The organism is Promicromonospora sp. NPDC052451 (assembly GCF_044547525.1).
In the GTDB taxonomy this organism is placed as follows: Bacteria; Actinomycetota; Actinomycetes; order Actinomycetales; family Cellulomonadaceae; genus Promicromonospora.
This window is the reverse complement of record NZ_JBIUAP010000020.1, coordinates 1-87540: the sequence shown is the minus strand read 5'-3', so window position 1 is coordinate 87540 and position 87540 is coordinate 1. Positions and strand designations below refer to the sequence as shown.

Annotated in this window: 79 protein-coding genes, 3 pseudogenes and 2 riboswitches; of the genes and pseudogenes, 46 read left to right on the top strand and 36 right to left on the bottom strand. The window is 74.6% G+C overall.

Annotated features, from left to right (window positions below; genetic code table 11):
- Positions 1 to 470 (bottom strand): annotated as a pseudogene (locus ACIG47_RS25165) (hypothetical protein); the annotation flags it as partial.
- A 158-nt stretch (positions 471 to 628) separates the two neighbouring features.
- Positions 629 to 1630, bottom strand: a complete 1002-nt coding sequence (locus ACIG47_RS25160) for a LuxR C-terminal-related transcriptional regulator (RefSeq protein WP_397433812.1) — start codon at positions 1628 to 1630, stop codon at positions 629 to 631.
- A gap of 116 nt (positions 1631 to 1746) precedes the next feature.
- Between ACIG47_RS25160 and nhaA the strand changes: the two genes are divergently transcribed.
- On the top strand, positions 1747 to 3630 hold the full coding sequence (gene nhaA / locus ACIG47_RS25155) for a Na+/H+ antiporter NhaA (protein ID WP_397433811.1): 1884 nt from the start codon (positions 1747 to 1749) through the stop codon (positions 3628 to 3630).
- A gap of 10 nt (positions 3631 to 3640) precedes the next feature.
- Here nhaA and ACIG47_RS25150 read toward each other — a convergent pair whose 3' ends face one another.
- Positions 3641 to 4546: an AraC family transcriptional regulator N-terminal domain-containing protein gene (locus ACIG47_RS25150; RefSeq protein ID WP_397417854.1), complete on the bottom strand. Its 906-nt coding sequence runs from the start codon at positions 4544 to 4546 to the stop codon at positions 3641 to 3643.
- A 181-nt stretch (positions 4547 to 4727) separates the two neighbouring features.
- Between ACIG47_RS25150 and ACIG47_RS25145 the strand changes: the two genes are divergently transcribed.
- Entirely contained in the window at positions 4728 to 5033 is a 306-nt protein-coding gene (locus ACIG47_RS25145) for a putative quinol monooxygenase (RefSeq protein ID WP_397433810.1), read from the top strand.
- Positions 5034 to 5100: 67 nt separating this feature from the next.
- On the top strand, positions 5101 to 6084 hold the full coding sequence (locus ACIG47_RS25140) for an alpha/beta hydrolase (RefSeq protein WP_397433808.1): 984 nt from the start codon (positions 5101 to 5103) through the stop codon (positions 6082 to 6084).
- A 57-nt stretch (positions 6085 to 6141) separates the two neighbouring features.
- Here ACIG47_RS25140 and ACIG47_RS25135 read toward each other — a convergent pair whose 3' ends face one another.
- The 3 genes from ACIG47_RS25135 to ACIG47_RS25125 form a co-directional block, all read right to left on the bottom strand.
- Entirely contained in the window at positions 6142 to 7035 is an 894-nt protein-coding gene (locus ACIG47_RS25135) for a carbohydrate ABC transporter permease (protein WP_397433807.1), read from the bottom strand.
- Positions 7032 to 7934, bottom strand: a complete 903-nt coding sequence (locus tag ACIG47_RS25130) for a carbohydrate ABC transporter permease (protein WP_397433806.1) — start codon at positions 7932 to 7934, stop codon at positions 7032 to 7034. The genes ACIG47_RS25135 and ACIG47_RS25130 overlap by 4 nt, the downstream gene beginning before the upstream one ends.
- 137 nt (positions 7935 to 8071) lie before the next feature.
- The gene (locus ACIG47_RS25125; protein WP_397433805.1) at positions 8072 to 9361 is read right to left on the bottom strand and encodes an ABC transporter substrate-binding protein; all 1290 of its coding nucleotides are present in this window, start codon (positions 9359 to 9361) and stop codon (positions 8072 to 8074) included.
- Between the two features lie 348 nt (positions 9362 to 9709).
- Here ACIG47_RS25125 and ACIG47_RS25120 point away from each other — a divergent pair, with 348 nt between their 5' ends.
- The 6 genes from ACIG47_RS25120 (at position 9710) to ACIG47_RS25095 (ending at position 17565) form a co-directional block, all read left to right on the top strand.
- Positions 9710 to 10828 carry an ROK family transcriptional regulator gene (locus ACIG47_RS25120; protein ID WP_397417841.1) on the top strand — a complete coding sequence of 373 codons (1119 nt, stop codon included), beginning with the start codon at positions 9710 to 9712 and terminating at the stop codon, positions 10826 to 10828.
- Positions 10825 to 12015, top strand: coding sequence for a substrate-binding domain-containing protein (locus ACIG47_RS25115; protein WP_397433804.1), 1191 nt, complete (start codon positions 10825 to 10827; stop codon positions 12013 to 12015). Before ACIG47_RS25120 ends, ACIG47_RS25115 begins: the two co-directional genes overlap by 4 nt.
- Positions 12012 to 12800: an ATP-binding cassette domain-containing protein gene (locus ACIG47_RS25110; protein ID WP_397417836.1), complete on the top strand. Its 789-nt coding sequence runs from the start codon at positions 12012 to 12014 to the stop codon at positions 12798 to 12800. The genes ACIG47_RS25115 and ACIG47_RS25110 overlap by 4 nt, the downstream gene beginning before the upstream one ends.
- Positions 12797 to 13990 carry a sugar ABC transporter permease gene (locus ACIG47_RS25105; RefSeq protein ID WP_397433803.1) on the top strand — a complete coding sequence of 398 codons (1194 nt, stop codon included), beginning with the start codon at positions 12797 to 12799 and terminating at the stop codon, positions 13988 to 13990. Before ACIG47_RS25110 ends, ACIG47_RS25105 begins: the two co-directional genes overlap by 4 nt.
- Position 13991: 1 nt before the next feature.
- Positions 13992 to 15005 (top strand): LacI family DNA-binding transcriptional regulator, encoded by a 1014-nt coding sequence (locus ACIG47_RS25100; RefSeq protein ID WP_397417832.1) that lies wholly within the window; start codon positions 13992 to 13994, stop codon positions 15003 to 15005.
- Between the two features lie 799 nt (positions 15006 to 15804).
- Positions 15805 to 17565: a ricin-type beta-trefoil lectin domain protein gene (locus tag ACIG47_RS25095; RefSeq protein WP_397433802.1), complete on the top strand. Its 1761-nt coding sequence runs from the start codon at positions 15805 to 15807 to the stop codon at positions 17563 to 17565.
- A gap of 109 nt (positions 17566 to 17674) precedes the next feature.
- Here ACIG47_RS25095 and metE read toward each other — a convergent pair whose 3' ends face one another.
- Complete coding sequence (gene metE, locus ACIG47_RS25090; protein ID WP_397433801.1) at positions 17675 to 20068, bottom strand: 5-methyltetrahydropteroyltriglutamate--homocysteine S-methyltransferase; 2394 nt, start codon at positions 20066 to 20068, stop codon at positions 17675 to 17677.
- An 8-nt stretch (positions 20069 to 20076) separates the two neighbouring features.
- Positions 20077 to 20180: riboswitch (SAM riboswitch) on the bottom strand.
- Positions 20181 to 20421: 241 nt separating this feature from the next.
- On the opposite strand from metE, the gene ACIG47_RS25085 reads away from it, so the two are divergent.
- Both ACIG47_RS25085 and ACIG47_RS25080 read left to right on the top strand, forming a co-directional pair.
- Positions 20422 to 21126 (top strand): type 1 glutamine amidotransferase domain-containing protein, encoded by a 705-nt coding sequence (locus tag ACIG47_RS25085; protein ID WP_397433800.1) that lies wholly within the window; start codon positions 20422 to 20424, stop codon positions 21124 to 21126.
- Between the two features lie 77 nt (positions 21127 to 21203).
- Positions 21204 to 22109, top strand: coding sequence for a LysR family transcriptional regulator (locus ACIG47_RS25080; protein WP_397433799.1), 906 nt, complete (start codon positions 21204 to 21206; stop codon positions 22107 to 22109).
- Between the two features lie 209 nt (positions 22110 to 22318).
- Here the strand turns inward: ACIG47_RS25080 and ACIG47_RS25075 are convergent.
- Positions 22319 to 23434: pseudogene (locus tag ACIG47_RS25075) on the bottom strand (Cmx/CmrA family chloramphenicol efflux MFS transporter); the annotation flags it as partial.
- A gap of 179 nt (positions 23435 to 23613) precedes the next feature.
- Positions 23614 to 24084, bottom strand: coding sequence for a GNAT family N-acetyltransferase (locus ACIG47_RS25070; protein ID WP_397433798.1), 471 nt, complete (start codon positions 24082 to 24084; stop codon positions 23614 to 23616).
- Positions 24085 to 24288: 204 nt separating this feature from the next.
- Here ACIG47_RS25070 and ACIG47_RS25065 point away from each other — a divergent pair, with 204 nt between their 5' ends.
- Positions 24289 to 25047 carry an SDR family NAD(P)-dependent oxidoreductase gene (locus ACIG47_RS25065; RefSeq protein ID WP_397433797.1) on the top strand — a complete coding sequence of 253 codons (759 nt, stop codon included), beginning with the start codon at positions 24289 to 24291 and terminating at the stop codon, positions 25045 to 25047.
- 87 nt (positions 25048 to 25134) lie between these two features.
- Positions 25135 to 25965 carry an HAD family hydrolase gene (locus ACIG47_RS25060; RefSeq protein WP_397433795.1) on the top strand — a complete coding sequence of 277 codons (831 nt, stop codon included), beginning with the start codon at positions 25135 to 25137 and terminating at the stop codon, positions 25963 to 25965.
- A 4-nt stretch (positions 25966 to 25969) separates the two neighbouring features.
- Here ACIG47_RS25060 and ACIG47_RS25055 read toward each other — a convergent pair whose 3' ends face one another.
- The gene (locus ACIG47_RS25055) at positions 25970 to 26605 is read right to left on the bottom strand and encodes a TetR/AcrR family transcriptional regulator (protein ID WP_397433794.1); all 636 of its coding nucleotides are present in this window, start codon (positions 26603 to 26605) and stop codon (positions 25970 to 25972) included.
- A 96-nt stretch (positions 26606 to 26701) separates the two neighbouring features.
- On the opposite strand from ACIG47_RS25055, the gene ACIG47_RS25050 reads away from it, so the two are divergent.
- From ACIG47_RS25050 to ACIG47_RS25030, 5 genes are all read left to right on the top strand, one after another.
- Entirely contained in the window at positions 26702 to 27517 is an 816-nt protein-coding gene (locus tag ACIG47_RS25050; RefSeq protein ID WP_397433793.1) for an SDR family NAD(P)-dependent oxidoreductase, read from the top strand.
- Complete coding sequence (locus ACIG47_RS25045) at positions 27517 to 27942, top strand: nitroreductase/quinone reductase family protein (protein WP_397433792.1); 426 nt, start codon at positions 27517 to 27519, stop codon at positions 27940 to 27942. The genes ACIG47_RS25050 and ACIG47_RS25045 overlap by 1 nt, the downstream gene beginning before the upstream one ends.
- 63 nt (positions 27943 to 28005) lie before the next feature.
- Positions 28006 to 29220 (top strand): YibE/F family protein, encoded by a 1215-nt coding sequence (locus ACIG47_RS25040; RefSeq protein WP_397433791.1) that lies wholly within the window; start codon positions 28006 to 28008, stop codon positions 29218 to 29220.
- Positions 29221 to 29299: 79 nt separating this feature from the next.
- A complete protein-coding gene (locus ACIG47_RS25035; RefSeq protein ID WP_397433790.1) occupies positions 29300 to 30196 on the top strand; it encodes an NADP-dependent oxidoreductase in 897 nt (298 codons plus the stop codon).
- Positions 30193 to 30999 (top strand): SDR family NAD(P)-dependent oxidoreductase, encoded by an 807-nt coding sequence (locus ACIG47_RS25030; protein WP_397433789.1) that lies wholly within the window; start codon positions 30193 to 30195, stop codon positions 30997 to 30999. The genes ACIG47_RS25035 and ACIG47_RS25030 overlap by 4 nt, the downstream gene beginning before the upstream one ends.
- Before the next feature lie 6 nt (positions 31000 to 31005).
- Here the strand turns inward: ACIG47_RS25030 and ACIG47_RS25025 are convergent, their stop codons facing one another.
- Positions 31006 to 31428 (bottom strand): hypothetical protein, encoded by a 423-nt coding sequence (locus tag ACIG47_RS25025; RefSeq protein WP_397433788.1) that lies wholly within the window; start codon positions 31426 to 31428, stop codon positions 31006 to 31008.
- A gap of 36 nt (positions 31429 to 31464) precedes the next feature.
- Complete coding sequence (locus tag ACIG47_RS25020) at positions 31465 to 32544, bottom strand: FUSC family protein (RefSeq protein WP_397433787.1); 1080 nt, start codon at positions 32542 to 32544, stop codon at positions 31465 to 31467.
- Between the two features lie 101 nt (positions 32545 to 32645).
- Here ACIG47_RS25020 and ACIG47_RS25015 point away from each other — a divergent pair, with 101 nt between their 5' ends.
- Positions 32646 to 33107 carry a hypothetical protein gene (locus tag ACIG47_RS25015; RefSeq protein ID WP_397433786.1) on the top strand — a complete coding sequence of 154 codons (462 nt, stop codon included), beginning with the start codon at positions 32646 to 32648 and terminating at the stop codon, positions 33105 to 33107.
- A gap of 15 nt (positions 33108 to 33122) precedes the next feature.
- Here the strand turns inward: ACIG47_RS25015 and ACIG47_RS25010 are convergent, their stop codons facing one another.
- Together ACIG47_RS25010 and ACIG47_RS25005 are read right to left on the bottom strand one after the other, a co-directional pair.
- The gene (locus tag ACIG47_RS25010; RefSeq protein WP_397433785.1) at positions 33123 to 34127 is read right to left on the bottom strand and encodes an alpha/beta fold hydrolase; all 1005 of its coding nucleotides are present in this window, start codon (positions 34125 to 34127) and stop codon (positions 33123 to 33125) included.
- 782 nt (positions 34128 to 34909) lie between these two features.
- Entirely contained in the window at positions 34910 to 35713 is an 804-nt protein-coding gene (locus ACIG47_RS25005; protein WP_397433784.1) for a DUF899 family protein, read from the bottom strand.
- Positions 35714 to 35840: 127 nt separating this feature from the next.
- On the opposite strand from ACIG47_RS25005, the gene ACIG47_RS25000 reads away from it, so the two are divergent.
- Positions 35841 to 36782, top strand: a complete 942-nt coding sequence (locus ACIG47_RS25000) for a D-2-hydroxyacid dehydrogenase family protein (protein WP_397433782.1) — start codon at positions 35841 to 35843, stop codon at positions 36780 to 36782.
- A 161-nt stretch (positions 36783 to 36943) separates the two neighbouring features.
- On the top strand, positions 36944 to 37888 hold the full coding sequence (locus ACIG47_RS24995) for a bacteriocin fulvocin C-related protein (RefSeq protein ID WP_397433781.1): 945 nt from the start codon (positions 36944 to 36946) through the stop codon (positions 37886 to 37888).
- Between the two features lie 22 nt (positions 37889 to 37910).
- Here ACIG47_RS24995 and ACIG47_RS24990 read toward each other — a convergent pair whose 3' ends face one another.
- Positions 37911 to 38261: a GntR family transcriptional regulator gene (locus tag ACIG47_RS24990; protein ID WP_397433780.1), complete on the bottom strand. Its 351-nt coding sequence runs from the start codon at positions 38259 to 38261 to the stop codon at positions 37911 to 37913.
- Positions 38262 to 38361: 100 nt separating this feature from the next.
- Here ACIG47_RS24990 and ACIG47_RS24985 point away from each other — a divergent pair, with 100 nt between their 5' ends.
- The 3 genes from ACIG47_RS24985 to ACIG47_RS24975 all read left to right on the top strand — a co-directional run bounded on the left by ACIG47_RS24985 (position 38362) and on the right by ACIG47_RS24975 (position 41175).
- Complete coding sequence (locus ACIG47_RS24985; protein WP_397433779.1) at positions 38362 to 39402, top strand: N-acetylmuramoyl-L-alanine amidase; 1041 nt, start codon at positions 38362 to 38364, stop codon at positions 39400 to 39402.
- Positions 39403 to 39525: 123 nt separating this feature from the next.
- Complete coding sequence (locus tag ACIG47_RS24980) at positions 39526 to 40491, top strand: hypothetical protein (RefSeq protein ID WP_397433778.1); 966 nt, start codon at positions 39526 to 39528, stop codon at positions 40489 to 40491.
- A 36-nt stretch (positions 40492 to 40527) separates the two neighbouring features.
- Positions 40528 to 41175 carry a TetR/AcrR family transcriptional regulator gene (locus ACIG47_RS24975; RefSeq protein WP_397433777.1) on the top strand — a complete coding sequence of 216 codons (648 nt, stop codon included), beginning with the start codon at positions 40528 to 40530 and terminating at the stop codon, positions 41173 to 41175.
- A 46-nt stretch (positions 41176 to 41221) separates the two neighbouring features.
- Here the strand turns inward: ACIG47_RS24975 and ACIG47_RS24970 are convergent, their stop codons facing one another.
- Together ACIG47_RS24970 and ACIG47_RS24965 are read right to left on the bottom strand one after the other, a co-directional pair.
- Complete coding sequence (locus ACIG47_RS24970) at positions 41222 to 43543, bottom strand: glycoside hydrolase family 3 C-terminal domain-containing protein (RefSeq protein WP_397433776.1); 2322 nt, start codon at positions 43541 to 43543, stop codon at positions 41222 to 41224.
- A gap of 160 nt (positions 43544 to 43703) precedes the next feature.
- Entirely contained in the window at positions 43704 to 44738 is a 1035-nt protein-coding gene (locus ACIG47_RS24965; RefSeq protein ID WP_397433775.1) for a hypothetical protein, read from the bottom strand.
- Between the two features lie 245 nt (positions 44739 to 44983).
- On the opposite strand from ACIG47_RS24965, the gene ACIG47_RS24960 reads away from it, so the two are divergent.
- Positions 44984 to 46237: a hypothetical protein gene (locus ACIG47_RS24960; RefSeq protein ID WP_397433774.1), complete on the top strand. Its 1254-nt coding sequence runs from the start codon at positions 44984 to 44986 to the stop codon at positions 46235 to 46237.
- Positions 46238 to 46258: 21 nt separating this feature from the next.
- Here ACIG47_RS24960 and ACIG47_RS24955 read toward each other — a convergent pair whose 3' ends face one another.
- Positions 46259 to 46870, bottom strand: coding sequence for a hypothetical protein (locus ACIG47_RS24955; protein WP_397433773.1), 612 nt, complete (start codon positions 46868 to 46870; stop codon positions 46259 to 46261).
- Positions 46871 to 46956: 86 nt separating this feature from the next.
- Here ACIG47_RS24955 and ACIG47_RS24950 point away from each other — a divergent pair, with 86 nt between their 5' ends.
- Entirely contained in the window at positions 46957 to 47490 is a 534-nt protein-coding gene (locus ACIG47_RS24950; RefSeq protein WP_397433772.1) for a DUF1990 family protein, read from the top strand.
- On the opposite strand, the gene ACIG47_RS24945 is transcribed toward ACIG47_RS24950, so the two are convergent.
- Complete coding sequence (locus tag ACIG47_RS24945) at positions 47487 to 48263, bottom strand: alpha/beta fold hydrolase (RefSeq protein WP_397433771.1); 777 nt, start codon at positions 48261 to 48263, stop codon at positions 47487 to 47489. The two genes, ACIG47_RS24950 and ACIG47_RS24945, sit on opposite strands and share 4 nt — an antisense overlap.
- 81 nt (positions 48264 to 48344) lie before the next feature.
- On the opposite strand from ACIG47_RS24945, the gene ACIG47_RS24940 reads away from it, so the two are divergent.
- Complete coding sequence (locus ACIG47_RS24940; protein ID WP_397433770.1) at positions 48345 to 48563, top strand: hypothetical protein; 219 nt, start codon at positions 48345 to 48347, stop codon at positions 48561 to 48563.
- A 13-nt stretch (positions 48564 to 48576) separates the two neighbouring features.
- On the opposite strand, the gene ACIG47_RS24935 is transcribed toward ACIG47_RS24940, so the two are convergent.
- From ACIG47_RS24935 to ACIG47_RS24920, 4 genes are all read right to left on the bottom strand, one after another.
- On the bottom strand, positions 48577 to 49446 hold the full coding sequence (locus ACIG47_RS24935; RefSeq protein ID WP_397433769.1) for a hypothetical protein: 870 nt from the start codon (positions 49444 to 49446) through the stop codon (positions 48577 to 48579).
- A gap of 157 nt (positions 49447 to 49603) precedes the next feature.
- Complete coding sequence (locus tag ACIG47_RS24930; RefSeq protein WP_397433768.1) at positions 49604 to 50344, bottom strand: hypothetical protein; 741 nt, start codon at positions 50342 to 50344, stop codon at positions 49604 to 49606.
- Positions 50345 to 50355: 11 nt separating this feature from the next.
- Positions 50356 to 51240: an alpha/beta fold hydrolase gene (locus tag ACIG47_RS24925; RefSeq protein ID WP_397433767.1), complete on the bottom strand. Its 885-nt coding sequence runs from the start codon at positions 51238 to 51240 to the stop codon at positions 50356 to 50358.
- Positions 51241 to 51342: 102 nt separating this feature from the next.
- Positions 51343 to 52182 carry a helix-turn-helix domain-containing protein gene (locus tag ACIG47_RS24920; RefSeq protein ID WP_397433766.1) on the bottom strand — a complete coding sequence of 280 codons (840 nt, stop codon included), beginning with the start codon at positions 52180 to 52182 and terminating at the stop codon, positions 51343 to 51345.
- Positions 52183 to 52331: 149 nt separating this feature from the next.
- Between ACIG47_RS24920 and ACIG47_RS24915 the strand changes: the two genes are divergently transcribed.
- Positions 52332 to 53324, top strand: a complete 993-nt coding sequence (locus tag ACIG47_RS24915) for a hypothetical protein (protein ID WP_397433765.1) — start codon at positions 52332 to 52334, stop codon at positions 53322 to 53324.
- A 193-nt stretch (positions 53325 to 53517) separates the two neighbouring features.
- Here the strand turns inward: ACIG47_RS24915 and ACIG47_RS24910 are convergent, their stop codons facing one another.
- Both ACIG47_RS24910 and ACIG47_RS24905 read right to left on the bottom strand, forming a co-directional pair.
- Positions 53518 to 54516 carry a GlxA family transcriptional regulator gene (locus ACIG47_RS24910; RefSeq protein WP_397433764.1) on the bottom strand — a complete coding sequence of 333 codons (999 nt, stop codon included), beginning with the start codon at positions 54514 to 54516 and terminating at the stop codon, positions 53518 to 53520.
- Between the two features lie 73 nt (positions 54517 to 54589).
- Positions 54590 to 55327, bottom strand: a complete 738-nt coding sequence (locus tag ACIG47_RS24905) for a nuclear transport factor 2 family protein (RefSeq protein ID WP_397433763.1) — start codon at positions 55325 to 55327, stop codon at positions 54590 to 54592.
- Between the two features lie 157 nt (positions 55328 to 55484).
- Between ACIG47_RS24905 and ACIG47_RS24900 the strand changes: the two genes are divergently transcribed.
- The 4 genes from ACIG47_RS24900 (at position 55485) to ACIG47_RS24885 (ending at position 60103) form a co-directional block, all read left to right on the top strand.
- Positions 55485 to 56495: a zinc-binding alcohol dehydrogenase family protein gene (locus tag ACIG47_RS24900; protein ID WP_397433762.1), complete on the top strand. Its 1011-nt coding sequence runs from the start codon at positions 55485 to 55487 to the stop codon at positions 56493 to 56495.
- A gap of 13 nt (positions 56496 to 56508) precedes the next feature.
- A complete protein-coding gene (locus ACIG47_RS24895; protein ID WP_397433761.1) occupies positions 56509 to 57429 on the top strand; it encodes an NADP-dependent oxidoreductase in 921 nt (306 codons plus the stop codon).
- 29 nt (positions 57430 to 57458) lie between these two features.
- Positions 57459 to 58298 carry an enoyl-CoA hydratase/isomerase family protein gene (locus ACIG47_RS24890; RefSeq protein WP_397433759.1) on the top strand — a complete coding sequence of 280 codons (840 nt, stop codon included), beginning with the start codon at positions 57459 to 57461 and terminating at the stop codon, positions 58296 to 58298.
- A 209-nt stretch (positions 58299 to 58507) separates the two neighbouring features.
- Positions 58508 to 60103, top strand: a complete 1596-nt coding sequence (locus ACIG47_RS24885; protein ID WP_397433758.1) for a phytoene desaturase family protein — start codon at positions 58508 to 58510, stop codon at positions 60101 to 60103.
- A 37-nt stretch (positions 60104 to 60140) separates the two neighbouring features.
- Here the strand turns inward: ACIG47_RS24885 and ACIG47_RS24880 are convergent, their stop codons facing one another.
- Positions 60141 to 60593 (bottom strand): SRPBCC family protein, encoded by a 453-nt coding sequence (locus tag ACIG47_RS24880; protein WP_397417746.1) that lies wholly within the window; start codon positions 60591 to 60593, stop codon positions 60141 to 60143.
- Positions 60594 to 60737: 144 nt separating this feature from the next.
- On the opposite strand from ACIG47_RS24880, the gene ACIG47_RS24875 reads away from it, so the two are divergent.
- Positions 60738 to 61562, top strand: a complete 825-nt coding sequence (locus ACIG47_RS24875; RefSeq protein WP_397433757.1) for an SDR family NAD(P)-dependent oxidoreductase — start codon at positions 60738 to 60740, stop codon at positions 61560 to 61562.
- On the opposite strand, the gene ACIG47_RS24870 is transcribed toward ACIG47_RS24875, so the two are convergent.
- Positions 61529 to 62563: a glycosyltransferase gene (locus tag ACIG47_RS24870; RefSeq protein ID WP_397433756.1), complete on the bottom strand. Its 1035-nt coding sequence runs from the start codon at positions 62561 to 62563 to the stop codon at positions 61529 to 61531. The genes ACIG47_RS24875 and ACIG47_RS24870 overlap by 34 nt on opposite strands.
- On the bottom strand, positions 62556 to 63653 hold the full coding sequence (locus ACIG47_RS24865) for an iron-containing redox enzyme family protein (protein ID WP_397433814.1): 1098 nt from the start codon (positions 63651 to 63653) through the stop codon (positions 62556 to 62558). Before ACIG47_RS24865 ends, ACIG47_RS24870 begins: the two co-directional genes overlap by 8 nt.
- 61 nt (positions 63654 to 63714) lie before the next feature.
- Between ACIG47_RS24865 and ACIG47_RS24860 the strand changes: the two genes are divergently transcribed.
- On the top strand, positions 63715 to 64221 hold the full coding sequence (locus ACIG47_RS24860) for a CDGSH iron-sulfur domain-containing protein (RefSeq protein ID WP_397433754.1): 507 nt from the start codon (positions 63715 to 63717) through the stop codon (positions 64219 to 64221).
- A gap of 1 nt (position 64222) precedes the next feature.
- Here the strand turns inward: ACIG47_RS24860 and ACIG47_RS24855 are convergent, their stop codons facing one another.
- From ACIG47_RS24855 to ACIG47_RS24845, 3 genes are all read right to left on the bottom strand, one after another.
- Complete coding sequence (locus tag ACIG47_RS24855; protein ID WP_397433753.1) at positions 64223 to 65107, bottom strand: hypothetical protein; 885 nt, start codon at positions 65105 to 65107, stop codon at positions 64223 to 64225.
- A gap of 73 nt (positions 65108 to 65180) precedes the next feature.
- Entirely contained in the window at positions 65181 to 66263 is a 1083-nt protein-coding gene (locus ACIG47_RS24850; RefSeq protein ID WP_397433752.1) for a hypothetical protein, read from the bottom strand.
- A gap of 46 nt (positions 66264 to 66309) precedes the next feature.
- Positions 66310 to 66459, bottom strand: coding sequence for a hypothetical protein (locus tag ACIG47_RS24845; RefSeq protein ID WP_397417734.1), 150 nt, complete (start codon positions 66457 to 66459; stop codon positions 66310 to 66312).
- Positions 66460 to 66662: 203 nt separating this feature from the next.
- Between ACIG47_RS24845 and ACIG47_RS24840 the strand changes: the two genes are divergently transcribed.
- Complete coding sequence (locus ACIG47_RS24840) at positions 66663 to 66950, top strand: hypothetical protein (protein WP_397417731.1); 288 nt, start codon at positions 66663 to 66665, stop codon at positions 66948 to 66950.
- Here ACIG47_RS24840 and ACIG47_RS24835 read toward each other — a convergent pair.
- The 3 genes from ACIG47_RS24835 to thiE all read right to left on the bottom strand — a co-directional run bounded on the left by ACIG47_RS24835 (position 66942) and on the right by thiE (position 69125).
- On the bottom strand, positions 66942 to 67913 hold the full coding sequence (locus tag ACIG47_RS24835; protein WP_397433813.1) for a DNA topoisomerase IB: 972 nt from the start codon (positions 67911 to 67913) through the stop codon (positions 66942 to 66944). The two genes, ACIG47_RS24840 and ACIG47_RS24835, sit on opposite strands and share 9 nt — an antisense overlap.
- A gap of 35 nt (positions 67914 to 67948) precedes the next feature.
- Positions 67949 to 68380, bottom strand: a complete 432-nt coding sequence (locus tag ACIG47_RS24830) for a CBS domain-containing protein (protein WP_397433751.1) — start codon at positions 68378 to 68380, stop codon at positions 67949 to 67951.
- Between the two features lie 91 nt (positions 68381 to 68471).
- Positions 68472 to 69125, bottom strand: coding sequence for a thiamine phosphate synthase (gene thiE, locus ACIG47_RS24825; protein WP_397433750.1), 654 nt, complete (start codon positions 69123 to 69125; stop codon positions 68472 to 68474).
- A 38-nt stretch (positions 69126 to 69163) separates the two neighbouring features.
- Positions 69164 to 69267: riboswitch (TPP riboswitch) on the top strand.
- Here thiE and ACIG47_RS24820 point away from each other — a divergent pair.
- The 10 genes from ACIG47_RS24820 to ACIG47_RS24775 all read left to right on the top strand — a co-directional run bounded on the left by ACIG47_RS24820 (position 69259) and on the right by ACIG47_RS24775 (position 84866).
- Positions 69259 to 70494 (top strand): FAD-dependent oxidoreductase, encoded by a 1236-nt coding sequence (locus ACIG47_RS24820; protein ID WP_397433749.1) that lies wholly within the window; start codon positions 69259 to 69261, stop codon positions 70492 to 70494. Its footprint overlaps the riboswitch before it by 9 nt.
- A complete protein-coding gene (gene thiS / locus ACIG47_RS24815; RefSeq protein WP_397417722.1) occupies positions 70491 to 70760 on the top strand; it encodes a sulfur carrier protein ThiS in 270 nt (89 codons plus the stop codon). The genes ACIG47_RS24820 and thiS overlap by 4 nt, the downstream gene beginning before the upstream one ends.
- A 2-nt stretch (positions 70761 to 70762) precedes the next feature.
- Complete coding sequence (locus ACIG47_RS24810) at positions 70763 to 71611, top strand: thiazole synthase (protein ID WP_397433747.1); 849 nt, start codon at positions 70763 to 70765, stop codon at positions 71609 to 71611.
- Positions 71608 to 72810, top strand: coding sequence for a ThiF family adenylyltransferase (locus tag ACIG47_RS24805; protein WP_397433746.1), 1203 nt, complete (start codon positions 71608 to 71610; stop codon positions 72808 to 72810). Before ACIG47_RS24810 ends, ACIG47_RS24805 begins: the two co-directional genes overlap by 4 nt.
- A gap of 163 nt (positions 72811 to 72973) precedes the next feature.
- A complete protein-coding gene (locus ACIG47_RS24800) occupies positions 72974 to 74536 on the top strand; it encodes a pyridoxal phosphate-dependent decarboxylase family protein (protein WP_397433745.1) in 1563 nt (520 codons plus the stop codon).
- Entirely contained in the window at positions 74533 to 75897 is a 1365-nt protein-coding gene (locus ACIG47_RS24795) for a lysine N(6)-hydroxylase/L-ornithine N(5)-oxygenase family protein (protein ID WP_397433744.1), read from the top strand. Before ACIG47_RS24800 ends, ACIG47_RS24795 begins: the two co-directional genes overlap by 4 nt.
- Entirely contained in the window at positions 75894 to 78332 is a 2439-nt protein-coding gene (locus ACIG47_RS24790; protein ID WP_397433743.1) for a GNAT family N-acetyltransferase, read from the top strand. The genes ACIG47_RS24795 and ACIG47_RS24790 overlap by 4 nt, the downstream gene beginning before the upstream one ends.
- 33 nt (positions 78333 to 78365) lie before the next feature.
- Positions 78366 to 81029 carry a GNAT family N-acetyltransferase gene (locus tag ACIG47_RS24785; protein ID WP_397433742.1) on the top strand — a complete coding sequence of 888 codons (2664 nt, stop codon included), beginning with the start codon at positions 78366 to 78368 and terminating at the stop codon, positions 81027 to 81029.
- Between the two features lie 58 nt (positions 81030 to 81087).
- Positions 81088 to 83022 (top strand): ABC transporter ATP-binding protein, encoded by a 1935-nt coding sequence (locus tag ACIG47_RS24780; protein ID WP_397433741.1) that lies wholly within the window; start codon positions 81088 to 81090, stop codon positions 83020 to 83022.
- Entirely contained in the window at positions 83019 to 84866 is a 1848-nt protein-coding gene (locus ACIG47_RS24775) for an ABC transporter ATP-binding protein (RefSeq protein ID WP_397417704.1), read from the top strand. The genes ACIG47_RS24780 and ACIG47_RS24775 overlap by 4 nt, the downstream gene beginning before the upstream one ends.
- Before the next feature lie 25 nt (positions 84867 to 84891).
- Here ACIG47_RS24775 and ACIG47_RS24770 read toward each other — a convergent pair whose 3' ends face one another.
- Positions 84892 to 86235, bottom strand: a complete 1344-nt coding sequence (locus ACIG47_RS24770) for a PLP-dependent aminotransferase family protein (RefSeq protein ID WP_397433740.1) — start codon at positions 86233 to 86235, stop codon at positions 84892 to 84894.
- A 205-nt stretch (positions 86236 to 86440) separates the two neighbouring features.
- Between ACIG47_RS24770 and ACIG47_RS24765 the strand changes: the two genes are divergently transcribed.
- Positions 86441 to 87292 carry a pyridoxamine 5'-phosphate oxidase family protein gene (locus tag ACIG47_RS24765; protein ID WP_397433739.1) on the top strand — a complete coding sequence of 284 codons (852 nt, stop codon included), beginning with the start codon at positions 86441 to 86443 and terminating at the stop codon, positions 87290 to 87292.
- Positions 87293 to 87311: 19 nt separating this feature from the next.
- On the opposite strand, the pseudogene ACIG47_RS24760 reads toward ACIG47_RS24765, so the two are convergent.
- Positions 87312 to 87540 (bottom strand): annotated as a pseudogene (locus tag ACIG47_RS24760) (hypothetical protein); the annotation flags it as partial.

Below are 87540 nucleotides of genomic sequence, written 5' to 3'. Positions count from 1 at the left end.
GCCTCCTGGCCCAGGATCCGCACGGGCGCGTCCTCGGTGACCCGCGCAACGCCGGGGGCGGAGCGCAGCTCGGCCAGGTCCGCGGGGTCCACGGTGGCCACGACGGCGGACAGCAGCCCGGTGACCGACTCGGCGTGGTCGAGGTCGACGCCCTGCCGCTCGATCCAGGCGGTGACGCCCTCCTGTGCCTGCGTGACCTCGTCGACCGCGGCACGGTAGTCGGCGGCAAAGGCGCTGCGCGCCCGCGCCGAGGCCGGGCCACCGGCGGTCCGCGCCGCGGCGACCTCGTCCTGGCCGACGACGTCGGCCGCCGTCGGGGTCTCGAGCTCGATGATGACCCGCACCGGCTCGGCGTCCGCTGCGGGGTCCGGGGCCGCGACGGCGGCTCCGGGGGACAGGACCAGGGAGGCCGAGACGAGGGTGCTCCCGAGGAGGGCACCCCGGCGGCGGCCGGAGGACAGAGGTTGCATGAGGGCTGTCTAGCCCGCGCCGCGCTCCGTGGGCAATGCCCGTGGTGACCGGAAGCGGCCACTGGCCGGTACCGGCCGCACATGTTTTACACAGCCGTCACGCAGGAGGCCACTTTCACCCGCTCGGTCCGCGCTCCCGGCCCGCCCCGCGCGGGACGTCACAGCCAGCCGCGACGGACCGCCTGCACCCCCGCCTGGAACCGGTTCGCCGCACCCAGCCGGCGCAGCAGGTCCGCGCTGCGTCGCCGCAGCGTACGCTCCGACAGCCCCAGCTCGCGCGCGATCGCCTCGTCCTTCGCGCCCGAGGCCAGCAGCGCCAGCAGCGCCCGGTCGTCCCGGCCCGGCCCGCGCTCCGGGGGAGCGGTACCCTCCAGGCTGTCCGACGCCGGGATCTCCACCGCGTCGGCCCACGCCGCCTCGAACGCGGCGCACAGCAGGTCCACCAGCGGCCCGCCCTCCACGACGACCGCCGCCGGCCGCAACGCGTCCAGGTTCGAGCTGACCAGCGCCGTGCGCCGGTCGGCGATCGCCAGCTTGGTGGGCAGCGTCCGCGCGATCCGGGCCTGCTCGCCCGCCGCCGCCGCGAACCGCAGCTGCGCCCACGCGCCGGGCAGGTCCAGCACCTCGGCGGCATAGACGGCCCGCCACGACACGCCCCGCGCCAGCGCGAGCGGCTCCACCGGGTTCTCGTCCGCCAGCACGTACGGCGGCCGGTCGAACGCCATGAACTCGCCGGTCACCTCGTGCTGCAGGCGCGTGTACCAGGCACCGATCAGCGCCGGGTCGTCGATCACGTGCACCCCCGCACCCGCGCCCGCGGCGTCCGCCGTCTGCTCGAACAGTCCCGCCAGGTCCGGGATGGTCGACCGGACCCGGTCCAGCTGCGCCGCGGTCCGGTCGGTGAGCGCGCGCAGCGCCACCCGCGGGTCGACCGCCGTGTACGAGCCCTCCGTGCCGCTCGTGCGGTTGATCAGGCCCGCGGCCCGCAGCCGCGCCAGCAGCTCCGCGGGGTCGGCGCCCTGCAACGGCACGTCCCGGGCCACGTCCGTCTCCCGGACCGTGCCCTGGGCGAGCACGTACCGGTACACCAGCCGGGTGTCCTCGTCGATCCCGACGGCCCCGAAGTCGCCGTACGGGTCGAGCTCAGCCTCCGCCACCATGCGCGCCAGCGTAGTGCGGGTGAAGTCTGCCGGACCGTCGTGATGCGCGCCCCGGCGTGGTCCACACTACGTCTCATGCCGGCCGGTCACGCCGACCGGGAGCGACAGGAGAGGCCATGGCGAACCTGACCATCATCGAACGGTCCCCCGACCCCGAGACGCACGAGCCGGGCCCGCACTGGCCGTCGATCGCCACCTGGGTCCGGGCACTGGGCCAGAGCCGCCTGGGTGCCCTCCTCCTCCTGGTCGGCACGCTCGCCGCGATCCTGTGGGCCAACGTCTCCCACGGGTCCTACAGCGAGTTCTGGGACACGCACCTCAACGTCGGCGTCGGCGACCTCCAGCTCGAGTTCACGCTGCACGCCCTGGTCAACGACGCCCTCATGGCGCTGTTCTTCTTCACCGTCGGGCTGGAGGTCCGGCGCGAGTTCGCGATCGGCGAGCTCACGAGCTGGTCCCGGGCCGTGGTGCCCGTGGTCGCCGCCGTCGCCGGCCTGGTCGTGCCCGCCGTCCTCTACGTGCTCATCAGCCGCGGGAGCGGCTGGGAGGGTGCCTGGGGCGTCGTCATCTCCACGGACACCGCGTTCGTCGTCGGCGCCCTGGCGCTCATCGGCCCCCGGGCGCCCGGCCGCCTGCGGGTGTTCCTGCTGGCGCTCGCGGTGGTCGACGACATCGGCGCCCTGAGCATCATCGCGCTGGTCTACACCGAGAGCTTCGACCCGCTCCCGCTCGTGATCGCCGCGGTGGGCCTGGTCGGCGTCTACCTCACGCGGTACGTGCCGAGCGGCCGCGGGCCCATCTACGCCACGCTGTCGATCATCGTCTGGGGCGCGTTCCTCGCCTCGGGCGTGCACCCGACGCTGGCCGGCGTCGCCATCGCGCTCCTGGTGCCGGTGTACCGGCCCAGCCGGCGCGACGTGGAGCACGCCCTGACCCTGGCGCGCACCTTCCGGCAGTCGCCGAACAGCGACTACGCGCGGGCGGCGGCGAACAGCCTGCGGGAGTCGATCTCGATCAACGAGCGGCTCCAGTCCGCCTACGCGCCGTACGTGGCGTACGTGATCCTGCCCCTGTTCGCGCTGGCGAACGCGGGCGTGCGGATCGACGGCGAGATCCTGGCTGCCGCCGCGGGCTCCGCCGTGACCTGGGGCATCGTGGTGGGCCTGGTGGTGGGCAAGTTCGTGGGCGTGCTGGGCTCCGGCGCGGTGATGCGGGCGCTCCGGGTCGGCGACCTCGGGCCGGGCCTCGCGCTCGACCGGCTCGCCGGCGGCGGCGCGCTGTGCGGCATCGGGTTCACCATCTCGCTGTTCATCGTGGACCTCGCCATCGACGACCCCGCCGTGCAGAACGAGGCCCGCGTGGGCGTGCTCTCGGCGTCGGTGCTGGCCTTCCTGATCGCCGCGGTGATCTTCAAGGTGGCCGACCGGGTGCACCCCGCCAAGGAGGCCGGTGCCGTCCTGCTGCGGCCCGTCGACCCGGCCCGCGACCACGTGTACGGCCCGGCCGAGGCGCCCTACACGCTGGTCGAGTACGGGGACTTCCAGTGCGGCTTCTGCTCCAAGGCGTCGGGCGCCATCCAGGAGGTGCACCGCGAGCTGGGCGACCGCCTGCGGTACGTCTGGCGGCACGCGCCGCTGGACCGGTACCACCCCAACGCCGTCGCGGCCGCCGAGGCGGCGGAGGCGGCCGCGATGCAGGGCAAGTTCTTCGAGATGGAGCGCAGCCTGCTCCTGGACCAGGAGAACCAGCTCCCCTCCGACATCGTGCGGCGCGCGGCGGAGCTGGGGCTCGACGTCGACCGGTTCGAGCGGGACCTGGTCTCGCCCGAGGTGGCCGGCCGCGTGCGCGACGACGTGCTGGACGCCGAGGCCATGGAGGTCACCGCCGTACCCACGTTCTTCGTCAACGGGCGTCGGCACACCGGGCCGTACGACGCCCAGTCCCTGATCCGGGCGCTGGAGAGCACGGCGCCGGCCGGCTCCCCGGCCTCGGGCGGCTGACGGCTCCGGCTCAGGCGGGCCTCCCGGACCGTTCGGCCGCGGCCTCGCGCAGCCGGACGGCGTCCTGGCTGGGCGGCAGGCCGAACCGGCGCCGGTACTCCCGGCTGAACTGCGAGGGGCTCTCGTAGCCCACCCGCTGCCCGACGCCGGTCACGTCGCGCGGGCGGGTGGCCAGCAGCAGGCGCGCCTCCTGGAGCCGGATCTGCTTCTGGAACTGGATGGGGCTCATCGCCGTGACCGCCTGGAAGTTGCGGTGGAACGCCGAGACGCTCATGCCCGACAGCGCGGCCACGTCCTCGACCCGGAACGGCTCCGCGTAGTGCTCCCGGATCCAGCGCACCGACCGGGCCACGTGCGCCAGGCCGCTGTCCGCGAGGCCGAGCTGGCGCACCGTGGCGCCCTGCTCCCCGGTGACCAGCCGCCAGAGGATCTCCCGCTTCAGGAGCGGGGCCAGCACCGCGGCGTCCCGCGGGCGGTCGAGGAGACGGACCAGGCGGACGGCGGCGTCGACCAGCTCGTCCGGGGCGTCGCTGACGACCATGCCGGGGGCGGCGCCGCCCACGGGCGGGAGCACGCCCGGCGGTGCCTGCAGGAGCAGCTCGGCGATGAGGGCCGGACGCAGCACCAGACCGAAGCCGAGCGCGGGCTCGTCCGGGTCGGCCTTCGTGAACGTGCCCGTGACCGGGAGGTCCACGGAGGCCACGAGGTACTGCCCGGCCCGGTACTCCAGCACGCGGTCGCCGACGGCGATGCGCTTGGCGCCCTGGGCGATCAGCGCCAGCACCACGCCGGACATCGACGGCGCGGGCGGTTCGGCACGGTGCACGGCCGAGAGCTGCACGTCCTCCAGCGCCGTCGCGGTGGTGTCGGGGCGCGCGTGGCGCAGGATCAGCTCGCGGAGCTCGCCAAGGCTCATGGGGCGATCCTGCCACGTTCACGATCGGACCGGTAGCAGGAGGATCAGGCAAGAGCGGGCGACGATCTTGCTGTCGTCCCAGCAGGCGCATGCGGTGTGATGGCTGGGCCGGAACCTATCCGGCCCACCGTCGACCCGGGGATCGTCGAGCGCCCCGGGACAGCACACCGAGGAGAATCGTATGAACGTCGGACACGGCTTCCACGCCACCATGACCGCCCGCCCCGGCCAGGGCGGCGCGGTCGTCGACCTGCTGCTGCACGCACCGTCGCTGACCCACCCGGACTGCGTCGTCTTCCTGGTCGGGCGGTCCGCCACCGACGCCGACACGGTGCACGTCACCGAGGGCTGGACCAGCGCGGGCGCGCACAGCGCGTTCTTCGCGACCGGCGAGGCACGGGCACTGGTCGCGGCGCTCCAGCCGCTGCTCGCGGGGGAGTCGGTGTACACCGACGAGCTGCCGGTGGGCGGCAAGGCGGCCTTCTGACGTACCGGCCCTGGCGCCGCCCCAGCACTGTCCGAGCACTGTCCGAGCACTGTCCGAGAGGAACCCCATGACCGTCGAACCCGCCCCCCGACCGGACGTCGACCCGGAGCTGCGCCCGCTGCTCGACCTCCTGCCCGCCGTCCCCCTGACCGCCGCGACGCTGCCCGCCGTGCGGGCGGCCGCCGCGACCCCGCCCGAGGCGCTCGCTGCGCTCCTGGCGGGCCGGGGCGTCGAGCGCCGCGACGTGGTGGCCACCTCGCCGCACGGCGACCCGGTGCCGCTCACCGTCCTGAGCCCGGCCCGGCGGGACCCGTCGGTGCCGGCGCCCGTCGTGTACTGGATGCACGGCGGCGGCATGGTGCTGGGGGACCGGTTCTCCCAGATCGACGTCCCGCTGGACTGGCTGGACCGGTTCGGTGCCGTGGTGGTGACCGTGGAGTACCGGCTCGCCCCCGAGCACGGCGGCACGGTGCCGGTCGAGGACTGCTACCGGGGCCTGGTCTGGGTCGCCGAGCACGCGGCCGAGCTCGGCGTGGACCCGGAGCTGCTGGTGGTCGCCGGGACGAGCGCGGGCGGGGGACTGGCGGCCGGCGTCACGCTGCTGGCCCGGGACCGGGGCGCGCCGGCCGTCGCGGCGCAGGTGCTGGTGTGCCCCATGCTCGACCACCGGGGCGGCACCGGCTCCGGCCGGCAGTTCGCCGAGGGGCCTGCCACCTGGACGGGGGCGCAGAACGCGTTCGGCTGGTCCGCGGTGCTGGGCGAGCACCCGGCGGGGGTGTCGCCGTACATCTCTCCGGCGCTGGCCGCGGACCTGTCGGGTCTGCCGCCCACGTACGTCGACCTCGGCTCCGCGGAGGTCTTCCGGGACGAGGACGTGGCCTACGCGGCACGCATCTGGGCCGCGGGCGGCGAGGCGGAGCTGCACGTGTGGGCGGGCGGCTTCCACGGCTTCGACTCCCTCGTGCCGGACGCCCGGGTGTCCCGTACGGCCCGCGCGACGCGCACGGCCTGGCTCGGCCGCCGGCTGACGGACCCGGCCTCCGGGGCGTAGCCGACCGCGCCCGGACGGGTGGGCACCACCCGTCCGGGCGCGGTCGGCGTCGGCGCGTCAGCCCTTGACCGACCCCGACATCAGGCCGCCCACGAAGTACTTGCCCAGCACGATGTAGACCAGCAGGGTCGGCAGCGACGCGAACAGGGCACCGGCCATGGAGACGCCGTAGTTCTGCAGCAGGGCGCCGTTGGCGAGGTTGTTCAGCGCCACGGTCACGGGGCCGTTCTGCGAGGACGAGAAGAACACCGCGAACAGGAAGTCGTTCCACGCCGAGGTGAACTGCCAGATCAGCACCACCACGAAGCTGGGGATCGAGAGGGGCAGCACGATGGACCAGTAGGTGCGCAGCATGCCCGCGCCGTCGACCCGGCCGGCCTCGATGAGCTCGTGCGGCACGGTGGCGTAGTAGTTGCGGAAGATCAGCGTGGTGATCGGGATGCCGTAGACCACGTGCAGCAGGATCAGCGTGGGCACACCGCTCGGCAGGCCGAGGTCCAGGACGAGCTGGTTCAGCGGGATCATCACGGCCTGGTACGGGATGAACATCCCGAACAGGATCACGGTGAAGACGATGTCGGCGCCGCGGAAGGTCCACCGCGCCAGCACGAACCCGTTCAGCGACCCGAGGAACGCCGAGATGATGGCGCTGGGCACCACCATGCTCACGGTCCGGACGATCGCGGGGGACAGCGTGGTCCAGGCCGTGGCCCAGTTGTCGAGCGTCCAGGCCTGCGGCAGGGCCCAGGCGCGGCTCGGGTCGGCGTCGCCGGTGCCCTTGAAGCTGGTCACCAGCAGCACGTACACCGGGATGAGCACCACGACGAGGAAGAAGATCAGCGCCGCGTAGCGCAGCGTGCGGGCCAGCGAGTACCGGCTCCGGCTCGTGCGGGGGCCGGGGCCGCCCACGGCCCGGGGGTGCGCCGTGAGCTGTTCGGCGGCGGCGGTCATCGCTTCTCCTCGCGGTTCGTGCGGATCAGGTACGGCACGATGACGAGCGCCACGATGATCAGCAGGATCGAGCCCACGGCGGCCGCGTTCGCGTAGTCGAAGCTCGACTTGAACACGAACATGTCCACGGCCGGGACCTTGGTCTGGTAGTTGGCCGGCTTGGAGATCGACATGATGAGGTCGAACGCCTTCAGGGACATGTGGCCGATGATGATCAGGGCCGACAGCGCCACCGGCGAGAGCTGCGGGAACAGCACGTAGCGGTACAGCTTCCACTCGCTGGCACCGTCCACGCGGGCGGCCTCGCGCAGCTCGTCCGGGATACCGCGGAACCCGGCAAGGAAGAGCGCCATCACGTAGCCCGAGAGCTGCCAGATCGCCGGGATGGCGATGGCGACGATGCCGAACGTGACGTTGTTCCACCAGTTGTTCTGCAGGAGGTCGAGGCCGACCATCTGGAACAGGCGGTTCAGGCCGGAGGCCTGCTCGTCCTGGTTGGAGTTGAGCAGCCAGCGCCACACCACACCGGAGGCGACGAACGAGACCGCCATCGGGAAGAGGTACACCGAGCGGAACAGGCCCTCGCCCTTGACCGGCTTCTCCAGCATCCACGCCCACAGGAAGCCCATGACCATGGTCCCGGCGAGGAACACCGCCGTGTACAGCAGGAGGTTCATCAGCGAGTGCTGGAAGTCCTCGCTGGCCAGCAGGTCGAGGTAGTTCGTGAACCAGACGAAGGCGGCGGGCTGCTGCCCGGTGGCCTGCGCGGCCGTGTGGCTGTCCGTGAAGGACGTGGAGAAGTTGGCGACGATCAGCCCGTAGACGAACACGCCGACGAGGATCAGGGACGGGGCGAGCAGGAGGAGCGGTGGTCCGACTCGCCGCAGTTTCTTGAGCATGTGGGTACCTCGGGTGCCATGGCTGGTGGCCGGCGGCTGGTGGGTGGCTGTGGCGGGCGGGCGCGGCCGCGCGCCGTCGGGACGGACCCGACGGCGCGCGGTGGGTGGTCCGGCCGGGAGCGGTGCTCCCGGGCGGGTCAGCCCTGGACTGCGCCGGCCAGCTCGGACTGGTAGCCGGCGAGGTCGGACGCGCCCGTGGTGAACTTGCTGGTGGCGTCCGAGATCGCGTTGAGCGTCGCGACCGGGGCCGCGGCGCCGTGCGCCAGCGAGGAGACGATCGTGTCGTTGGCGAACGACTCGATGGCGGTCTGCTGGTACTCGGAGAAGTCGGCCGGGTCGGCGTCTGTCCGGGCCGGGATGGACCCCTTGGCCTTGTTGAACGCGACCTGGCCGTCCAGGGAGCCCACGGTCTCGAGCCAGGCCTTGGCACCCTCCGGGTCGGGCGCGCCGACCGGCAGGGTGAAGGAGTCGGCCAGGAAGTCGAAGGTGCCGTCGGTGCCGGGCACCGGCGCGGCCGTGAAGTCCGTGCCGAGCGCCTTGTCCTGCTCCTCGAACGCGGCGACCGCCCAGTCGCCCATGACGTTGAACGCGGCGCTGCCGTCGATCACCATCTGGGTCGCCTCGGGCCAGTCGAGACCGTCACGGTCGTCGTTGGTGTACCCCATCAGCGTCTCGAAGTCCTCGAGGGCCGCGGTCACCTCGGCGCCCTCCCAGTCGGTGCTGCCGTCCCAGAGCCCGGTGTACCCCTCGGGGCCCAGGTCGGCCAGCAGGACCGTCTCCAGCAGGTGCACCTGCGTCCAGGTGGTGCCCACCGACAGCGGCGTCACGCCGGCCTTGTCGAGCTTGTCGAGGTCGGCGATCCAGGCGTCGAGGTCCTCGTACTGCGCCTCGGGGTCGATGCCGTTCTCCTCGAGCACGGTCGGGTTGGCCCAGATCACGTTCGCCCGGTGGATGTTCGACGGGATCGAGTAGATCGCGCCGTCCTCGGTGGAGAGCCGGTCGACCAGGTCGGCCGGGAAGACGTCGGTCAGGCCGAACTCGTCGTACAGGTCGGAGACGTCCTCGATCTGCGCGGCGTCGATGTAGTCCTGCAGCTCGGCACCGGCGTGCGCCTGGAACGTGTCCGGCGGGTCCTGCGCCTGCAGGCGAGTCTGCAGCAGGTCCTTCGCCGCCGAGCCCGCGCCGCCGGCGACCGCGCCGTTGACGAACTCGATGTCGGGGTGCTGCTCCTCGAAGACGCCGACCAGGGCGTCGAGGCCGGCCTTCTCCGAGCCAGCCGCCCACCAGGTGAACACCTCGACCTGGTCGCCGCCGCCCTCGCCGCCGCCGCCGTCACCCGAGCTGTCGCCGCCGCCGCACGCGGCCAGCGTGAGACCGAGGACAGCGGCTGTCGCCACCGTCGCGGTCATCCTCCGGTTCACTCGCATCTGGGGTCCCTCAACCTTCCTCGGTCGCTGGAGCACCGGCCCGGGACCTCGTCGTCCCGGCACCGGCGCGCTGGGCCTCGCTGGGCTCGGTGCGCTGGGGGACGACGTCGTACCTGGGGCCGGCCGGGCGCGCCTGTACGCCCGTGAACCCGCGTCTATCGAACGACCAGGGGCCGTTGGTGTCAAGAAATGAACGCAAGCGTCGCTCGATCGTGACCTGAACGTTCAGTTCGTGTATCCAAACCCGTCATTTCTCACCGGAAGGCGGTTACCCTGGGCGCTGTGCGCGCGGATCGGGTGACCCCGGGTTCGCAGACCTCACTGCGTGAGGCCAACCGAGCCCGTATCGTGAGCGCCGTCCAGCAGCGTGGCTCCCTCACGCAGATCGAGCTGGCCGGCGTCACAGGGCTGTCCCCGGCCACCATCTCGAACATCGTCAAGGAGCTGTCCGCCGCGGGCGTGCTGCACACGGCGCAGTCCGTGCGCAACGGACGGCGCGCGCTCCAGGTCACGCTCGCCCGCAACCTCGGCCTCGTGGTGGGCATCCGGTTCGGGCAGCGGTCCCTCAGCGTCGCGCTGGCCGACGCCTCGATGCGCGTCCTGGCCGAGCAGCGCATGCCGCTCGCCCCCGACCACCGGGCCGACGCCGGGATCCAGCGCACGGCGATGCTCGTCCGCGAGATGCTCCAGGCCGTGGACGCCGACCCGTCCGAGCTGCTCGCCGTGGGCGTGGGGGTGCCCGCGCCGGTCGACATCCGCACCGGCGAGGTCGTGACCGTCGGCATGATGCGCGGCTGGGACGGCGTCCGCGTGGACGAGATGCTCGGCGCCGAGCTCGGCGTGCCGGTCACGACCGACAACGACTCGACGCTGGCCGCCATCGCGGAGGCGCGGTTCGGCGCGGGCGCCGGCTACGACTCCGTCGCCTACGTCCGCGCGTCGCACGGCGTGGGCGGCGGCCTGGTGCTGGGCGGCCGGGCCGTGCACGGCCGGTCGGGCGTGGCCGGCGAGATCGGGCACGTGTCCGTCGACGAGAACGGCCCCGTGTGCCGGTGCGGCAACCGCGGCTGCCTCGAGATGCTGGTGGGCGCCACCCGCCTGCTGTCCCTGCTCCCGCCCGAGGCGGGCCACCTCACGCTGGCGGACCTCGTGGCCCGCGCCCGCGCCGGCGACCCCGGCTGCCACCGCGTGGTCTTCGACGCCGGGCGCCACCTCGGCGTCGCCCTGGCGAACCTGTGCAACCTCGTGGACCCCGACGTCGTGGTCATCGGCGGCCAGCTCGCCGAGGCGGGCGAGGTGCTGCTCGAACCGCTGCGCACCGCGCTCGGCCAGCGCGTGGTCGCCACCTCGCGCGGCCCGGCCGAGGTGATCCCCTCGGCCCTCGGCGCGGACGCGGGCGTCCGCGGTGCGCTGGCCGCGGCCCTCGACCGAGCCCGGGCCCAGGGCTCCCTAGGAGTGACGACATGACCCGACCCACCCCCGGCAGGCGGAGAGGCTGGGCCAGGCGGATGCTGGCCGGGACCGTCGGGCTCGTCGTGGCGGCCGGCGGCGCCGGGTGCGCGGTGGGCGACGCCGGCACCGCGCCCGGCGTCGAGCACGAGGGGACCATCGGTCTGCTGCTGCCCGAGGCCCAGACCGCCCGGTACGAGGCGTCCGACCGCCCCACCTTCGTCTCCGTCACCGGCCGGCGCTGCCCGGGCTGCACCGTGCTGTACGCGAACGCCGCGCAGGACGCCGCCGCCCAGCTGGAGCAGGCCGAGTCCATGCTCGCCCAGGGCGCCGACGTGCTCGTGCTCGACGCGGTCGACACCGTCGCCGCGGTCGGGATCGTCACCCAGGCCAAGCGGCTGGGTGCCCAGGTGATCGCCTACGATCGGTTCGTGGACGGCGCGGACTACTACGTGTCGTACGACTACGAGTTCATCGGCTTCCTGCTGGGTTCGGCACTGGCCGGCACGGTCACCGAGCGCGCCGCCCGGGCCGACGCCGACCAGGACGCCGGGCAGGAGGGCGGTCAGGACGACGACGGACGGCCCGGGGTGCTGCTCGCGCACGGCTCGGCCACCGACCCCAACGCGCTCGCGCTCGCCGCGGGTGCCCGCCGCGCCCTCGAGGGAGAGGACATCGACGTGCTCGCCGAGCACTACACGCCCGACTGGAGCCCCGACAAGGCCACGGAGTGGACCGAGGCGATGCTGACCCAGTACCCCGGCCGGGTCGACGGCATCCTCGCCGCCAACGACGCCATCGCCGGCGGCGCCATCGCCGCCGCCAAGGCGGCCGGCCTCGACCCGGTCCCCGTCACCACCGGGCAGGACGGCGAGCTCGCCGCGGTGCAGCGGATCGTCGCCGGGGACCAGTTCATGACCGTCTACAAGGCCACCGACCAGCAGGCCGCCACGGCCGCCGAGCTCGCCGTGCGCGTGCTGCGCGGTCAGGACCCGCGCACCACGGCCGTGACCGACGGCGTGCCCACGGTGCTCCTCGCGCCCCGCGCGGTGGGCGCGGCCGACGTCGAGCACGTCATCGTGGACGGGCACGTCTACACCGTCGACCAGATCTGCGTCCCGGCCTACGAGGCGGCGTGCGAGCGCGCGGGCCTGCTCGGGTCCGGCGACGCCGCCGGGGCCCTCGAGGGGGTGGGCGCCCGATGAGCGATCCGGTGCTGTCCCTGCGCGGCGTCTCCAAGCGGTTCGGCGGCGTCCGCGCCCTGGTCGACGTCGACGTCGACGTGCGCGAGCACGAGGTGCTCGCCGTCGTCGGCGACAACGGGGCCGGCAAGTCCACCCTCGCGGGCGTGCTCGCGGGCGCGCACCGGCCGGACGCCGGCGACGTGCTCCTGGACGGCCGCCCGGTGGTGCTGGACACGCCGGCCGTCGCCCGCACCCTCGGGATCGCCGCGGTGTTCCAGGAGCTCGCGCTCGTGGACGACCTCGACGTGGTCGAGAACCTGTTCCTGGGGCACGAGACCGTGCGCGGCCCGCTGCTGGACGAGGTCGCCATGGAGCGCGAGGCCTGGCGGCTGCTCGACCAGCTCGCCGCCAGCGTGCCGTCGGTGCGCGACCCGGTGCGCACCCTGTCGGGCGGTCAGCGCCAGGTCGTGGCCGTGGCCCGCGCCCTGCTCGGCTCGCCCCGCGTGGTCGTGCTCGACGAGCCGACGGCGTCGCTCGGCGTCCGTCAGACCGCCGAGGTGCTCAACCTCATCGTGCGGCTGCGCGAGCGCGGGCACGCCGTCGTCCTGGTGAGCCATCAGGCGGGAGACCTGCAGGCCGTCGCCGACCGCATCGTGGTGCTGCGCCTGGGCCGCGTGCACGACGTGTTCGACGGCGACGCCTCCTACGAGGACCTGCTCGCCGCGATGACCGGGGCGGTCCGGCCGGGCACCAAGCACGCGGGCGGCGCGGGTCGCACCGACGCCGGACGGGCGGTGCGCCGATGAGCGCCGACGCGCCGGCCGCGGCGCCGGGCGCGGGCCTGCCGGGCGCGGTCTGGCAGCGGGTCCGTGGTGGCACCAGCCTGCTCCCGATCGTGGTGGCGCTGGCCGCCATCTGGCTCGTGCTCGGGGCCGTCAACCCCGCGTTCCTCGCTCCCGAGAACGTGGTCAACCTGACCCTGCAGAGCGCCCCGGTCGGGGTCATCGCGCTCGGCGTGGTCCTGGTGCTCCTGGTGGGCCAGATCGACCTGTCGGTCGGGTCGCTCAGCGGGCTCGCCGCGGCCGTGGTCGCCGTCGGCTCCGTGACCCTGGGCTGGCCGGTCGCGCTCGCGATCCTGGCCGCGCTGGCCTGCGGCGTGGTGGTCGGCCTCGGCTACGGCATGCTCTCGGCGCGGCTCGGCCTGCCCAGCTTCGTGTTCACGCTGGCCGGGCTGCTGTTCCTGGCCGGGGTGCAGCTGCGGGTGCTCGGCCCGCTGGGCTCGATCAACCTGCCCTTCGAGTCCTGGTTCGTGCGGTCGGTGCAGCAGAGCTTCCTGCCCACCGGCGTGGCCTGGGCGCTGGTGGTGGTGGTCGTCGTCGCGTACGCGGCCGTGCAGGTGGCCGCGCGGGCGCGGCGACGGCGCGCGGAGCTGCCGGCGGCGAGCGTCGGACAGGTCGCGGTGCGCACCGGGGTGCTCGCCGTGGTGCTGTCGGCGATCGTGGCCTACCTGGGCGCGGCCCGCGGCGTCGGCTTCTCGGTGGTGCTGTTCGCGGCCCTGGTCGTGGTGACGGACGTGCTGCTGCGCCGCACGCGCTGGGGCCGGTCGGTGCGCGCGGTCGGCGGCGACCGGCGGGCCGCCACCCTGGCCGGGGTGCCCGTGCAGCGCACCGTGGTGCTGTGCTTCGTGGCCTGCTCGACGCTCGCCGCGCTCGGGGGCGTGCTCGCGGCGGGTCGGCTCGGCGCCGCCAACCAGGGCACCGGCGGGGCGGACACCTACCTGGTGGCGATCGCCGCCGCGGTGATCGGCGGCACGAGCCTGTTCGGCGGCCGGGGCAGCGCGTGGTCCGCGGTGCTGGGCGTGCTCGTCATCCAGTCCATCGCCAACGGCCTCACGCTGATGAACGTGGACCAGGCGGCCCGGTACATGGTGACCGGCGCGGTGCTGCTGCTGGCCATCATCATCGACATGCTGGTGCGCAAGCGCCGGGAGGCCTGACATGATCCGTCGTCCGACGCTGGCGATGGTGGCCGAGGCCGCCGGGGTGAGCCTGAAGACCGCCTCGCGCGTGCTCAACGGGGAGCCCAACGTGGCCGCGGCCACCCGCGAACGGGTGCGCGACGCCGCCACGTCGCTCGGCTTCCGGCGCAACGCCGTGGCCGCCGACCTCGCCCGCGGCGGCTTCTCCCGGCTGGTCGGCTTCATCACCGGCGACCTGGCCAACGAGTTCTACTCCGCGCTGGCCAGCGGCATCGAGCGCGAGCTGCGCGAGCACGGGCTGCAGCTCCTGACGGCGTCGTCCGACGAGGACCCGTCCCGCGAGAGCTCGCTGACCGGTGAGCTGCTGGAGCGGCGCGTCGGTGCCCTCATCGTCACGCCCGCAGGCGCCGACCACTCGGCCCTGCGCGGCGAGATCGCCGCCGGGCTCACGGTGGTCGTGGTGGACCGGCCGGCCGCCGGGATGGACGTGGACACCGTGGTGATCGACAACCGGGGCGGCGTGCGCGCGGCCACCCGGCACCTGCTGGACCACGGCCACCGCCGTATCGGTTTCGTGGGCGACGAGCCCCACCTGTGGACCTACCAGGAGCGCAGCGCCGAGTTCCTCGCCGTCATGGCGGACGCCGGGGTGCCCGACGCCGAGCGCTGGCTGCGGTCGGGCGCGCACTCGGCGTCGGCCGCCCGGGACCTCGCGGCGGAGCTGCTGGCCGACCCCGAGCCGCCCACCGCCATCCTCGCGGCGAACAACCGCGCGACGGTGGGCACGCTCCAGGCCCTGCACGAGGTGGGCGGGCGCGCGGGCGGCGACGAGATCGCGGTGGTGGGCTTCGACGACTTCGAGCTGGCCGACCTGCTGGGCATCACCGTCGTGGCGTACGACGCCGTCGAGATGGGCCGGCGCGCCGCCGAGCTCGCGGTGGCACGCTCCGCGGATCCTGGGCGGCCGGTCGAGCTGGTGGTGCTGCCCACGCGGGTGGTCGCGCGGGGGAGCGGGGAGCGCCGGGCGCGCTGACCGGGGCTGCCGGGCGGGTCGGGTTGGCGGGGGAGTTCGGTGCCTTGCGTGCTCTGCTGCCGTGGGTTCGGTCCGTTGCCTTGAGGTCGGTCCTTTGCGTGCTCTGCTGGCGTGGGTTCTGTCCTCGACGTGTCCGGCGGTCACGGGTCCGGTTTCGTGCTGTCTTGGGTCGGTCCTTTGCGTGCTCTGCCCTGGCACGTTCGGTCTGTTGCCTCGGCGTTGGTCGCTTGTGTGTCGGGGTGTCGTGGGTTCGGTCTCGTGTTGCCGTGGGTTCGGTTTGTTGCTTCGGCGTTGGTCGCTTGTGTGTCGGGGTGTCGTGGGTTCGGTCTCGTGTTGCCGTGGGTTCGGTTTGTTGCTTCGGCGTCGGTCGCTTGTGTGTCGGGGTGTCGTGGGTTCGGTCTCGTGTTGCCGTGGGTTCGGTTTGTTGCCTCGGCGTCGGTCGCTTGTGTGTCGGGGTGTCGTGGGTTCGGTCTCCTGCTGCCATGAGTTCGGTCTCTTGTCTGCCCTGCCTCGGCGAGTTCGGTCCCTTGCCTCGAGATCGGTCCATCATCGGGCCGATCTCGAGGCAAGGGACCGAACTCGTCTCGTGGCGGTGTGCAAGGGACCGAGCCCGTGGGACCAGCGCCCCCCGCTCCCGGGGGCCGGGTGAAAAGTGTGGACGGGCGCCTGTGGGATAAGGGGTAGTACGCGCAGGTTTAGGTGTTTTCCACACGGTGGTGGTCCAGCAGTTCTGGCCGCGGTGCCGCGTCAATACGCTCCCAGGCACACGAGGTTCCCCAGGCCTGACGAGGAGCACACCATGTCACGAACCCTGAGAACGTCCCGGTCCCTGATAGCGCTGTCGGCCGTCGCGCTCGTGGTCGGCACGGCACTCACCGGCGCGTCCACGGCGGGGGCGGCGTCGCCCACTGCGACCGGCGCCGGCACCAGCACTGCCGGCATCAGCACTGCCGGCATCAGCACTGCCAGCATCAGCACCGCCGGCACCAGCACCGCCGGCACCACCACCGCCGGCACCACCACCGCCGACATCAGCACCGCCGGCACCAGCACCGCCGACATCAGCACCGCCGGCACCGCGAGCACTACCAGCACCCGCAGCACCGCCCCCGCCCCCGCCCCCGCCGGCCTCGACGTCGTCGATCTCCCCGACGCCCAGGTGCGCGCGATGGAGCGCGACCTGGGTCTGACCAGGGCCGAGATCCCGGCCCGCCTGGCGCTGGACGCCGAGGCGGCGATCGTCGAGGCGCACCTGGCGGCGACGCTCGGCGAGGACTACGCGGGCACCTGGCTGCCCCGAGGGGCCGACGCGCCGCGGGTCGCCGTCACGAGCGCGGCGGCGGCGAGGGTGGCCGAGCGCGCCGGCGCGGACGCCGTCGTCGTCGAGCACGGCCTGGGCGCGCTCACCGCGTGGAAGGAGGCCCTGGACGAGGTGGGTGCGCCCACCTCCGTGCACTCCTGGTACGCCGACCCCACGACCAACGAGGTGGTGGTCGAGGCGGCCGACGCCGCGGCCGCGCGGGAGATGATCGACCAGGCGGGCGTGCCGGCCGAGGTGGTGCGGGTCGAGAAGTCCACGGTGGCGCCGCGCACGGCCCGCGACATCCGGGGCGGCGACGAGTTCCACCGGCCGACGGGGGACGGCTGGGTCACGCTGTGCTCGATCGGGTTCGCGGTGTCGGGCGGGTTCGTGACCGCGGGGCACTGCGGGCAGACCGGCAACGCCGTCACCGCCCCCGACGGCACGGCCCTCGGCACCTACCGTGGCTCGACCTTCCCGGGGCACGACTGGGCGTGGGTGGGCACCACCAGCGGCTGGACGCCGACGGCCGCGGTGAACAACTACGCGGGCGGCACGGTCGCCGTGGCGGGCTCGGCGGAGCAGGGGATCGGCGCGTCGGTGTGCCGGTCCGGCCGGACGACGGGCTGGCGCTGCGGCGTCATCCAGGAGAAGAACGTCACCATCAACTACGGTGACGGCGACATCCCGGGCATGGCCACGGGTTCCGCATGTGCCGAGGGCGGGGACTCCGGCGGCTCGGTGATCTCGGGCAACCAGGCACAGGGCGTCACCTCGGGCCGCATCGGGGACTGCTCCACGAACGGCCGGTTCATCTACCAGCCGCTCAACCCGATCCTGAGCAACTACGGCCTGCAGCTCACCACCACGGGCGGTGGCGGGGGCCGGCCGCTGGTGGGGCTGGCGGGCAAGTGCATCGACGTGCCCAACTCCGAGTTCACCGACGGCAAGCGGCTCCAGCTGTGGACCTGCAACGGCACGGCGGCGCAGCGGTGGACGTTCCACGCGGACGGCACGCTGCGCGCCGGCGGGCTGTGCATGGACGTGGCCTGGGGCAACACGGCCGACGGCACGGCCGTCCAGCTCGCCAACTGCAGCGGCAACCCGGCCCAGCAGTTCACGCTGAGCGGTGCCGGGGACCTGGTCTCGATCCTGGCGAACAAGTGCGTGGACGTGCCGAACAGCAACAGCGCGGACGGCACCCCGCTGCAGATCTGGACCTGCAACGGCACGGCGGCCCAGAAGTGGCGCGTGGGCTGACCCCGCGTCACCGAGACAGAACGGTAGCGGTGGAGACCCCGGGCGAGACAGAACGGCAGCAGCACGAAGGTGGCGGCTGTCCTGTCTCGCCAGGGTTCTCCATCGGGCCTCAGAGGGTGGCGCGGACCGTGTTCGCGGCCGTGACCAGGTTCGCGAGGGACTGCTTCGTCTCCGGCCAGGCGCGGGTCTTGAGGCCGCAGTCCGGGTTGACCCACACCAGGCGCGGGTCGATCGACTTGGCGGCGAGCTCCACCAGGTCGGTCACCTCCTGCACCGACGGCACGCGCGGGCTGTGGATGTCGTACACGCCCGGGCCGATGCCGCGCGCGTAGCCGGCGTCGGCCAGCTCCGGCACGATCTCCATGCGGGACCGGGCGGCCTCCACGGACGTGACGTCGGCGTCGAGGCCGTCGATCGCCCCGATCACCTGCCCGAACTCCGAGTAGCACAGGTGCGTGTGCACCTGCGTGGCGGGCGCGGCCCCGGCGGTCGCCAGCCGGAACGAGCGCACCGACCAGTCGAGATACGCAGGGTGTGCGGCCGTGCGCAGCGGCAGCAGCTCGCGCAGCGCGGGCTCGTCCACCTGCACGACGCCGATGCCCGCCGCCTCCAGGTCGGTCACCTCGTCGCGCAGGGCGAGCGCGACCTGGTCGGCGGTGTCGCCCAGCGGCAGGTCGTCGCGCACGAAGGACCAGGCCAGGATCGTGACCGGTCCCGTGAGCATGCCCTTGACCGGCTTGTCGGTGAGCGAGGCCGCGTACGCCGTCCACTCGACCGTCAGCGGCGCGGGCCGGGACACGTCGCCCCACAGGATCGGCGGCCGCACGCAGCGCGAACCGTAGGACTGCACCCAGCCGTGCACCGTGGTCGCGAAGCCGTCGAGCTGCTCGGCGAAGTACTGCACCATGTCGTTGCGCTCGGGCTCGCCGTGCACCAGCACGTCCAGCCCCAGCTCCTCCTGGAGCGCGACCGTGCTCGCGATCTCGGCGCGCATCGCGGCCGTGTAGTCGGCGTCGGACAGCTCGCCGCGCACCCACGCGGCGCGCGTGGTGCGGATCTCGGCCGTCTGCGGGAACGAGCCGATGGTGGTGGTCGGCAGCGGCGGCAGGCCGAGGGCGGCCTGCTGGGCCTCCGCGCGCTCCGCGTACGGTGCGCGCTCGACGTCGGCCGCGCTCAGCGCGGCGGCCCGCTCCCGCACCGCGGGGACGACGACGCCGGGCGCCGCCGCGCGGGTGCGCACCGCGGCCGTGGAGGCGGCGAGCTGGTCGGCCACGGCCGCGCGTCCGTCGGTCAGCGCCGTCGCCAGGGTCGCGACCTCGGCGACCTTCTGGTCGGCGAACGCGAGCCACGACGCCAGGCCGGCGTCCAGCCGGGGCTCGTCCGCGACGTCGTGCGGCACGTGCAGCAGCGACGTGGAGGTGCCCACGGCCAGGGCGCCCGCGCCCGGACCCGTGCCCGGCGCCGTCAGACCCTCCAGGACGGCCAGGCGGGCGCCGAGGTCGGCACGCCAGATGTTGTGCCCGTCGATCACGCCCGCGACCAGGGTCTTCGTCTCCAGCCCGGGCACCGGGCCCGTGGGCACCGCGCCGCGGACCAGGTCGATCGCGACGGCCTCGACGTCGGTGCCGGCCAGCAGCGCCAGACCGTCGCCCGCCTCGGAACGCAGGTCGCCGTAGGGCGCCGTGACCAGGATCGCGGGTCGCTCGGCGGCACCGTCCGCCGCCGGCGCGGGGGAGAGGTCCGTGGCCAGGCGGGCGTAGGCGCGGCGCACGGCGTCGGCCACCTCGTCGAAGGGCACGCCCAGCAGGTCCGTGACCAGGGCCGGCTCGTCGAGCTGCACCCAGGGCGCCCCCGCCGCGGCCAGCGCGCGCAGCACGCCGGCGTAGGCGGCCACGACGTCGTCCAGCCGGTCCAGCGGGCGGAAGCCCTCGGGGGCGCCGTCGGCCGGCTTGCTGAGCAGGAGGAAGGTCACCGGCCCCACGAGCACGGGCCGGGTGACGACCGCGGGTCCGCCGTCGGCCGGGTGCGCCGCCTCGGTGAACTCGCGCACCACGCGGTCGTCGACGAACCCGATCGGGGTGTCCGGGCCGATCTCGGGCACCAGGTAGTGGTAGTTCGTGTCGAACCACTTGGTCATCTCGAGCGGCGCCGCGTCCCCCGCGCCGCGCGCCACGGTGAAGTAGGCGTCCAGCGGGAGGCGGCCCTCGGGCGTGGTGAGCCCCGCGAACCGCTCGGGGACCGCGCCCAGCAGGGCGACGACGTCGAGCACCTGGTCGTAGGAGGAGAACGAGCCGGGGACGGCGGCGCCGTCGGCGCCCAGGCCCAGGTCGGCGAGGTGCCGCACGGTGGCCAGCCGCAGGTCGTGCGTGGTGGCCTCCAGGTCGTCCGCGGTGGTGCGGCCGGCCCAGAAGGACTCGACCGCGCGCTTGAGCTCGCGGCGTCGGCCGATGCGCGGGTAGCCCAGGACGGTGGCGTTCGGGAAGTGCGGGTTCTTGACTGCCATGCGTATCAGCTCCATCGGACCTGGCGTTAGCACCTTGCCCCGAGATGGGCGCCTCGGAGGTAGGTTGCTGCGGTGTCGTGGAGCCAGGACTCTCGACCGCTCTGGATGATTGACCTGGATCGTAAGCATGACCGGGATGTGGTCGGAAAACCGTCCACGCTTCAAGACGGCGGCGTTCGTGCTGGTCATCGCGTCGCGGCCGCCTAGCGCACGGCGGCGGTCCCGGCAAGCCGGCCGCCATCAGGAACCTGATGGCGGCGATGTGCCGGACGGGCCGGCTGCGGCGGACGCTGACGTTCTCGTCCGTACGCCGGCGCGACCGCCGGCGCACCCGCACAGAAGGTCACCCACCCATGCCGAAGATCCTGATGGTCCTGTCCGCCGCGAGCACCCTGCGTCTGGCCGACGGCACCGCCCACCCCACGGGCTACTGGGCCGAGGAGGTCGCGGCGTCGCACCGCGTGCTGACGGCCGCCGGCGCACACGTCGACATCGCCACGCCCGGCGGTGTCCGACCCACCGTCGACGCGATCAGCCTTGACGAGCGCGGCGGCGTCGGCCCGTCCGACGCCGCCCGGCACCGCGCCTACCTCGACGCCATCGCCGACCGGCTCGCGCACCCGCTCGTGCTCGCGGACGTGCACGCCGCCGACTACGACGCGATCTACGTCCCCGGCGGCCACGCCCCCATGGCCGACCTGGCCTACGACGCCGGCCTCGGGCGCCTGCTGCGCACCGCGGACCAGCGCGGCGCGGTCGTCGCCGCGCTGTGCCACGGCGTCGCCGCGCTGCTCAGCGCGCAGACCCCGGACGGCACCTTCGCGTGGGCCGGGCGGAAGCTCACCGCGTTCACCGACGAGGAGGAGCGGCAGGGCGGCCTCGGCGACGGTGCGCCCTACCTCGTGGAGTCGCGCCTGCGCGAGCGTGGCGCGCTGGTGCGGACCGGGGCGCCCTGGTCGAGCACCGTCGTGCGCGACGGCAACCTGGTGACCGGCCAGAACCCGCAGTCCAGCGCCGCCACGGCCGAGGCGGTCCTCGCCGCCCTCGCGGAACGCTGACCGGCGGCTAGCCTGTGGTCGAGACGGGACCGGTCCCGTCCGGCGTACGCCGGACGTCAGCGGCGGAGGTGGTGCGGATGCCGGGACTCGACCTGCTGGCCACCTTCCTGGAGGTCTACCGCACCGGGTCGCTGTCGGCGGCGGCCGAGCGGCTGGGCGTGAGTCAGCCCGCCGTCTCCGGCCAGGTCGCCCGGCTGGAGGAACGGCTCGGCGGCCCCCTCTTCGTGCGCTCCGGCCGCGGTGCCCGGCCCACCGAGCGGGCCGTGGCGCTCGCCGCCCGGGTGGGTGTGCACGTGGACGGGCTGCGGTCCGCGCTCGGTACCGGGGACCAGGGGCCGGGCATCGGCGGTCTCGTCCGGATCGGCGGGGCGGCCGAGCTGATGTCCGAGCGGGTGCTCCCCGCCCTCGCGCCGCTCGTCGCCCGCGGGCTCCAGGTCCGGGCGACGCTCGGCCTGGGCGACGACCTGCTGGCCGCTCTGGCCGAGGGGCGCCTGGACCTGGTCGTCTCCTCGGTGCGGCCCCGGGACGCGGCGGTCCGGGCGATGCCGCTGGTGGACGAGGAGTTCCTGCTCGTCGGGCCGGCGTCGCTCGCCCACACCGTGGACCAGGTGCGGCTCGCCGCGGACCCGGTGTCGGCCCTGGCACACCTGCCGCTGGTCGCCTACGCGGAGGACCTTCCGATCGTGCGGCGGTACTGGCGCAGCGAGTTCGGTCGCCGGCCACCGAACGCGACGTCGCTCGTCGTGCCCGACCTGCGGGCCGTGCTCGCCGCGGTGGCCGCCGGGGCGGGGGCCTCGGTACTGCCGCGCTACCTGGCCGCGCCGGCCCTGGAGGCGGGACGCGTGGTGCTGCTGCACGAACCCCAGGCGGCGCCGCTGAACACGCTGTACCTGGCCGTGGCGCGGGACGCGCCGCCCGACCCGGCCCGCGCGGCGGTCGTGGACCGGCTGGGCGAGGTGGCCAGGCGGTGGACCTCGCTGTAGAGCGGACTGACCATGCGTCTGCTGCCAGGACGGGGTGAATCCTGGCAGCAGACGCATGGTCTCGATCCGCGAGGGCGTGGTGGTCAGGGGTGGGGGTGGTTGCGGTTCCTGGTCGGGTTCAGCGTGGCGGGTCCCGGGGTGCCAGGGGTGGGGGTGGCGGAGGACTGGGCTGCGGCCCTGGGCGTTGCGGAACCGAGCCTCGCCGAGCCGAGCGCGACCGCACAGGCGGCCAGCGCCGCGCTGACCGCCAGGGGTCCCACGAGGCCCAGCGGTGCGATGGCGGTGCCGCCCAGCACGGGGCCGGCGAGCGCCCCGAGGTTCAGTGCGACCGTCGAGTACGCGCCGCCCATCGTGGGGGCGTCGTGGGCCGCCGCCATGCCGCGGGCGATCAGTGTGCCGCCGACGGCGAAGGACAGCGCCCCCTGGACCGGCGCGAGCACCCACGCCGCGACCGGGGACGCGGCGAGCGCCGTCCACGTGACCCACCCCGCGAGCAGGGCGGGTCCGGCCACGCCGAGCAGCAGCCTGCCGTGCGTGCCGGCGAACCGGCCGGCCACCCCGATCCCGGCGAAGGCGCCGAGGCCGAAGAGGGCGAGCACGGCGGGCACCAGCGCGGAGGCGAGTCCGGCGCCGTCCGTGACGACCACCGCGAGGTAGGTGAAGGCGCAGAAGGTCGCGCCGTTGACCAGCACGCCGAGCGCGAGGACCCGCAGCAGGCCGGGGGAGCGCAGCGCACGGAGCTCGGCCCGCAGGTCCGGTCGGGCGTGCGGCGTGCGGTCGCTCCGGCCCGGCGTCCGGGCGGCGACGGGTACCAGGGCCGCCGCCGACACCCCCGCGATGGCCCACAGCGCCGAGCGCCAGCCCCACACCTCGCCGAGCAGCGCGCCCGCGGGGACGCCGGCGACCAGGGCGAGCGTCGTGCCGCCGAGGATCACCGACAGGGCCCTGGCCTGCCGCTCGGCCGGGACGACGCGGGGCACGGTCGACAGCGCCACGGCGAGGAACCCGGCGTTGGCCACGGCGGCGACGCACCGGGTGGCGAGCAGCACGCCGAAGCTCTCGGTCAGGGCGCCCGCGACGTGGGCGCCGACGAAGACGAGCAGGCAGGCGGTCAGGGTCCACCGGGGCGGCAGGCGGCGCCCGACGGCGGCCGTGAGCGGGGCGCCGACGACCATGCCGACGGCGAACCCCGAGGTGAGGTATCCGGCCTGGGCGACGGGGACGCCGAGGTCGGCGCTGATGCCGGGGACCAGCCCGGCGAGGACGAACTCCGAGGTGCCCTGCGCGAAGACCGCGACAGCGAGCACGTACAGCAGTGATGGCACGAAGACTCCGAAGGATGAGGAAACGGGTAGGCCTGGTCGGCACTACGGGCCCTTCGGGCGCGCGCGAGTCCGCTCGGGAAGAAGGAGCGGTGCGGCGAGGGCTGGCCTCGCCGGTCTCTGCTGGGGCGTCTCGGGCTACCGGAGTACCGGCAGCCCTGACCTGGACGCTTCGGGAGACCTCATGCGGCGAACCTAGCACGCACGGGCAGCGGGCGGTGCCACGCGGTCTCGCGGTCGAGCTGTCCCGTGCTGCGGAACAGGAGCACCTGGTGGGCGTCGGGCAGGGCGGCCGCGAGGGCGTCCGTGGTGGTGCGCTCGAAGCCGAGCCGCTGCCAGAAGCCGCCCGAGCGGCGGGAGAACAACCAGGCCTGGCGGGCGCCGGCGTCTGCGGCCCGGTCCAGGGCGAAGCGGGCCAGGCGCAGCCCGCTGCCGGTGCCGCGCAGGTCGGGGCGGACGGCGACGCTGCGGACCAGTGCGTGCTCGCCGTCCGTGCCCAGCTCGAAGCCCGTGCTGGCGCGCACCGCCCCGGCGTCGTCGCGGTCGAGCCAGAGCCGCACGGCCGGCTCGGCGAGGGCCGCGACGGTGAGGTCGGCGGCGCGCAGGAAGGCGGCGAGGTCGTCGAGGTCGTCCGGGGTCGCGGGATGGAGCACACCGGGATCCTAGCCAGTCGAGGGCCGGGCGAGGGCAGCCGAGGGCAGCCGGGATTCGAGCAGGATCAGGCAAGGATGCGCGAGGAACGCCGTCGCCGTCGGGCCCCGGGATCGCCTTGACTGGTGGACGAGCCGGGGCGACGCCCCGCGGGCTCGGAGCCGGCCTCGGCCGGCAGCATCGGACAACTCGTGAGAGGGCAGCACATGCAGATCACCATCGTCGTCGGGGCCAGCTCGGGCATCGGGCGGGCGACCGCGGTCCGTGCCGCGCAGGGCGGTGCGGGCGTCGTCGTCACCTACAACTCGAACGCAGAGGGCGCCCGGGAGACCGTGCGGCTCGTCGAGGAGGTCGGCGGTACCGCCGTGGCGCTCCCGCTGGACGTGGGGGACAGTGCGACGTTCGGCGCGTTCCGCGCCGCCGTCGTGGAGGCCGTGGCCGCCACCTGGGGCGAGCGGCAGGTCACGGGCCTCGTGAACAACGCCGGATTCGGCGGCGGCACCCCGTTCGCGCAGCTGTCCGAGGAGCTGCTCGACCGCACCTACCGCGTGCTGTTCAAGGGGCCCTACCTGCTGACGCAGACCCTGCTGCCGCTGATCGCCGACGGCGGCGCGATCGTGAACACCGCGAGCAGCTCCGCGGGCACGGCGGGGCTCTCGGAGGGGTACTCGGCCTACGGGTCGATGAAGGGTGCCGTGGTGGTCCTGAGCCGGTACCTCGCCAAGGAGCTCAGCGGTCGCGGCATCCGGGTGAACTCCGTGTCGCCCGGGCCGACACGCACCCGGCTCGGCGGGGACGCGTTCGAGAAGTACCCCGAGGTGATCCCGCCGCTCGTGGAGCGCACCGCGCTGGGCCGTCTGGGCGAGCCGGACGACGTCGGTGCCGTCATCGCGTTCCTGCTGTCCGACGCCGCGCGCTGGGTCACCGCGCAGGACATCGAGGTGTCGGGCGGGTTCAACCTGTAGCCACCGGTCCGCGCCCTGGGACGCACGTTCCAAAACGTCCCAGTATCGGTAAAGATAGGGCATATCGCCTATCACCAGGGGAATATCGTGACCGCGACCGCCTCCGGGGCCACTGCAGCACTGTCCCGCGAGCCGGGCTCCATGCCCGCGCTTGTCGCCTGCGACGTCACCGGGACGCTGGCCAGACCCGGCCGGCCGCCCCGGGCGGCCGTGCTCGACGCGGTCGCCGCGGTGCGGGCGGCGGGCCACCACGTGGTGGTCGCGACGGGCCGCTCGCTGGTCGGGGCGGTGCAGGTGGCCCGGCAGCTCGGCGTCCGCGACGGGTGGGTGGTCGCGGCGAACGGCGCGGTCCGGGCCCGGCTGCACCCGGACGGCTTCACCGTGGCGGAGGTCGTGACGCTGGACGCGGAGGCCGTGTGCCGGCTGGTGGCCCGGACCCGCCCGGACCTGCGGATCGCCGCCGAGGTGGTGGGCACCGGGTACCGGGTCACCGACCGGTTCCCGGCCCGGCAGCTGGCCGGGTACGAGGAGGTCGTCGACGACCCCGCAGGGTTGTGGGCGCGGCCCACGCCCCGGCTGGTCGTGCACGGGCAGTGGGCGCAGCGGCTGGTGCCCGCGCTGCGGGCGGCCGGGGTCACGGCCCATCCCGTCCGGGTCGACTGGGTGGACGTCACGGCGCCGGACGTGAGCAAGGCCACCGCGCTGGAGCAGGTGCGCGAGGCGCTCGGGGTGGCCCCGGGCCGGACCTTCGCGGTCGGCGACGGCGAGAACGACCTGGAGATGCTCGCGTGGGCGGGCACGTCCATCGCCATGGGGCAGGCGCCCGAGACCGTGCGGGCTGCGGCCGACCGGGTGGTGGGCACGGTCGAGGAGGACGGCGCGGCGGCCGCGCTGCACGAGGTGCTCCTGCGGCGCTGAGCGTCTAGCGACCCGCTGAGGGGACGCCGTAGCGGGCGGCCGTCGTCGTCACCGCCTCCTCGACCGCGTGCTCGACCTGGGCCCGGGTCGGGTTCCAGCCGGTCACCATGAGACGCGGCCAGAACACGTAGTTGCCGATCATGCCCAGGAAGTTCGCCGCGGCCAGGAGCGTGTCGTCCACGCGGGCGGTGCCCGCGTCGTGCTCGGCCCGGAGGTAGTCCTGCACCTGGCGGAAGAACGGCATCTTGCCGGTCTCGAACTGGGTGTCCGCGATCTGCGGGAAGCGCGGCATCTCCGCGATCACCATGCGGTAGAGGCCCACCATCTCGGGCCGCGACATGAGTGCGGCGTACCGCAGGCCGTACACGCGCAGGCCGTGGGCGAGGTCGCCGGTCCCGGGTGCGGCGCGGTCCTGATCCGCCGCGCTCCACTGCCGGGTCACGACCGCCTCGAACAGGCTGGCCTTGGTGGGGAACTGCTTGAACAGGGTGGCCCGGGACACGTCCGCGTCCTGCGCCACCCGCGCCAGCGACGTCCCCGCGTAGCCGTGGGCCATGAACAGGCGGGTCGCGGCGTCGATGATCGCGGCGTGCTTCTGCTCCGCGAGCTGCTGGTGGTACGCGCCCGTCCCTGTCGCCATGCACCCATCATGCCCGAAGCGGCGAGGTGAGTCACTTGACTCACAACCACCCGCCGGCGTAGCGTCGAGCGAGTTGCGAGTCGAACGACTCGGAACTTGACGAGAGGACGTGCCGTGCGGCGGTTCGAGAACAGGACGGTGCTGGTCACCGGTGCGGGTGGCGGCATGGGCGTGAGCCACGTGCGCGCCTTCCACGGGGAGGGGGCCGCCGTCGTCATCGGCGACCGGAACCCCGAGCGGGGCGCGCGGCTGGCCGCGGAGCTGGGGGAGCGGGCCCTGTCGGTCACGCTGGACGTGCGCGACGAGGAGCAGTGGGCGGCGGCCGTGGCGGCCGCCGAGGAGCGCTTCGGCCCGGTGTCGGTGCTCGTCAACAACGCCGGCGTGGCACAGGCCGCCGCCACGGTCGAGCACACGGAGCCGGCCGACTGGCGGCGCCTGCTGGAGGTCAACCTGACGGGGCAGTACCTCGGCATCCGCGCCGTGACCCCGTCGATGCGGCGGGGCGGCGGAGGCGCCGTCGTGAACATCGCCTCGACGATGGGCAACACCGCCACGCCGTACTTCGCCGCCTACACGGCGAGCAAGTGGGCGCTGCGCGGCCTGACCCGTACCGCGGCCCTGGAGCTCGGCCGTGACGGCATCCGGGTCAACTCCGTGCACCCCGGCGCCGTGGCCACGGCGTTCATCACGGAGCCCGCCGCGCCCGGGGCGGCGCCGATCGCCGACGCCTACACGCCCGAGCCGTTCGCCGTGCCGCGCGTGGGCGAGCCCGGCGACGTCACGCGGCTGACGCTGTTCGTGGCGTCGGACGACGCGGCGTACGCCACCGGCTCGGAGTTCGTGGTCGACGGCGGCCTGCTGCTCGGCCCGGCCCTGAAGTACGCGCCCGCGCCCGGCGAGGAGGCGGCCTGATGGACGAGGCGGTGCGGCGCGCCATCGAGATCACGCCCGCGGCCACGACCCGGCAGCGGATCGTCGACGTCACGACCACCGGGCGGCGTACCGGCCTGCCCCGGCGGATCGAGATCTTCTTCTACCACGTGGCCGGGCGCACCTACCTGTGCAGCGGCACGGTCGACCGGCCGAGCTGGTACGTGAACCTGGTCGCCGAACCGGCACTCACGTTCCACCTCAAGCACGGCGTGCGGGCGGACCTGCCCGCCACGGCCCGGCCGGTCACCGAGGACGCGGAGCGCCGCAGGGTGCTGGCCCACATCGTCGCCGACCTCAACCAGCCCGCCAACCCGGGCCATCTGGACCAGCCCGTGGACCTGGAGGACTGGGTGCGCCGGTGCCGTCTGGTGGAGGTGACGTTCGCCGACGGTCCCGGGGCGTGACGCCAGGCACGGCGCCCGGCGGCTCGCCGCGCCCCCGGCGCGGACCTGGGTCAGGATGTCCGCATGGCGCACGCTCCCTCGCACGGTACGCCCGGTCCTGCCACGCCCCGGACCACGTTCTTCCTGGTCATGATCCTGGTCTCGGCCCTGCTCGCGACGCTGGCGGGCCTGTGGCTGCTCTGGCCCGACGCGGCCGACGTGCCCGACCGCGTGCCGGCCAGGGCCGAGGGCACCTCGTTCGTGGACGTGACGGTGTCCGGTCCGGCGGACCCGGTCACCGGGAGCATCCCCGTGGAGCTGGCGGACGGCTCGGACTCGCACCTCCAGTCGCCAGGCCCGTCCGTTCCGCTCGCCGAGGGCGACCGGATCACCGCCGTCGACATCTCCGGGGTGGCCCAGCCCGGCGTCGACCCCCTGGTGTTCCTCGACTTCCAGCGGGAGCTGCCGATCGCGCTGCTCGCGATCGCCTACGCGCTGGTGGTGCTGCTCGTCGCCCGCTGGCGCGGGCTCGCCGCGATGGCGGGCCTCGGGCTCGCGTTCGTGGTGCTGCTGGGCTTCACGATGCCCGCGCTGCTGGCCGGGCAGAACGCGTTCGGCGTGGCGCTGGTGACCTCGTCGCTGGTCATGTTCGTCACCCTGTACCTGGCCCACGGGCTGTCGGCGCGCACCTCGACCGCGCTGCTCGGCACGCTGGTGGGCCTCGCGCTGACCGCGGGGATCGCGGCGTGGGCGGCCGGCGCCGCGCAGATCACGGGCACCACCGACGAGGCGTCCTCGTTCCTGCCGTCCAGTGCGCCGGCCGCGGACCTGCGCGGCATCGCGCTGTGCGGCATCGTGCTGGCCGGGATGGGCGTGCTCAACGACGTCACCATCACGCAGGCCTCCGCCGTGTGGGAGCTGCGGGCCGTCGCGCCCGGCGCGTCGCGGGCCGAGCTGTTCGCCAGCGCCATGCGGATCGGGCGCGACCACATCGCCTCGACCGTCTACACGATCGCGTTCGCCTACGTGGGCGCCGCGCTGCCGCTGCTCATGATGGTCTGGCTGGTGGACCAGTCACCCGCCACCGCGCTGAGCTCGGGCGAGATCGCCGAGGAGGTGGTGCGCACCCTGGTCGGCTCGATCGGCCTCGTGCTGGCCATCCCGGTCACGACCGCGATCGCGACGCTCACCGTGCCCGGGCCCGCGCCCGACGGGCCGCCGCCGGCCGAGCCGTCCGACCCGGACCTCATGGCACCGGTGTCCGAGGCGTGGGCGGCCGGGGCCCCGCGGACCACGTAGCGGCGCCGGGCGGGAACACGGGCGGGCACCCGCCGGTTGCCTGCCTCGGACAGCACGAGCGCGACGAGAGGAACACCCCATGCGAGCAGTGGTCTTCGACCGGTTCGGCGGCCCCGAGGTGCTGCACGTCGGCGAGGTCCCGGAGCCTGCGGCCGGACCGGGCCAGGTGCGGGTGCGGGTCGAGGCCGTGCCCCTGAACGCGTTCGACGGCAAGGTCCGCTCGGGCGCCATGGAGTCCGTGTTCACCACGGCGCTCCCGGGCGTGCCGGGCCTGGAGGTGGCCGGGGTGGTCGACCAGGTGGGCGACGGCGCCGCCGGGGTCGCCGTCGGCGACCGGGTCACGGGGTGGACCAGCCGGGGTGCCGCGGAGCTCGCCGTCCTGGACCGGTGGGCGGCCGTGTCCGACGGCGTCGACCCGGTCCAGGCCTCGGCCCTGCCGGTGGTCGGCGAGACGGCCCGGCGCGCGCTGCGCATCCTCGGCGTGAGGTCCGGCGAGACGCTGCTGGTGCACGGCGCGAGCGGCGGCGTCGGCGGGCTCGCGACGCAGCTCGCCGTGGCGGCGGGCGTACGGGTGGTGGGCACGGCGTCGGCGGCGAACCAGGAGCGCGTCGCGGCCTACGGTGCCACGCCCACAACCTACGGCCCGGGCCTGGTGGACCGGGTGCGGGCCCTCGTGCCGGTCGTGGACGCGGTGCTGGACACCTCCGGCGCCGGCGTGCTCCCGGACAGCATCGAGCTGCGCGGCGGCACCGACCGGGTGCTCACCCTGACGGACCCCGCGGCGCACGCGCTGGGCGTCGAGTTCTCCGAGCGGTCCGAGCCGTCGTCCGCCGACCTGGCGGAGCTCGTGGGGCTCGTGTCCCGCGGCCAGGTGTCCGTCCCGGTGGCCGCCGTCCTGCCGCTGGCCGAGGCGGCCCGCGGGCAGGAGCTGGTCGACGGCGGTCACGCGGGCGGCAAGGTGGTCCTCGTCCCATGACGCGGCGGGTCTGGTTCGTGACGGGAGCCGGACGGGGGCTCGGCCGCGCGATCACGAGGGCGGCCCTCGCCCGGGGTGACCGGGTCGCGGCCGCGGCGCGGGACCCGCGCGTGCTGGACGACCTGGTGGCGGAGCACGGCGACGCCGTCGCGCCGCTGCGGCTGGACGTGACCGACGCCGACCAGGCCGCCGCGGCGGTGGGCGCCGCGACGGACCGGTTCGGGCGCCTCGACGTGGTGGTGAACAATGCCGGCTACGGGCTGTTCGGGTACGTCGAGGAGATCACGCCCGCGCAGCTGCGCGACCAGCTCGAGGTGAACCTGCTCGGCGTGCTGCACGTGACCCAGGCCGCGCTGCCGGTGCTGCGGGCGCAGGCCTCGGGCCACGTGGTGCAGGTGTCGAGCTCCAGCGGCGTGGCTGCCTGGCCCGGGCTCGGCGGATACAGCGCCTCCAAGTGGGCGCTGGAGGGGCTGTCCGAGTCGCTGGCCCAGGAGGTCGAGGGGTTCGGGGTGCACGTGACGCTCGTCGAGCCGGGCCCCGTGGACACCGCGTGGCGCGACGAGTCCGCGGTGCGTGCCACGCCCCTGCCCGCCTACGATGCGCTGCGCGCCGCGGCCTGGCACCCGCCCGGTTCGTCGACTCCGGAGGAGGTCGCGCGCGTGGTGCTCGCCGTCGTGGACGCCGACGAGCCACCGCTGCGGATCCTGGTGGGCGACCTCGCGGCCGACGCCGTGCTGCCGCTCACCGAGGAGCGTCTGGCCGGGTGGCGGCGGTGGGAAGGGCTGGGGCGGTCGGCGGGGTGAGGGCGCTCAGCGCGTCTGCCACCCCGGCAGCAGCCGCTCCAGGGCGTCGGCCAGCGGCACGGACTCGCCGTCCTTGCCGCCCGCGCCGAGCGTCAGCGGCGGACGGCTCGGCTCGGGGCGCAGGCCGCGCACCCGGTCGAGCAGGCCGAGGGGCGCGGTGAGCACGTAGAAGTCCCCGTCGGTGCTCAGGCCGGCGCTACGGTCCATGCGCAGGTACCAGCCGCGCAGCGGCGTGCGCGCCGTGCCGCGGCCGCCGTACCCCCGCACCAGCAGCGCCTCGGCCGGCAGCCCGGCGGTCCGTGCCGCGGCCGTGAACTGCCGCAGCATGGCCTCGGCCCGCTCGTGCTCCGCGTCCTGCCGGGCCTGGAGGCGCTCGGCCTGCACCCGGACGGCCTCGGCCCGGCGCCCGGCCCACTCGTCGTCACGCATGCGGGCAAGTCTCGCACCCGGCGGCCGCCGACCCGCTCAGTCCGCCGCGTCCTGCCGGCGCTCGTGGGTGAGCAGGGTGATCGCCACGGCCACCACCACGCCGATCAGCGTGTCCAGCGCGCGCTCGCCGACGAGACCACCCACCGGCACGGGGTGGGCCAGGTGCGTCATGGACAGCGCCAGCGGCGTGATGAACAGCATCGCGACGGCGTAGTTGCGGCCCACCCAGAGCTCGGCGCCCGCCTGGAGCAGCGCGGCCACAGCGATGACCACGAGCGGCGGCGGTCCGGCCGCCAGCAACTCCCAGGCGATCAGCACCCCGACCAGCGTTCCCGCCAGCCGCTGGGCCGCGCGCACCAGCCGTCCGGCGGCGTCGGGCGCGGCCATCGGGACCACGGCGGCCACCATGGCCCAGTACGGGTGCCCGACGGCGGTCGCGATCCCGCCGGCGACAGCCACACCGACGCCGTACCGCACCACGTAGTGCGGCAGGGTCCACGCCGGTCCGGGAGGCGGCGGCGTCGACCGGGGCGGGGCCGCGGGCGCTGCGGGTGCCGCGGGCGCCGGTGCGGCGGTGGTCGCGCCGCCGCGCTCGAACGGCGCGCAGACGGCGGTCAGCCCGAGCGCGAAGGCCGCGGCGGCGGCCGCGACCGCCAGGGCCACGACCAGCGTGCCGGGCTCGGCCGGCACGGAGGAGCAGGCCCCGAGCGCGAAGATCGGGAAGAGCGGCCCGGGTGGGTGCCAGCGCAGCCGGTGGGACAGGACCGCCACCACGACCGCCCAGAGCGCGGCTACGGGCACCACCAGCCAGGCAGTGCCCGGCACGGCCGCGCCGAGCACCGCGAGCAGGGTGCCGGCCAGCACCGACGCGACCAGCACGGCAGCCGCCTGAACCTGCATGACCAGGCGGGGACGGAGAGGGACCGTGCGTCCGAACAGGCTGGTGAACGCGCCGAACGTCGCGTACAGCGACCAGTCGAGATGCCCCGTGGCCCAGAGCACCAGCATCGGCAGCGCCACGGAGGCCGCGGCCCGCAGGGCCACGGGGAGCTCGCCGCCGTACGGTCCCACATGCAGCATCCGGCGCAGGTGGGGGAGCAGGGGGCGGGAACTCATGTCCTTCGCATCCTCCCACGTGACGGGGTCGGGAGAACCCCACCGCCGGGACGGAGGACAGCCACCTGGTCGGCGGGCGACCTTCTGACCAGCATGGATACATGGAATCCACCATGTCGCACGCTTCGGTCACAGGCCGCCCGCTCCGCACGGTCGCGGCGGGCGCGTTCACGCTCGCCGTGCTGGCGGGGATCGCGGAGGCGATCCTGGCCGTCACCTCGATCGCCGGCACCACCGGCCTGGACAGCGGCCTCCTCGTCCAGGTCGCGGTGCGCGGTGCCGTCTTCGCCACCGCGCTGAGCTGCGCCTGGTACCTCGCCCGGGGCCATCGGTGGGCGTGGTGGGCCCTCCTGCTCGGCCTCGGTGGCGTGGGCCTGGCCTCGATGCTGGTCCCGATGGCCGCCGCCCTGGCCGACGGCGCCTCCTGGTCCACGGTGTTCGACGCCGGCACGTCACCGCTGTTCCCGGCCGTGCGCGCCCTGCACATCCTGTCCGTGCTGGTGGGCGTGACCGTCATGCTGCACCCCGGGGTGCGCGCGAGCCTGGGGCGCGTCCAGGGGTGACGACGGTGGTGCCGCTCAGGGCCGCAGGAACTCGCCGACCACGGCGAGGAACTCCTCCGGGGCCTCGTCGTGCACCATGTGTCCCACGCGAATCTCTGCCAGCCGACCGTCGGCGACCTCGTCGGCGAACCGGACCAGGTCCGTCTGGTCGACACTGCTGTCCGGCCCGCCCGCGACCACCAGCACCGGCGCCTGGATCCGCAGCGCGTCCGCCCACCAGGCCGGGTCCGGGTCGCTGCGCTGGGCACGCAGCGCGTTGACGAGCGGCCAGTCGAACGGCACCGGGTGGCCGGGCTCGTCGAACGGCTCAAACCGGGCACCGCCTGGGCGGGGCACTGTGGCGTCCTCCAGCACGAGACGCGTCACGCGGGCGGGTGCGCCGGAAGGACCCGGGATCGTGCCGGCCACGGGGCTGGTGGCGCGCTCCATGGCTGCGGTGACGAGGCTGGCCGTCACCGCACCCATCGAGTGCCCGACCACGGCGAGCCCGCCCGGTGCGGAGGCCGGGCCGGGGACTGGCCAGCGTGCGAGGTCCGGCCCGGGCGTGGAGCTCAGCCCGGGCGTGAAGTCCGGATCGGGCGTGGAGTCCGGATCGGGCGCGGAGTGCAGTCCGAGCGCGGCGCAGAACGCGAGCGTGTCCGCCGTCATCAGTTCGTACGAGTACTGCCCGGGCCGGCCGCTGTCCCCGTGGCCACGTGCGTCGGGCGCGAGCACCCGGTGGCCGAGTGCCGCAAGGTCGTCCAGCAGGGGATCCCACGACAGCGAGCTCTCGCCGAGAGCATGCAGCAGGAGGAGCGGCGGCGCGGCCGGATCACCTGCCTCGCGGTAGGCCAGGCGCAGGACGGTGTCCGGGTCGGCGCTGGTCGGGTGCGGGGCCGGTGTGTGCCGGGTCGGCGTGTGCGGTGCCTGCGTGTGCGGTGCCTGCGTGTGCGGTGCCTGCGTGTGCGGTGCCTGCGTGTGCGGAACGGTGTTGTGCCGGATCTCGACGTGGTGGACCGGGTGCTGCGGTGCGATGGTCATCGGCGCAAGTATGCCGAGCGGGCGACCGCACCGGCACCGTCGTGGTGCGACACGCGGCGAGAATCCGCTGACCGCATACGGCGCCGGGTCGCTCTGCCGGGGACTGGCAGCGTGCAGGCACAGGCCACAGGCCACAGGCCACAGGCCACAGGCACAGGAGCCGGAGCGGGTGCAGGAGCGGGTGCAGGAGCGGGTGCAGGCACCGGCTCGGGCGCGGGTGCGGGAACGCGCTGCGATCCGACCCGGACCGTCTCAAGATCGGTCGGTCGCTGCACCCCGCATCCGGAGTTCGGTCGCTTGCCTCGAGATCGGTCCAATGATCGACCGATCTCGAGGCAACGGACCGAACCGGGGTGTGCTGGTCGAGCACTGGACCGAACCCGGGGCACGCTGGCCCAGCAATGGACCGAGTTCGGGGATGCCGGTTGAGCGGAGGACCGAGTCCGGGGGCAGGCGGGCTCAGCGCTGGACCGAGCGGGGTGTGCCGGTCGAGCACTGGACCGAGTTCGGGGATGCCGGTTCAGCGGAGGACCGAACCCGGGGCACGTGGACCCAGCAACGGACCGAACCGGGGTGAGCCGTTTGAGCAGCAGACCGAACACGGGTGCCGCCGGCCCACCGCCGGACCGAGCACGCCGGCCCAGCACCGAACCGGACCGAACCCGCCGACCACCACCGGACCGAATACCGACGCACCAGCCGGGCAAGGGCCCATGGCGCCCCCGGCACCGAACCTCCGCAACCCCCGGAAACCTCGGCAACCCCCGCACTCCCGCACCCCCTCAGTGCACATGCCCCCCGCCCGCCGCGACCGGCGTCGCGCCCGGACGGCCCCACTGGATCGTCGGGCGCCCCCCGGACCAGCTGTTCCCCGTGCCGTTCTCGTCGGCCCGCCAGAACCAGCCCGGCAGACCCCCGGCCGGCCACCCCTCGGGGTAGTCCTGCCAGGCCTCCTTGCGCCCGCGGACCGTCATGTCGAGCAGCGCCAGCGCGGGCATCGTCGCCTCGGCCCCGCGCCCGGTGACGCTGTTGGTGAGGAACGTCCGCCCGCCGCGGCGCAGGAAGCACAGCCACGTGCCGAAGTCGCCGCCGGACAGCACGTCGTCGTCCGTGTCGAGCACCGAGTACCAGTGCCTCGGGTAGCCCATGAACTCGACGAACGGCGCGAGCTCGGGCCAGGGCGCCTTCGCGAGCACCGCGAACGACACCCCGCGGGCCGTCAGGTAGGCCGGGTCCTGCACCGCCCAGTACGTGAGCGTGCATCCCTCGCACTGGTTCTCGAACGGCTCGCCCGGGTGCCACATGTGCTTGTAGAGGATCAGCTCCTCGCGGCCCGCGAACAGGTCGAGCAGCGTCGTGGGTCCGTCCGGTCCCACGACGACGGCGCCCCCGTCCACCTCGGTCATCGGCAGGCGGCGTCGCGCGGCGGCGATCGCGTCGCCCTCGCGGGTGTGCGCCTTCTCGCGGACCAGCAGCTCGTCGCGCGCGGCCTGCCAGGCCGCCCGGTCGACGACCGGCGGGACGGCGGCCGCGGTCTCCGGGATGGCGCCGGTGTGGTGGGCGTGGCCCTCGTGGGTGGTGCTCATGATGCTCTCCTTCGCCTCGACAGCATTCCTGGGATACCGACGGCCCGCGCTCGCGGAAGTCATCGCCCTTCATGACCACGACGAGCGAACCCCGGCCGGATCGACACGTCGCCGTAGGGTGAGTCGCATGCGCATCGCCGTCCTCGACGACTACCAGAACGTCGCACACCGCCTCGCCGACTGGGGCTCCCTCGACGCCGAGGTCCGGTTCCTCACCGAGCACCTGGCCGGCCCGGAGGCGCTCGCGGCGGCCCTGGCCGGGTGCGACGTCGTCGTCGCGATGCGCGAGCGGACGCCGTTCCCGGCCGCGGTCCTGGACCTGCTGCCCGATCTCCGGCTGCTGGTCACGACGGGTCCGGCGAACGCGTCGATCGACCTGGCCGCCGCCCGCGACCGTGGCGTGGTGGTGTGCGGTACGGAGTCGCCGTCGTCGGCCACGCCGGAGCTGACCTGGGCGCTGATCCTGGCCGTCGCGCGCCACGTGCCGCAGGAGGATGCGCGCCTGCGTGCGGGCGGCTGGCAGCACACGATCGGCACGGACCTGGCAGGGCGCACGCTCGGCGTCGTCGGCCTGGGGCGGCTCGGTGCGCAGGTCGCGCGCATCGGGGCGGCGTTCGGCATGGACGTGATCGCCTGGAGCACCAGCCTGGACCCGGCGGTCGCTGCCGCGGCGGGCGCGCGGGCCGTGCCGAAGGACGAGCTGTTCGCCACCGCCGACGTCGTCACGGTGCACTACAAGCTCAGCGAGCGCAGCGCGGGGATCGTGGGCCGCGCCCAGATCGCGCGCATGCGCCCGACGGCGATCCTGGTGAACACCTCGCGCGGCCCCCTGGTCGACACCGAGGCGCTGCTGGAGGCGTTGCACGCCGGCCGGATCGGCGGCGCGGGCCTGGACGTGTACGACACGGAGCCGCTGCCCGCTGACCACCCGCTGCGGTCCGCGCCGCGCACGGTGCTGACGCCGCACCTGGGCTACGTCACGGAGGACACCTACACCACGTTCTACCGGCAGGCCGTCGAGGACGTCGCGGCGTGGGCGGCGGGCAGCCCGGTGCGCGTGCTCACCTAGCCCGCCTGCCCGGGCGCCGCCGACGCGATGCTGCGTCGACGGGTGTACCGCCGGCGTGGTGGTTTCGGGCAGGAGCGAATGTCGTACCTGGCCAGGCTCGCCGCTCCTAGGGTGATGCCCACGCCCGGGGCGCGGGGCCCTGGCTCCGAGGGGGAGAGCTCATGCGAGCGACGCGATGGATCCTTGCGTTCGACGGATCGTGCTGCCAGTGCCGTCGGCTGGCCGAACAGGTGGAACGGTCCGGTGACGGCCGGATCGACATCAGGCCGCTCGAGGATCCGGACGTCAGGGCATGGCGCGAGCGCGTCCTGGGCGACGAGCCGCCGCACACGCCGACCCTCGTCCGGGTGACCGGCGACGGGGCGGTCAGTGCCTGGACGGGGCCGGTCATGGCCGTCCGGACGGCGGCGCGGCTCGGCGCACGACGGACCCTGCGCCTGCTCGGCGCCCTCGGTGCGCTCCGCAAGGGGGCCGACGGCCCGGAGGCGGGGGCGGGTCTGGGGCGCGGGCAGTTCCTGCGCCTGGTCGCGCTCGGTGCGGTGGGCTTCGCGCTGGGTGGCGCGACGCAGGCGGCGGCAGCGCCCCTCAGCCCGGCCAGGCAGTGGGTGCAGGCGAACCGGGACCGGCTGCCCCAGGACTACACGGCGTTCGCCGCCCACGACATCCGGTACCGCAAGGCGATCTACGCGGCGTCGCCGACCAGTACCCGCAGCCGCCTCTGGGTCGAGCACCTCCAGGGTTACCGTGCCGCGCACCCCGGCCTGTCCGCGGACCGCGCGGCGGTGGTCGACCGGGCGATCGGGGCCGCACGGGACGAGTCGCTCCTGGCGAACCGCTCGACCGACGCCGGCATCGACGCGCGGCTGGAGGGCCTGTCCGAGGACGCCGTCGCGGCGTTCGGCACGGACGAGGCGCGGGCGCTGCTGGCCACGCTCGGCCCGGTGCAGCAGGGGCAGGCGGCCGAGTGCGACTGCAACATCTTCGACAACTTCTTCTGCTGGGACTGCCAGGGTTGCATCAGCTGTCCGTGCTCGCTGTGCTCGGACTGCACGGAGTCCGGCTGCGGCCCGCTCTGGACCGTGAGGTGCAACGGCGTCTGTCAGTGAGCCGGCAGCCGGCGGCCACGAGCTACCCCAGCGCCGCCGACGCGATCTCCAGCGCCTCCGCCCGGCCGATCCCGAGAGCCCGTACCGTGGCGGCGTACCGGCCGGCCGCCTCCTGGGCCAGGGCGAGCCGCTGGTCCCCGGCGGCGCTGACGAAGGTGCCCGCACGGCCCCGGGTCTCGACGAGACCGGCCGCCTCCAGCTCCCGGTAGGCACGGGCCACGGTGTTGACCGCGATGCCGAGGTCGGCCGCGAGCGCCCGGACCGTGGGCAGGCGGGTGCCGACGGGCAGCGTCCGGTCCGCCATCTGCTGGGCGAGCGCGGTGCGCACCTGCTCGAACGGCGGGACGGGGGAGTCTGCGTCGATGCGGATCACGCCCGCAACCCTACAAGTGGGGGGTCGCCTTGCACTTCACCCGGTGGTAGACATGGGCCGATGGCAGACATCTAGGACATATATGGAGTTTGGGGGCGCCATGTCTGAGTTCTACGAGATCAGGGACGACAAAGGGACCGTGCTGGAGGTGCTCGGCACGGACGACGAGCCCGCGGGGGAGATTCTCGTGACCGACGACGACGTCGAGCCGACCGCGACGCCGCAGGCCGCACCCGGGCCGGAACCGGCGGCGACGCCCCTGGCCGCCGTGAGCATCGCGTCGCGCGCCTCGTGGGGCGCCCGGTACCCCGACGGTGACCTGACGCTGACCGGCCCCGCCGTCGAGGTGTTCGTGCACCACTCCGTCACGGCGCAGCTGTCCCCGGACGCGAGCGTCGCCGCGGAGGCGGAGCAGATGCGCGCGCTGGAGAGCGTGGGCCAGTCGCGGTTCGGCACCGGCATCTCGTACAACGTGATCGTCTTCCCGTCCGGCCGGGCCTACCAGGGGGTGAGCTGGAACCGCCGCGGCACCCACACCGGCGGGTGGAACAGCACCGCACGCTCCATCTGCCTCGCGGGCAACTACGAGACCAGCCGCCCGACGGCGGCGCAGATCTCCACCGCGGCCGCCATCTACGGCGAGGGCAAGGGCCGCTGGTGGACCCAGGGCGCGCCGCTGTACGGGCACCGCGACGTCAAGGCCACGGCCTGCCCCGGCCGGTACGTCTACGCCCGCCTCGACGACATCCGCGCGGGGGAGGGCTCCACCCCGCCCAGCCCGGGCGAGCCCGGCGGTCTCGTCGTCGACGGGGCGTGGGGCTCGGCCACGACCCGGCGCCTGCAGCAGGAGCTCGGTACCACCGCGGACGGCGTCGTCTCGTCCCAGAGCATCGTCTGGCGGGACCGGAACCCGGGCCTGACCACCGGCTGGCGGTGGGTGTCCGACGCACAGGGCTCCCGCGTGATCGCCGCCCTCCAGGCCCGGGTCGGCATGCCCGCTGGGCAGCGGGACGGCAAGATCGGACCGCAGACCATCCGCGCCCTCCAGACCTACCTGGGCACCCCGGCCGACGGCGTCATCTCCCGCGACTCCCGGGCGGTCATGGCCCTCCAGCGGCGTCTCAACGCCGGGCGGGTCTGAGCGGAGACAGGGTCTGAGCGAAGGCCGGGTCTGAGCGGAGGCAGAGTCTGAGCGAAGGCCGGGGCCCGGGCGGCGGGCGGCGCGGCTCGGCGCCTGTCGGTGGCGGCGGATAGTGTCGCGTCCATGACCGACGCCGCCCGTCCCGCCTCTGCCCTGCCGACGACGCCCGACCCGGTGCCGGCCCCCGTGCCGGACCCCGCGTCGGCCGCTGTGCCGGTCCCCGTGCCGGACCTGGTGCCGCTCGGCTCGGCACCCCGTCCGGCCGACGGTGCCGACCTGGCTGCCCGCATCCGTGCCGCGCTCGCGGCCGAGCTGGGCGGCCGTGTCGTGGGGCTGGAGCGGGCGTCGATCACGGCGGAGCTCGACGGTGCGGACGTCGCGTCGGCGGACATCGACCTCACGGGTGTGGTCGTGCGGCTCGACGCGCCGCAGGCGGCCGGTGGCGCCGCCGGACCGGAGGCCCCGCGCTGGCAGCCCGACGTGGTCCGGCGCGAGTCGGCGACCCTGCGCCGCGTCCGGGTGGACGCCCACCGGCTCGTGGTGGTCGACCTGCCGGTCGACGTCACCGCGGAGCTCGAGGGGTTGCGCTTCGACTGGGTCGAAGGTGCCGACGGCCGCGTCGGTGCCCAGCTGGTCGAACCCTCGGGCGCGCACCCCGTCTCCGGGCACGCCCGCGTCTCGGTCGACAAGGACGGCCTGGTCGCCACGGCACGGGGCATCCTGGCGGTCGTGCTCCTGCAGCAGGGCGTCACCCTCACCGCGCTCGACGTCGACCTGGTCTCGGCCGGGCCGCGCGCGGCGACGGTGCGCATCGACGCGGCGGTCAAGAAGGGCGTGTTCCTCTCCGCGCGGGTGCAGGCGACGGCCTCCGTCAGCGTGAGTGCCGACATGGTGCTCGCGGTACGGGACGTGCAGCTGGCGAGCGGCAACCCGCTGGTGGCGGCCCTGCTGGGCACCGTCAGGGGCCGGGTGGAGGCCGCCACCAGCAAGGACATCGACCTGGGTGCGCAGCTGCCCGAGGGTGTCCGCCTCGCGGACGTCCGGCTCGACGTCGGCCAGGAGCTGACGCTGTCGGCCCGCCTGGCCTGACGTCCCGGCCGGCACCGGCCGGGGTAGTTTGGTGGCATGTCCGTCAGCGCCCAGACCAGTGCCGACGCCGCCGGGGGCGCGCCGGGCGCCGCACGCGGCCGGTACGCCCGCGGCCGGGCCACGCAGCAGGAGATCATCCGCACCGCGATCCTCGTGTTCGCCGACGTCGGGTTCCACGGCGCGTCCCTGCGGGACATCGCGGCCCGCGTGGGCATCTCCCACCCCGGGCTGCTGCACCACTTCCCGACCAAGGTCGCGCTGCTGGAGGCGGTGCTGGAGTACCGCGACGCCGTCGACGAGGAGCTGTTCGCCCAGGACGTCGAGCGCGGTACCGACTACTTCGAGGCGCTGCTGCACGTGGTGGAGCGCAACCGGTTGCGGCGCCCGCTCGTCGAGCTGTTCGCGGGCCTGGCCACCGAGGCGACCTCGCCCGACCACCCCGCCCACGAGTACTTCCAGCGGCGGTACGCGCGCGTCCTCCGGGAGCAGTCGCGGCACCTGCGGGAGCGGGCCGCGCGCGGCGGCCTCGCTCCCGGGGTGGACCCGGACCAGGCGGCGCGCACCGTGGTGGCGCTCATGGACGGGCTGCAGGTCCAGTGGCTGCTGTCCCTGGAGCGACCCGGCGCCGAGCGGGTCGACATGGCCGCCGACCTGCGCGGCTACCTGGACCTGATCCTGCGCTGAGACGCTGCGCCAGGAGGTCGCTCCGGGATCCCGCTCCGAGCACGGCTCAGCCGTCGGCCTCCGCCAGGAGCGCAGCGAGCGCGCCCTGGTCGAACCCGCCCATGCCGAAGTCAGCCACGACGGTCAGCGGCATGTCGCCGATCATCCCGAGCATGTCCTCGGCCACGCCGCCGCCGTGCACCATCGCCTCGACGCGCGGCCCGACGACGGGGTGCGTCATCGCCTCGGCCACGGTGGACAGGGGCCCCAGGGGAAGGCGCACGTCCTCGCCGTCGACCTGCACCGTGACCGCCCCGCGCAGGTCGCGCGAGGACGCGCCGACCGACACCACGAACTCGCCGCCCTCGACCACCCAGCGGCGCAGCACCGGGTGCCAGTACGCCAGGTCCCGCCCCGAGAGGTCGAAGACCAGCTCGCGGGACTCGCCCGCGGCGAGGTCGACCTTGGCGAACGCCTTGAGCTCGCGCTCCGGGCGCAGCACCTGGGCGGCCGGGTCGCCGACGTACACCTGCACGACCTCGGCCCCCGCGCGTCCGCCGGTGTTGGTGACCCGAGCCCGCACGCGGACGACGGCGTCGGCGTCGGCCGTGGCGGGCCGCAGCACCTCGGCCGCTACGCCGTCGTACGCGAACGTCGTGTAGGACAGCCCGTGCCCGAACGGGTAGGCGACGTCGGCCTGCCGCGCGTCGTACCAGCGATAGCCCACCAGGACGCCCTCGCCGTAGCGGACGTGCCCGAGCTCGCCCGGGAAGTTGCCGTACGACGGGGTGTCCGCCAGGCGCAGCGGCAGCGTCTCGGCCAGGCGCCCGGCCGGGTTCACGGCGCCGAGCAGCACGTCGACGACGCCGGAGCCGCCCGCCTGGCCGCCGAGCCAGCCCTCGACCAGCCCCGGCGCGAGGTGCTGCCAGGGCGCCACCGCGACGGCCGATCCGTTCGCGAGCACCACCACGACCCGCGGGTTGACGGCGGACACGGCCTCCAGCAGCGCGACCTGGCCCGCGGGCAGGTCGAGGTGCGTGCGGTCGAAGCCCTCCGACTCGTAGGACGCGGGCAGGCCGAGGAACACCAGCACCGTGCCGGCGTCCCGCGCGACCTCCACGGCCTGCGCGCGCAGCGCGGCCTCGTCGGTCCCCGAGCCGAGGTCGGCGCCGTCGACCGTGTAGCCGGCGGCGAACGGCACGTCCGCGCCGGTCGCCGCCCGCAGCGCGGACAGGGCGTCGTCCAGCCGGGTCGGGTTGACCTGCGAGGAACCGGCGCCCTGGTAGCGCGGCGTCCGCGCCAGCTCGCCCACGACGGCGACGTCGGCGGGCGTGGCCAGCGGCAGCAGCGGTGCGCCGTGGGCGCCGGCCGGGCCGGGCACGACGTCGTTCTTCAGCAGCACCGTCCCTGCCGCGGCGGCCTCGCGGGCCAGGGCGTGGTGGGCGTCCGCGTCGTACGTGCCCGGGGCGTCCAGCGCGGGCAGGGCCCGGGCGACCATCCGCAGCACGCGCCGTGCGGCGACGTCGACCACGTCCTGCGCCAGGCGGCCCTCACGCACCGCGGCGACCACCTCGGCGTCCCGGCGCCCGCCGCTGGCGGGCATCTCCAGGTCGAGCCCGGCGGCGACGGCCGCGACCCGGTCGCGCACCGCACCCCAGTCGGACACCACGAGCCCCTCGAAGCCCCACTCGTCGCGCAGCACCTCGGTCAGCAGCCAGTGGTTCTGCGAGGCGTAGACGCCGTTGATCCTGTTGTACGAGCACATGACGGTCCACGGCTGCGCCCGCTTGACGACGCGCTCGAACCCGGGCAGGTAGATCTCGCGCAGGGTGCGCTCGTCGACGTCGGCCGAGACGCGCATGCGGTCGGCCTCCTGGTTGTTGGCGGCGAAGTGCTTCAGCGACGTGCCGACCCCCTGGGACTGGACGCCCTCGACCAGTGCGGTGCCCAGCTCGCCCGAGATCACCGGGTCCTCCGAGAGGTACTCGAAGTTGCGCCCGTTCAGGGGCGAGCGCTTGATGTTGATCCCCGGGCCGAGCAGCACGGCGACGTCGTTCGCGCGCGTCTCGCGGCCCAGCGCAGCGCCGATCCGGCGCAGCAGGTCCGGGTCCCAGGTGGAGCCGAGCGTCGCGGCGGTGGGGAAGCAGGTGGCGGGTACCGAGGTGCCGAGCCCGAGGTGGTCGGGGGAGTCCGCCTGCTTGCGCAGCCCGTGCGGGCCGTCGGTGACCATGACGCCGGGTACGGCCACCTCCGGGCGGTCGACGGGCTGCGTCGTCCAGAAGTCCAGGCCCGACAGGAGCGACGCCTTCTCCTCGAGCGTGAGCCCGGCGAGCACGTGCTCGACGTCGAACGCGCGGCCGGTCGGAGGGACGGTGGGTGTGTCGGTCATGGCGCTCCCTCTGCCGGGACGGGCCCGGGCTGGTGCGGGCGTAAACCTACCGGGTGGTAGCTGTTCAGAAACTACCACCCGGTAGGCATGCGGCGCCCTCACCCTCGACCTCAGCGTGAACCTCGGCCAACCTTCAACCTCAACATGAAGGTGAGGATGGTCAGAACGGGTAGCTCACGTACGTCCGGTCCAGCGGCTCCGGCACACGGAAGTAGTTCGCCGCCAGGCCCGCCGGATCGGTCGCCAGGGCGCCCCGGCCGGGGCCGTCGTTCCCGTCGTCCCAGCCCCAGGGCGCGTTCGCGGAGTTCTGCGTGCACGAGATCCCGCCGTCGCCGCAGCTGCCCGAGGCGTCGCCCGCGAACGTGCCGTGGCTCGCGAAGAGCCGGCTGTCGGCGCGCAGCGCCCACAGCCCACCCGCCGCGTGCACGTCAACGAGGCGGTAGGACACGTCCCTGTCGTCCGGGTGCTCGGGCACCTCGGCGCGGCCCGCCGGGTAGTAGACGACGCCGTCGCCCCGGATGTCGTAGCCCGGCCGGGCCTTGAGGCCGTGCCCCTTGGCCTCCTGCGCGGTGACCGGGTGGGCCAGCCCGTCGTGCGGGCTGGTCGCCATCTGGAGGGTGCCGTCGACGGTCTCCGCCCCGGCGCCCCACGTGCTGCCCGACGGCGTGTACGAGTAGAAGTCGCTGTGTGCCACGGTGACGGCGCCGCGCAGCACCCCGTACGCCGAGCCGTCCTTCTGGACCGCCACCATGACGCCCTCGGCGTCGTTCTCGTGCTCCGTGTCGAAGATCGAGTCGGACCAGTCCCGCGGGTGGAAGAACATGTAGGTGACGAACCAGTGCGTACCCGTCTCCAGCACCGAGTAGTACGCGGTGGCCGCCAGCGGGTGGCTGCCGGTGTTCTCCCAGTTGTTGCGCGCGTCCACGTCGCCGTCGAAGTCGTAGGCAGCGATGTAGTCCGAGCGGCCGCCCAGGGCGTTCGTCCCGGTCTGGTCCACGTCCTGGTAGTGGATCGGCGCCCAGCGCTGCGCGACGTCGGCCGCGCTCGCCGTCACCGCGGCGGGTGCGGTGCTCGTGCCCGGCGCCGCGGCGGCCGTGCTCGCCGCCGCGGCGCCGAGCACGAGCGCCACGCCCGTCACGCCCGCCGCGGCGGTGCGTGCTGCTGTCCGTGCTGCTGTTCGTGCGGGTCTGTTCATGTCGTCCTCGTCCCGTCGTTGTGCCGGATGTCGGTGCCGGATGTCGATGTGCCGGATGTGCGAGATGGCTGCGTGCGACGTGCCGGACCGAACACTCCACCCGGCGCGTTGCCATGGGTTGACCGTGGCATGGCGAACGGGTGACCATCCGCCCGGAGGGATGCATGACGTTGCATCGGACGTGAGGTACATTCCGGCTAAACAACGCAGTGCGCGCCTTTGGTGCGCCCGGAACCCGGGGAGCCATGACAGCCACGACGACCACCCGGTCGGAGCGCCTGGTCGACCTGACGGACCTGACCCCGCTCATCGAGACCACCACGAGCGCTGATCCCGCCCAGGTCTACGAACGGCTGCGGGGCCGGTGGGGCAACGTCGCGCCGGTGCTGCTGGAGCCCGGCGTGCCGGCGTGGCTCGTGCTGGGCCACCGGGAGCTCGTGACGGTGCTGCGCAACGAGGGCCTGTTCTCGCGCGACTCGCGCAACTGGGGCCTCCTGCAGGACGGCACGGTCACCCCGGGCAGCGGCGTGGGCGGGGTGCTCGCGCCCCGCGACGGCATCTACTACGTGGACGGCGTGCGCCACCGCCACCTGCGCCGCCTCGTGGACGACGCGTTCGAGAGCGTCGACGAGCACCACCTGGCCGGCATCACCGAGCAGTGGTGCCGGCGCGCGCTGGACCGCGTGCTCGCCAAGGGTGAGGCCGACCTCGTGAGCGAGTACGCGCGGGCCGTGCCGCTGCTGGTCATGTCGACGATGTTCGGGCTGGACGCCGACCAGGCGCGCGCGATGCTCGGGCACGCGCAGCGCGTGTTCCAGGCGCAGGGCGCGGCCGGCCGCGAGGCGCTGGACGCGCAGCGGGCGCTCATCGTGGAGCTGATCGAGAGCCGTCGCGCGGCGCCGTCGGACGACCTGGTCTCGGCCATGCTGCGGCACCCGAGCGCGCCCACCGACGTGGACGTGCAGAGCGCCGTGTCGGCGACGCTCATCCTGGGCAGCCAGTACGAGGTCGCGTGGATCACGCACGCGCTGCGGCTGCGGCTCACCGACCGGCGGTTCGACGGACGCTCGGGCGGGCTGCTCTCGGCGTCCGACACCCTGACCCAGGTGCTCGGCTCGACGCCCCCGGCGCCCAACGCCGGACCCCGGTTCGCACTGGCGGACACGACGCTCGGCGGACGCAGGATCGCCGCCGGCGACGCGGTGGTGCCGGGCATCCTGGCCGCGAGCGCCGAGTCGCGGGCCGCGGGTGACGACATCTGGCTCGAGACCGGGAACCTCTCCTACCTCACGTGGGGCGCCGGGCCGCACGCCTGCCCGGCGCGACGGCCCGCGACCGTGATCGCGCAGGTGGCCGTCTCGGAGGCGCTGCGCCGCCTGGGTGGCGTGGCGCTCACCGTGCCGGCCCGGACGCTGGCCGCGACGGGGACGCTGTGGTCCTCGGTGCCCCGGGAGCTCCCGGTGCGCTTCGAGGAGCACCGCCCCGCCCGTCAGCGGTGATCGCGAGGATCTCGAGAGCCGTCAGAGCCCGACGACCAGCGCGACCACTGCGAGGACGGCCGCGACCCCCGCGCCCGCCCAAGCGATCAGGGCGTGCCGCCGCGCGCGCTCCCGGACCGTACCGAGCTCGGCCCGCAGCGCCCCGAGCTCCGCACCCAGTGCCGCGTGCCCCGCGCGCAGCGCGCCGAGCTCTGCGGCGAGCTCCTGGTGGGCTGCCGCGACCTCGTCCTGCACCACCCCGAGGCGCGACTCGGCACGGTCCGCGGCCGCCCGCGCCGTGGCGGCCTCGTCCCGCGCGGCGGCGGCCTCCGCGCCGGCGGCCGCCGCCGTGGCTCCCGCGTGGTCCGCGGTCGCCAGCGCGGCAGCGGCGAGGGTGGCGGCGTCGGCCGGGGGAGCGGGCTGCCGGGGCGCGGCGGGGAACGGCGCGGCCGGGGCGGCGTCGGCTGCGCGGTCCTGCGGGTGGTCCGGGGCGGGAGTCTCGGCACGGGTGAGCTGGCTGCGCACCTCGGCCCTGAGGTCCGACAGGAACGGCTTGATGCCGCGGGCCTTGCGCTCCCTGGCGGAGGCGTGCCGGGGAACTCCGCTGGACGGGCTCGGGGCGTCGGGCGCGCTCGGGTCGTGTTCGGTCGCCATGGGGGAGAAACGTACACGGGTCGGCACACGGGTCGGCACACGGGCCGGACCACGGGCGGCCGGGCCCCGGCCGGTACGGTACCGGTGTGCAGCTCACCCGGCCCGACCTCGCGCGGGTCCTCGCGCGCGCCGTCACCGAACGCCCGAAGGCCGAGGCCGGCTGGCTGGACGCCCCGCCGCCGCGGGCGCGGGTGCTGCGGGAACGGGTGGTGGTGCGCCCCGGCACCGAGCTCGCCGCCGTCGCCGACGCGCTGTTCACCTGGCGCGTGCACCGGGGCGCGGGCCTCGCCATCGCCCCCACCGGTCCCGCGGAGCCGGGGGCCACGGTGGTGCAGGGCGTGCAGGTGGGCCCGCTGTGGTTCGCGGCCCCGTGCCGGGTCCTCGACGTGGTGCGCGGGCCCGACGAGGCCGGCTTCACCTACGCGACGCTGCCGCGCCACCCCGAGACGGGGGTCGAGAGGTTCCGTGTGCGGCGCGACGGTGACGGCGTCGTCTTCGAGATCCACGCGGTGGCGCGGCACGACTTCTGGGGTTCGAGGATCCTGCCCTGGGCCGCGCGCGGGGTGCAGGACCGGGTCACGCGCGGCTACCTGCGTGCCGCGCGCGACGTGACGGGCTAGCGCTCCGGCGCGTCGTCCTCGCCCGGCCCGCCGGCCAGGAAGTCCGCCAGGAGGGTCGTCATCTCGTCGGGGCGCTCCAGGTTGGGCAGGTGACCCGCCCAGCCGAGCTGCACGTGCCGGGCACCCTGGATGTGCCCGGCCAGGTGGTTCGCCACCGCGCGGAAGTGGTCGAGGTCCTGGCCGCCCGACACGACCAGCGTGCGTGCCGTGATCGCGCTCAGGTCGATCTCGGGGCCGGGGTTCTGGTGGATGTCGTCGCCCGCGCCGAGCTGAACCTCGAACGCGTGCCGCTGCATGGTGCGCAGCAGCTCGTGGGCGTCGTCGTCCGCCTCGGGCCCCAGCCAGGTGGCGACGTTGAGCTCGGTGGCGCCGGCGACGTCGCCGGCCTCCAGGAGGGCGTCCTCGCGGCGGGCGAACCGCTGCAGCGAGCGCGTGGCCGGCAGGGCGAAGGCGGAGTTGACGAGCACGAGGTCCGAGACGAGCCCCGGCCAGGCCGACGCCAGCTGGAGCGCGACGTTGCCGCCGGAGGAGGCGCCGACGACCGCCAAGCGGTCGACGTCGAGCGAGTCGAGCAGGGCCCGGACGTCACCCGCGTTGTCGAACGGCTCGCTGGTCAGCGGGGTGTCGCCGTAACCGCGCAGGTCGCACCGGATCACCCGGTGCTCCCGGGCGAGCGGGGCCCGCTGCGGCTCCCACATCCGGGAGTCGGCGACGCCGGCGTGCAGGAGCAGGACCGCGGGCCCGGAGCCCGCGGTGTCATGGCTGAGGATCATGCGCCGACGGTAACGACGGCGGCCCGGGAAAGGCCAGCGCATAGGTGGACTCCAGGGAGGGCGGCGACTAGACTCGAACACATGTACGAATCATCGGCAGGTCACGAGCCCGGCCAGGGCACCGGCTCACCCGTCGACGCGGCGTTCGGCGCACTCCTCGACGAGCTGTTCGCCGGCCCTCGCGTCACCTACGCCCCGGTCGGGGAGTCGCCGCTGTACCACGCGGGGCACCGGCGCGCCGCACGCCGGCACCGGCGCTTCGTGCTGCGCGCCGGCACCGACCTGGACGACCCGCGCTGAGGAGCGCACCGGGTCACAGCACCACGGCGAGCACGGCGGCCACCACGGCGAGCGCGACACCGACCCAGGCGAACGTCGTGGCTGTCGCGGCCTTCTTCGTCGCCGCGTCCGCGGTCTGACCCGCCGCGGCCGCAGCGGACGCGGCCGAGTCTGCTGCGCTCTGGGCCGTGGCCGCCGCGGCGCGTGCGGCGTCGAGGTCGGTCCGCAGCGTGTCGGCGGTCGTCGTCAGCGCGTCGACACGCTCACGCAGGCGCGTCGCCTCCTCGGCGGCCGTGGCCGCAGCCCGCTCGGCGGCGCTCGTCGCGTGCTCCTGCGCCTGCTCGAGCGTTCGCGTGGCTGCCTCGTCCAGAGCCTTGGTCTGCGCCGCGGTGAGCGTCTCCGCCTGCTCCTTCTGGCGGGCCGTCACCTCCTTGACGATCAGCTCGCGCAGCTCCGTGCCCTGCTCCTTGAGGGAGACCGTCAGCTCGGCGCGCACCTCCTCGGGCGTCAGGGGCTTGTCGGGCTTGGTGAGGTACGCGTCCGCCCACGTGCGCCGCGACCGGTTCGGCCGGCCGGAGGCCCCGTCGACCACGGCCTCCTTCTCCTCGTCGGTCAGGCGGTCGAGCGCCTCGGCGGCGGCCTTGACGGCCGGCGGGGTCTCGACGGGGGCCTTGGGTCCCTTGCCGCCCTTCGGCGTCTGCGATGTCATCTGAGTCCGTTCCCCCTGGGGCTCCCTCTCGGGCGGTGCGGCGGCTGCCACGGCGGCGGCGTAGTCGGCGTCGTCGGTGTCGCTGGACGCCGACTCGGGAATCTTGATGGGCTTGGTCAACAGAGCCCGCAGGCGGTCCATCCGCTCGGTCTTCTCGCCACCCTCGGTCGCCGGGGCGTCGCTGTCACTGCTCATGGGGGAAACGTACTGCTCTGCCCGATCTAGGTCGACCACCACGCGTGGAGTGGCGTCTTCCTTGTGATGACACATGGGGTTGAGGGGCCGCGGTGGGCAGGAATGGCCCACTGGGCGCTGTCCTGGCTCCGGCAGCCGACGCGTCCGAGCCGACGGATCAGCCGAGTCGGACGTCGCTGATGTCGATCGAGACGATGAGAGGGTCCGGGACCGCCGTGCCGTCGCCGTCACGGACGAAGATCTTGCGGCTGCCGGCGAGGAGCAGTCCGTCGGCCCAGAACTGGTCCGTCATGTACTCGACGCTCGGGGATCCGCCGGCGATGTCGACCTCGTAGTCGCGGCGGCGAAGCACGCCGTCCGTGTCCGCGTAGAGGGTCTGCGTCGGGGTGTGCGTTGCGATCTGCGGCGGGTAGGTGACACGCAGCCGGTCGAGCACCGTGCCGTCGGGCTCGGTCCACGGGCCGGTCTCCTCGACCTGCACACCGGGGAAGGTGAACGACCACGGCTCGGTGTTGTAGGTCCACATGGCGTAGCCGGTGAAGTAGGCGAGCTGAAGCTGGGTCCACGGGGTTTCCAGGACGTGGCCCTCGAAGGTCGCGCGCGGGTTGTCGACGGCGTCGATGATCTCGTCGCCGTCCATGGTCGCGCGCACCATCTCGACCCGGTCCGCAGTGAACCGGGTGCGCACATCGGGCGCCCCGAAGCTCTCCAGGCTGGTCTCCTGGTGGCGCAGGTCTACCGTGAACCGGCCGTGCTCGGCGACTCCGGCGACCTGCTTGAGGCCCCAGAAAGCGCCGCCGAACGAGCGCTCGGCACTGATGGTGGACACCTCGGCCCAGCGGGCACGGCCGCCATGAGCATCGAGGATTCGGTCGAGAAGGTAGGTCGGGCTGGTCATGGGCATTCCTCTCAGGCGGCGGCCGTGGTGGTCTTGGCCGCCACGAACTCGAGGACGAGGCGGGCGGCCTCGTGCGGGTACTGGAAGATCGACGCATGCGCGGCATCGGGGAAGATGTGCAGCTGCGCGTCGGGGATGAGTCCGGCGAGCGTGTGGCTCCCCGGTGTGCGGATCATCAGGTCGTCGTCGCCCTGCAGGATCAGGGTCGGCTGGGTGATGGCGGTGAGGCGCTGGAGCTTGCTGAAGTCGGGGATGCCCCAGGCGAGGATCGCGTCGTACTGCGCGTCGCGCACCGTTGTCGTCGTCGGCTCGTCGCGATCCTCGCGGGAGAAGATCCGCCCGAGGAAGTCGGTGCCGAGCGCGCGGCTCGTGTCGGTGTGCGCGAAGAAGATGTAGAGCAGGCTCTCCGCGGTGCTGACGTCCAAGCGGGCCTCGCGCTGGATGTCCTCGCGCCAGCCGTGCATGGTCGGTGCGCCGGCGGGTCCGGTTCCGGCGAGCACCAGCAGACGCACGGCCCATGGGCGCAGCAGCGCGAGCTCCTGCGCGACGAACCCGCCGAGCGAGAATCCGAACAGGTCGAACGTGCGAACGCCCAGCGCATCGGTGAAGGCGAGCAGGTCGCGCGCCATCTCGGCGACGGTTGACGGAACCGTTCCTGTGGAGGCGCCCACTCCGGCGTTGTCGACGAGGATGACCTCGCGCTCAGCGGCGATGTCGTCGACCAGGTCAGGATCCCAGTTGTCCAGGTTCCCGCGGAAGTGCTGCAGGAAGACGAGGGGGACACCATCGGTGCTGTGACCGAAGCGGCGGTAGGCGTACTCGATGTCGTTCGCTGCGACGACCGTGCCGGTGCGGACGGTACGCGCGGTGACCGGGCCGTTGTCGGCGTTGTCCATGTGTGACTCCATCCCTGCGCCGATCGGGGTGACCGGCACAGGGACGAAGTTACGGAGCGCGTGGAGATCCAGCGTGCTCCTACGAGGGACAGGCTGCTCGGCTCAGTGGCGATGCGCCTCTGCGGTGGTGGAGGAGGTCCGAGCAGCGAGGTGCACGATCGCCTCCGCGCTCGGTGTGCCCGGCTCGGCGTGGTACACGCAGAGCAGGTAGCCAGGCGTGCCGGGAACCACGAGTGTCTGGTGACGCAGCACGATCTGACCGTACCCCTTCACCTGCGGGCGTACGTCTCCGTCGTAGTACGGGTCGACGTCCTGTCGTTCCCAGAGCGTACGGAAGACCGGATCCTGCTCGGACAGCCGCGCTGCCAGCTCGTGGAGACGAGGATCGAACGGGTGCCCGTAGTAGCGCAGCCGGCGCACTGTTCGCGAGGCAAGCTGGTCCCAGGTCGGTAGCGCGCGGACCTCGGGCAGGGTGAACACCGCCTCGGCGATGTTCACGCCCGGTTCGAGCGCATGCGGGACGACGGCACGGGCCATGGCGTTCGAGAGCACGACGGTGTGCCGTGAGTCGATGATGTAGGCGGGAGTGTTCGGCCAGGCGTTCAGGATCGCCGCGAGATTGTCCATCGAGACCGCGGCCTCCTGGGCCGGCAGGTCGACCGGTTCGGCGTTCGCGAGCAGGAGCATGTAGGTGATGGCGGCCTCGTCCAGCATCAGCGCGCGGCCGAGTGCGCGCAGCACCTGGTCCGACGGGGTGCGGTCGCGGCCTTGTTCGAGCCGTAGGTAGTACTCCTGGCTGATGCCGGCGGCGCGGGCGACCTCGTCGCGCCGCAGACCCGGGACACGACGCCGCGTGTGCGAAGTGACGCCCGCTTCCTCGGGGGAGACGACCGCGCGGCGCGCGCGCAGGTAGTCGCCGAGCGGCGAACCCTTGACACCCACGTGCGAGTCCTTTCCCTCGAGGTGAGTCCGGCCAGGACCGCAGCTCCACGACGAGCTGCCTGTCCGCGACAGGGCCACCCTCGGCCCGGGCCACCAGTCTACGGTCGGTGGGGTCGCCGGAGCCTCGGGCGACCGGGAGGGAAGCACCAGTGACGTCGGCTGCCGTCCGTCGCGCCCACGTGGCGCGGGCAGCGCTGTTCCGGGAGCCTGCGATCAGTGTCTGGTCGCGGTTTGAAACGCTCGACGACCTGAGCACTCTTGCCGACCTGGTCGAGGTCACGCCGAGGGATCCGCCAGGTTCTCGGCTCGTGCGCTTCGGCGGCAACCGGTTCGGTGCCGTGGAGTCCATCACCCGCCGTGAGTCCGGCCTGGTCGCGTACCAGGCACGAGTGCCGGGCGGATCCGCCCGTGACGACTTGGACGGCGTTGTCCGTGTCTCCGCCGAGCCCGACGGCTACAGCCGCGTGACGTGGTCGGCCGAGCTGGTGAGCGACAACGGCCAGGAGGCCCGTGACCATGTCGGCGCCTGGCTCGAGCGTCGCCTGCAGCTCGCCGGCGGCACGTTGCTGGCCCCGCTGACCATGGAGATCTGGCTGGGCGGCGCCCGGACGGCGACGCTCGTCGCCGGGGCGCGGGACGCCGTCCTCGTGGACGCCCCGTCCGCCACCGTCGAGGCGGAGGATCTCGCGGCCTGGATCCGGTCGACGGGCAAGCAGCTGACCGGTGTGATCGTTCTGCCGGGAGGCAGTACTCCGGGCTTGCGAACCGTGCTGCGTGCGTTCCCGGAGGCAGGCGTCGTCGCGGCGCCCGCAGTCACAGGGCTGGACCTGGAGGGCCACGAGCTGCGGCTGTTCGACCTCGGCGAGATCGCCGGACGCCGGGCCGCGTTCGTGTCGGTGCGCGATCTGGATGCCGCATTCTGCGGGGATCTCGTGAGCAACGGCGTCCGTGCGCGGCTCGAGGGGGTCGATGCCGCGGCGCGACGGGCCTGGAACCGTTCGCTGGACCTGCTGCAGGCGCTGCGCCCGGCGTGGACCGTTACCCGGCATCGCGCTCCCGGCACCCGGAGCGATGCCACCGGGCCTCAGGTGGCATCGCTGCGTCGTGACCTGACGAGCCTCGACACGGAGCCGACCCTGTGATGCGCCGCTCCGGAGCCTGTCCCCGTCGGGGACACGCGACCAGGACATCCTCGACCGGATTCGGCTCTGGCCTCAAGACCGCCACAGGGTCCGGCGCCGCGGCAGAGGCCTGCGCCCGGCCCTGTGGCGGGTAGTCCTGCCGGCTCTCGCGCGCACCTCAGCTCCGTGGCGCTCGGCGTGACGGTGATTCCCTTCAGGCGACCTGCGGCTGCCTGTGCGCGGTACCTTTCTTCGCTTGAGGCGGGGTCGAGCGGAACGTCTGTCGGTACGCCATCGGTGAGACGCCGAGGGTCGACGCAAGGTGGTTGCGCAGCGATGTCGCTGTCGCGTATCCGACGGTGGCGGCGATCTCGTCGACGCCGATGTCGGTGGTCTCCAGCAGCTCACGCGCGAGCGCGAGCCGCTGACGGGTCAGCCATTGCCGGGGGGCGAGGCCTGTCTCTGCCCGGAAGCGGCGCGCGAACGTGCGCTCGCTCATGTGCGCGTGCCGTGCGAGCTGCGAGACGGTGAGCGACTCGCCCAGGCGCTGTAGTGCCCACTGCCTGGTGTCCGAGGTCGATGCGTCCCGCGGGTCGGGAACGGGCCGTTCGATGAACTGCGCCTGCCCGCCGTCTCGGTGCGGTGCGACCACACAGCGCCGGGCGGCGGTCGTGGCCGTCTCGGAGCCGTGGTCCATGCGGATCAGGTGCAGGCACAGGTCGATGCCGGACGCCGCACCCGCCGAGGTGAGCACATCGCCCGCGTCCACGAACAACACGTTCTCGTCCAGGTCGATCCACGGGTACCACCTGCGGAACAGCGGCTCGCACTCCCAGTGCGTGGTCGCCGTGCGCCCCTTCAACAGCCCGGCTGCGGCGAGCGTGAACACACCGGTGCAGATCGACACGACGCGAGCCTCAGGGCGGATCAGTGCGAGCGCGGCACGGACGTCGTCATCGAGACCGCGCTTGAGGAACCGCGGCTCGACGGGCGCGACGATCACCGTGTCCGCGTGGCTGAGCGCGTCGACACCCGCCGTGGGCACGACGTCGAAACCCGCATTCGTCGCGATGGGCGCTCCCGTGGGCGTGCACAGCGTCACCTCGTAGGCGCCGTCCGTCGCGCCGAAGACCCGTGCAGGGATGCCGAGCTCGAACGGGTAGGCACCGTCCTGAGCGAGGACCACGACCCGGTGCGGTACACGAGGGGACATGACTTGATTATGACTCCGCGACACGTTCAGGCCATCCGCGGTGGTGAGGGTCTCGTGCTGGATCACGGGGGGCTCAGAAGGCGCCGTTGCCGTGCGGCAGATACGGAGGCACGGGCGCGGTCAGCGACCAGTGCTCGGCAACACGGCCGTCCCCGATCCGCCACAGGTCGTTGATGATCACGGGAAGGTCGGTCGTCCCCTGCGAACGCGTGTACACGAAGTCCGCGTCGGCGAGGACCATGTGCAGCTCGTCGTACGTCACGACCTGCGCGCGCAGCGCCTCCCGGAACCCGTCGATGCCGCCGGGATACGCGGGGTCGTGCTCGACCAGCTCCGGCGCGAGGTAGTCGGTCAGGTTCTCGTCCGCCCGCTCGATCAGGACACGCTGCACCAGGCGCTCGACCAGGGCCTTGTTCGTCGTCGTGTCGTGCGCGCCAGGGGAGAGTCCCGGTCCGCTCGTCTGCGAGCGTCCGTCGCCTGTCGGGGCGCTCGCAGGCCCGAGCGCGTCCCAGTGTTCGACGATCCTGCCGTCCCGTACGCGCCACACGTCGTAGCCGATCAGCGGTACCGGTGCGAAGCCGGAGAAGACACCGTGCGTCACGACCAGATCCTGGTCCGCGAGCGCTCGCACCAGTTCGTAGCCGGCCGACTCGGAGAGGCCCGACACCAGTCCGCGCAGCCCTTCGATGCCGTCCGGGGCGAGCGCGGAGTGCTGCACGTAGACCGGCCCGAAGAGGTCGTCGACGGCAGTCAGGTCCTTCTGGTTGAACAGGCGCTCGGTGGCGCCGACGACGATCTCTCTGGTGGACATGGTGCTCCTCAGGTCGTGGGCGGGCCGGCCGCCTCCACGAAGCTACTGACGGCAGATACCCATCGGGAAGCGATGTTCCTGCCAGGTTTCGCCACTTTCCCGCCGACTCCTGCAGACCCCGTCCCGTGCCCTGTCGCGCTGTGTGACGCTCGGATCCATGAGCACCGGAACGAACACGATCATCGGCTACTCCAGGAATCTCCCGGCGTCGGATCCGAACGCCTTCGAGGTGCGAACGGGACCGATCCCGGCGCCCGCCCCCGGGGAGCTCGTCGTGCGGGTGGAGGCCGTCTCGGTGAACCCGGTCGACGTGAAGGTTCGAGCTCACGCCTCGCCGCACGGGTTCCGCGTGCTCGGCTATGACGGCGCCGGGATCGTCGACGCGGTCGGCGAGGGTGTCTCGGAGTTCGCGCCAGGGGATGCGGTCTTCTACGCGGGCAGCATCGGCAGGGCAGGGAGCAACCAGCGCTTCCAGACCGTCGAGGCGCGGATGGTCGGCCGCAAGCCGGAGCGGGCCTCGTTCGGCGAGGCCGCCTCGTTGCCGCTCACCTCGCTGACCGCGTGGGAGGCGGTGTTCGACCGGCTCGGCGTCACCGACGACTCCGCTGGTGACCTGCTCGTCGTCGGCGCGAGCGGTGGCGTGGGATCCGTCCTGCTCCAGCTCGTGCGTGCCCGAGCGCCGAAGGTACGGCTGATCGGCACCGCGGGCGCGGCGAACGCCGAGTGGGTGCGCTCGATGGGAGCGCACGAGGTCGTCGACCACAGGGCCGACCTGGCGGCCCAGGTGCACGCCCTGGCGCCGGAGGGTGTGCGCTGGCTGTTCACCGCACACTCCGAGCACCAGGAGCGCGTGTACGCGAGCATCGTCGAGCCGTTCGGGCGCATCGTCGCGATCGACGACGGCCCGCGCGACGTCTCGCCGCTGAATGACAAGAGCATCGGCTGGCTGTGGGAGCTGATGTTCACGGACCCGCTGCACCTGCCGCAGTCGCACCACCAGCGCTGGATCCTGGATCAGGTGTCCGCCCTCGTCGATTCCGGTCAGGTGCGACCGACCCTCACCGAGAACTTCGGGCCCATCTCGGTCGACTCGCTGCGACGCGCGCACGCAGCGGTCGAGACCGGCCGTGCTGTCGGCAAGATCGTGCTCGAGGGCTGGGAGGGCTGACATGGCGAGCACGATGCAGGCGATCACGCAGGACATCCTGGGCGGCCCCGAGGTGCTGCGCCTGGGCACCGTTGCCCGCCCGGAGCCGCGGATCGGTCAGGTGCTGGTCCGCGTGCACGCGGCTGGCGTCAACCCGGCCGACGCGATGAACCGGCAGACGGGCATCTTCGGTGGGCAGCCACCGTTCGTCCTCGGCTGGGACGTGTCCGGCGTGATCGAGGCGGTGGGCCCCGGGGTCACGCTGTTCGCACCCGGCGACGAGGTGTTCGGGCTGCTTCCGTTTCCCGCCGGCGGCGGTGCGTACGCGGAGTTCGCGATCGCCCCGACCCGGTCGCTGATCGCAAAGCCGGCCGGGCTGAGCCACGTACAGGCCGCTGCCATGCCGCTGGCGGGTCTGACCGCCTGGCAGGCGCTCGTCGAGACGGCGGGTCTCGCCGCCGGCGAGCGGGTCCTGATCACCGGCGCGTCGGGAGGGGTCGGCCACCTCGCGGTGCAGATCGCGACTGCGCGCGGTGCGCACGTGATCGCGCTGGCCTCGGGGGCGAACGCACAGTTCGTGCGTGGCCTGGGGGCCGCGGAGGTGCTTGACCACCACACCAGGGATGTCGGTGAGCTCAGCGATCTGGATGTGGTGCTCGACGTCCTCGGCGCGGAGTACCTGCTGAAGGCCGTCCGCGCCCTGCGGCCCGGCGGGCGCCTGGTCTCGACACTGCCGCAGAGCCTGGCCGCAGCCGCCCCCGCCGCAGCCGAGAAGGACGTCCGGATCAACGGTCTCTTCGTCGAGTCCGACCGGCTGGGCCTGATGGCGCTCGCCGAGCTCGTGAACGACGCAGAGCTCAAGCCCACTGTCGCGGCAACCTATCCGCTGGCGGAGGCCGGTACGGCCCACGCAACCAAGCATGGTCCCGGCAAGGTCGTCCTGACCGTCGCGTGACCGTCCGGCACTCTTCGAAAGGCCCCACCATGAACGACGCACCGATCCGGTTCAGCCGCACGTCCCCGCGGGTCGCGACCATCACGTTTACGAACCCGCCCGTGAACCTCGTCGTGGGAGCGACCGCGCAGCGGCTCTCCGAGATCGTGGACGAGCTCGGAGGCGACGAGCAGCTGCAGGTACTCGTCTTCGAGAGCGAAGTACCGGACTTCTTCCTGAACCACTTCGATCTCGCGCACCTTGCGGACTTCCCGCAACCGAAGGCCCCGGGCGGCCCGCACCCGTGGACCGACATCTCGCTGAAGCTCACCAAGGCGCCGTACATCACGGTCGGCAAGATCCGAGGGCGCACCCGGGGCGGTGGCAACGAGCTGGCTCTCGCCCTCGACCTGCGCTACGCCAGCCTGGAAAGGGCCTTCTTCGGCCAGCCCGAGGTCGGGACCGCGGTCGTCCCTGGTGGCGGCGGAACTGAACGCCTGCCACGGCTCGTCGGCCGCGACCGCGCGCTCGAGGCGGTGCTGACCTCGCTCGACTACGACGCCGCCACCGCCGAGAGGTGGGGCTGGGTGACCCGCGCACTACCGGACGCCGAGCTCGACGACTTCGTCGACGGGATCGTTGCCCGCCTCGCCGCGTTCGACCGCACGGCGCTCGCCACCGCCAAGCGCTTGGTGAACCGCGCCACCCTTCCCCCGGACGAGGATCTCGTCACCGCGTACCAGGAGTTCATCACGACGACGACACTTCCCGGGTACCTCGACCGAGCGTCCGCGCCCACCCCCACCGGGGAACAGGTTCTGCAGATCGAGTACACGCTCGGTGAGTTCCTCGGCGTCGCGGCACTGCGCCGTGCATCCGCGCGTGACTAGCCCGGCGCACAGCGGAGGCGCATCCAGGTCGACCACCACGAGTGGGGTGGCGCGGTCCTGATTCCTCCGGCCTGCCGGGCGGCCCGGACCCGCGCTGGCGAGCACCGCCGCTCGTGGGCACGCTGGACGCAGCCGACGGACGCAGCCGACGGACGCAGCCGACGAGGGAGCGCGCAGGTGGACACCGACCGCACTGCAGGACCCGCGCCATGGTGAGGACCGTGGACGCCGTCGTCGTGGGTGCCGGACCCAACGGGCTGGTCGCGGCCAACGCCCTGGTGGACGCCGGCTGGGAGGTCCTGGTGCTGGAGGAGCAGGACGTCGTGGGCGGCGCGGTCCGGACCGCCGAGGTGACGGCGCCCGGGTACCGCACCGACCTGTTCAGCGCGTTCTACCCGCTCGCGGCCGGCTCGCCGGTGATCCGCGACCTGCACCTGGAGCAGCACGGGCTCGCCTGGTCGCGTGCGCCGTCCGTCCTCGCGCACGTGCTCGACGACGGCCGGGCCGCGGTGCTGCACGACGACCCCGAGGACACCGCCGCGGGCCTGGAGACGTTCGCCCCGGGGGACGGCGACGCGTGGCTGCGGGTGTTCGCCGGCTGGCAGCGCGTGCGCGACCCGCTGCTCGACGCGCTGTTCAGCCCGCTGCCCGCCGTCGGACCCGTGCTGCGGCTGCTGCACAGGATCGGTACGGGCGGCGCGCTGGACCTCGCCCGCCTCGCCGTGCTGCCGGTGCGCCGGCTCGCGGACGAGACCTTCCAGGGCGAGGGCGGCGCTCTCCTGCTCACGGGCAACGCGATGCACGCCGACGTACCGCCGGACGCGGCCGGCAGCGGCGTGTACGGCTGGCTGCTGGCCATGCTCGGCCAGGACGTCGGCTTCCCCGTGCCGGTCGGCGGCGCCGGGGCGCTGGCCGGGGCGCTGGCCGCACGCGTGCGGGCAGGCGGGGGAGAGATCGTCACCGGGACGCGTGTCGACCGGGTGCTGATCGGGCGCGGTCGCGCCGTCGGCGTCCGGACCGCGCACGGTGAGCTGGTCCGGGCCCGGCAGGCGGTGCTGGCCGACGTCGGCGCGCCCGCCCTCTACCGGGACCTGGTGGGGCTGGAGCACCTGCCGGCGCGCCTGGTGCGCGACCTCGACCGGTTCCAGTGGGACCACCCGACCTTCAAGGTCAACTGGGCGCTGGAGTCGCCGCTGGCCTGGACGGCCGAGGCGGCCCGGGGCGCCGGGACGGTGCACCTGGGCGTGGACCGGCGGGGCTTCGTCGACGTGTCCGCGGCGCTGTCGAAGGGGCAGGCCCCGGCGCGGCCGTTCCTGGTCCTGGGGCAGATGACGACGTCCGACCCGACCCGTTCGCCCCGCGGCACCGAGTCCGCGTGGGCCTACACCCACGTGCCGCACGGCGTGGACTGGACCGACGAGACGGTGGCCCGCCAGGCGCGGCTCGTCGAGGACGCCCTGGACCGCGTCGCGCCCGGGTTCCGCGACGCCGTGGTGGGCAGGTCGGTCCAGAGCCCGGCCGACCTGCAGGCGGCCGACGCCAACCTCGCCGGAGGTGCGGTCAACGGCGGCACGTCGGCGGTGCACCAGCAGCTGTTCCTCCGGCCGACGCCGGGCCTCGGCCGGCCCGAGACCCCGGTGGAGCGGCTGTACCTCGCCGGCGCGGCCACCCACCCGGGCGGTGGCGTGCACGGGGCGTGCGGCTGGAACGCCGCGCGGGTGGCGCTGGCCGCGGCGAACCCGTGGGGCAGGATCCCGCGGGCGCTCGCCCGCAGCGCGTGGGGCCGGTTGCTCCGCGACGGGTGAGGCGCCGCCCGCCGTGCGGCAGTGCCGCCGGAGGCGGTCAGTGCGCGAGCTGTCCGGGCGTCCGTCGCTCGGCGAGCAGGGCCAGCCGGCGCAGGGTCTCGACGTTCCGCGGGCCGATCGCGGCGGCGCGCACCGGTCGCGGCAGCAGCGTCCCGGGCCCCTTGTCGGCGTCCTCCGTGATGCGCACCCGGCACCCGTCGCCGGCCGGTGCCACCTCGATGAGCACGCGCGCCTCGCCCGCGGGCCATCCCCGGGCCTGCAGCTCGATGGAGCGCTCCGGGTCCCACGCGCGCACGACCGTCTCGTCGTCGAGCAGCGCCGGCCACAGCCCCACGGAGTGCAGGATGCGGGTGCCCGGCTCCGGCCACGCGCGGTCCACGGCCCGGATGCGGGCCGTGCCCACCACCCAGCTCGAGTACGCCCAGCCGTCGGCCAGCACCCCGAGCACGGCCTCCGGGGCACAGCGGGCGGCCCGCGTGACGGTCACCATGCTCTGTACGGTAGCGAGGTCCGGGCCACCGGCAACCGGCGGGCCGGGGTCGTGTGCGAGTGAGCGCCGCCGTGCCTAGTGTCGAGGGATGCCCCGGGGCCACCCTGCAGGCAGGGAGCCCGGACCCGAGCACGGGAGCGCCCGATGACCGAGCACCAGCCCACCCCACCCCGGCCCGTGCCGGACGGCGCGGACGCCGCCCTGGTCACCGGGGCGTCAAGCGGCATCGGGTTCGAGATCGCCCGCGAGCTGGTCCGGCGGGGCCACGACGTGGTGGTGGTGGCCGAGCGCGGGGTGGACGAGGCGGTGCAGCGGTTGCGCCAGCACACGGACGTCCGGGTCACGGGCCTCCAGGTCGACCTCGCCCGGCCCGACGGCGTGGAGCAGGCGGCCGCCCGGGCGCGGGAGACCGGGGTGCGCACCTTCGTGCTCAACGCGGGCGTCGGCGTGCACGGGCCCTTCCGGCACACCCCGCTGGAGGACGAGCTGCGGCTCGTCGACCTGAACGTCCGCTCCGTGGTGCACCTCGCGCACCTCGTGGTGCCCGGGCTGGTCGCGGCGGGTACGGGACGGATCCTGGTCACGTCGTCGATCGCGGCCACGATGCCCGCACCCCTGTTCGGCACGTACGCCGCGTCGAAGGCGTTCCTGCGCTCGTTCGCGTGGTCGCTGCGCGGCGAGCTCGCCGGAACCGGCGTGTCGGTGACCACCCTGCTGCCCTCGGCGACCCGCACGCCGTTCTTCCGGTCGGCCCAGATGGAACGCACGCACATCGGGCGGGCGCCGAAGGCCCGCGCCGCCACGGTGGCCCGCCGGGCGGTCGACGCGCTCCAGGCGGGCCGGGCGGAGGCGGTGCCCGGCCTGCAGGCCAAGGCGATGGTCGCGATCGGCTGGCTGCTCCCGCAGCCGGCCCGCGCGGCGTTCCACGGCTGGTTCTATGCTCCGGGCGCCCGGCCGGGAACCGGCTGACGCCGGAGCCGGTGCCGGGTGTGCGCCGCGCACCGCAGCCGTGTCCCCGCGTACGGCACCCCGCCGCACAGCCACCATCCCGCGGCGAGCCAGGCGCACACGGCGCGCTCCAGCACCCACGCCGGGGCCCACAGCGCCGCCGTCGCCGGGAAGTGCTCGACGCCGCCGGCCCGACGTCGACCGGCCTCCGCGACCACCACGGAGCCGGCCAGCAGGGCGACCAGGACCAGACGGCCCCCTTGCCGCCCGCGCCCGGAGCCCCGCACGGCGAGCGTGGCGGCCGCCGTGAGCAGAGGCGCCAGCGCCAGCTCCGCGAGCAGCCGGGGCGGCTGGGCCAGGGAGTCGTACGCCTGCCGGACCCGCTGCTCGGCGAACCGGCGGAGGCCGGGCGGGCGCCGTCGTACCACGAGGCCGGGCGCGGCCAGGACCCGGCCGCCCCGGGACCGGACCGTCCGTTCGAGCTCCAGGTTCTCGAACAGCACGTGCGGGTCGTACCCGGCGGCGCCGAGCGCAGCGCGCCGGAACGCGACGGTCCCGGCGTAGTCGTGCCCGAACGCCCGGTTGACCAGCGACCGCGCCGTGTCCCACCGGGCGTGCCACGGGAGCGGGGCGAACACGTTCTGCGGGACGACCAGGTCCGCGTCGCCCAGGGCCGCCAGCACCCGGTCGAGCGCGGCGTCGTCGTACCGTACGTCGTCGTCCGCCACCACGACGAGCGCCTCGGTGGTCGCGGCCAGGCCGGCGCGCACCCCGATCACCTTGCCGTTGGTCCGGTGCGGCACCGCGGGCACGACGACGGTGCGCACCCCCGCCCCCCACGCGGCAGCGTGCCGGTCCCGCACCCCGGCCGGCGACCCGTCCGCCACCACCACGGGCACACGCCGCGCGACGCCGCGCAGGTACGCCGCCAGCTCGGCCAGCTCACCGGGGTCGACGCCGGGGCGGCGCAGCGGCAGCACGTACACCGCATCGGCGAGCCGGTCAGGCAGGAGCTCAGGCACGCGCGTCGGCCGGATCGTCGAGCGGGGCCAGCAGCGCGGAGTCACCCTGCCGCCAGCGGCGCAGCGCGTGCGCGGCGACGTCACCCTCCACCGCCAGGCAGGCCGCCGCCCCGAACAGCACGTCGTCGCGCAGCGCGGGTTCCTGCTCGGCGAGCCGGCCCGCGAGGTCACGACCGGCGATCTGCTCGTGCACGGCGTCGGCCTCCACGTGCTCGTCGAAGTACTCGGTGGTGCCCGGGTCGTGGCCCAGGCGCCGGAAGCCGTCGGCGTAGAGCCGGCTCGGGATGGACGACGTCATCTCGAACGCCGCGAGATGGCCGACGATCGCGCCCCGCAACCGCCGGTGCAGCCCGAACAGGGACATCGTGTTGAGCGCCACCAGCACCTCGGTGGGCACGACGTCGACGTACCGGCCGTAGGCGTCGTCCAGGCCGGCGCCCCGCATCGTCCGTGCGAAGAGCTCGGCGTGCATGCGGCCCGGGCGGCCGCCGCCGTACTCGTCGGCCTGGATCTCCACCAGCGCCGCCTTGGGCGCACCGGCGAGACGCGGGACGGCCCACGTGTGCGGGTCGGCCTCCCGGAGCTGGTAGAGGGACCTGAGCACCAGCAGCTCCCGGGCCTGCGCGGCGTCGGCGCGCCTGGCGACGTAGCGCGCCAGCCGGGGGCCGCCGTCCGAGGCCGTGAGGTCGAACAGCCACCGGGCCACACCGGCGGCGTCGGTCTCGGCGCACGGCGGGTGCGCCGCACGCGTGCGCAGGGCCGCCTCGAACGGTGCCTCCAGCGACTGCCGGACGGCGAGGAGCTCCGGCTCCCACTCCCAGGCGTCGTCGACGCCGTCCACGCCGCGGTGGTGCAGCTCGTACAGGACCGTGAGCGCGAGCTGCAGGTCCGCGTCGCCCAGCACGTCGGGCTCCGGCGCGAGGGCGTCGGCGACGGCGCGGCGCAGGGCCGCCGGCCGGGTTGCCTCCGTGTCCGACGCCGTGTCCGGCACCGGGTCCGGCGCCGTGCCGGACCCGGTCCTGGGCGGCCCCGCGGTGAGTACTGCGAGGAGGGCGGTGCTCACCGGGCCGCGGGGGCGCGGCGTCGGCATGCGGTCCGCGGGCCGGGGTCCCGGACCGGCGTCGGTCGTGGTGGCGCTGTCCCGTACCGGTGTGGCGGTCATCTGCGGCTCCTGGTCGTGCGCGGGGCTCGCGCCCCTGCTCGACGCCGTACTCATCGTGCGCACGAACCACGCCGGTCGCAAGCGCGCCCCGGCCCCGCCGCAGGCAGGTACCGGGTTGCGAGCGGTACCCGTCCTCCTAGGTTGGGGGCAGGACGCGGCCTACCGGGACGACGCGAGCGACGACGGGAGCGGCACCATGACCGAGACCACCCGGCCCACCGGCGACCCTGCTGATGCGGCCGGCCCCGCCGTCGGCGCGGGCCCGCTGCGCGCGACCGACGTCACCGTCACGGCGTGCCCCGACGGGCCGCTGCTGGTGCGGGGCCCCGCCACGATCCTGGGACCCGACGGCGAGCCCGTGCTGCGCCGCCGCGCGACAGTGGCCCTGTGCCGCTGCGGTGGCACGGCCATCGCGCCGTGGTGCGACGGCACGCACAAGGTCAACGGGTTCCGCACGACCGGGCCGGACGACGGTTCGGCCACCGGTCCGAGCTGACTCACTCCGACGGCGTGTAGCGCTGCTCCGGGGCGAACACCGGCCCGGCGTCCCGGTCGAGCTCGACGTGCAGGGCGCCCCGGAGGTCGTCGAGCACCACGACGGCGCTGCCGTCCACCGGTACCCGGTCCGCCGAGGTGCGCATGCGCGCCGCGATCTCGCGGCGTCCCGCGGCGGTGTCGTACGCGACGGTCACGTCGAGCTCGGGGTCGCTGTGCAGCCAGAGGCGGACCTCGCCCAGCCGGAGCCGGCCCGTGTACCGCAGGCCGTCGCGGCGCAGCCGTCCGATGGTCTCCTGGCGCTCGCGGGCGTGGCGCAGCGCGCCCGGGAGCCGGGCCGCGATCGTCAGTCCCCATCCGGCGGCCAGCGCGCCCACGACGGCCGGTATCAGCACGCCCTCCGTGCCCGGCACACCGTCCAGCGTCTCCCGGACCCGCGCGGCCGGGTCGTCCGCCGCGGCGACCCGGGCCACCGCGCCGCCACCGGCACCGAGGGCGACCCCCGCCAGCAGCGGCGCCCACGACCACAGGGACGCGGCGCGACGCTGCCCGAACGTCTCGAGCGCGTGCTCGGCGAGGCCGACGGTGCCGAGCACGGCCAGGTAACCGAGCACGAGCACGCCCGCCACCAGCCAGCCGCCGCTCTGGCCCGCCGTGCAGGAGCCGGCCGTCGCGTGGCACAGCAGCCAGGAGGCCACGAGCGCCTCGGCCGCCCAGACGAGGCCGGTCAGCAGCGCCGGCGCCAGCAGCCGGGCCGTCACCCGCCCGGGTGCCCGGCCGGGGGCGAGCCCCGTGAGCCGCGATGCCCGGTCGGTGACGGAGAACACCGGACGGTGGTCCCACCAGTGGGCCGAGACCTCGTCCCGGGGGGTCACGGCCTCGGTCATGTCTGCCTCCCGCTCGGTCCCCGTCGTCGGGGTGCCGTCATTCTGCCGGGCGCGCACGCCCCGGCGCCAGGGGTCACGCCCGCTCGCCGAGCGCCACCACGCCGCGCCGCAGGGTCACCACGAGCGCCCCGGCGACGAACAGGTCGTCCCCGGACGGCTGCCGGGCCGCGCGCACCGCGCCGGCCAGCGCGGCGACGGCCCCGGCGGCCCGGTCGGCGGCGTCGCCGTCGTGGTCGTCGTCGGGTCGCGTGCGCAGGGCCTCCGCGTAGGCACGCAGCGTGGTGGCCAGGACGGGGCGCATGTCGGGGCCGAGTGCGACGTCCTGACGGTCCGCGCGTTCCCACTCGGCCAGGAGCCGCACCACGTCGTCGACCACGTCGGCGGCGGTCCACAGGGCCTCGGCGCGGCGCGCCTGCGCGGCGGCCCAGCCGCCGTACCGGTGACCTCGCCGGTTGACCCGCATCGCCTCGTGGGCCCGGGACACGGCGTCGTGGGAGCGGTCGATGGTCGGTGCGACGTCGCGGCGCCGCTGCTGCCACTCGTCGGCGGCGAGCGGCCCGACCCGTTCGAGCCGGTCGGCGAGCAGCTCCACCTGGTCCACGAGCACGGTGCGCAGGCGGTCCAGCGCGTCCTCCGACGGGGTGAGCGGCAGGGGCGGGAACAGCAGGTTCACGCCGGTGCCGATCGCCGCGCCCACGACGATGAGCCCGGCGAACACCGTGATGTACTCGAGCTGCTCCGCGCCGCCGAGGATGAGCACGAACAACGCCGAGGTCACCACCCACGTCCCCATCTCGCCGAAGACGCGCCAGCCGGAGCACAGGAGGGCGGTCCCCACCACGAGGGCCACCGACAGCGTGCTGGAGCCGAGCGCCAGGTCCACGCCGCGGGCCAGCACCGCGCCCGCGAGCACCGCCCCGGTCGCCTGCACGGAGTCCCGTACCGACCGGACGGCGGTGCTCGAGGTGGCGATGATCGCCCCGAGCGGCGCGTAGTACGGCTGCTCGGAGAACGGCGCCGGCGCCAGCGCCCCCACCACCCACGCCAGCGACGCCGCGAGCGCGCCCTTGGCGGCCAGACCCCAGCGGGGGTGGCGCGCCCAGTGCGCGTGCAGGGTGGTGAGCAGGGTGGTGAGGCGCTGTGACGGTGTGGGCATCACCGCCAGGCTCACGCGGCGCCGGGCCACGCGCATCCGGGACCGGTCAGGTCCGGGTGCGCCGGGCGAGCCCGAGGATCAGGCTGACCACCAGGACGGCCACGCCGATCCAGATCAGGAACTGCCCGATCTCCGTCGCGACCCCCAGGATCACGAGGACCACGCCGATGATGATGAGGACGAGCCAGGCAGGCATCTGAGACCTCCTTCGTCGTGGCGACGCGGGGTGCGCCGCCGTTGATCCGAGGTTCGTCCTGTTTGTGGTCACTCGCACCTGAAAGGCCGGGCGCCGGCGCATGCGGGCTGACCGGGGTGTTGCCTGGTGGGCGGCCAGGGGCCTACGGTGGTCGGACCCGGGGTCATGAAGCGGCTCCAGATCTCCTGGATCTGGAGGTTCCCATGTCCCCACCCGGCATCTCTCCCGACGACCCCGCACTGCGCGCCGTCGTCATCGGCCTGGTCTCCGTCGAGCGGGTCAAGAGCGTCGTCGCCGTGGTCCGCGGCGTCGACGAGGACGCCGCCGAGCGCGTGCTCACCGATGTGGCCCGCGAGGCCGGTGTGCCCCTGTGGGCGGCCTCCGACCAGGTGCTCGCGAACCTGCAGACCCAGGTGGGCACCGCCGGCCTCACCCCGGACACGCTGGACCGCGCGCTCGACGCCGTCTGCCCGGCGGGTTCGTCAGGCTGAGCGGCCGGCGGCCGTGAGCACCTTCAGCAGGGCGCGCTCGTCGGCGTCCATCCACCGTGACGTGCGCGCGGCGGCGGCGCCGGAGCGCTCGACGAGGCGGTCGAGCTCGGCGCGGTCCTCGGTCAGCAGCACGGGGTGCACGTAGCTCTTGCGGCACACCGCCGGGGTGTTGTGCAGGTGGGCCGCGGCGATCCGGACGGCCTCGGCGCGCTGGGCGTCGTGCTCCTGCCGGGTGTGCGGCGTCAGCCCGCGCAGGTGGCCCAGGACGAGGGCGCTGGCGCCCCACGTCCGGAACGTCTTGGCGGTGTACCCGTCACCCATGACCCGGCCGAGGTACTCGTTGACGTCCCGGGACCCGACGGTGCGGGTCTCGTCGCCGTCCACGTACTGCAGCAGGCGCTGGCCCGGCAGCTCCTGGCACCGGCGCACCACGTTCGCCACGCGCCGGTCGTGCAGGACGACGTCGTGCGGGGTGCCCGACTTGCCGCGGAAGCGGAACCGGATCTCGGCGCCCTGCACCTCGGCGTGCCGGGAACGCAGGGTCGTCAGCCCGAACGACGCGCCGGACCGCACGTACTCGTCGTTCCCGACCCGGATCAGGGTCTCGTCGAGCAGCCGGACGACGGTCGCGACCACCCGCTGCGGGCCCAGCCGCGGTGAGCGCAGGTCGGCGTCGACCTGCTTGCGCAGCGTGACCAGGGCGCGGCCGAACTCCACCAGGTCGTCGAACTTCGCGGTGTCCCGCTGCTCGCGCCACAGCCGGTGGTAGAGGTACTGCTTGCGGTGCCTGGCGTCGCGCCCGGTGGCCTGGAGATGACCGGTGGGGTCGGCGCAGATCCACACGTCGGTCCATGCCGGCGGCACGGCGAGCGCACGGAGGCGGGCCAGCGTCGCGGCGTCGGTGATGCGGGCGCCCCGGTGGTCCGTGTACGAGAACCCGCGACCCCGCCGCCGGCGGTGGATGCCGGGGTCGGAGTCGCTGGTGTGGGTGAGCGCGCTCAGCGGTTGGGCTCGGCATCCGAGATGTCCGCCAGGGCGGACGACGGGTCGCGCTCCACGGCGAGGTCGCCGATCGAGACGATGCCCACCAGCACGTCGCCGTCCAGCACCGGGACCCGGCGCACGGCGGCGGAGCGCATCACCTCGACCGCGGTCTCGACCGGGTCGGTGTGGCCGACCGTGACCACCTTCTCGCTGGCGACCTGCTGCACCGGGGCGTCCACGCCGTGGCCCTCGGCCAGGCCGCGCACCACCAGGTCCCGGTCGGTCACCACGCCGACGGCGGTGTTGTCGCTGGTCACCACCAGCGCGCCGACGTTCTCGGCGGCCATCAGCCGGGCGGCCTCGCGCAGCGGCTGGGTCGCGTCGACGGTGGTGGGTGCGGGGGTCATCACATCGGCGACCGTCTGCCGGGTCGTGTCGTTCTCCATCGTCGTTCTCCATCCCTCGGGGACGTGGACGGCGGGCTGCTTCACCGACCCCTCCAGCATGGCCCGCGGGGCCCTCGCTCGCACGCGCGCCTCAGGCTGCCTCGACCCGCCTGCGCAGTGCGGCCGCGGCGGCCCGCGGGTCGGCGGCCTGCGTGATCGCGCGGACGACGACGATGCGCCGGGCCCCGGCCTCCAGCACCTGGTCCAGGCGCTCGGCGTCGATCCCGCCGATCGCGAACCACGGCGTGGCCGGGGCCCGGCCGGCCACCTCCCGCAGCAGGTCCAGGCCCACGGCGGGGCGGCCCGGCTTGGTCGGCGTGGCCCACAGCGGACCGACGCAGAAGTAGTCGACCCGCGGGTCGGCCTCCGCCGCCAGCGCCTCGTCGAGGGCGTGCGTGGACCGGCCCAGCACCGGGTCGTCGCCCAGCAGGGTGCGCACCGCGTCCGGCGGCAGGTCACCCTGGCCCATGTGCACCACCGGCGCGCGGGTCAGCCGGGCGACGTCGGCCCGGTCGTTGACCGCCCACAGGGCGCCGTGCTCGGTCGCCACGCGCGCGACGAGCGCCTGCAGCTCGATCTCGCGCGCGACGTCCAGCGACTTGTCCCGCAGCTGCACCACGTCGACCCCGCCCTCCAGCGCCGCGTGCAGGAACGGTTCCAGGTCTCCCGTGCCCTCGCGGGCGTCGGTGCACAGGTACAGGCGGGCGTCGGCCAGGCGGGCGCGCGGGTCGGTGCGGTGGTCCACGGCGCGAGTGTAGGCCCGCCCCGCACGGGGGTTAAGGTGGTCGCGTGCACGGGAGCCCCGCACGGGGCTGAGAGGGCGCAGGGCGCCGACCGTCGAACCTGATCTGGGTCATGCCAGCGAAGGGAGCAGCATCATGAGCAGTCGCGCGTGCGACGTCCTCGTGGTCGGCGCGGGCATCGTCGGGCTGACCGCGGCCTGGCGGGCGCTGGACGCCGGGGCCCGCGTGGTCGTCCTGGACCCCGCGCCCGGCGACGGTGCCACCCACGCCGCCGCGGGCATGCTCGCGCCCGTCATGGAGGCCGGCTTCGGCGAGGAGGGGCAGGCCCGGCTGGGCACCGCGGCGCTCGCCCTGTGGCCCGCGTACGCCGCGGCGGTCGAGCACGCGGCCGGCCTGCCGCCCGGCGCCGTCGGCCTGGACACGACGTCGGGCACCCTCGCCCTCGCCTACGACGCCGACGACGTGGTGGCCCTGCGCCGCCTGCTCGCCCTGCACCGCCAGTGGGGCCTCGGCTCGGCCGAGCTGCCACCCGCCGCGGCGCGCGAGCGTGAACCGGGGACGGGGCCCCGGGTGGCGGGTGCGGCCTGGGTGCCGGGGGACCACAGCGCGGACCCGCGGGCCCTGCACGCGGCGCTCGCGGGCGTGGTCGCGGCCCGCGGCACGGTCGTGCGCCGTGCGGCGGCAGCCCTCACCTGGGCGGACGGCGCCGTGACCGGCGCGGTCGACGCCGCGGGCACCACGTACGCGGCCGGCACCGTGGTCCTGGCTGCCGGGCACGCGAGCGGGACCCTGTACGCGGGCGCCCCGACGCGCCCCGTGCCGGGCACGACGCTGCGCCTGCTCGCGGACGCCGACCGGGCACCCCGGGTGGTCGTGCGCGGCGCGGTGCAGGGCCGCCCCGTGTACGCGGTACCCCGCCCCGTGCGGCCCGACGGCACGCGCGAGGTGGTCGTGGGCGCGACGTCCCACGAGCGCGCCGACGACCACCTGACCCGGGCCGGCGACGTCTTCGCCCTGCTGCGTGACGTCCGCGTGCTGCTGCCCGGCCTCGACGAGGCCGTGCTGCTGGAGGCGACCACCCGGTCGCGCCCCGGCAGCCCCGACAACGCGCCGCTGCTGGGCCGGGCCGCCCCCGGCCTCCACCTGGCCACCGGCCACCACCGCAACGGCATCCTGCTGGCCCCGCTCACGGCGGCCGCGCTCGACCACGCGCTGGGTGCGGCCCCGTCCGCCTGGGCGGACGAGGAGGCGGCCGGGGCCGCGGTGGCCGCCGCCGCCCGGTACGCCGACCCGCTCCGGTTCGGCCCGGCAGGCGGCACCCCGGCGGTCCGCACCCCTGTGTCCAGCACCATCGAAGGAGGCACCGCATGACCAGCCACCCCGACCAGACGAGCCACCCCGGCCGCACTGGTTCGCCCGGCACCGCCCTCGTCAACGGCGACCCGTACCCGCTGCCCGCCCCGCTGCCCGTCACCGACCTCGTGGCGCGCCTGCTGCCCGGCGTCGTGGTGGACGGCGCCCCGCAGGGCGTGGCGGTCGCGCTGGACGACGTCGTCGTGCCGCGCGGCGCATGGGACACCACGACCGTCCGCCCGGGCGACCGGGTCGAGGTCGTCACCGCGGTGCAGGGAGGCTGACGATGACGGAGCCGACGGAACCGGTCGTGCCGGACGCGCCCCTGACCATCGCGGGCACGGAGCTGTCCTCACGCCTGGTCATGGGCACCGGGGGAGCGGCGAGCCTGCTCGCGCTGGAGGACGCGCTCGTGGCGTCCGGCACGGAGCTGACCACCGTGGCGATGCGCCGGGTGTCGCGGCCGCGTGCCGCGGACGACCCGGCGCGCGCCGGTGACCCCTCGGTGTGGGGGCTGCTCGCGCGGCTCGGCATCCGCGCGCTGCCCAACACGGCAGGCTGCTTCTCCGTGCACGAGGCGGTGCTCACCGCCCGGCTCGCCCGGGAGGCGTGCGCGACCGACTGGGTCAAGCTGGAGGTCATCGCCGACGACGTGACGCTGCTGCCCGACCCCATCGGCCTCGTGGAGGCCGCGCGGACCCTGGTCGACGAGGGGTTCACCGTGCTGCCGTACACGAGCGACGACCCGGTGGTGGCGCGCCGGCTGGAGGACGTGGGCTGCGCGGCGGTGATGCCCCTGGGCTCGCCGATCGGCTCGGGGCTCGGCATCGCCAACCCGCGCAACATCGAGGCGATCGCCGCGGCGGCGTCGGTCCCGGTGATCCTGGACGCGGGCATCGGCACGGCGTCCGACGCCGCGCTGGCCATGGAGCTCGGGTGCGACGGCGTGCTGCTGGCCACGGCCGTGACGCGCGCCGCCGACCCGGTGCGCATGGCCCGCGCGATGCGCCTGGCCGTCGAGGCGGGGTACGACGCCGCCCGCGCGGGCCGGCCGCCGCGCCGCGAGCGGGCGCTGGCCTCGTCGCCCGTGGACGGGCTGGTCGCCGTCGGCGGCAACCTGGACCTCGCGCTGTGACCGCGCTGCCGCCGCTGGTCGAGCCGGGCCGCGACCTGGGGCGGGACGAGCTGGCCCGGTACGCGCGGCACCTGGTGCTGCCCGGCGTGGGACCCGAGGGCCAGCGCCGCCTGGCGAACGCGCGCGTGCTCGTGGTGGGCGCGGGCGGGCTGGGCAGTCCCGTGCTGCTGTACCTCGCCGCCGCCGGCGTGGGCACGCTGGGTGTCGTGGACGACGACGTGGTCGAGGTGTCCAACCTGCAGCGGCAGGTGGTGCACGGGGTCTCGGACCTCGGGCGGCCCAAGACGGCGTCGGCGCGGGAGGCGGTCGCCGAGGTCAACCCGCACGTCGAGGTCGTGGAGCACCCCGAGCGGCTGACGACGGCGAACGCGCTGGAGGTGCTGTCCGGGTACGACCTGGTGCTCGACGGGACCGACGCCTTCGCGACCCGCTACCTGGTCTCGGACGCCGCCGAGGTGCTCGGCGTCCCGTGCGTCTGGGGCGCGATCCACCGGTTCACGGGGCAGGTCGCCACGTTCTGGGGCGCGCCCCCGGCCGGCGTGGAGGGCGTGACCTACCGGGACGTGTTCCCCGTGCCCCCGCCGCCGGGGGCGTCGCCGGACTGCGCGACGGCCGGGGTGCTCGGCGCGATGTGCGGCACCGTGGGCTCGGTCATGGCCACGGAGGCGGTCAAGCTCGTCACCGGGGCGGGGGACACCCTGCTCGGGCGCCTGGCGGTGTACGACGCGCTGGCCCTGACCTGGCGGCAGCTCACGGTGCGGCGCGACCCGGCCCGGGAGCCGGTCACGGCACTCCTGGCCGCCGCGGACGGAGCCGACCCGTACGCCGTGTTCTGCGGGCTGCCGGCGGCGGACGGCCCCGACGGCACGGACGGCCCCGGCACCGTCTCGGTACGGGAGCTCGCCGCCCTGCGCGACGGCGGCGGGGAGCCCCTGGTGCTGGACGTGCGGGAGCCGTGGGAGGTGGAGCTCACGGCCTGGCCCGGCGCCCGTGTGGTCCCGTCGGGGGCGTTCACCGGCCCGGGGGCCGGCACGGCGGTGGGCGAGGTCGCGGCGTGGGCGGCGGGCCGCCCGGTGCACGTGCTGTGCCAGGCCGGGGTCCGGTCTGAGCGCGTGGCGCGGCGGCTGGCCGAGGCGGGGGTCGGGGCCCGGTCGGTGGCCGGCGGGATCGCGGCCTGGGTGGCCGCCGGGCACGGCTGACGGGCACGGCTGACGGGCACGGCCGACAGGCCCGGGAGTGACGGGCGCCACCTTCCTGGTGGCGCCCATGGGTTGACGGGAACCCGCCAGCGATTAGGTTAGGTCAGGCAAACCTAAGTTCTGGTTCTTCCCTTCCCGCGATCCCTCCGAAGGAGACTTTCGCATGCCCTCACGCCTGCCCGCGGCGACCCAGCCGGTGACGACGAAGCACGACACGACCGCGCTGGTGCGCGGGGCCACGGCGAGCGCCTACGCGGACACCGTCCACGAGGTCGCCCGCGACGTGGCCGCCCGGCTCGCGTCCGTCACGCAGCCGTTCTCCGGCGCCAGCCGCGCCGAGCTGCGGGACTTGGTGGCCGCCGTGGACCTGGACGGTCCGCCGTCGGGCACGAGCGAGGCGCTGCGGGAGGCCGCGGACCTGTACGCGACGCACGCGATCTGGTTCCACGCGCCCACCTACGCGGCGCACCTGAACTGCCCGGTCGCGCTGCCCGCGGTGGGGGCGGAGACGATGCTGGCCGCGATCAACACCTCCGTGGACACCTACGACCAGTCCACGGTGGCCACCCTGATGGAGCGGCGGCTCGTGGAGTGGACCGCGGGCCGCATCGGCTTCCCGGTGGACGGCGGCGAGGGGCCGGGCGCCGACGGCGTCTTCACCTCCGGCGGCACCCAGTCCAACTTCCAGGCCCTGTTCCTGGCCCGGGAGAAGGCGCGGCGGACCGGTGTGCGCCTGGAGTCCATGCGGATCCTGGCCACCGAGGTCAGCCACTTCAGCATCGCCAAGTCCGCGCTCCTGCTCGGCCTGCCCGACGACGCCGTGGTCGCCGTGGGCACCGACGCCGACGGCCGCATGAGCGCCGACGCCCTGGCCCGGACGCTGGTGGACGTCGAACGCACCGGCGACGTCGTGATCGCCGTCGTCGCGACCGCCGGCACCACCGACCGCGGCTGCATCGACCCCCTGGGCCCGGTCGCCGACCTGTGCGACGCCGTGGGCACCTGGCTGCACGTCGACGCCGCCTACGGCTGCGGGCTGCTGGTCAGCCCCACGCGCCGCCACCTGCTGGCCGGCATCGAGCGGGCCCGCAGCGTCACCGTCGACTTCCACAAGTCGTTCTTCCAGCCGGTGTCCTCCAGCGCGCTGATCGTGCGCGAGCGGGCCGACCTGGCGCCCGTGGCCTGGCACGCGGACTACCTCAACCCGGAGGAGAACGCCGAGCCCAACCAGGTCGACAAGTCCCTGCAGACCACGCGCCGGTTCGACGCCCTCAAGCTCTGGGTCACGCTGCGCGCCCTGGGCCCCGACGGCGTGGGCGCGATGGTCGACGCCGTGTGCGACCTGGCCGCCGCCGTGCACCAGGACCTCGCCGGGGACCACGACTTCCGGCTGGTCGGCACCACCGACCTGTCCACGGTGCTGTTCCGCTACCAGCCCGACGGCCTCGACCCCGCGCGGGCCGACGCCCTGGTGCCCCAGGTGCGGCGCGTCCTGTTCGACTCCGGCCGTGCCCTGGTGGCCAAGACCGTGATCGACGGCCGCCCGTGCCTCAAGCTCACCCTCCTGAACCCGGACGCCACGCTCGCCGACATCCGCGGCGTGCTGGAGCTGGTCCGGTCCGCCGCCCACGGGCTGCTCGCCGGGGAGGCGCTCGCGGACACCGACGAGCCGCCGTGCCGCGACGTGCACCCCCGCCTGGAGCGCGCCGAGGGGGAGGACCGATGAGCACCGCCCTGCCCGTGCGGGACCTGCCCGTGCACGACCTCGTCTGCGTCGGGATCGGGCCCTTCGGCCTCGGCCTGGCGGCCCTGGCCGACCCGCTGGACGACGTGGACGCGGTGTTCCTGGACCAGGCCGACGGCTTCTCGTGGCACCCCGGGATGCTCATCGAGGGCACCACGCTGCAGGTCCCGTTCCTGGCCGACCTGGTGACGATGGCCGACCCCACCTCGCGGTACTCGTTCCTGGCGTGGCTCAAGGCGACGGGGCGGCTGTACCCGTTCTACATCCGCGAGTCGTTCTACCCGCTGCGTGCCGAGTACGACGAGTACTGCCGCTGGGTGGCCGCGCAGCTCCCGGCGCTGCGGTGGGGGCGGCGCGTGACCGGCGTGGTGCGCGTGCCCGCGCCGGACGGCGGGTACCTGTTCGAGGTCACGGCCGAGACGCCGGACGGCACCGAGAAATACTGTGCCAAGCACCTCGTGCTCGGCACCGGCACCCAGCCGCGCCTGCCCGCGGTCCTGGGTGACCTCGGGGCGCACGCCGGTCCCGTCGTGCACACCGCCGACTACCTGCCGCACCGGGAGGCGCTCGCCGCGTCCGGGTCCGTCACCGTGGTGGGCAGCGGGCAGTCCGCCGCCGAGGTGTACCGCGACCTCCTGGACGGCTGCGGCACCGGCCCGGGGGAGTACCGCCTGGACTGGGTGACCCGCTCGCCGCGGTTCTTCCCCATGGAGTACACCAAGCTCACCCTGGAGATGACCTCGCCGGAGTACACCGACCACTACGCCGCCCTGCCCGCCGCGCTGCGCGACCAGCTCGGCCGCGAGCAGCGCAACCTCTACAAGGGGATCAGCGGCGACCTCGTCGACGACATCTACGACACCCTGTACCGCCGGTCCGCGCTCGGCCGCGAGGTGCCGACCACGCTCCTGACCGACACCGAGGTGGTCGCGGCCCGGTTCGACCCCGACGGCGCGGGCGGGGCCGGCGAGTACGTGCTCACCCTGCGCCACGGCCAGCTCGGCACCACCGCCGAGCACCGCACGCGCGCCGTCGTCGCCGCCACCGGCTACGCCGCCCAGGTGCCGCGCTTCCTGGCGCCCGGCCTGGTCGACGTCGACGACCGGGGCCGCTACGTCGTGGCCCGCGACTACACCGTGGACGGCGACCGGCGCATCCACGTCATGAACGGCGAGGAGCACACGCACGGCGTCACCGCGCCGGACCTCGGCTTCGGGCCCTGGCGCAGCTCGGTGATCCTCGCTACCGTCACGGGCCGCGAGCCCTACCCGATCGAGCGCCGGATCGCCTTCCAGCAGTTCGGCCTGCCCACCTCCCGCACCCGGACGGAGGTCGCCCCGTGACCGCACCGACCACCCTGCAGGTCTTCCGCACCACCACCCGCCTGGGTGAGGTCACCCTCGAACCCGTGGTCCCCGCGCGGGACGCCGAGCTGGTCCAGGGCTGGCTCGCGCACCCGTCCGCGGCCTACTGGCAGATGAGCACCCTGAGCGTCGACGAGGTGCGCGAGTACCTCGCCGCCGTCCAGGGCGGCCCGCACGAGGACGCCTGGCTCGGCCGCCTCGACGGGGAGCCCGTGTTCCTCACCGAGACGTACGACCCCGCGCACGTGCTGCTCACCGGCGTGCACGACGCGCTGCCCGGCGACCTGGGCATGCACCTCCTCGTGGCCCCGCCCGAGGCCCCGCGGCACGGCCTGACCGACGCCGTCATGACCGCCGTCATGCGGTTCTGCCTGTCCGACGGCGGACCGCACGACGCCGGGCGGGGCGCGACGCGCGTCGTCGTCGAGCCGGACGTCGGCAACCGCAAGATCGCCGCCAAGAACGCCGCCGCCGGGTTCCGGGTGCTGCGCGAGGTGGACCTCGGCCGCGGCGCGCACGCCAAGCGGGCCGCCCTCAGCGTCGCCACCCGCGCCGACTTCGCGGCCTCCGCCCTGGGCGAGGGCCCGGTGCTCGCGTCGCACCTCACCCCCGGCCACATGGAGCACGCCCACCGTCACCTGGCCGCCAAGGCGCTCGCGGAGCTCGCCCACGAGCGCCTCTTCGAGCCGGAGCTCGACGCACCCGCCGGCCCCGGCGCGCCCGCCCGCTATCGCCTCGCCCTCGACGGCGTCACCTACCGGTTCACCGCCCGCCGCCACGCCCTGGAGCACTGGGTGATCGACCCGGCGTCCGTGCGCCGCACCGGCGCCGCGGGGCTGCGCGGCGAGGTCGACCTGCCCGTGGACGCGCTGGAGCTGGTCGCCGAGCTCCAGCCGCTGCTCCAGGTGCCGGACGCCCTCCTGGCGACCTACCTCGAAGAGCTCTCCTCCACCCTGGCCAGCGCCGCCGCCAAGCGCGAGCGCGAGCTCGACGGCGCCACGCCCTCGGTGCGCGGCCTGCTGGACGCGATGCGGACGGCGTCCGGTACCCAGGACGTCGCCGAGGCGTTCCAGCAGGTCGAGGCCGCCATGTCCGAGGGGCACCCGAGCTTCGTGGCCAACAACGGCCGCATCGGCTTCTCCCTGGACGACTACCGCACCTACGCCCCCGAACGCGGGCAGCGCGTGCGCATGCTGTGGCTCGCGGCCCGCCGCGAGCACACCCACCTGGCCCTGGCCGCCGACCGCACCGAGGCCGGCCACTACGGCGCCGAGCTGTCCGACGCCGAGCGCACCGCCTTCGCCGAGCGCGTGGCCGCCCGCGGCCACGACCCGGCCGACTACCTCTACCTGCCCGTGCACCCCTGGCAGTGGGACCACCGCGTCGCGATCACGTTCGCCGCCGACGTCGCCCGCGGCGACCTCGTGCCGCTCGGCCCCGGGTCGGACGAGTACCAGCCGCAGCAGTCGATCCGCACCATGTTCAACCGCACCCGCCCCGAGCGGCACTACGTCAAGGTGGCGCTCGCCATCCAGAACATGGGGTTCCTGCGCGGCCTGTCGCCCGCCTACATGCGCGTCACCCCGGCGATCAACGACTGGGTGGCCGACCTGGTCGCGGGTGACGAGACCCTGCGCGCGAGCGGGTTCGGCGTGCTGCGCGAGGTCGCCTCCGCCGGGTACACCGGCGACGTCTACCACCGCACCCCCCAGCCCAACCCGCACCGCAAGATGCTCGCGGCCCTGTGGCGCGAGTCGCCCGTGCCCCGCCTGGCACCCGGCGAACGGCTGGTCACCATGGCGAGCCTGCTGCACCGCGACGCCGGCGGCACCGCGTTCGCCACCACCCTGGCCCGCGAGTCGGGCCTGCCGCCCGAGCAGTGGCTGCAGGCCTACCTCGACGCCTACCTGTACCCGCTGGTGCACTGCCTGCTGGCCCACGAGCTCGCGTTCATGCCGCACGGGGAGAACCTCATCCTCGTGCTGCGCGACGGCGTCGTGGTGCGTGCCCTTATGAAGGACATCGGGGAGGAGGTGGCCATGCTCGGGCACCGGCCCCTGCCCGAGCAGGTCGAGCGCATCCGGGCCGTCGTCGACGACGAGGAGAAGGCGCTCGCGATCTTCACCGACGTGTTCGACGGCGTGCTGCGGCACCTGGCGGGCATCCTCGCGGGCGACGGCGTGCTCGGCGAGGACCGGTTCTGGGCGCTGGTGGCCGCCACGATCGACCGGCACGCCGCCGAGCACCCGGACCTGCGCACCGGCATCGACCTGCGGGCCGCGCGGTTCGCCCACTCCTGCCTCAACCGCCTCCAGCTGCGCAACACGCTGCAGATGGTGGACCTCGCCAACCAGTCGGAGTCGCTGATCTACGCCGGGACCATCGACAACCCCGTGCGCAGGACCGGTGCATGACTCCGAGCAGATCCCCCAGAGATGATGGAAGACGTGGACTTCGACCTGTTTCGTGACGACCTCGGCATCCCCCACGTGCGGGCCGCCTCCGAGACCGCGCTGGCCTACGGCCAGGGCTGGGTGACCGCCCAGGACCGCGGCCTGCAGATCGAGGCGGACCGGATGCGCGCCGAGGAGCGGTACGCCGAGCTCGCGGGCGTCGCGGGTGCGGCGTGGGACCGCTTCGCCGCGCGGGAGCGGCTGGCCGACACCGCTCGCGCGATCCACGACGCCGCGGCGCCGGCCGACCGGGCGTGGCTGGCCGCCTACGCCGACGGCGTGAGCGCCGGCCTGCTCGCCGGCGGCCGGGACGTCCCCGAGCTGGCGGGCGTGCCCCACCGGCCGTGGGAGCCGTGGACGCCGATCGGCGTCTTCCTGGCCACCCACGTGCTGTTCAACGGGTTCCCCGCCATCCTGTGGCGGGCCCACGTGGCCCGGCACCTGCACGTGCCCGGCGTGCCCCTGGAGCGCGTGCTGGGCCTGTTCGCCGCCGACGCCGGGTCCGGCTCCAACGCCTGGGCCGTGCACGGTGCGTTCACGGCCTCCGGCAGCCCCCTGGTGGCCGGCGACCCTCACCGCACCCTGGAGCTGCCCGGCCCGTACCAGCAGGTCCGGCTGGTGTGCACCGACCCCGCCGCCCCGTACGACGTGCTGGGGTTCGCTTTCCCCGGCGTCCCCGGCGTGCCGCACTTCGCGCATGCCGCCTGGGGGCCGGACTCTGCGGCAGGCGCTGCGGCAGGTTCCGTGGCGGGCTCCGTGGCGTGGGGCATCACCAATGCCGCCGCCCACCACGTCGAGGTCGTGTCCGACGGCGCGGACAGCGCCGACCCCGGCGCCTGGCGCCTGAGCTGGCCGGCCCGCGAGCTGTCCGACGTCGGTGTCGCGGCCTGGCGCGGCCTGCTGCACGCCCGCACGGCCCGCGACGTGGCCGACGCCTTCGCCGGGTGGGTCGACCCGGTCAACCGGGTGCTCACCGCCGACAGCACGGGCGAGGTGCTGAGCCTGACCGCGGGCCGGGTGCCCGCCGCGACCGACCGCGCCCTGCCCGCGCCCAAGCCCGCCGACGGCTACGTGACGCTCCCCGCGCCGACCCGGGTGACCCAGGTCGCCGTGGACGCGAACGAGCGGCCCGTCACCCAGGCACCCGCCGAGCTGGACGGCCGGCCCGGGTACGGACCGCGCGACGTGCGCCCGGACCGCGAGGCGCACGACCTCGGCTGGTCCTACGTGCCCCACCGGGCCGAGCGCATCCGCCAGATCCTCGCCGCCGCCGACCGGCCGGAGTCGCCCGGCACGCAGGCCCGCGTGCACGGCGACACCCGCGACCTCGGCGCGGCAGCCCTCGTCGCGCACCTGGCGGGCGACGCGTCCGCCGCCGTCCGCCTGCGCGCCTGGGTGGCCGAGGGCGCCCACGTCGAGGCGGGCTCGGCCGACGCCGCCCTCTACATGCGCTGGCGCGACGCGCTCACCCACCGGATAGCCCGGCACCCCGTCCTGGCCCCCCTGCACGCACCGCACGGGCAGGACCCGGCACTGGAACCGCTGCTCGGTGCGGTGTTCGACGTGCCGACGGCGGTCGGCGCGGGGCTCGCCCACCTGCTGGCGGCCGACTGGCTCGTCGTCGACGGGCCGGACGGGCAGCCGCTGCGGATCGACCCGGCGGCCGAGGCGAGCGCGGCGCTCGCGGAGGTGGCGGACCAGGCGTCCGGGACGTGGGGCGACGTGCACGTGCCGGCGCCAGTGGCCCCGGTGCCCGGCGTCGCGGGCGCGTACACCGCCGCCGTGCGCCCGGCGCCGGTCTCGGGCAACAACGAGACCGTCCGCTGCACCGGCGGCTCGCCGGGCATGGCCCCCACGGCCTACCGCGGCTCGGTCGCGCGCTACGTCTGGGACCTCGCCGACCGGGCGGGCAGCCGCTGGGGCGTGCCGTACGGCGCCGACGGCCGGCCGGGCACGGCGCACTTCGACGACCAGCACGCCACCTGGGCGGCCGCGGGCACGGTGCCCGTCGTCACCGACTTCGACCGCCTGTACGCCGTGGACACGACGGGCCGGCTGCTGAACGGCGCGCGCGGTGCGCAGGTGTGGCGGCGCGACGTCGGCCCGCACGGCGTTGTCACCGCGCACATGCTGGACCCGGAGGCCGACGCCGACCTGCTGCACCGCTGGTTCACGCAGCCGCGGGCCGCGTTCTGGGGGATGGGGGAGCACACGCGCGACGAGGTGGCCGCCACCTACGCGTTCGTCGAGTCCCTGCCCACGCACCACGCCTACCTCGTGCGGTGGGACGGCGAGCCCGTGGCCCTGGTGCAGGCCTACCACCCCGAGCACGACCCCGTGGCGGCCGCGTACGACGTCGCCCCCGGCGACCTCGGCCTGCACTTCTTCCTGGGCGGCCGGGGCCCGGTCGCCCGGCACGGTGCGGTGCAGGACCCGTGGGCGGTCCTGGGCCCGGCACTGCGCGACTTCCTGTTCGCCGGGGCGGGGACCCGGCGCCTGGTGGGCGAGCCCGACGCGCGCAACGAGAAGGCCCTGCGCCGCATGGCGGCGCTGGGGTTCACAGCGGGCGAGGAGGTCTTCTTCGAGTCGGCGCAGGGCCCCAAGACGGCGCGCATGGCCTACCTGACGCGGGAGGAGGCGGGCCGGGGCACGCCGTGACGCAGGTCACAGAATGTTAGGTGCTTACCGAAACTAACAACTTGCGCCCGCCCGGATAATGGAGGCGATGCCTCCCACAGACGAACGCTCGAATCGATCCGATCCTTCCTCTGAACCGCGCAGCGAGCTCTCCACCGTCGCCTCCATCCGCCGCCTGCACCCTTACGTCCGCACCGCGTTGCCGCGGCTGGCCGGCGGCCTGCTCGCCTCCCTGGGCGCCAGCCTCATGGCGCTCGCCATCCCGCGCGTCCTGCAGTGGGTCACCGACGGCCCCCTCGCCTCCGGCGCGCGCGACCACGACTGGGCGGGCCTGGCCTGGTCTGTCGTCCTCGTCGCCGCGCTCGGCGTCGGGGAGGCCGGCCTGATCCTGCTGCGCCGCACCCTGGTGATGTTCCCCGGCACGCGCGTCGAGGCCGCGATGCGCATGGCCCTGTTCCGCCACCTGCAGGACCTCCCGGTGTCCTTCCACGACCGGTGGCCCGGCGGCCAGCTCCTGTCCCGCATCATGGGCGACCTCGGCCTGCTGCGCCGGTGGCTCGTGTTCGGCATCCTGCAGCTCGTGGTCAGCATCGTGACCATCGTCGTCGGCGTCGGCCTGCTCGTGGCCACCGGCGGCTGGCTGGGGATCATCTTCCTGTGCGGTGCGATCCCCGTGACCGTCCTGGCCTTCCGGTTCTCCCGCAAGTACCGCAAGATCTCCCGCCTCTCGCAGGACCAGTCGGGCGACCTGGCCACCACGGTCGAGGAGTCCGTGCACGGCATCCGCGTGCTCAAGGCGTTCGGCCGCGGCCCGGACGCGCTGGACCAGTTCACCGAGCAGGCCGCCGAGCTGCGCGAGACCGAGATCCGCAAGGCAACCACCGACGCGGGCCTGACCACCGCGCTGCGCGTCATCCCCGAGGTGACGCAGGCGGTCGCGCTCGTGGTCGGCGTCTACCTCGTGGCCTCCGGAGACATGACGCTGGGCGCCCTGGTCGCCTTCTTCACCACGACCGCCGTGATCAACGGCCCCGTCGTGGACCTCGGCATGACCCTGTCGATGACGCTCAACGCGCGCACCGCCGTCGACCGCTTCTTCGAGGTCATGGACACGGTCAACCCGCTGACGGACCCGGAGCGCCCCGCCGACCTGCCCCCGGTCACCCCCGGCTGCGGCGGCACCACGGGCGGGCACGTCGCCCTGCGTGACGTCACCTTCCGGTTCGACGACGCCGAGCGCCCCGTGCTCGACCACGTCGACCTGGAGCTGCCGCCCGGCACCACCACGGCGCTGGTGGGGCTGACCGGCTCCGGCAAGTCGACCCTCGCGATGCTCGCGCCCCGCCTGTTCGACGTCACCGCGGGCCGCGTCGAGGTGGACGGCGTGGACGTGCGGGACATGACCCGCGAGCAGGTCCGTGAACGCGTCGCCGTCGCCTTCGAGGACCCGACCCTGTTCTCCGCCTCGGTGCGGGACAACGTGCTGCTCGGCGTGCCCGACGACCTGCCCGCGGCCGAGCGCGAGGCCCTGATGACCGAGTCCCTGGAGATCGCGCAGGCGCACTTCGTGGCCGACCTGCCCGACGGCGCCGACACCCGCATCGGCGAGGAGGGCATGTCGCTGTCCGGCGGTCAGCGACAGCGGCTTGCCTTGGCCCGCGCCATCGCGGCCCGGCCCCGCGTGCTCGTGCTCGACGACCCCCTGTCCGCGCTCGACGTCACCACCGAGGAGGCCGTCACCGCACGGCTGCGCGACGTGCTCGTGGCCACCACCACCCTGGTCATCGCGCACCGTCCCTCCACCGTGGCGCTGGCCGACCGGGTGGCCGTGCTCCAGGGCGGGCGGATCACCGCCGTCGGCACGCACCAGGAGCTGCTGGCGACCGATCCGCACTACCGGTACATCATCTCCAGCCTGGAGGAGGACTACGCGGCGCACGCGGGCGAGGAGTCCCCGCCGGACGAGCCCGCACCCGACCAGTCCGCACCGCGAAGCCAGGAGGCGCTGTCATGACGGCCACCACCCAGCCCACCGACCGCCGTCGCCCCACCGACGCCGCCGCGGACGACGTCACCAGTCTCGGCAAGGAGGCCTCCCGCCGCGTGCGCCGGCGGTCCATGCACCTGCTCGGGGACCTGCTGCGCCCCCACAAGAAGGCGCTGGCGTGGGCGGCCGTGCTCGTCGTGGCCTCCACGCTCGGGCAGGTGGCCGGGCCGCTGTTCGTGGGACTGGCCATCGACGACGCCGTCCCGGCACTGCGCGACGGCTCCGTCACACCGCTGGTCCTGACCGGCGCCGGCTACCTCGTCGCCGCGGTGCTCGGCGGCATCGCGGCGGGCGCCTACGTGCGCGCCGCCGCCCGGATCGCCCAGGCCGTGCTGCTCGACCTGCGCCGCCGCGTGTTCCGGCAGACCCAGCGGCTCTCCCTGGAGTTCCACGAGTCGTACACCTCGGGGCGCATCATCTCCCGGCAGACCTCCGACCTGGAGGCGCTGCGCGAGCTGCTCGACGGCGGCCTGACCGGCGTCGTCTCCTCGCTGCTGCTGATGGTCTTCACCATCGGGTTCCTGTTCTACGTCGACTGGCGCTCCGGGCTCGTGCTCGCCGTCGCCTTCATCCCGGCCTGGCTGCTCACCCGCTGGTTCCAGCGCATGTCGCAGCGGTACTACCGCGAGCAGCGCACGGCCTCGGCCCGGCTCATCGTCAAGTTCGTCGAGACGATGACCGGCATGCGCGCCGTCCAGGCCTTCCGCCGGGAGCGCACCACCGAGGCCGACTACGGCACGCTCGGCGAGGACTACCGCGACGCCAACCTGCAGATCTTCGGCGTCAACGGACGGTTCCAGCCCGGGCTGATCCTCATCGGCAACCTGACGGTCGTGGCGGCGCTCGCCGTCGGCGGCTGGCGCGTGCTGGACGGCGGGCTCGAGGTAGGCGTGCTCGCCGCCGTGCTGCTGTACTGCAAGCGGTTCTTCCAGCCGGTGCAGCAGCTCGGCATGTTCTACAACGCGTTCCAGTCCGCGACCGCGGCGCTGGAGAAGGTCTCGGGGCTGCTCGCCGAGGAGCCGACCGTCGTCGAGCCGGCGCACCCCACGCCGCTGCCCCTGCACGACGGGCGGGCCCGGGGCGAGCTGCGCCTGGACCACGTGCGCTTCCAGTACGGCGACGGCCCCGTGGTGCTGCCCGACCTGGACCTGACCATCCCCGCCGGCCAGACCGTGGCCGTGGTGGGCACCACCGGTGCGGGCAAGTCGACGGTGGCCAAGCTGGTCACGCGGTTCTACGACGCGTCGGCCGGCGCGGTGCGGCTGGACGGCGTCGACGTGCGTGACCTTGCCTCGGCGGACCTGCGTCGCGCCGTCGTCATGGTGACGCAGGAGGCGTACCTGTTCAGCGGGTCGGTGCGCGAGAACATCGCGCTCGGGCGCCCGGGTGCCTCCCAGGCGGAGATCGAGGCGGCGGCGCGGGCCGTGGGCGCCCACGAGTTCGTGCTCGACATGCCCGACGGGTACGACACGGACGTGAACAAGCGCGGCGGGCGCGTTTCGGCGGGCCAGCGTCAGCTCCTGTCGTTCGCCCGGGCGTTCCTCGCCGACCCGGCGGTGCTCGTGCTCGACGAGGCGACGTCGTCGCTCGACATGCCGGGCGAGCGGCTGGTGCAGCGCGGGCTGCAGACGCTGCTGGCCGACCGGACGGCCATCATCATCGCGCACCGCCTCTCGACGGTCGCGATCGCCGACCGGGTGCTGGTGATGGAGCACGGGGAGGTCGTCGAGGACGGCACGCCCGCCGAGCTCGTCGCCGGCGACGGGCGGTACGCCCGGCTGCACGCCGCGTGGGAGGACTCGCTGGTCTGACCGGCTCCCCGGCACGGGGCGGGGCTCAGGCCCCGTCCGGCCCGCCCCGTGCCAGGGCCTCCGCGACGACCCGCAGCGCCTGGTCGAGCTCTGAGTCGGTCACGCCGCCGAAGCCGACCACCAGTCCCGACAACCGGGCGGTACGGCAGTACTGCGCGAGCAGCGGCATGTCGAACCCGGCGGCACGCGCCGCCGCCCGAGCCGCCGTGGCGGCCGAGGCGTCCGTGAGCCAGGTCGAGTACATGCCCGCCAGCGGCCCGGCGAGCTCGGCGTGCGGGGACAGGGCGGCGGCGACCCGGGGTGCGCGCTCGGCGTAGACCCGGCGGGCCGTGCGGACCACCTTGTCGGCCCACCCGTCGCGCAGCAGCGTGAGCAGGGCCCGCTGGGTGGGCCAGGGCGGCGTGTCGTGCGTGATCGTGCGCCGCCGCACGAGGCGCTCGTGCAGGGCCGGCGGCGCCACGAGCCAGCCCAGCCGCAGACCCGGGCTGACCGACTTCGCGGCGGTTCCCAGGTAGGCGACCCGGGACCGGTCGAGCGCCGCGAGGGCCGGCACGGGCGCGACGTCGTAGCGGAACTCGGAGTCGTAGTCGTCCTCCAGCACGACGGCGTCCGCGGCCCGGGCCGCCCCGAGCAGCGCGAGCCGGTCCGCGGCGGGCATGACCCGGCCGAGCGGATGCTGGTGGGCCGGCGTCACGTACGCGGCCGCACACCCGTCCAGGCTCGTGACCGCCGCGTTCGCCGGATGGTCGACGACGACCCGGCCGGCCGCGCGCACCGTCTCCACCGCGGCGCGGTAGCCGGGGTCCTCCACGAGCACGGCCCCGGGATCCAGCACGCCGAGGAGCTGGCGCAGACCGTCCGTGGTGCCGGCCGTCACCAGGATCTCGTCCGGGCCGACCGTCAGCCCACGGGTGCGCCCGAGACGTTCGGCCAGCGCCTCGCGCAGCTCCGGCACCCCGCGAGGGTCCGGATAACCCCGCGGAGGCCGAGCCGCCGAGACCTCCCGCCAGGCCCGCCGCCAGCCTGCGAGATGGCGCGGGTCGATCCAGGGCGTCCCGGCGTCGAGCTGCACGTACCGCGGTTCATGCGTCGCGGGTCGTGCCACGGGGGCGGCTGCGGGCAGCGCCTCGCCGGACGCCACGAACGTCCCCGCACCCCGGCGGGTCACGACCCAGGCCTCCGCGAGGAGCTGGTCGTAGGCCTGCTCGACCACGGCCCGCGCCACGCCCAGGTCGGTCGCGAGGGCACGGCTGGAGGGCAGACGGTCGCCGGTGGTGAGCGTGCCGTCGGTGACCAGGGCGCGGACGGCGGCCGCGAGCTGGGCCGGGAGCGGCGTCGGGAGGGAACGGTCCAGGTGAACGGGGAGCATGGGGGAGGATCTCTGGGCTGGGCTGGGCTGGGCTGGGCTGGGCTGGGCTGGGCTGGGCTGGGCTGGGCTGGGCTGCGGTGGGCGGGGATAGTGCGGGCGGATGGCCGGGTGAGCCTGTGTGCCAGGGTGCTGCGGGGGAGTGGCCTGTTGAGATCGACCGGAACTGGCTCGTGCTCCTGGGCCACCTGCGGACCAGGCTAGCGTCATGACGACGGATCCCCTCGAGCCCGCGGCTCCTCACGAACCCGCAGCCCCCGCCACGCTCCTGCTGCAGGGTGCGCACCACCCACAGACGGCGCCCCACTTGCAGGCGGCGCCCGACTCGCAGGCGGCGCCCGACTCGCAGGCGGCGCCCGACTCACATACGGCGTCCCGTCCGCAGACGGATGGCCTCTCGTCGACGGCGCGGACAACCCCGACGCGCGGCCGGAATCGCCAGGTCGCCGAACGGGAGCGGCTGATGACACTCCTGGCGGACGCGCTCGTGGCACACCTCGGCGTGGTCGCCGGCCCGCATCCGGTGGTGCTGCCCACGGCGTTCGGCGTCGACCCGTCCGGACCGGACGACGGCGGCACGCTCTACCTGCACGGATCCGTCGCCGCCGGATGGCTGGCGCCGGCGCTGGAGCAGGACGTCTGCGTGACCGTCACGGAGCTGGACGGGCTGGTGCTGGCCCGGACCGGGTTCCACCACTCCATGAACTACCGGTCCGCCGTGGTGATCGGGCGACCTCGACGGGTCACCGACACGGACGAACGACGCCGTGCGCTCGACCTGATCGTCGACCACATGGTCCCCGGACGGTCCGCGACGCTCCGGCCCCCGACCCGCAAGGAGCTGGCCGCCACGGTCGTCATCGCACTGCCCCTCGCCGAGGCGTCGATGAAGCAGCGCGCGGGTGGCGCCAGCCTGGAGCCCGGTGACCTGGAACTGACGGGCTGGGCCGGGGAGGTGCCTCTGCGTCGTGTCGCGTCGGCGCCCGTCAGCGAGGACTACGTGTCCGAACCGGTACCGGACCTCGTGCTGCGCCGGGCACGCGGGCTCGGCATGGCGTGAGGCGCTCGCGGGTACTGCCCTAGAACGGTGGATCGTCAGGGACGGGAAGGTCTGGCCGTGGGACCTCCTGCCGGCCGTCGTCATGCTCGGTGCCGAGCCGGCGGCGGGTCTCGTCGGCGAGGCTCGTGACGTCCTCGCAGACGGTTCCCACCTGCGTTGCGGGTCGTGTGTAGGTGTGGCCGGTGGGTGCGGTCCAGGTGGTGGTGCCGGTGGTGGGGTTGCGGGTGGGGGTCCAGCCGTGGTGGGTC

Coding starts and splice junctions, on each gene's coding strand:
- nhaA (WP_397433811.1), top strand. CDS start 1,747: ATGGCGAACCTGACCATCATCGAACGGTCCCCCGACCCCGAGACGCAC.
- ACIG47_RS24970 (WP_397433776.1), bottom strand. CDS start 43,543: ATGACCGACACACCCACCGTCCCTCCGACCGGCCGCGCGTTCGACGTC.
- ACIG47_RS24985 (WP_397433779.1), top strand. CDS start 38,362: ATGTCTGAGTTCTACGAGATCAGGGACGACAAAGGGACCGTGCTGGAG.
- ACIG47_RS25040 (WP_397433791.1), top strand. CDS start 28,006: ATGGCGCACGCTCCCTCGCACGGTACGCCCGGTCCTGCCACGCCCCGG.
- ACIG47_RS24895 (WP_397433761.1), top strand. CDS start 56,509: ATGCAGGCGATCACGCAGGACATCCTGGGCGGCCCCGAGGTGCTGCGC.
- metE (WP_397433801.1), bottom strand. CDS start 20,068: ATGGCAGTCAAGAACCCGCACTTCCCGAACGCCACCGTCCTGGGCTAC.
- ACIG47_RS24995 (WP_397433781.1), top strand. CDS start 36,944: ATGCGAGCGACGCGATGGATCCTTGCGTTCGACGGATCGTGCTGCCAG.
- ACIG47_RS24845 (WP_397417734.1), bottom strand. CDS start 66,459: ATGCCTGCCTGGCTCGTCCTCATCATCATCGGCGTGGTCCTCGTGATC.
- ACIG47_RS25065 (WP_397433797.1), top strand. CDS start 24,289: ATGCAGATCACCATCGTCGTCGGGGCCAGCTCGGGCATCGGGCGGGCG.
- ACIG47_RS24795 (WP_397433744.1), top strand. CDS start 74,533: ATGAGCACCGCCCTGCCCGTGCGGGACCTGCCCGTGCACGACCTCGTC.
- ACIG47_RS25010 (WP_397433785.1), bottom strand. CDS start 34,127: ATGACCATCGCACCGCAGCACCCGGTCCACCACGTCGAGATCCGGCAC.
- ACIG47_RS25030 (WP_397433789.1), top strand. CDS start 30,193: ATGACGCGGCGGGTCTGGTTCGTGACGGGAGCCGGACGGGGGCTCGGC.
- ACIG47_RS24885 (WP_397433758.1), top strand. CDS start 58,508: ATGGTGAGGACCGTGGACGCCGTCGTCGTGGGTGCCGGACCCAACGGG.
- ACIG47_RS25115 (WP_397433804.1), top strand. CDS start 10,825: ATGACCCGACCCACCCCCGGCAGGCGGAGAGGCTGGGCCAGGCGGATG.
- ACIG47_RS25110 (WP_397417836.1), top strand. CDS start 12,012: ATGAGCGATCCGGTGCTGTCCCTGCGCGGCGTCTCCAAGCGGTTCGGC.
- ACIG47_RS24775 (WP_397417704.1), top strand. CDS start 83,019: ATGACGGCCACCACCCAGCCCACCGACCGCCGTCGCCCCACCGACGCC.
- ACIG47_RS24930 (WP_397433768.1), bottom strand. CDS start 50,344: ATGACCAGCCCGACCTACCTTCTCGACCGAATCCTCGATGCTCATGGC.
- ACIG47_RS25055 (WP_397433794.1), bottom strand. CDS start 26,605: ATGGCGACAGGGACGGGCGCGTACCACCAGCAGCTCGCGGAGCAGAAG.
- ACIG47_RS24820 (WP_397433749.1), top strand. CDS start 69,259: ATGAGCAGTCGCGCGTGCGACGTCCTCGTGGTCGGCGCGGGCATCGTC.
- ACIG47_RS25140 (WP_397433808.1), top strand. CDS start 5,101: ATGACCGTCGAACCCGCCCCCCGACCGGACGTCGACCCGGAGCTGCGC.
- ACIG47_RS25135 (WP_397433807.1), bottom strand. CDS start 7,035: ATGACCGCCGCCGCCGAACAGCTCACGGCGCACCCCCGGGCCGTGGGC.
- ACIG47_RS25100 (WP_397417832.1), top strand. CDS start 13,992: ATGATCCGTCGTCCGACGCTGGCGATGGTGGCCGAGGCCGCCGGGGTG.
- ACIG47_RS24830 (WP_397433751.1), bottom strand. CDS start 68,380: ATGGAGAACGACACGACCCGGCAGACGGTCGCCGATGTGATGACCCCC.
- ACIG47_RS25130 (WP_397433806.1), bottom strand. CDS start 7,934: ATGCTCAAGAAACTGCGGCGAGTCGGACCACCGCTCCTCCTGCTCGCC.
- ACIG47_RS25095 (WP_397433802.1), top strand. CDS start 15,805: ATGTCACGAACCCTGAGAACGTCCCGGTCCCTGATAGCGCTGTCGGCC.
- ACIG47_RS25025 (WP_397433788.1), bottom strand. CDS start 31,428: ATGCGTGACGACGAGTGGGCCGGGCGCCGGGCCGAGGCCGTCCGGGTG.
- ACIG47_RS24855 (WP_397433753.1), bottom strand. CDS start 65,107: ATGACCGAGGCCGTGACCCCCCGGGACGAGGTCTCGGCCCACTGGTGG.
- ACIG47_RS25035 (WP_397433790.1), top strand. CDS start 29,300: ATGCGAGCAGTGGTCTTCGACCGGTTCGGCGGCCCCGAGGTGCTGCAC.
- ACIG47_RS25015 (WP_397433786.1), top strand. CDS start 32,646: ATGGAATCCACCATGTCGCACGCTTCGGTCACAGGCCGCCCGCTCCGC.
- ACIG47_RS24960 (WP_397433774.1), top strand. CDS start 44,984: ATGACAGCCACGACGACCACCCGGTCGGAGCGCCTGGTCGACCTGACG.
- ACIG47_RS24890 (WP_397433759.1), top strand. CDS start 57,459: ATGAACGACGCACCGATCCGGTTCAGCCGCACGTCCCCGCGGGTCGCG.
- ACIG47_RS25045 (WP_397433792.1), top strand. CDS start 27,517: ATGGACGAGGCGGTGCGGCGCGCCATCGAGATCACGCCCGCGGCCACG.
- ACIG47_RS24810 (WP_397433747.1), top strand. CDS start 70,763: ATGACGGAGCCGACGGAACCGGTCGTGCCGGACGCGCCCCTGACCATC.
- ACIG47_RS24965 (WP_397433775.1), bottom strand. CDS start 44,738: ATGAACAGACCCGCACGAACAGCAGCACGGACAGCAGCACGCACCGCC.
- ACIG47_RS25005 (WP_397433784.1), bottom strand. CDS start 35,713: ATGAGCACCACCCACGAGGGCCACGCCCACCACACCGGCGCCATCCCG.
- ACIG47_RS24955 (WP_397433773.1), bottom strand. CDS start 46,870: ATGGCGACCGAACACGACCCGAGCGCGCCCGACGCCCCGAGCCCGTCC.
- ACIG47_RS25020 (WP_397433787.1), bottom strand. CDS start 32,544: ATGAGTTCCCGCCCCCTGCTCCCCCACCTGCGCCGGATGCTGCATGTG.
- ACIG47_RS24800 (WP_397433745.1), top strand. CDS start 72,974: ATGCCCTCACGCCTGCCCGCGGCGACCCAGCCGGTGACGACGAAGCAC.
- ACIG47_RS24980 (WP_397433778.1), top strand. CDS start 39,526: ATGACCGACGCCGCCCGTCCCGCCTCTGCCCTGCCGACGACGCCCGAC.
- ACIG47_RS24875 (WP_397433757.1), top strand. CDS start 60,738: ATGACCGAGCACCAGCCCACCCCACCCCGGCCCGTGCCGGACGGCGCG.
- thiS (WP_397417722.1), top strand. CDS start 70,491: ATGACCAGCCACCCCGACCAGACGAGCCACCCCGGCCGCACTGGTTCG.
- ACIG47_RS25080 (WP_397433799.1), top strand. CDS start 21,204: ATGCCGGGACTCGACCTGCTGGCCACCTTCCTGGAGGTCTACCGCACC.
- ACIG47_RS24905 (WP_397433763.1), bottom strand. CDS start 55,327: ATGTCCACCAGAGAGATCGTCGTCGGCGCCACCGAGCGCCTGTTCAAC.
- ACIG47_RS24925 (WP_397433767.1), bottom strand. CDS start 51,240: ATGGACAACGCCGACAACGGCCCGGTCACCGCGCGTACCGTCCGCACC.
- ACIG47_RS24865 (WP_397433814.1), bottom strand. CDS start 63,653: ATGCCGACGCCGCGCCCCCGCGGCCCGGTGAGCACCGCCCTCCTCGCA.
- ACIG47_RS24880 (WP_397417746.1), bottom strand. CDS start 60,593: ATGGTGACCGTCACGCGGGCCGCCCGCTGTGCCCCGGAGGCCGTGCTC.
- ACIG47_RS25105 (WP_397433803.1), top strand. CDS start 12,797: ATGAGCGCCGACGCGCCGGCCGCGGCGCCGGGCGCGGGCCTGCCGGGC.
- ACIG47_RS25145 (WP_397433810.1), top strand. CDS start 4,728: ATGAACGTCGGACACGGCTTCCACGCCACCATGACCGCCCGCCCCGGC.
- ACIG47_RS24780 (WP_397433741.1), top strand. CDS start 81,088: ATGGAGGCGATGCCTCCCACAGACGAACGCTCGAATCGATCCGATCCT.
- ACIG47_RS25150 (WP_397417854.1), bottom strand. CDS start 4,546: ATGAGCCTTGGCGAGCTCCGCGAGCTGATCCTGCGCCACGCGCGCCCC.
- ACIG47_RS24850 (WP_397433752.1), bottom strand. CDS start 66,263: ATGCCCACACCGTCACAGCGCCTCACCACCCTGCTCACCACCCTGCAC.
- ACIG47_RS24940 (WP_397433770.1), top strand. CDS start 48,345: ATGTACGAATCATCGGCAGGTCACGAGCCCGGCCAGGGCACCGGCTCA.
- ACIG47_RS25125 (WP_397433805.1), bottom strand. CDS start 9,361: ATGCGAGTGAACCGGAGGATGACCGCGACGGTGGCGACAGCCGCTGTC.
- ACIG47_RS24935 (WP_397433769.1), bottom strand. CDS start 49,446: ATGAGCAGTGACAGCGACGCCCCGGCGACCGAGGGTGGCGAGAAGACC.
- ACIG47_RS24770 (WP_397433740.1), bottom strand. CDS start 86,235: ATGCTCCCCGTTCACCTGGACCGTTCCCTCCCGACGCCGCTCCCGGCC.
- ACIG47_RS25160 (WP_397433812.1), bottom strand. CDS start 1,630: ATGGTGGCGGAGGCTGAGCTCGACCCGTACGGCGACTTCGGGGCCGTC.
- ACIG47_RS25085 (WP_397433800.1), top strand. CDS start 20,422: ATGCCGAAGATCCTGATGGTCCTGTCCGCCGCGAGCACCCTGCGTCTG.
- ACIG47_RS24840 (WP_397417731.1), top strand. CDS start 66,663: ATGTCCCCACCCGGCATCTCTCCCGACGACCCCGCACTGCGCGCCGTC.
- ACIG47_RS24975 (WP_397433777.1), top strand. CDS start 40,528: ATGTCCGTCAGCGCCCAGACCAGTGCCGACGCCGCCGGGGGCGCGCCG.
- ACIG47_RS24765 (WP_397433739.1), top strand. CDS start 86,441: ATGACGACGGATCCCCTCGAGCCCGCGGCTCCTCACGAACCCGCAGCC.
- ACIG47_RS24910 (WP_397433764.1), bottom strand. CDS start 54,516: ATGTCCCCTCGTGTACCGCACCGGGTCGTGGTCCTCGCTCAGGACGGT.
- ACIG47_RS24900 (WP_397433762.1), top strand. CDS start 55,485: ATGAGCACCGGAACGAACACGATCATCGGCTACTCCAGGAATCTCCCG.
- ACIG47_RS24945 (WP_397433771.1), bottom strand. CDS start 48,263: ATGATCCTCAGCCATGACACCGCGGGCTCCGGGCCCGCGGTCCTGCTC.
- ACIG47_RS25000 (WP_397433782.1), top strand. CDS start 35,841: ATGCGCATCGCCGTCCTCGACGACTACCAGAACGTCGCACACCGCCTC.